The sequence below is a fragment of the Microbacterium sp. NPDC056736 genome, assembly GCF_042790415.1.
Lineage (GTDB): Bacteria > Actinomycetota > Actinomycetes > Actinomycetales > Microbacteriaceae > Microbacterium.
This window is the reverse complement of the sequence record NZ_JBHTZE010000001.1, coordinates 256638-368104: the sequence shown is the minus strand read 5'-3', so window position 1 is coordinate 368104 and position 111467 is coordinate 256638. Positions and strand designations below refer to the sequence as shown.

The window sequence follows — 111467 nt, the reverse complement described above, 5'->3', positions numbered from 1 at the left end:
GTGCGCGGAGTTCTGGGACGGCTGGTTCGACTGGTGGGGGGCGTACCACCACACCACGTCGGCGGACGAGTCCGCGGCCGAGCTCGAGGCGCTCCTCGCGTCCGGCGCATCCGTCAACTTCTACATGTTCCACGGCGGAACGAACTTCGGGCTGACCAACGGGGCGAATCACAAGGGGCGCTTCCTCCCCATCGTGACGTCGTACGACTACGACGCGCCGCTGGACGAGCGCGGCGACCCGACGGAGAAGTACTTCGCCTTCCGCGAGGTGATCGCGCGCTACGCGCCCGTGCCCGACGAGGTGCCGCCGGCGAGCGGCCCCGCGCCGGAGCTGACGGTCGCGCTCGACGTCGTCGAGTTCGGCGCTGCGGCCGGGACTGCGGCGGGAGTTGCGGCGGGTGACCCGCCGACGTTCGAGGAGCTCGGGCACCTCGGGGCCCTGGTGGTATACGAGGCTGATCTGCCGGGAGGCCGGGGCGGCGTGCTGCGGGTCGGCGAGGTCCGCGACCACGCATGGGTGTCGGTCGGCGGCGTATCCGTCGGCACGCTCTCGCGCACCCGCCATGAGGATGCCCTCGTCGTGCCGGCAGGCCGGCACGTGCGGGTGCTGGTCGAGGAGCAGGGGCGCGTGAACTACGGGCCGCACCTCGGCGAGGCGAAGGGGCTCATCGGGCCCGTCACCCTCGACGGTGCGGCCGTCTCGGGGTGGTCGTCGACGGCGATCGACCTCGAGGACGCCGCGCGTCGCGTCGCGGCCGCGCCGATGGTGGACGCGGTTCGGCCGGCCGGTGTGGCGCCGTTCGGCATGCGGGGGACCTTCTCGCTCGACGAGCCTGCCGATCTGTTCCTCGACACCGCCGGCTGGGGCAAGGGCTTCGCGCTGGTCAACGGGTTCCTGCTCGGCAGGTACTGGTCGAGCGGTCCGCAGCGGACGCTCTTCGTGCCGGCGGCGGCGCTCGTCGCGGGGGAGAACACCATCGTGGTGATCGAGCTCGACCGCGTCGCCGACCCGATCGCCCGATTCGTGGCGGAGCCGGATCTCGGCCAGCGCGACGAGTAGCCCGCGACGCGACGAGCAGCCGGCGGTGCGTGGCATCTCCGTGGGGCGAGAGGCCGGCCGGCCTGCGACGAGCCGCCCGCGGTACGGTGTCGGGATGCCGGACTACGTACGTCCTTCGCCCGCGCCGCGCGCGTTCGTGGACGCGGACGGCGTCGTGGTCCGCTACGGCGAGCGGTGGGGCGGGGACTCGCCGCCGGGCGATTCGTACTCGGTGACGAGCAACCTGGAGCGGTTCGCGCCGCTGCACGAGGTCGCGGACGCGCTGATCGACTGGCTCGCCACGTCGTACGACGTCACGGTCGAGGACTCCCTCGGCGTCGCCGCGGACCTGCTCCGGCCGCCGCCGCAGCCGCTACGCGCAGTGCGGGTCCGGCCCGCAGATGAGGCGGCGTCGCCGCTGACCTTCGTGTTCACCTCTTTCCCCGGCATCCATCTGCATCTCGGGCTGCTGCACGATGCGGTCTTCCCGTCGTGCGGCTGCGACGCCTGCGATGAGACGTGGGAGCGCTGCGCCGACGAGCTGGAGGAGACCGTGGTCAGTGTGGTGAGCGGCGGGCTGTCCGAGAGCATCAGTGGGCGGGGCCGGCTCCCTGTGACGTTCCGCCTCGAGTCCGCAGGGGGCTGGCGCGGCGGATCGAGCCGCCGCCAGGACTACCCGCGCGACCGCTGGCGGTCAGCGAGGCGTGCTCTGAAGGCAGGTCGTGTCTGGGCGCCCTGGCCGGTCCGCGAGCGGTGATCGCCCGGTCGGGTGATGGTGTTCAGAGGTCGGAGTAGTCGTTCGCCGGTGTGCGCAACTCGGTGACGGCGTCCCCGTCGAGCGTCATGCCGACGAAGTTCCATCCGGTCTCGCCGGGACGGGTGAGGGATTGCGTTCCTTCGGCTTCCTGCTCGTCGATGCCCAGGTGGTCCGCGATGCCGTCCCCGTCCTCATCCCAGTCGTCCCACCCGCCGGCGGCGAGCACGTCGTCGCGAGCGCTGCCCACGGTGATGCCGTCGGCGGTCCGCGCGGGCGTATCTCCGACCGACGCGGAGAGCACGGTGACGCTCGTCGGTCCGCCGCCCTCGAGGACCGACACCCACACGTCGTCCCAGCGGTAGACGGTGCCCATCACCTCGCCGTTGCCCCATGGGTCCTCGAAGTCCTCGCCGCTGCGCGGCTGGCCGCTGCGCGGCTGGCCGGTGAGCTCCTCGACGAGGGCGAGCAGCGGTTCTGCGTCGTCGTAGAGGGGGAACCTCTCCGCACTTGCGCCGTCGACGAGGTCGATGCTCTCGACGCCGAGGACCAGCGCGCGGGCTTCGGTCGCCGTCGGGGTCGGCGTCGGGGTCTGCGATGTGTCGGTCGCCGGTGTCGTGGCGACGGCCTCGGCGGTGGAGCCGGAGGAGGTGCAGCCGGTGAGCAGGAGTGCGGAGGCGATGAGGAGCGGGGCGAGGCGTGGCAGCACGACGATGAATCTAGCGGAGGATCACCAGCGCGCTTCCGACACACGCGCGGGGGTGACCGAGGCGTCGTAGACGCGCACCCACGAGGGGCGGATGGCGACCACCGCGAAGTCCGGATCGAGCGCGTGTGATCCGGGGAACTGCGCGGCGTACGCGGCGCCGTAGCGCTCGCGATGCGCGCCGTGCGCGATGGCGGCGAAGCCCTCGATCTGCACCGAGAGCTCGTCGACCGTGCCGACGACCACGGCGATCCGGTGGTCGTGGCGGAGGTTCTCGGCCTTTCGTGACGCGGCGTGCGTGTCGAACACGAGCGTTCCGTCGTCGAGTGTCGCCAGTCCGACCAGCGCCGCTTCGGGCGCGCCCGAAGGAGAGACGGTCGCCACGACGCCCTGGCCTCGAGCGCGCACGAAGGCCGTGAATGCCGACACGTCCCCGGGATCGAAGCTCACCCGCTCACAGTACGACAGCCGTGCGGGGATTCTGCAGAGGCCCGGACGACGGATACCGCGACCCGCCGGCCAGCCACCCACTGGCCCTGCGGCCCGCTCACCGGACGCCGACCGACCAGCCCACCCACCGGCCAGCCCACCCCCGGCCAGCCCACCCAACCGCCGCCCACCTACAGGCCCCACCTACCGGCCCCGCGGCAGGCCGCAGCCTCACGCGGCCGGCTGCGACGCGTCGCCCGAGCGCAGGGGTCAGGCGATCGCGAAGCGGCGGGGCGACTTCGATGTGAGCCCGACGCGCTCGCCGAGCTCTCCGGTCAGGGGGTCGGGCGGTGGATGCAGCCAGTAGGTGTCGGCGCCCGTGGCGGCGTCGCGCTCTCGCGAGATGCGCCATCGCTGATTGTGCAGTCGCAGGTGGCAGTTGCGGCACAGGGCGACGCCGTCGTCGACGTCGGTGCGGCCGTGATCCTCCCACCAGTGATCGATGTGATGGTATTCGCACTGCGAGACCGGGGCGCTGCACGATGGCCACACACAGCCGCCGTCGCGAGCGGCGATGGCGATGCGCTGCCTTCGGGTGAACAGTCGCAGTTCGCGACCGACGTCGAGCGGACGCCCGTCCGAGCCCCACATCACGGCGACGGCTCCGGCGTCGCACAGCCGCGCCTCGATCACTCCGCCGGGGACCGCGTGTCCACCGTCTTCGAGATGGCCGACTCCGGCGACCTGCATCTCCGCCCGGCCCGAGGCCGCCGCGATGGCGGCCGCCTCGACGACGATGCGCACGCCGGGCTGACGGTCGCCGAAAGCCTGCTCCGGGTCCGCGTGCGCACCGGTGCGCAGCACCGCCATGATCGTGTCGTACTGCAGCTGCTCGTTGGTCCGGTCGTCCGACTCGGCCGCGCGTGCCTTGTCGACCGCGTCAGACCCCACGAACCGGGGGCCCCGACGCGGGCGCAGCGCGGCCTGCAGGAGCGCGTCGACCCACGCGCCGGCGTCGTCGTCGAACAGGATGTGCGCGTGCCGCTGCCCGCTCTCGTCGATCCACCGGCGGAACGAGCGGGCCGCGAAGCGCTCCTCGAATCGCAGGGTGACGCCTACCGGGTCGAGCCGGTCACGGGCGATGCGCGCCTGCTGCCGCAGCTCCTCCACAGGGAACGCCGAGACCTCCTCGAGCAGCAGCCGAACCGCACGGGTCCAGGCCTGCGGGAGGAAGTCGGGTGCGAGGTCGGGGTAGCGATCGACCGGCGGCTCGCCGAGACCCGTCCGGATGGCGTGGAACTGCGCCTGCGAGATGCCACCACCGGAGAGCGCATCGCACAGGAGTTCATGCCACTCCGGCACGTCCGCCCGGGTCGCGCCGTGCGCCGCCTCTTCCGTGCCGCACACGGGAGTCCCCGACCCCGCCGCGCCGGAGGGCTCCGCGCCGGAGAGCTCCGTGCCGGCTTCGACCGCCCGCGCGACGTCGGACCGTCCCAACCCGGTGATCTGCTGCACGAGCGCGGTCCCGGTGCGGGCTCCCTTCCGCTGCGCGAGCCCTTCGTAGCCGAGATCCCGTGCCGACCGGCGCGACACCTCGGCCGAGGCGCGCGCGACGATCAGCTCGAGAGCCTTGCGGGCATCGGTGGCGTCCGCCAGCACGGCGAGAAGGTCCTCGTCACCGAGCGCCGCGAGCTCGAGGGGAGCCGCCGGGAGCCGCTCTGCGAGCCGGGTCGCGGCATCCGTCAACCGCATCGCGGGGGAGGCGGGCGCCGAGGATTTCATAGAACAAATGTACGACGGACCTCCGACATCGAGCAGGCCGATGGGCGACGCCGCAACAGGCCCGATCAGCCCACGACCCGTCGGAACACCACATCGGCGCGTGCCCGCGCCTCAGCGGGATCGTGCGGGAGCGGAAGCGTCTCGTACGCCCTCGGCGCGCGCGAGCTCCTCGTCGACGAAGCGCTGCAGCAGCGCGGGCGCCTGGCCGGCGCCGAGCTCGCGGGTCGTCGACTTGACGGCGATCAGCTCGGTCGCGGCATCACGTCGCGCTCCGGCCGGAGCGTGAGGTAGCGGTCGCGAGGGCGGACGAACAGGAAGCGGCAGTCGTCGTCGGACTGACATGGAGGGGCTGACGGGAATCGAACCCGCGCTGTCTGCTTGGGAAGCAGAAGTTCTGCCATTGAACTACAGCCCCGAGCGCCTGTTACGGCGCCCGGCCAGCATAACAGGACCGCCCCGCTAGGCTGACTCCGTGCTGCTCAGTGACCGCGACATCCGGCTCGAGATCGACGCGGGGCGCATCGCGCTCGACCCGTGGGAGCCCGCGATGGTGCAGCCCTCGAGCGTCGATGTGCGGCTCGATCGGTACTTCCGGCTGTTCGACAACCACAAGTACCCGTTCATCGATCCGGCCGAGGACCAGCCCGACCTCACGCGCCTCATCGAGGTGGAGCCCGACGAGCCGTTCATCCTGCACCCGGGGGAGTTCGCGCTGGGGTCGACCTTCGAGCAGATCTCCCTCCCCGACGACATCGCCGCCCGCCTCGAGGGCAAGTCCTCGCTCGGACGGCTGGGCCTGCTGACCCACTCCACCGCCGGCTTCATCGACCCGGGCTTCACCGGGCACGTCACGCTGGAGCTCTCCAACGTCGCGACGCTCCCGATCAAGCTCTGGCCCGGCATGAAGATCGGCCAGGTCTGTTACTTCCGCCTCACCTCTCCGGCCGAGAACCCCTACGGCTCGGGCCCGTACGGCAACAGGTATCAGGGTCAGCGCGGGCCGACGGCATCCCGATCGTTCCAGAACTTCCACCGCACCGATGTCGGGGCGACGGATGCCGGGAGCCGCGGCGCCTGAGCCCTCACGGGGTGGGATCGACCACCGGCTCCTTCGCGTAGACGTGCACCTCGGAGCCCTCGACGACGAACTGCAGCGCGGTGCCGTCCGGGAACCGCTCGCGCAGCTCCCGCGGGAACGACGGCGTGACCACCATGGCCGCCGTCGGAGGGAAGCCGCCGCCGGCGCAGCCGCCGGTGGCCATCTGCGCGTCGCCCGCCGCTGAGCGGACGAAGACGCAGTCGAGCACCTCGCCGCGCGTCCACACCTGCTGCGCGAGGACGGCGGTCAGGCCGAAGAACTCCTCGAACACCACGCCCTCACCCGCCTGATCGAAGAATCCGTCGGGCGGTTCGGCGTCGGGATCGATCGCGAGCACGGCGACCCGGCCGGTGCTCAGCGTCGAAGCCGCCAGCGTCACCGCCGAGGCGACGACAGCTGCGAGCACGACGGAGGCGATCCACAGTGTCCGTGTCCGCCGCCACCACGGTCCGCCCGCCGGAACGGGGGTCGGCGACGGCCCCTGCGCGGCGTCCGCGGGCGGAACCCCGTCTTGGGTGCGGCTTGCATCGGTGTCAGCGTCATCGGCCCGACCGCTCCGTGCCTCGGCGACGCCGCTGTGCACCGCGTCCTCGGGTTCGCGCCGGGCGTTCGCGGTCGGGTCGGCCGCCGCTCCGGCGGACGTCGCCGCAGCGATCGCCCTGGGGTCTTCAGCGCCGGGGTCGGCCGCCGCAGAACCGGCCGCCGCAGAACCGGCCGCCTCCGAACCGGATGCCACAGCCCCGGACGCCGCGGGATCGGATGCCTCCCCGGCAAGCCGCGCCTGCTCCTCGAGCTCGCGCAGTCGGCGCATCGCCTCCGGGTCGTCCAGGATGTCCGCGTCCGGCCCGTAGGCGCGGGCGCGGAGCAGACGCAGCTCGTCGCCCGTCACCGGCTGCTCGGATGTCGACATGAGCGCGCCCTCCCCACACCGGACCGGCGGCCATGGCGATCCAGCTTGCGCCGCCCGCCCTCCGCCGCGATCGGTCACGGCGACCCCCGAGCCGAGGCGCTGCCGCCACCGTACTCCCCGTGCCGGGTCGGCGGCCAGCGGCGCCTCGATGAACGGATGCCGCGGCCCGCGGCATCCGTCGTCTCACGGCGTCGGCTCGACCAGGCTGGGGGCCTTCGCGTACACGTTCACCGTGGAGCCCTCGTGCACGAACTGCAGGGCGGTGCCGTCGGGGAAGGCGTCTCGCAGCTCGTCGGGGGAGAGGCGGCCGACCTCCATCGACGCGATCGCCGGGTAGGAGCCGGCTCCGCAGCTGCCCGCGCCGAAACCGCCGCCCTGGTCGGTGACGACGTACAGGCAGGTCTGCGTGCCGTCGGGGCCGAAGGACTGCGGGAACACCAGCACGGTGAGCCCGTGGAACTCGTCGAACACCCGCCCGCCTTGCTGGGACCCGAACCACTCCTCCGGCCACTCGGCGGCGGTATCCTCCTGCAGCACGGCGATCCGGCCGGCCTCGATCGCCTGCGTCCCGAGCGTGAGGCCGACGCCGACCAGCACTCCCGCGACCACGGACGCCGCCCACAGCACGGGGATGCGTCGTCGCCACCACGGTCGCGGAGGCGCCTGACCGCTCTCGTCGGGATCGAGGGCGTCCTCGCCGTCCGACGGTGCGGCAGGATCCGAAGCCCCGGACGGCGTGCCCGCCGGCCCGTCCTCCGGGTCGGATGTCGTGAGCGGGTCTGCGTCCGTTCCGGGCATGCGCAGCGCGCCAGGAGCGACCAGCGTGCTCGTCGACGTCGCGGCGCCGAAGCCTCGATCGAGGGACTCCCCAGGCGACGCGGCATCCGTCGCTCTCGCGTCGGAGGCGTCATCGGCCGGTCCGGCTCCTGCCGCGCGAGACGACGGCACAGCGGCCCGAGCGGCCGCGCGGGCCGCCTGGTCCTGGATCTGCAGCTCCTGCAGTCGCGCGAGGGCGACGGGATCGTCGTGGATGTCGGCATCCGGACCGTAGGCGCGCTCACGCAGTGCGCGGAGCTCGTCCTGCGAAGAGTCGGTCGGCGTTGACATCGATGCCATCCTGCCCCACCCGGGGCGGACCCGGCGCTGATCCCGGTGATCCCGGCGCTCCCGCCGCGCGCACACGGGCAGATGGCGGCGGGCGATCCCCACGATCGCCCGCCGCTGCGGCGGTCCTCGTCCCCACGTCGGCCCGCCGAATGCGCAGATGCGCTCCCACAGCGCCTATCCGCGCTTACTGCACTCTGCAGTATAGGGTCGATCTGTCGCGAGCGGGATACCCTTTCACGTCCCGAGCCGATCCGATCCTGTGCCGGATCCGCAGCGACGCAGGGGAGGAGGAGAGGATGCCGGTGCCCGAGCGCGAGCTCTCGACGACGGCGTACCTGACCCTCGGTCTCCTCGCCGCGCGCGACTGGTCGGCGTACCAGCTGGCCGAGCAGCTCGGCCGCGGCGTCGCCGAGCTGTGGCCGTCGGCCGATCGCGGCCGGTACGCGGTGCTCAATCGCCTCCGCGATGCCGGCTTCGTCGACACCCGCCAGGAGCACACCGGCAAGCGCGCGCGCACGATCTACTCGATCACCCCCGAGGGGCGCGAGGCCCTCGCCCGGTGGCTGACGACGCCGGTGCGTCCGCCGTCGTTCGAGTTCGAGGGCATGGTGCGCGTGCTGCTCTCGGATCAGGGATCGCTCGACGACCTCCGCTCGACCCTCGCGCAGACGCGAGAGCGGGCCCTCGCCCAACGCGACCTGTTCGCCCGCTACGCGGCGTTCATCAGCGCGACCGGCGGCACGTTCCCCGAGCGCAAGCACCTGTTCGCACTGGCCAACACGTTCATGATCGGCCATTACGACCACATCCTCGCGTGGGCCGACTGGGCCGAGCAGCAGATCGCGGACTGGCCCGACACGGTGACGCCGGCGACGCACGGCGATCAGGTGAGCGACATGCTCGCCCCGGGCCGCGCGGCCTGGGAGTCCGGTCACGCAGACGGCGTGTGACCGGCCGGGGCTACGGGCGCTGCGCAGAGACGAGCACCCGGTCGCGATCGAGGACGAACTCCAGCGCCGTGCCCTCGCCGAACTCGTCGAGCAGCGGCCGCGGCGCCTGCGCGGTGACGAGGATCGTCGCCGAGGCGGGGACCGAGCCCGCGGTGCACGAGCCGGCCGAGAGGCCGAAGTTCACCGAGGTCGAGTCGTACACCCACAGGCAGGTGCTGCTGGTCCTGTTGCCGAAGTCGCGCGCGGACGCGATCGCGGTGAGACCGCGGTACTCCTCGAACGTGACGCCGTCCGGCGGGCGCGGCCCCCACATCTGCTCCGGCCACTGCCCGTCGGCGTCCACGCCGAGCACGGCGACACGCTCCCGACCCGGCGACTGCTGCGCCGAGACCAGTGCCGCGCCGAGGAGCATGGCGAGCAGCAGCGACGCGCCCCAGAGGAGGGCCCGGTGCCGCTCCCACCACGGGCGCCGGATGCGGGATGCCGCGACAGCCGGCTCTCCGGCGGGAGCCGCCCGGTCGTCGCGGGCCTGCGCGCCCGGCGCCGCCGCGTCGAGGGCGTGGCCTTCGAGCTCGCGCAGCCGCTGGAGGGCGTCCGGGTCGTCGTGGATGTCGGCGTCGGGTCCGTAGGCTCGCGCACGCAGCCTTCTGAGCTCCTCGGCCACGTCGTCGGACATCTGCGACAGCATGTCCGACCGAGGCGTCGCGTTCGAGAACGCGCACGTGGCCGGACCGTGAACATCCCGTGACGCGCCGCCGCGGGGCGGGAATCCCGCGAGCGGTGGCGCCGCGCGGGTGCCCGTGGGTCAGTGGGCGGTGCGCACCCCGACGAGGTCGTGGACGAGCACGGCCGCCGCGCGCGCGCCCTGCCCCGCGGCGACGATGAGCTGCTGCGGACCGGGGGACGCGGCATCCCCCGCCGCATACAGGCCCGCCACGGACGTGCGCCCGGAGCGGTCGGTGACCAGGTTGCCGAACCCGTCGCGCTCGAGGTCGATGCCGGCGACGAAGTCCAGCGCCGGGTGCCACTGCGGGCGCACGAACCCGCCGTCGATCTCGACCCGGTCGCCGCCCTGCAGGCGCACCGCCGACACGGCGCCCTTCTCGCCCTCGAGGTCGTCGATGACGCGACGCTCGACGATGATCCCGGATGCCGCGAGCTCGGCCTCCTCGACCGTGTCGACGGCGTCCGACCCGTTGGTGAAGACGGTGAGCCGGTCGGTCCAGCGGGCGATCAGCCGCGCCCGGGCGGCCAGATCGGGCGTTTCGCCGATGAGCGCGAGCGGGCGGTCCTGCAGCTCCCACGCGTCGCACGCGGCGCAGCTGAACACGGTCATCCCGTAGAACGCGCGGAGGCTCGGGATGTCGGGCAGTGTCTCGCGGAGGCCGGTGGCCACGAGCACCGAGCGGGCCGAGACGGCGGGAGGGATGCCCGAGCCGCGGCCGCTCAGCGCGGCGATGAAGCGGCGCCCGTCGCCGCAGTCCTTCTCCAGCAGCGCCGTCACGACCGTGCGGTCGTACACCCGCACGTCGGGGTAGGCGGCGAGCTCCGCCCGCGCGAGCTTGCGCAGCTCGAGCGGGGGGATGCCGTCGCGCGTGAGGAAGCCGTGCGAGCGCAGCGTCGCCGCGTTGCGGGGCCTGCCGGCGTCGATGACCGCCACGGAGGCGCGGGCACGCCCGAGGTTGAGCGCGGCGGAGAGCCCCGCCGGGCCCCCGCCGACGATGACGACGTCGACCTCGGCCGGCGGGGCGTCGCTTGCGGGTGCGGGGTCAGTCATGACCGTCTCCTTGGGGAGGGAGGGCGGCGATGATCGGGTGGTCCTTCGCGATCACGCCGGTCTTCGCGGCGCCGCCCGGCGAGCCGATGTCGTCGAAGAACTCCACGTTCGCGGTGTAGTAGTCCTGCCACTGGTCGGGCAGGTCGTCCTCGTAGTAGATGGCCTCGACCGGGCAGACCGGCTCGCAGGCCCCGCAGTCGACGCACTCGTCGGGGTGGATGTACAGCGACCGCTCGCCCTCGTAGATGCAGTCGACCGGGCACTCGTCGATGCAGGCGCGGTCCTTCACATCGACGCACGGCAGTGCGATCACGTACGTCACCGGACGAGCGCTCCCCGCGAGATGCCGACCTGCTCGTCGCGCGGAACGACCTTCACGCGCTCCCGCGTGTGGAGGTGGTTCGCTCCGAGCTCCCGCTCGTGCGCGTCCAGAGCCAGCCAGCCGTCCCACGTCGTGTACGCGACCTCGCGCTCGTCGAGCAGGTTCAGCACGTCGCCGGCCACCGCGGGGGCCGAGAGCCGCCCCGCCTCGATGTCGGCGACGAGGTGCGCGATGGTCTCCATGGCGTCGGACTTGGTGTGGCCGATGAGCCCGACCGGTCCGCGCTTGATCCAGCCGGTCGCGTAGAGGCCCGGGACCACCGGAGCGTCGGCGTCGCCGGTGGTCGCGGCATCCGTCACCCGTCCCTCGACATTCGAGACGACGCCGGCCTTCTCGTCGAACGGCGCGTCGATCACCGGGGTGCCGTAGTAGCCGACGGCGCGGTACACCTGCTGAACCGGGTACTCGCGGAACTCGCCCGTGCCGCGCACGCGCCCGTCCCCCGTCGGCTCGGTGCGCTCGAAGCGCAGCCCCTCGACCTTGCCGTCGCCGAGCACCTCGACGGGCGAGTGGTAGAAGTGCAGGTGCAGGCGGCGGCTGGCCCCCGTGGACTCGCGCGTGCGCCAGCTCTCGAGGATGCGGAGCATGACCTTCAGCTGGTTGTTGGCCGGCGTGAGGCCTTCGAGGTAGGCGAAGTCCTCGTCGTGCACGACGATGTCGACGTCCGGCACCTCGCCGAGCTCGCGCAGCTCGATCGGCGTGAACTTGATGTCGGCGGGACCGCGGCGGCCGAACACGTGCACGTCGGTGACGGCGGATGCCTCCAGGCCCGCGAGTACGTTGTCGGCGATCTCGGTCGAGCGGAGGTCCACGGCGTGCTTGGCGAGGATGCGGGCGACGTCGAGCGCGACGTTGCCGTTGCCGATGACGGCGACCTCGCGCTGGTCGAGCGTCCACTCGGTGGGCACGTCGGGGTGGCCGTCGAACCAGGCGACGAAGTCCGCGGCGCCGAACGATCCGGGCAGGTCGATGCCGGGGATGTCGAGGGCCGCGTCGCGGATGGCCCCGGTGGCGAGGATCACGGCGTCGTACCGCTCGTGCAGCTCCTCCAGCGCGATGTCGCGGCCGACCTCGACGTTGCCGATGAACCGGGTGGTTCCGGCGTCGAGCATCTCGTGGAGCGAGTTGACGATGCCCTTGATGCGCGGGTGGTCGGGTGCGACGCCGTAGCGGATGAGGCCGTAAGGCGCGGGAAGCGACTCGAACAGATCGATCGCGACCGAGCCGCCGGCGTCGTTCACCGCGTTGGTGAGGATGTTGCCCGCGTAGATGCCGGCGGGACCGGCGCCGACGATCGCGACGCGGAGGTTCTGGAGGCTCGAAGAGGTCACTGCGTGGGGGCCTTTCGGGAGGTGCCGGGGACGGCGAGGGGGTCGAAGTGGGTGAGTTCGAGGGTGGCGAGTTCCGCGGGGGCGTACGGGCTGAGCCGCACGACGTCGCCCACGACCACGACGGCGGGGGAGCGGATGCCTCGCTCCGCGGCCTGGTGGGCGATCGTGGCGAGGGTGCCGACGGTGACGCGCTGGCGTGCTCCGTAGCCGTCCTCGACGACCGCCACCGGGCAGTCCGCGCCGCGCTCGCCGCGGGCGAGGATGATCGCGGAGTTCGCCAGGGTGCCGATCCCCATGAGCAGCACGACGGTGTGGTCGCGGCCGCCGCCGAGGGACTCGATCTGGTCGTGCGCGGTGGCGACCGTGAACGCGGTGGCCACGCCGCGGTGGGTGAGCGGGATGCCGGCGATCGCGGGCACCGAGATCGCGCTGGTGATCCCCGGCACGACCTGGACGGGGACGCCCGCCTCCTGGCAGGCGAAGAGCTCCTCGCCGCCGCGCCCGAAGACGTACGGGTCTCCGCCCTTGAGGCGGACGACCGTCTTGCCGTCGAGGGCGAGCTGCACCAGCAGGGCGTTGATGGCGTCCTGCGGCACGGCGTGGTGGCCCGGCGCCTTGCCGACGTCGACGACCTCCGCCCGCAGCTCGACGCCGTCGGCGGCGAGCCCCTCGAGCACGGCGCGCGCGCCGAGCCGGTCAGCGACGATCACGTCGGCCGCTTCGAGGGCGCGCAGGCCCTTGACGGTGAGCAGTCCGGCGTCGCCCGGCCCGGCCCCGACCAGCCAGACCGTCCCGGTCGTGGTGGCGTCGGCCGTGGCATCCGTAGCCCCCGTGGCATCCGTGGCATCCGTGGCATCCGTGGCATCCGTCGCATCCGCGGCATCTGTCGCATCCGTCGCTCCGGAGTTCGGAGATTCGGCGTGTTTCCGGACCTCCCCGGCCGGATGCTCCGGAAAACGTGCGGATGTCCGATTTCCGGATCCGGGGAAGGAGGGGTCGAGGGACTCGAGTGACTCGAGGGGCTCGGGGCGGCCGGTCATCGGGTACCTCCCGTGATGAGCAGGCCACGGCGCTTCAGCATGCGGCGCTCCAGCGGCCCGAAGAAGACGAGCTCGATGAGGATGCCGATGGCCAGGATGAGGATGATGGTGGCGAGGACCCCGGCCATGTCGGCGAGCTCCCGCGACTGGTCGAGCATCGAGCCCAGGCCGAAGCCGATGGAGCCGCCCGTCGCGATGATCTCGGCCGCCATCAGCGAGCGCCACGAGAACGCCCATCCCTGCTTGAGTCCGGCGAGGTAGCCGGGCAGCGCGGCGGGCAGGATGACGGCGGTGGCCAGCTGCCAGCGCGAGGCGCCGAGCACCGTACCGACGCGCCGCAGCTGCGGGGGCACCTGGTCGATGCCGGCGATGAGGCCGTTCACGATCGACGGGATGGCGCCCATGAGGATGACGAAGTAGACGGTCGCGTCGGACAGGCCGAACCAGATGATCGCAGCGGGCACCCAGGCCACCGACGGCAGCACCTGCAGGCCCGAGATGATCGGTCCGACCGCGCGGCGGATCGGGCGCACCTCGGCGAGAAGCAGCCCGATGGGTGTGCCGACGACGATCGCGATGAGGAAGCCGGCGACCCCGCGCTCGAGGCTGGTCGCGACGGCCTCCTGCAGGCGACCGGTCTCCCACGCCAGGCCCAGCGCGTTCCACACGTCCACGGGACTCGGAACCTTGTCGGGCCGCGGGTCGGCGATGACGACGTACAGCTGCCAGGCGACGATCAGCAGCACGAGGAAGACGATCGGCGGCACGACGCTCTGGGCGACGCGGCGCCAGCGCCCGGTGCCCGAGGCCGCGTCGGTCTGCAGCCGGTCCAGGCCCGCCTCGAGCGAGCGCAGATCGTCGGAGGTGACGGATGCCGCGGCATCCGTCTTCGGAACGGTCAGGCTGTCATGCGGCATTGCGGCGGATCTCCTTCCGCAGCTGGTCGGTGATCTCCACCGAGAGTGCGGCCACCTCGGCCGACTCGATGCGGCGCCCGGTGGTCTTCGCGATCTGCCACTGCTGCACGATGCGGCCGGGACGGCTGCCCATCAGCACGACGCGCTGGCCGAGGCGGGCAGCCTCCCGCACGTTGTGCGTGACGAACACGATGGTGCGACCGGTGGCGCGCCACACGCGCTCGAGCTCCTCGTGGAGGAGGTCGCGGGTGATGGCGTCGAGTGCCGCGAACGGCTCGTCCATCAGCAGCACGGGCCGGTCCTGCGCGAGGGCGCGTGCGAGCGCGACGCGCTGGCGCATGCCGCCGGAGAGCTCGTGCGGGCGCTTGTCGGCGGCATCCGCGAGGTTCACGGTGTCCAGGAGCGCGAGCGCCTTCTCGCGACGCTCGCCGCGCGGCACGCCTCGCAGGCGGAGCGCCAGTTCGACGTTCTTGCGGGCGGTCAGCCACGGCATGAGAGCCGACTCCTGGAACATGACGGCCGAGCCCTCGTCAGGGGTCTCGATGCGGCCGGCGCTCGGGCGATCGAGCCCGGCGATGAGGTTCAGGAGCGTGGACTTGCCGCACCCGGACGCCCCCAGCAGGCACACGAACTCCCCGGGGGCGATGTCGAGCGACACGTCGTCGAGCACGACCGGGCCGGAGCCGAACCGCTTGGACACCGCGTCGATCCGCACGGCGGGCGGGACGGCCGGAGCGGGCACGGGGACCGGCGCGACGCTGTCGAAGCTCGGCGTGAAAGGCGTGCCCGCGGAGGCGGGCGCGCCCGTCTCCGGAGCGGCCGGCACGCGGGCCTTCGAGCCCTGCGCGGCGCCAGAGGCGGAAGCGGGTGCGGTGCTCATGTCAGTCCTCGCCGAGTCCTGCGGCCGAGACGGGCTCGCCGCCGGCCGCCGTCAGCTGGTCGTTGAGCAGGGTCAGGTCGAACAGGCCCTCGATCGAACCCGCCTTCTGCGTGCCTGCCTCGATGCCGTTCTCGACGAGCGTCTCGAAGGCGTCGGCGTGCGGGTCGACCGAGAACGTCACGTGCTCGAGAGCGCGCTCGATCACCGCATCCGCCAGCGGCTTGCCGGTCTCGTCCTCGATGGCGCCGTTGATGACCGCCGGCGCGTCGCCGGGGTTGTCGGCGATCCACTGCACGGCGGCCGCGTGGCCGGTCAGGAGGTCTGCCACCACGTCGGGATGCTGATCGAGGAAGTCCTTGCGCACCAGCAGCACGGTGGTCGGGAACTCGCCGTCCTGCCACAGGTCGGCCTCGTCCTGCAGCACGTGCGCGCCGGCGTCGATCACCAGGCGCGACACCCAGGGCTCCGGCACCCAGGCGCCGTCGACCTGACCGTCCTGGAACAGCGTCAGTGTCTGGGCGTTGTCGGTCGGCGTGATCTGCACGTCGCCGCCGCCGGAGGTGTCGGTCTCGAACCCCTCGTCGGCCAGCCAGACCCGCGCCGAGACGTCCTGCGTGTTGCCGAGCTGCGGCGTCGCGATCGTCGTGCCGTCGAGGTCGGCCGGCTCGTCGATGCCGTCGCGGACCACGAGGGCTGCGCCACCGGTCGCCGCGCCGGCGACGATGCGGGCGGATTCGCCGCCGGACTGGATGAACGTGTTGATCGACGGGTTGGGGCCGATGTAGGTGGCGTCGATGGCGCCTGCCGACAGCGCCTCGATGGCGGCGGGCCCCGCGTTGAAGACCTGCGTGGTCACCTCGACGTCGCCGAGCGCGTCGGCGAACAGCCCCTCCTCGAGCCCGACGAGCGCGGGGGCATGCGTGACGTTCGCGAAGTACCCGAGGCGCAGCTCCGTCACCGGGGCGCCGCCGTCGCCGGCCTCTGCCGCGGCGGAGGCGCAGCCCGACATCATCGCCGCCACGAGTCCCAGGGTTGTGATCGTCGTCATGGTGCGGATTGTGTTCACGGTGTCGCCTCCTTCGGTTCGGTGGTTCGGGTCAGGGGTGGGTGGTGCGGGTGCGCGCGGATGCCGGACTCGGTCAGTCGCGCACGATGCCGGCGGCGAGGGTCGCGCCGTCGGACGGATGGATGACGAGGAACGAGCCCCCGTGGCGGCTGTCGCGGTACGGCTCGAGCGGCAGGTCGGCCGCCAGCCGCAGCCGCACGCGGCCGATGTCGTTGGTCTCGAGCGTCTGCGCCGGCTCGTGCACCAGCGCGTCGAGGTCGTAGCGGGACTCGATCTGCGCGACGATCGCCTGCACGGTCGCGGTGCCGTGCTTGATGAGCACGCGGATGCCGGGGACCAGCGCCCGCGCGTCGAGCTGGAAGAGCTCCGCGTCGAACTCGCGACGAGCCTGGGGCAGTGAGCCGGCGGCGACGACGAGGGCGCCGCGCGCGGTGTCGATGTCGTCCTCGAACTCGAGCGAGACGGATTGCGGGGCCGTCGCCTCGTCGACCTCGACGCCGGCCGAGCGGATGCCGGTGACGGTGGTGGCGCTGCCCGCCGGGAAGACCTCCACGCGATCGCCGACGCGCACGACGCCGCTCGAGATCCGACCCGCGACGGCACGGTAGTCGCGCAGGCGCTCCGCCTCGTCGGGAGCGATGCCGGGGGCGAGCCCGCCCTGTGGGCGCAGCACGAGCTGGACGGGCAGCCGCAGCGGCTCGAGGTCGCGCTCGACGTCGGCGGTCGGAAGCGTCTCGAGCAGCCCGAGGAGAGCCGGCCCCTCGTACCAGGGCGTGCGCTCGGACCGCTCGACGATGTTGTCGCCTTCGAGCGCCGACACCGGGATGACGTGCAGATCCTCGATGCCGAGCTCGGTCGCCACCGCCTCGGCCTGAGCGGACACGTCGGCGAAGATCTCCGGCGAGAAGGCCACGAGGTCGATCTTGTTGACCGCGACGATCACGTGCGGCACGCGCAGGAGGGCGACGACGGCGAGGTGGCGCTTGGTCTGCTCGACGACGCCCTTGCGCGCATCGACGAGCACCACGACCGCGTCGGCGGTCGTCGCGCCGGTCACCATGTTGCGCGTGTACTGCACGTGGCCCGGGCAGTCGGCGAGGATGAACGACCGCGCGCCGGTCGAGAAGTAGCGGTAGGCGACGTCGATCGTGATGCCCTGCTCGCGCTCGGCGCGCAGGCCGTCGGTGAGGAGCGCGAAGTCGAAGTCGCCGTGGGCGAAGCCGCGGTCCGCCGACGTGCGGGCGACCTGCTCGAGCTGATCGGCGAGGATCGCCTTCGAGTCGTGCAGCAGCCGGCCGACGAGCGTCGACTTGCCGTCATCGACCGAGCCGGCCGTCGCGAACCGGAACAGCGTGGGCGTGCCGGTCCCCGCGGCGTCGAGAGCCGGGGAGTGAGGCGTGTCGAGATCCAGCATCAGAAGTACCCGTCCTTCTTGCGGTCCTCCATGGCCGCCTCGCTGAGGCGGTCGTCGGCGCGCGTGGCGCCGCGTTCGGTGAGGGTGGAGACGGCGACCTCGGCGACGATGGCGGCGAGGTCCGCGGCATCCGATTCCACCGCTCCGGTGCAGCTCATGTCGCCGACCGTGCGGTAGCGCACCGTGCGGCGCTCGACGGTCTCGTCCTCGCGGGGCGGCGAGAACGGGCCGACGGGGCGCCACATGCCGTCGCGGGCGTACACGTCGCGCTCGTGCGCGAAGTACAGCGGCGGCAGCGCGATCCCCTCGCGCTCGATGTAGCGCCAGACGTCGAGCTCGTTCCAGTTCGAGATCGGGAAGGCGCGCACATGCTGACCGGGCGTGTGCCGGCCGTTGTACAGGCTCCACAGCTCCGGGCGCTGGTTGCGCGGATCCCACTGGCCGAACTCGTCGCGCAGCGAGATGATGCGCTCCTTGGCGCGGGCCTTGTCCTCGTCGCGGCGCGCCCCGCCGAAGACGGCGTCGTGGCGTCCGGCGGCGATCGCGTCGAGCAGCGGCAGCGTCTGCAGGGGGTTGCGGGTGCCGTCGGCGCGCTCCTGGAGGCGTCCGTCGTCGATGTAGTCCTGCACGCTCGCGACCTCGAGACGGATGCCGAGACGCTCGACGGTCTCGTCGCGGAAGGCGATGACCTCGGGGAAGTTGTGGCCGGTGTCGACGTGCAGCACCGGGAACGGCACGCGGCCGGGCGCGAACGCCTTGGTCGCCAGGTGCAGCACGACGACGGAGTCCTTGCCGCCGGAGAACAGCAGCACCGGGCGCTCGAACTCGGCGACGACCTCGCGGATGACGTGGATGGCCTCCGCCTCGAGCAGGTCGAGCGTGGACAGGGCGGCGGACGCTTCCGCCGCCGATCGAGCGGGCGAGGTGGGAGCCGTATCGAGATCAGTCATTCGTGGAGCCCGCATTCGGTCTTGGCGGAGCCGGCCCAGCGGCCGGACCGGGGGTCTTCGCCGGGGGCGACCGGCTTCGTGCACGGCTCGCAGCCGATCGAGGGGTAGCCGAACCCGACGAGCAGGTTCACCGGCGCCTTGTGCGCCGCGGCGTACGAGAGCACGTCGTCGAAGCTCCAGGCCGCGACCGGGTTCACCTTCACGAGCCCGTTGCGCTCGTCCCACGTCACGAGGGGACTGTTGGTGCGGGTGGGGGCCTCGTCGCGACGGACGCCCGTGAACCACACCTCGTACCCGCCGAGCGCCTGCTGGAGGGGTGCGACCTTGCGGCGGGCGCAGCACAGGCCCGGGTCCCGCTCGAAGAGCTTCGCGCCGAACTCGGCGTCCTGCTCGGCGACGGTCTGGTCGGGCGTGATGTCCACGATCCGCACGTCGAGCGCGCGCTGCACCTCATCGCGCGTCGCGTAGGTCTCGGTGAAGTGGTACCCGGTGTCGAGGAACAGCACGTCCACGCCCGGGAGCTGCTCCGCCACGAGGTGCGGCAGGGCGGCGTCGGCCATCGAGCAGGCGACGGCGGCGGCATCCGTCCCGAAATTCCGCGCGACCCACGCGACGACCTCCGCGGCGGATGCCTCGTGGTCGGTCAGGCTGCCGAGTTCGAGGTTGCCCTGCTCGGCGAGGGCCTCGAGCTCTTCGCGCGTGCGCTTGACGGCGATGCGGGGTGCGAGGGAGACGGTCACTGCAGGGCCTCCTCCTCGGCGCGGTGCGCCCACTGGGCGAACGTCTCGCCGGCCTCGCGGTCGGCGAGGAAGCGGGTCACGACGCGCTCGACGTAGTCGGCGATGCCGTCGGCGGCCACCTTCAGGCCGCGGACGGTGCGGCCGAGGCCGGGCTCGTCGCGGTCCTGCGAGGCCAGGCCGCCGCCGAGGTGCACCTGGTACCCGGGAACCTGCTCGCCGTCGATCGTGACGAGCTGGCCCTTCAGGCCGATGTCGGCGGTCTGGATGCGCGCGCAGGAGTTGGGGCAGCCGTTGACGTGGAGCGAGATCGGATGCGGCAGCTCGAACCGGTCGAGACGCTTCTCGAGGTCGAGCACGGCGGCGGTCGCGTTGACCTTCGTCTCGACGATCGCGAGCTTGCAGAACTCGATGCCGGTGCACGCGATCGTGCCGCGGCGGATGAGGCTGGGACGCGCCTGCAGCCCGAGGGCGTCGAGCTCGCCGACGAGCGGCTCGACGTTCTCGGCGGGCACGTCGAGGATCACGAGCTTCTGGTGCGGCGTGGTGCGCAGGCGCGTCGAGCCGTGCGCCTCGATGACGTCGGCGAGCTTCGCGAGGGCCGGACCCGAGACCCGCCCGACGATCGGAGTGACGCCGATGTAGAAGCGGCCGTCCTTCTGCTCGTGCACGCCGACGTGGTCGCCGATCGTCTGCGGCCGCGCAGGGGCGGGGCCGTCGGGAAGCTCGTAGCCGAGGTACTCGTCCTGCAGCACCTGGCGGAACTTCTCGGTTCCCCACTCGGCGAGCAGGAACTTCAGACGCGCCTTGTTGCGCAGGCGCCGGTAGCCGTAGTCGCGGAAGATCTGGGTGACGCCGTGCCAGGCATCCGCCACCTGGTCCGGCCGCACGAACGTGCCGAGGCGCTCGCCCAGGCGCGGCGTCGTCGAGAGCGCGCCGCCGACCCACAGGTCGTAGCCGACGCCCAGCTCGCGGTGCTCGACGGCGACGAACGCCACGTCGTTGATCTCATGCACGACGTCCTGGCTCGGGTGGCCGGTGATCGCGGACTTGAACTTGCGCGGCAGGTTGGCCAGCGTCTGGTCGCCGAGGAAGCGCGCGGTGATCTCGTGGATCTGCGGCGTCGGGTCGATGAGCTCGTCGGCGGCGATGCCGGCCACGGGCGAGCCGAGGATCACGCGGGGGACGTCGCCGCACGCCTCCGTGGTCGACAGGCCCACGGCCTCCAGGCGGCGCCAGATCTCGGGGATGTCCTCGACGCGGATCCAGTGCAGCTGGATGTTCTGACGGTCGGTGATGTCGGCGGTGTCGCGCGCGAACTCGGTGGAGATCCCGGCGATGACGCGCAGCTGCTCGGTGGTGAGCTGGCCGCCGTCGATGCGGACGCGGAGCATGAAGTACTCGTCTTCGAGCTCCTCGGGCGTGAGGGTCGCGGTGCGGCCGCCGTCGATGCCGGGCTTGCGCTGCGTGTAGAGGCCCCACACGCGGAACCGGCCGTGCAGATCGGTCGGGTCGATCGAGGCGAAGCCGCCCTTCGAGTAGACGTTCTCGATGCGCTCGCGCACGCTCAGTCCGTTGTCGACCTGCTTCCACTCCTCGTTGCCGTTGAGGGGGGTCGTGCCGTCGATCTTCCACTGACCGTTGGGCTTCGACGACGCGCGCGGGGGGCGCACGGCTGCGCGCGGGCGCTCCGCCTCTGCACGCGCTTCGGTGTCGCTGATGGTCACGGTGGCCTCCGGGGTCGATCCCGGGTCGTGCCCGGGCAGGACTCTATCGAGCCCATTCCGTGAGGCTAGAAGCGAGCGGCCCGCGGGCCTACCCGAGTGTCAAGGGGCGTTAACCGGCGTAACGGGGCGTCACACAGTTGCGGGTGCCGTGATTCAGTGCGGCAGTCCGGCGGCGTCGGTGTAGCGGTCGATCACCAGGTCGACGATGGCCGACGGCGGCTCGTCGTCGCCGAGCAGCGGAGGCGCCACCCGGGCGGAGCCCGCCAGCCGGACCGCGAGATCGTGGAAGTATCCGGGCGCGATGAGGTAGTCGGCGACGACGACCGCGCCCGGCCCGTCGCCCGCGGCGTGCGCCGTCGCCACGGCGGCGTCGAGCCGGGGGTCGGCGGCGGCGAGGAAGCCGGTGGTCACCTCGCGTCCGAGCCGCTCGCCGAGCATGCGGGCGGTGACGCGGCAGTCCTCGTTCGCGCGGTCGTCGCTGGAGCCGGCGACGGCGAGCACCAGCTGGTCGGCCGGGCCGGGAGCCAGCGGCTCGAGACGCGCGAGGAGTGCGTCGACCAGTCGCGCGTCGGGCCCGAGCGCCGGGGCGATCACGACGCCTTCCCGCCCGGCGGTCTGCTGCTTCAGGTCGACGCGCACGTGGTACCCCGCCGACAGCAGCAGCGGCACGATCACGACGGGGGTGCCCGCGGGGATCCCGTCGAGGGATGCCGCGACATCCGGCTGCTGCACGTCCACATGGCCGAGCCGCACCGTGACGTCGGGCAGCCGCCGGGCGACCGCCGCCACGAGCGACTCGACGGCCGCCTGCCCGGCGGGCGACGACGTTCCGTGCGAGATGGCGAGCAGTGCGGGCGTGGGTGTCACGCGCCCCATTGTGCCCTCCCCGCGTGACGCGCGTGTGACGGGCGTGGGCGGTGCCCGGCGCTCGGCGTCGCGTGCCCGGCGCTCGGCGTCGCGTGCCCGGCGTACGGCTGCGGTGTCTGGGGTCTCCGGGCGGTGGAACTTGAGGTGAAACACCACGAACGCGTCGAGACACCACGCGCTGGCATGGTGTCTCGACGCGATTGCGGTGTTTCGGGGGTCAGTGGGTGGTGGAACGGATGCCGCGCCTCACGCGGCGTCGGCCGCCCGGCCCCGCGCGAACCCGGCGTCGAACCCGCGCTCGTACGCGCGCTGCGCGCGACCGCCGCTGTGGCGATGACCGCCGTGACCGCCGTGGCCGCCGTGACCGCCGTGGCCGTGGCCGCCGTGTCCCGCGTGACCCTGACGGGCGTGCGGGTGGTGGCCGTGGCATCCGTCGTCGAACGTGGCGTGGGGCTCGCCGCGCATCGGCTCGTCGAAGCGCTCGGCGGGGTGGCCGGGATGCCCGGGCGCGAACCCGCGGTGGAGGTTGGGACCGTAGCCGTCGTGGATGCCGGGCTCGAAGGGGCGGGGACGCCCGCCGAAACCGGGGCCGAATCCGCCCCCGAAGCCAGGGCCGCCGAAACGCCCGAAGCCGGGCCGCTCGAACCCCGGGCGGCCGAAGCCGCGCTCGCGGTGCGCCGCGCCCTCGTCCCAGCCCAGCTCGCGGGCGATCGCCTCGAGCGAGGCCGTCATCGCCGCGTACGCGTCGTCGCCGACCGCGCCGGTGACGCGGGAGCGGATGCCGTCGACGATCGCGCCGACGCGCTCCCGCTCCGCCCGGCCGAGGTCGGTCAGGCTCCAGGTGCCGTCGCCGTGCTCCTGCACCCAGCCGCGCTCCTCGAGCCCGCGCAGGCGCTTGCCCCGGCGGATCAGGCGCTCACGCACCTCGGGAGCGTCGACGTCGCCCGACAGCACGTTGAGCGCCATCCAGTCGCGGCGCGAGATGCCCTCGGCATCGAGCGCCGAGGCGAACTCGCGGTCGAGCAGCCCATCGACCACCCGCAGCCAATAGCCGAGGGGGCGACGGTCCGTCGAACCGGGGGAGTCGCTGTGGTCTTCGGGGTCGTTCTGTTCATTCTGGTCGTTCATGAGAAGTCCTTTCGGGGCGGATCGCGGCCGCCGCACGTTACATGTCGAAACGCATGTACATGCAGTGTGACATGCATTTGGGATACATGTCAAGACGCATGTAAATTGAGGGCATGCCGTCCACCCCCGACGACCCGTCCGACGCGATCGCCGCCGCACTGGCGCGACTGCGCGGTCGACGGATGCCACGACCGCCGTGGGCGGAGGGACCGCACGGCGGTCCGCACGCCCACGGGCACGACGCACCGCACGGCGCCCACGGGCACGACGCACCGCACGGCGCGCGCGGCCACAGGGAAGGCGCAGCTCCCGGCGACGGCCCGAACGGCTTCCCGGGTCGCGGCCCGTGGGGGCGCGGAGGGCCGGGCGGCCACGGCGCACCGCCCTGGCTCGGCCCCGGTCGCATCGGCGGACCGGCGCGCATGCGGATGCTGGAGACGCTGGCCGCGGCATCCCACCCTCTCTCGGTCGGCGAGATCGGCGACGCCGTCGGCGTGGACCAGCCGCGGGCGTCGCGGCTGGTGCAGCAGGCCGTGCAACTGGATCTGGTGCGGCGCGAGGCCGACCCCGACGACGCACGCCGCACCCGGGTGGCGCTCACAGACGCCGGCGCCCGGTTGGTGCGCGGCTTCCGGGGCGAGCGCCGGGAGGCGATGGATGCCGCGCTGGCGGCCTTCACCGACGAGGAGCGCGCCGAGCTCGCGCGCCTGCTGACCAAGCTCGCCGACTCCTGGCCTCGTCCTCAGAGCTGACCGGCCGGGGAGGGCGGCGCACCGTCGCCGCCCCTGCCGATCGCGCCCTCTCATCGCCACCGTGAAGAGGGTGACCGACGACGCCGGAGGTTCCGCGGCTCCTCCCACGCCGGGACTGACCCGGCGGCCGCCGGGGTCAGAAGCTCGTCACCAGGTCGCCGAGCACGGCTTCGAGCTTGGACGGGTCGGTCGCGTCGTAGTAGTGGGCTCCGGTGGCGCCGGAGATCGACTGCAGCGTCGCCACGTCGGCGTCCGCTCCGTACGCGAGCGTGAAGATCAGCACCGGCGTCTCGTGGTGCATGTCGGCCAGGTTCGCGAGCATCTGGTCGGCGCCGATCGTCGGCGCGTTCGGCGCGTCGTTCTCGCCGTCGCTGAGCAGGACGATCGCATTGATGCGATCGCTCGACCACGACGCGGCCTGCTGCGCCGCGAAGGCGTCCACCGCCTGGTAGAGGGGGGTGTCGCCCATCGACGAGAGGCCGCCGAGCGCGCCGAGGAAGGCATCGCGCGATCCGCCGATGTCGGCGACCGGTGACACCAGGCCGGGCACCATCGCGCCGTCGGGCGCCTGCGCGAAAGCGGCCAGCCCGACGTCGTCGCCGCTGGTGAAGTGTCCGAGCGCCGCGTCGATCGCCTTCCGCGCCTGGGTCAGCTTCGTGTCGGACGGCGAGATCGCCTCGTCCATCGACCCCGACACGTCCAGGAGGAACAGGACGTTCGCGCGCTTGCGCACCTCGGAGAACGACGCCTGCACGGCCGTCACGACGTCGGCGCCGGGGAACGCGAGCGTGCCCCGCTGCGCGACGTCGAGCCGGCCGACCTGCGCGACGCTCTCGTCGAGCATGCGGTTGAGGTCGCGGTAGCCCGCGGCGCGGGCGGCGGCCTGGCCCTGCGCGGTGTGCGCGAAGCGGATGAAGTCCGCCGCGGCCTCGGACTCCACCGGGTCGATCCACGCGCCCGTGAGTCGCACGGCGGGATTGTCGGCCGAGTAGAAGCCGTCCGCCGGATAGATCGGCACCAGCTGCTCGGCCGGCGGCTCGGCCTGCGTCCGGGTGACGCCGTCGCGGCTGGTGATGCCGCGGTTGTAGTCCCACACCGACTTCTCGTCGACGATCACGGCGGACAGGAAGTCGGCGGCGGAACCGGATGCCTCCGCCTGGCGCGCATGCCAGAGGAAGTGCTCGGGCGTGGCCATGTAGTGGCTCGTCGTCAGCTCGTTCTGGTGCACGGCTGCCTGCACGTCGGGGTCCTCGACTTGGGTCGCCGTCAGCGCGTCGAGGGAGCCGGCCGCGGTGCCGTACGAAGCGAACATGGCCGCCTCGCCCGACGTCGCCACCAGCGGGCTCGTCTTGCCCAGCTTGAACGCGCCCCACTCGGGGTGTCCGAGGCCGCTCCACAGATCCGCGTCGCCGGCGGACTCGAACACGGCGGACCACGTCGGAGCCTCGGCATCCCACCCGATCGCCTCGGCCAGGCCCTCGGGCATCGCCAGGACGATGTCGGAGATCGCCACGCTGCTGCCCTCCGCGCGCAGCGAGGTCGCTCCCTCCGCCTGGGCGACTTCGACCCACGTCGACGAATCGGGCAGCCACACGGCGGGCTTCTGGTCGTCGGAGAGGTTCGGGAAGCCCGCGGCCACCACGGCGGCTGCGACGCCGGACTTGTCCCTGCTGGTGGTCACGGTGACGCACGAGCCCGCCACGTTGCGCGGACTGCTGTTGTACGCGGCGGCGAGACTCTCGACCATCTGGGCGTTCTCGAACGACGACAGCACGTTCACCGTCGTGCAGGGCTCGGCGCCGGCCGCGGCGGCCGGCTCGTCCTGCGGGAACTCGATCAGCTCGACGGCGGCGTCCGCGGGTGCGGCGGGCGCCGGCTCCTCCGCGGCGGGACCCGGCTGAGTGAGATTGCTGACGATCGCGTAGGACACGGTGCTGATCGAGCCGACCAGCACCACGATGCCCACGACCGTCGTCCACATCAGCAACCGGCGGCGGCGGCGCCGGCGCCGGTCGCGGCGGTCGTCGATCGCCGACGGCTTCGTCGACGCGCCGACGGAGGGGGCGGCGGGTGCGGGCGTGGACCTGGCGGGCGCCGGGGTCGTCGACGGACTGGAGGACTGGCCGCGGCGTGGCCCGGGCGCGTCCTCAGTGCCGCGCATGCGATCGCGCATGGGCATCCTCGGAGGTGATGCGGACGTGCGGCCGGGCGGGGGGTCACCGGCCGGATAGTCCGGTCAGGCTAGAGCCTAACCCGAGCCCGCATGGGGGGCGAGGGCGAGAATGCCGGGAGATCACCGCGAAGCGGTGTTGAGCATGCCGATGAGCACCGCCGTCCACCACGCGGCCTGCGAGACGACCGCGCTCCACACGCACCACAGCTGGAGCCGCCTCGGGATCGCGCGGAACCGCGCCCCCTCCGGGAGACGTGCGAGCTCGGCGGTCAGCCGCGTCATCGCGACGCCGTTCATCGCCGCGACGAGCACGGCGACCATCTTGACGGTGGTGAGGGGATCGGACAGATCCGGCTGCAGGAAGGCCCCGGTCGCGAGCAGCCCGCCGATACCGAGCCACGCGAGGCCCGTCACGGTGCGCTCGACCCGCCGGAGGTCGGTGAGGACCGCGCGGCGCAGCATCCAGAGCAATCCGCTCATCTCGAGCAGCACCGCGGCTCCGAGCCCCACGATCACCGCCGCAAGGTGGCCGAAGAGCGCCGGCGTGCGCACCCAGACCGGCGGCGCGACGGTGGTGCCCACCCAGAGGGAGAACAGCAGCGCGATGATGACGCACCAGTACGCCACCGCCCGCCGGTGGCGCGCGGCTCGTCGTCGCTCGGTGAGGGGGATCGTCACGGTGCCTTCCGGGTAGGGCTGCGCTGCGAGTCGCGACGCCCCCCGGGTCGCACCGGTGACCAGGTCACCGCAAGCGAGGGTATCCGATCCTCGCGCCCCCGGTCGTCCCCGACCGGCCCGTCGGACTCATCGCCCGATGTCGCCCGGCCTGAGCTTCACCGGGATGAGCAGCAGCAGGCCCGCCACCAGCACGATGACGATCCCGAGGATCCCGTAGTGGGTCGCGCCGAATCCCGCGATGAACGCCGACCACAGCAGCGGCGAGAGGAAGCTCATCACGCGGCCGGTCGTGGCATAGAGGCCGAACACCTCGCCCTGCATGTCGCGCGGTGTGACGCGGGCCAGCAGCGACCGGCTCGACGCCTGCGCGGGCCCCACGGCGGCCGAGAGGATGATGCCGCCGATCCAGAACACCGGCTTGCCGCCCTCGCGGAGGAAGAAGACGAACAGAGCGCTCACGATGAGGATCGACAGCGCCGCGATGATGACGGCGCGGGCTCCGAACCGGTCGTCCAGGCGGCCGGCGACGATCGTCGAGACGCCGGCGACGAGGTTCAGCGCGATGCCGAAGGCGATGACCTCGGTGGCGCCGAAGCCGAACGACACCGCGGCGAGCACCCCGCCGAAGGCGAAGACGCCGGCGAGGCCGTCCCGGTACACCGCGCTGGCGATGAGGAACCAGAACGTGCTGCGGTGCTCGCGGAACAGCGCGATCACGTCCCGCACGAGGACCGCGTAGCTCTCGAAGAACCCCACGCGCCTGCGGTCGGGGCGAGGAGCCGACTCCGGCACGAGGAAGACGAACGGCAGCGCGAACACGACCGTCCACACGGCGGCGCCGACGGCGATGAGCCGGTACGCCAGGCCGTCCGACACGTCCAGGCCGAACCAGCCGACCGTGTTGAGCACGACCACGATCGCGAGGGCGAGGATGCCGCCGATGTAACCGAGACCCCAGCCCAGGCCGCTGACCCGGCCGATCGTCCTGGGCGTGGAGACCTGCACCAGCATCGCGTTGTAGTTGACGCCGGCGATCTCGGACGCCACCGAGCCGAGCGCGACGAGGATCGCGCCGAGCCAGAAGAACATCGTGTCGCTGTAGACGAAGAACAGGGCGAACTGCAGCAGCGCCAGTGCGGCGGTCGCGCCGACGACCCAGCGCTTCTTCGTCCCGGCCGCATCGGCGCGCTGACCGAGCACCGGGGCCAGGAGCAGGATCAGGATGCCGGCGGCGAAGGTCACCCACCCGTACCACTCCGACAGGTCCGCCAGGCCCGAGCAGTACTCGGTCGCCGCATCCGCCGCCCGCGAGCACACCAGCTCGCCGTCGGCGTTCTGACCGGCCACGCCCTCCGGCAGGAAGCTGTCGGACACCAGGTAGAGCGAGACGAAGACGAAGGTCAGGATGACCGAGTTGAACGGCTGCGTCGCCCAGTCCCACAGCGCCCAGGCGAACACCTGGCGCCGCGGCACCGGGGTGTCGTCGAGGCCGTCGGTGCTCAGCGCAGCGGTCGACAGTGCGTGCTCGTCGGCGGGACCGGGTTCGTCGGGTCCGGGGGCGGGGGAGCTCATGTCGGTCACGCTGGACCCCTTCGATGAACGGCTGGTGCGCATTCACCGTAGCGCCCGGGAGGCCGATGATGGTTTGCTTCGTCCATGACCGGGGAATCCGCCGCCGCGCCGCCGTTCAACAGGCGCCTCGCCCTCCTGCTCGCGATGGCGATGTTCGTGCTGGTGGTGGACACGTCGATCATGAACGTCTCCATCTCCGCCGTCGTGGCCGAACTCGACACGACGGCGAGCGGCGTCCAGGGCGCCATCGCACTCGAGGCGCTCGTGTCGGCCGCCTTCATCCTCATCGGCGGGAAGACCGGCGACCTCATCGGCCGCAAGCTCGCCTACATCCTGGGCCTCCTCGGGTACGCCGTGGGCGCCGTGGCGATGACCTTCGCCCAGAGTCTCACCGCCGTCATCATCTTCTGGGCGGTGATCGGCGGGATCGGGGCATCCCTCCTCCTGCCCTCCATGCAGTCGCTCATCCACGGCAACTTCGCCGGCGGCCACCAGAAGCGGGTCTACGCGCTCGTCGGGGCGTCGGCGGCGATCGCGGCGGCGGTCGGCCCGCTGCTCGGCGGATTCATCACGACGTTCTGGTCCTACCGGGTCGCGTTCGCGCTCGAGGCCGTCATCATCGGCGTCGTCCTGCTCGGCATCGGCCTCGTGAAGGACGTGAAGTACACCGGCGACCGGTCCATCGACCTCGTCGGCGCCGGGCTGTCGGTCGTCGGCATGGGCGGCGTCGTGCTCGGCATCCTGGTGTGGCAGGAGGGCGGCGGCTACGTCGGCCTGCTCATCGGGCTCGGCGTGGTGGCGCTCGGGGGACTGGCGTGGTGGCTGAACGCGCGCAAGAAGAAGGGCAAGCCGGTGCTGCTCGATCCGGCGCTGTTCTCGTCGAAGCCGTTCCGCACCGGGGTGAGCGGTCAGCTGCTGCAGCAGATCGCCCTCGGCGGCACGATGATCGTGCTGCCGCTCTATCTGCAGATGGTGCTCGAGTACGACGCGCTGCAGGCGGGCCTGTCGATCGCGCCGCTGTCGCTCAGCATGTTCGTCGTCGCGATATGGGTCGGCCGCCGCGGCAAGGGGCGGCCAGCCAACCTCATCCTCCTCGGGTTCTCGCTGGCCCTGGTCGGGCTCGTCGCGATCGTGCCGCTCGTCCCGATCGCCGACTCGGGGTGGTACCTCGCCGTTCCGCTCGTCATCGCCGGTTCGGGGCTCGGCCTGCTGGTCTCGCAGCTCAACAACTACACGCTCTCGCCGGTCTCCGACGAGCGGGTGAGCGAGGCGGCCGGCGTCAACTCGGCCGCGGGGTCGTTCGGGCTCTCGTTCGGCCTCGCGTTCGCCGGCGCGATCATGCTCGCCACGCTCGCGTCGACCTTCACGTCGATGGCGTACTCCAGCACCGTGCTCGACGCGCAGCAGCAGGAGCAGGTGGCGACCGTGCTGGAGGAGGACGCGCAGCTCATGTCCAACTCCGGCCTGGAAGAGCTCCTGGCCGACGAGCCGCCGGAGGCCGCCGACGAGGTGATCCGCATCAACACGGAGGCTCGCCACATCGCGCTCCAGGTCGCGCTGCTCATCCCGATCCTCGCGACCGTGCTGGGCGTGGTCAACGCGCTCCGCATGCGACGCCTGCCGGACCCGAAGCCGACGGGCGCCGAGACGCTCCTGGCCTGACGCGGTCCTGCGCCCGGCCTCCGCCGTGCGGGATCGTTCCCCGCGACCCCGGCCGCAGTGGAATCATGAGGGCATGTCCGTGCATGTGGAACGTGCAGAGCTGCCCGGAATCGGCGTGCGGCACGACCTCGAGACGAACGCCGGTCGCCGGCTTTCGGTCGTCACCTTCCGCGACGGCGGGCGCGAGCTCGCCATCGCCGACGAGCGAGATCCCGACCGTACTGCGCAGCGCGTCGCGATGACCGACGAGGAGGCCACCGCCCTGTCGGAGGTCCTCGGCGGTTCGGTGATCCTCACCCAGCTCGCTGGGCTGAGGGAGCAGATCGACGGGCTCTCGACGGCCAACATCACGCTGCGGGCCGATAGCCCCTTCGCCGGCCGCCGGCTCGGCGACACCCGGGCGCGCACCGTGACCCGGTGCTCGATCGTGGCGATCGTCCGGGGCGGCGGCGTGCTTCCGGCGCCCGGTCCGGCCGACCTCCTTCTGGTGGGCGACACGGTCGTCGCCGTCGGCACGCCCGACGGCCTCGAGCATCTCGCGCGCATCATCGACGGGGTGTGACATGGACGACGGAGCGCTCGTTCTCATCGAGATCGGCGCGCTCCTCCTCGGCATCGCCCTGCTCGGCCGGCTCGCGGGCAGGATCGGCATCTCTCCGATCCCGCTCATCCTCCTGGCGGGACTCGCGTTCGGAGAGGGAGGCCTCCTCCCGTTCAGCGCGGGCGAGGAGTTCATCGAGATCGGCGCCGAGATCGGCGTCATCCTCCTGCTCCTGCTGCTCGGGCTGGAGTACACCGCCGACGAGCTGTTCGGCAATCTCCGCCGCTCCCGCCATGCCGGCGTCCTGGACGCGGTGCTGGGCGCGGCGCCCGGGGCCCTCGCCGCGCTGATCCTCGGCTGGGGGCCGGTAGCCGCGCTCGCACTGGCGGGCATCACGTGGGTCTCGTCGTCGGGGGTGATCGCGCGGATGCTGCAGGACCTGGGTCGCCTCGCGAACCGCGAGACCCCCGTCGTGCTGTCGATCCTCGTCATCGAGGATCTCGCGATGGCGTTCTACCTGCCGATCCTCACGGCGGTGCTCATCGGCCTGGACCCGGGGGCGGCGGTCGTGACCGTCGTCGTCTCCCTCGCCACGGTGACCCTGATCCTGTACATCGCGCTGCGCCACGGCAAGGTCGTCTCGCGCCTGGTGTGGTCCCGCAACGCCGAGGTGCTGCTGCTCTCGGTGCTCGGGCTCACGCTCATCGTCGCGGGGCTCGCGGCCCAGGCGAACGTGTCGGCCGCGGTCGGGGCCTTCCTCGTCGGCATCGCGATCTCCGGGCCCGTCGCCGCCCACGCCCACCGGCTGCTGTCGCCGCTGCGGGACCTGTTCGCCTCGGTGTTCTTCCTGTTCTTCGGCCTGTCCACCGACCCGGCCGACCTCGTCGCCGTCCTCATCCCTGCGGCCCTGCTCGCGGTCGTGACGATGGCGACGAAGGTGCTGACCGGATACCGGGCGGCGCGGGCGGTGGGCATCGCCGAGGCCGGCCGATGGCGGGCGGGTTTCGCGCTGACCCCGCGCGGGGAGTTCTCGATCGTCATCGCGGGGCTCGCCGTCGGCGCCGGAGTCGACAGGTCGCTCGCTGCGTTCGCGACGGCCTACGTGCTGATCACGATGATCGCGGGCCCGCTCCTGGCGCGGCTCCCCGACGCCGGGTGGTTCGCGGCGTGGACGGGGCGCGTGCAGACGAACCGCCGGGCGTCCGGGGCGAGGGCATCCTGACCCGCGCACACCCCGATGCCGCGGGTGTCGGCGAGTGAACTTGAGTCCATCCGTATCAAGTTTGATTTGACGGATGCCGGCACCCGGCGTATGGTTGAGCCATCGCGACTCAACCCTCACGTTCGATGGGTCGAGGGTGCGAGAAGGCTTCCCGTAAACCCCGGGTGGCGGCATCCGTCTCCGCCCACACGAAGGAGAGAAACACATGGCACGTGCTGTTGGAATCGACCTCGGTACGACCAACTCGGTCGTGAGCGTCCTGGAGGGCGGCGAGCCCAAGGTCATCGCGAACGCCGAGGGCTTCCGCACGACCCCGTCGGTCGTCGCGTTCACCAAGGATGGCGAGGTGCTCGTCGGCGAGACCGCGAAGCGCCAGGCCGTCACCAACGTCGACCGCACCGTCTCGTCGGTCAAGCGCCACATGGGCACCGACTGGACGTTCGACGTCGACGGCAAGAAGTGGACGCCGCAGGAGATCTCCGCGCGCATCCTCCAGAAGCTCAAGCGCGACGCCGAGCAGTACCTGGGCGACACGGTGACGGATGCCGTCATCACGGTCCCCGCGTACTTCAACGACGCCGAGCGCCAGGCCACCAAGGAGGCCGGTGAGATCGCGGGCCTCAACGTCCTGCGCATCATCAACGAGCCCACCGCCGCGGCTCTCGCGTACGGCCTCGACAAGGGCAAGGAGGACGAGCTCATCCTCGTCTTCGACCTCGGTGGCGGTACCTTCGACGTCTCGCTCCTCGAGGTGGGCAAGGACGACGACTTCTCGACCATCCAGGTGCGCGCGACCGCCGGTGACAACCGCCTCGGCGGCGACGACTGGGACCAGCGTGTCGTCGACTACCTGATCAAGCAGTTCAAGGACACCACCGGCGTCGACGTCTCGGGCGACAAGATCGCGCTGCAGCGTCTCAAGGAGGCCGCCGAGCAGGCGAAGAAGGAGCTCTCCTCGTCGACGAGCACCTCCGTGAACCTGCCGTACCTCTCGCTCACGGACTCCGGCCCGGTGTCGCTCAGCGAGACGATCACGCGCGCGAAGTTCGAGGACCTCACCAAGGACCTGCTCGACCGCACCAAGAAGCCGTTCGAGGACGTCATCCGCGAGGCCGGCATCAAGGTCGGCGACATCGACCACGTCGTGCTCGTCGGCGGCTCGACCCGTATGCCCGCCGTGTCGGAGCTGGTCAAGAAGGAGACCGGCGGCCAGGAGCCCAACAAGGGCGTGAACCCGGACGAGGTCGTCGCCGTGGGCGCTGCCCTCCAGGCCGGCGTCCTCAAGGGCGAGCGCAAGGACGTCCTGCTCATCGACGTCACCCCCCTGAGCCTCGGCATCGAGACCAAGGGCGGCATCATGACCAAGCTCATCGAGCGCAACACCGCCATTCCGACCAAGCGCTCGGAGACCTTCACGACCGCCGACGACAACCAGCCGTCTGTCGCGATCCAGGTCTTCCAGGGCGAGCGCGAGTTCACCCGCGACAACAAGCCGCTGGGCACGTTCGAGCTGACCGGCATCGCGCCGGCGCCGCGCGGCGTCCCGCAGATCGAGGTCACCTTCGACATCGATGCGAACGGCATCGTCCACGTGTCGGCGAAGGACAAGGGCACCGGCAAGGAGCAGTCGATGACGATCACCGGCGGCTCGTCGCTGCCGAAGGACGACATCGAGCGGATGGTGCGCGAGGCCGAGGAGCACGCGGCCGAGGACAAGAAGCGTCGTGAGGCCGCCGAGATCCGCAACCAGGCCGAGACGCTGTCGTACTCGATCGAGAAGCTCATCAAGGAGAACGAGGAAAAGCTCCCGGCCGAGGTGAAGACCGAGGTGCAGGGCGACGTCGACGCGCTGAAGACCGCTCTGGCGGGCGAGGACGACGACGCCGTGAAGACCGCGTTCGACAAGCTCTCGCAGTCGCAGACGAAGCTGGGCGAGGCCATCTACGCCTCGAGCCAGGCCTCGCAGCCGACCGATGCCCCGACCGACGCGCCGGCCGGCGACCAGCAGGACCAGGCGACCTCCGATGAGGATGTCGTCGACGCCGAGGTCGTCGAAGACGAGGACGAGAAGAAGTAATCATGGCGAACAAGGACCACAATCCCGACCCGGTCGAAGAGCCGGAAGACGGCGGCGAGGTCCGGCCTGAGGGTGAGGGGCCGGAGGCGAACGCCTCCGGCCTCGCGCCGCAGGACGCGGGCGACGCCGACGGCGAAGAGCTGACCGTGGACGACATCCTGGGTGCGCAGCAGAACGCGGATGCCGCGGCCGAGGACGCCGTGATCGCCGACCTCGAGTCGCAGCTGCTGAACGACCTGAAGCGTTTGCAGGCGGAGTACGCCAACTACCGCCGCCGCACCGAGGAGCAGCGCGAGGTCGAGATCGAGCGCGCCAAGGGAGCGGTCGCGAAGGGCCTGCTGCCCGTGCTCGACGACCTCGACCGTGCCGAGAAGCACGGCGACCTCGAGGAGGGCTCGCCGTTCGCGGCGATCGCCGAGAAGCTCCGCGGCGTCGCCGAGCGGATCGGGCTCAGCACCTACGGTGCGTCCGGCGAGGTGTTCGACCCGCAGCAGCACGAGGCGATCTTCCAGGCGCCGACCCCGGGTGTGACCGAGACGACGATCCTCGAGGTCGTCGAGATCGGCTATCGGCTCGGCTCGGTGGAACTGCGTCCGGCGAAGGTCGTCGTCGCTGTGCCGGCCGAGTAGCACCGGAGAGGGGCATCCATGGCCAGTCAGGACTGGTTCGACAAGGACTTCTACTCGGTGCTCGGCGTCGCCAAGGACGTCAGCGAGGCGGACCTGAAGAAGACGTACCGCAAGCTCGCCCGCCGGTACCACCCCGACTCCAACCAGGGTGACGCGGCCGCCGAGGCGAAGTTCAAGGAGGTCAGCGAGGCGTACTCGGTGCTCTCCGACCCCGAGCAGCGCAAGGAGTACGACCAGATCCGCGCAATGGGCTCGGGTGCCCGCTTCACCGCGGGCGGCCAGGGCGGCGCCGGGGGCTTCGAGGATGTCTTCTCGATGTTCAACCAGGGCCGCGGTGCCCGGTACCAGTCAGCCGAGGACTTCGACGACATCTTCGCGATGTTCAATCAGCAGCAGCGCGGCACCGGGTTCGGCACGGGCCGGTTCGGGCAGCCGAGCGGGGGCTTCCGCGGCTACGGCGGCCCGACCCGGGGCGCCGACGTCACGGCGCGCACGACGATCGACTTCATCACGGCGACCAAGGGCGAGACGATCACGCTCCAGGGCGACGACGGCAAGCCCTTCAAGGTGAAGATCCCGGCCGGCGTGTCCGACGGGCAGAAGATCCGGCTCCGCGGCCGCGGCCGCCCGTCGCCCGACGGCGGCGAGCACGGCGACGTCGTGGTGCAGGTGGCCGTGCGGCCGCATCCGGTCTTCACGCGGGAGGGCCTGAACCTCCGGGTGGTCGTGCCGGTGACGTTCACCGAGGCGACGCTGGGTGCGACCATCGAGGTGCCGACCCTCGGCGGCGACCCGGTGCGGCTGCGCGTCGCGCCGGGCACCCCCTCCGGCCGCGTGCTGCGGGTGAAGGGTCGCGGAGTGCAGACGAGCAAGGGCACCGGCGATCTGCTCGCCGAGGTGCAGGTGGCCGTGCCGTCGCACCTCGACGACGCCGCCCGCGAGGCGCTCGAGCGGTTCCAGAGCCTGGAGCCGAAGGAGAACCCGCGCGCCGACCTCATGACGAAGGCGCGGGGCTGACATCCTCGTTTCGGGACGTGAGGAGGTGACGATGATGACCGAGAACGAGATCGACGAGGATGCCCCGATCTTCGCGATCGCCGTCGCCGCCGAGCTGTCGGGCATGCACCCGCAGACGCTCCGTCAGTACGACCGGCTGGGTCTGGTCGTGCCCGCCCGCACGCTGGGCGGCTCCCGGCGGTACTCACTGCGCCACGTGGAGCAGCTTCGCGAGGTCGCGCGCATGTCGTCCGACGGCATCGGCCTTCCGGCGATCATGCGCATCCTCGAGCTCGAGAACCGCGTGCAGGAGCTCCACGGCCGCGTGCGCGACCTCGAGGACCGCATGCGCGCCGAGCTCGAGAAGCGTCCGGGTGCGCGCGTCTTCGCGGCCGGCTCGACGGGCTCGGTGGTGACGCTGCGGCACGGCACCCGCGTGCGCCGGGCGACCGAGATCGTCGTGTGGCGCCCGCGCACACCGATCGCGCCGGCGACCGGCGATGCCGATCGGCCCGGCGGTCCGGCATCCTGAGCGGACGCCTCAGCGGCGGCTGGGGCGCAGCGCGCGCCAGATGATGAACGTGCCGGCGGCCACGATCGCCAGCGGCCAGGCCAGGTTCAGCACGAGAAGCCACTCCGACGCTCCCGCCAGCACGACGAGCGCGGCGATCGCGAGCGCCCCGGCAGGGATCAGCGCCCACCACCGGCGCGTCTGGCCGCCCGGCAGCAGCGCGACCAGTGCGAACGTCACGGCCGCGCCGGTCAGGAAGACGGCCCCGACGACGGGACCGCTCGCCGCCGCCGCGATGGCGGTGACGATCGAGAGCGTCAGCAGCACCCCGGCCGGGATGATCGCCCACCAGCGGCGGTGGTCTCGCAGGTAGATCGCCGCAAAGCCGACGCCGAGCAGGGCCAGCATCGGCACCTCGGTCCACTGGCCGAGTCCGTCGGGGTCGAGTTCCATCAGCGGTGTGACGGCGGCGCCGGCGAGCGCCGCACCGGGGATGGCGGCCCACCACGCGTCGGCGTCGGCGAAGAACACGTACCAGAACGCGCCGCTCACCACGGCCAGCACAGCGGCCCAGACGGGGCCGGGGATCGTCGCCCACCCGGCGGTCTGGATGAACAGCAGCACGCCGGCGACGAGGACGACCGCGCCGAGGGTGATCTGCACGGGCAGGCGCTTCATGATGTGCCTCACTTCCGGATCGAGCCCGCGAGGGCTCCACCGCACACGCTACGAGCGTGCGGGCACGCCCGGGTGAGCCGAAGGTCCCGTGGTGTCCGTGCGCCGGTGCAGCCGGTTACGCGGAAGCCACGGGTGCGACACCATGGGGGCATGGCGACCCTCGACGACGTGCGCGCCATCGCGCTCGACCTGCCGGACGTCGTCGAGCGCGTCGACGGGCACCGCGGCGGAGCGACCTGGCGCACACAGGCCGGCGCCTTCGTCTGGCAGCGCGGCCCGAGCCGGCGCGACCTCGAGCAGCTCGACGCGCTCGGCCGCAGCTGGCCGGCGGGCGACATCGTGGGCGTGCGCACCGACGGACTCCAGGTGAAAGAGGCGCTGCTCGAGACGTATCCCGACGCGTTCTTCACCATCCCGCACTTCGACGGCTTTCCCGCGGTGCTCGTGCGGCTCGACGCCGTCGCCGCCGATCACCTGCGCGAGGTGATCACCGACGCCTGGCTGCTCAAGGTCACCAAGCGCGTCGGACGGGAGTGGCTCGAGTCCCACCCGCCGTCCGCCTGACGCCGGGCAGGGAATCGGAGGTTCTCGGCGACACGCCGGGCCGAGGCATCCGTGCTCCGGCGTGTCTGCACAGACCTCCGACGCTGTGTCCGCACGCCGCAGCCAGGGCCGCGGTCAGACCGCGTCGACGTTGCGGTGCCGGCGGAAGAGCTCCCAGTCGGCGTGCGAGAGCGCGGCGTACGCGTACGCCCACTCCAGGATCGCCTCGCCGACGACCTTGCCGCGGCCGACGTATCCCGAGACCGTGGCCGCGTCGGGGGACTGGCCGTGCGCACGGGCGAGTGTCGCCGCGCACGCGTCGGCGTACCACCGGAAGGGGACGTCGTCGAGCGTGTCGATGTCGAAGCCGCCCTTCATGTCGTGGAACTGCCGCACGTAGAAGTCACGCTGGGCTCCCTCGGGCGACCGCCGCACGTGGCCGAGGAAGGGGTCTGAGACGGCCTGCAGGATGCGCTGCATCGCCACGACGCGGCCGCCCTCGCCGTGCTGCTCGATGTAGCGGGCCACCCCGGGCGGCTGCTCGATGCCGCCGTGCTCGATGAGGACGCTGCGACCGGCCTCCTTGCCCTGGAGGAGCAGCACCCCGTCGTCGCCGTCCTGCATCGACAGCAGGAAGCAGCGCGTGCCGACGCTGCCGACACCCACCACCCGCAGCGACACGTCCGAGAGCGAGTACTTCTGGAGGAGCGCGCGGATGTCGACGCTCACCGATTCGCGGAACTGGTCGAGCACGCTCAGCACGCGACCCTCCATGAGCGCGCCGACGTGCGTCATGGTGGGCGGTGACTCGACGAACACGACGCGCCCGGCCTCGTCGACCGTGGTGAGCTTGCGGGCGGCGCGCTTGCCGGTGCGCCGCTCGGCGTCGCGGACGGCGCCGGCGATGACGTCGCGGGTCTCGGCGTCCGCGGCCTCCTCGGCCGCGAGCGCATCGAACCGGTCGTAGTAGCGCTTCAGCGGGCTGCGCTTGGCGCCGGCGCGGAGCGACCGTGCGTAGGTGCGCACCGCCTCGAGCGCCGCGTCGCGGATCACCCGGTCGTCGCGCGACGTCGACTGGCCGGCGATGACGATGCTCGTGACGAGGCGCTTGAGGTCCCACTCCCAGGGCGCCCACGCGGCCTCGTCGAAGTCGTTCAGGTCGAACACGAGGGTGCGCTGCGGCGACCCGTACAGGCCGAAGTTGGCCACGTGCGCGTCGCCGCACGACCCGACGAGCAGATCGGTGCTCGGTGAGCGGCCGAGGTCTGCCGCCATGAGCGCCGCGGTGCCGCGATAGAACGCGAACGGGTTCGCCGCCATGCGCTCCGTGCGGATCGGGACCAGCTCGGGGACGCGCGTCTCGTCCTGCGCGTCGAGGATCCCCATCGGATCGCGCTCGCCGGTCGGCAGGACGGCCAGGGACTCGCGCGGCGTCCGCTCGCGCGCCGCACGGCCGTCGTCGAGGTGCTGCTGCAGCGATCGCGGGGCCGCCCAGCTCTGGGCGATCGGGCTCGTCTCGGTCAGTGACATGCGCTCAGTGTGGCATCACCGGACGCATGCGCGACAGGGAGCGCGGCCCGGCGCCCACGATGCGAGCGCGCCGTTCCCGCCGCGGTGCGAAGACCTCGGTACCCTGACGCCGTGACCCGCGCTGCGCCGCCCGCCCCGCCGGCACCCGTGCTGTCGCCGGGTGCGAGGGTGCTGATCGTGCTGGCGGCGTCCGTGATCGTGCTCGCGGGCGTGTACTTCGCGCGCGAGCTGGTCGGGCCGCTCGCTCTGGGCATCGTGCTCGTCGTGATCTGCGAGCCCGTCCGCCGCCCGCTCGATCGCCGCGGCTGGCCGCGGTGGGCGGGCACCACCGCGGTCATCCTCGTCGCCTACCTGGTGCTGGCGCTGATGGGACTGCTGCTGTGGGTGGCCGGCGCGGAGTTCGCGCAGCTCGTCAGGGACTACCTCGATCAGCTGCGTGGCGGCGTCGACGACTTCCGCGCCTGGCTCGCGTCGGCAGGGCTCGCCCAGGAGGCGACGGATGCCGCGGCCTCCGTCCTCGATCCGCAGGCGCTCGTGCAGCTCTTCTCGAGTTTCGGGGGGACGGTGCTCGCCGTCCTGACGGCGCTCTTCTTCGTCGTCTCGTACATCATCTTCACGGGGGCCGACGCGGCACGGTATCGCGACGCGGAGCGCGTGTTCGGCGCCGAGCGCCGACCGGTGCTCGCGCGGGTCCGGCGCCTGAACCGCGGCATCCGTCGCTACTACGTCGTGAACGCGTCGTTCGGCGCCGTCGTGGCGATCATCGACGGACTTGCCCTGTGGGCCTTGGGCGTGCCGGCGCCGATCGTGTGGGCGGTGCTGGCGTTCGTGACGAACTTCATCCCGAACATCGGCTTCGTCCTGGGCCTGATCCCGCCCGCGGTGCTCGCGTTCGTCGTGGGCGGCTGGCCGCTGCTGCTCGCGGTGATCGCGGTCTACAGCGTCGTCAACGTCGTGCTCCAGGTGCTCGTGCAGCCGAAGTTCGTCAGCGACGCCGTGGACCTCAGCCTCACGCTGAGCTTCTTCTCGGTGATCTTCTGGACCTTCGTCATCGGCCCGCTCGGCGCGATCCTGTCCATCCCGCTCACGCTCTTCGTCCGGGCGCTCGTCCTCGAGGGCGACCCCGGCTCGCTATGGTTGCGCTGGCTCTCCGGCGACCGCACCGCGACCCCCGCCGCCGCGGCGCGAGACGCCGCTTCTCCTTCCTGACCCGACCGCTCGCCCACCTCGCACCCGGAGGCAGTCATGACCCAGACCTCACTCGACTCGAAGGTCCCCGACGAGCCCGCGACGCGGCGCAGCCTCACCGCGACGCGGTTGCTCGACGCCTCCAGCGAGCGCTCGCTGGAATCCCTCGCCCTCGGCGTCGGCGCGCTCGCGTTCGTCGTCGTCGGGCTGGCCGCCCTCGCGGCGTTCGGGCTCCAGCCCGCGCCGATCGCCGGGCCCGGGTCTGCTGGACAGTTCGCCGCGATCGCCTCGGGCGTCACGGCGCTCGCCGCGGTGATCGCCGGCCGGTTCGCGGTCCACGTGCGCGACGGCCGCAGCCGGTTCGGCGTGCTGGACTACCTCGACGTCGCGGCCCTCGCCTTCGCGCACGGCGTCATCGCGCTCCTGGGCTGGACACTGCTGGCGGTCATCCTGGAGCAGGCGTTCATCGGCGCCCAGGTGTTCCCCGTGGCGGCGATCCTCCTCAGCGGTGCGGCGGCGGCGGCGAGCGGGTACGTCGCCTTCTACTCGGCGAGCCACATGGACCTGCAGCTGCTCGCCGCCGTCCTCGCCGTGTTCCTGGTGTTCGGAGTCCTCGCCAGCATGCTCACCGCCAGCGATCCGGACTGGTGGAAGGACAACCTGAGCGCCCTCGGCATGTCGTCGAACGTGTCGGCCTTCGCCTTCAACATCACGATCATCGTCGCCGGCTTCCTGGTGACGACGCTCGCGCGGTACTCCACGCGCGGCATCCCCACCGACAACCCGAAGGGCGTCGGGCGGGTTCGGGTCAGCCTGATCGTGGTCGGAGTGTTCCTCGGGCTGGTCGGGTTGTTCCCCGTCGACGATTTCTTCGCCCTGCACACCGGTGTCGCCTCCGGCATGGTCGTCGCGTACGGCGTGCTCGTCATCGGGCTGCCCCGATGGATCACCGGCATCCCGCGCGCGTTCGTGGTGCTCGGCTGGCTGTTCCTCGGGGTCACGCTCGTGCTGGCGGGGTTCTTCTTCGCCGGCTACTACACGCTCACGGCGGTGGAGCTGGTCGCCGGCATCCTGGTCTTCACGTGGATCGTGCTGTTCATCCGCAACGCCGCGGCCCTCGAGCAGGACTCGCGCGCGCCCGCAGCCGGCTGATCAGTCCCGGGTGGCCGACGTACCGTGCCCCGCCGATCGGCGTTCCCACGGCAGGGCGGCGGGCGACCGCTCGCGGGCGAGGTCCTCGGGCGTGATCAGCATCGGCCGCGCCCACGTGACCGCCAGCCACGCCGGCAGCACGATGATGCAGAGCATCGGCAGCACCGTGATGTCGTCCACCATCGCCACCGCCACGAACAGCGCGACCCAGCCGTCGCGGGCGATGGCGATCACCACGCCCAGCACGCCGCAGGCCACTGCGAGCGAGGGGGACATGCCCGGCACGAGTGCGCTGCCGAGGAGTCCCGCCGCCACTCCGAGGAAGACCGCGGGGAAGATCCGCCCGCCGCGGAAGCCGGCGGATGCCGCGACGACGAGCGCCGCCAGCTTCACGAGCAGGATCAGCACGAGCTGTGCCGGTGGGTGGTCGCCCGGGTCGGCGAGAAGCTCGGCGCTCTGATCCAGCCCCTTGAACAGGGTGAGGGGTCCGCCGATCGCGCCGAGGGCGCCCAGTACGATGCCCCCGGCGACGGTGAAGAGGAGCGGATGCCGCAGGGCGTGGAAGGCGCGGTGCACGAGGGGGAAGAGGTAGACGCCGACCAGCGCGAACGCGGCGGCCGCGCACGCGATGAGCGCGCCGCGGAGCAGATCGAGCGGCTGCGGTGTGCCGTAGGGCGCGAACGGCGCCGCCGCGCCGAAGCCGCCGCCGAGCACGAAGGTGGTGACCGAACCCGCTCCTGCGGCGACGAGCGGCAGGAACAGCTTGTCCCACAGCGACCCGCCCAACTCGAACCCGCCCACCATGCCGGTGAACACGAGGGCGGCGGCCACCGGCGTGCCGAACAGGGCGCCGATCGTCGCCGAGATCGCCAGCGCCCCCACGAGCGGCGCCGGCACCGCGCGCGCGATGCGGGCGACGAGGGCCACCGCCAGCGAGACGTTCACCGCGATGATCGGGTTCTCGGGCCCGAGGCTCACCCCTCCGGCGAGGCTCAGGATGAGCACCACCGCGAGCCCGGGGAGGGCGGACAGCGGAATCGGTGTCGCGGCCAGCTCGGTGGTGGCTGAGTCGGGCCCCGCATGCCCGGGCACGAGCCACACCACCATCCCCACCGCGACGCCGGTGGCGGTGAGGACGGCGAAGATCCACCACCCCGAGTCCGGGTCGATGCCGAGGGAGCCCGGGATGCTCGTCCACAGCACATCCTCGAGCCGGTCGGCGATCTCCTCGAGCACCCGGAGCGTGAGCGCCGACAGCACGCCGATGAGGATCGCGGGGATGGACAGCAGCACGAGGCGGCGGACGGTGAGCCGCGGCGCCGGTGCTGCGGCCGGCTCCGGCGAGGGCGCGGTGGGGCCCGACATGGCCACACCCTAGCGGCCGGGACGCGCGCATCGCGAGCGATGCGCGGTGCGATCCCGGCGCGCGGGCGCGCCTGCGGGCCGTCGCGCGGCCCCATGCGCCATGATTCGGCTGTGGACGAGCGAACCTGGCATGCACGCACCGAGACGGTGCTCGTCATCGCCGGGCTCGCCTACCTGGTGGCGTACTCGTGGCGGGTGATCGCCGACCTCGACGGGACGGCCCGCACGATCGCGACGACGGTCGTGTTCGTCACGTGGGCGATGTTCATCGTCGACTATCTCGTCCGGCTCATGCTGGCGGAGGACCGTCGCACCTGGTTCCGCACCCACCTCGCCGCGCTGACGTTCGCCCTCATCCCCGTGCTGCGCCTGGTGCGTCTGCTGCGGGTGATCACGCTGATGCCGGGCCTGAGAACCACGGCCGGCGGGGTGCTGCGCACCCGCATCCTCGTCTACGGCGCCGGCGCCTCGGCCATCCTCGTCTACATCGCGTCGCTGGCGGTGCTCGAGGCCGAGCGCCATGCGCCGGATGCCGACATCACGTCGTTCGCGATCGCCCTCTGGTGGTCGTGCGTCACGGTGACGACGACGGGTTTCGGCGACTACGTGCCGGTGACGGATGCCGGGCGATGGGTGGGCGTGGGACTGATGCTGGGCGGAGTGGCGCTGGCCGGCGTCATCACCGCGACGCTGGCGTCGTGGGTGCTCGAGCGGGCCGCCCGCGATCGCGACGACCAGGAGCCCGCGACCCGCGCCCAGGTGCGTGCGCTCATGGCGCGGATCGAGGAGCTGTCCGCGCGACCTCCGGGCGGTGATGCCGGACCCGGCGGACGGCCGTCCGGAAACCCTCCGACCGGCGGTGGGGGAGGCGGACACCATCATCCGGACGGGATCGGCGACGGCGGGGACGACCGGCCGGGCGGCTGAGCGGCTGCGCGCCGCGCCGGAACGGCGAGAGGGCCGCCCCCCAGGGAAGCGGCCCTCCGGCGTGCGGCGGTCAGCCGAGCAGCTTGGCCTTCGCGGCGGTGAACTCCTCGTCCGAGAGGATCCCCTGCGCGTGCAGCTGGGCGAGCTGGCCGAGCTTGGCCATCATGTCGTCGCCCGCGGCCGGCGCCGCCGGCGCAGGCGCCTGAGCGGCCTGGGCGTTGGCGACGGCCTGGGCTGCGGCCTGGTCCATGGCGGCCTGCTGCTGGGCGGCCTCATAGGCCTCCTGCTGCGACTGCTCGTAGTACTTCTCCTGCTGGCGGTGCTGGACGCGCCCCGAGACGGCGGTCGCAGTGCCGGCGACCACCGCCGTGCGGGCGGCCATTCCGATGAGGCCGGGGCGGCCCATTCTTCCCAGTGGCATGTCTTTCTCCTCCTTCAGTCCGCGTGCTCGGAGAGGAACGCGTTGACGACGGGTGCGGGGATGCCCTCGCGGGCGATGACGGCGCCGCCGGCGTCGTACAGCGCGGCCGCGAAGGACTTCGCCCACAGCAGCTCGACGACGAGGATCGCCGCCGACTTGCCGGGCTCGAGGCTCTCGGCGAGGTAGAGGATGTCGTCCTGGCCGGCGAGGCCCGCGAGGTCGAGAGCGGGGGCGCCGTCATCGACCGTGTCGGAGAGCTCCAGCACCTCGATCTCGCCCTCGGGTGAACGCCGCGCGAACACGAGGTCGAGCAGGTTGACCGTGCCGGACTCCACGAGGTCGTCGATCGCCTGCAGCACGGCAGGGCCCGGCCGGTCGCCGTCGAACGCGATCGCATAGAACTCGATGGGCCCGTAGTCGAATGTCGTCATGTCAGTCCTCCTGATCCGTGGCGGCTAGGCCGCCAGCGCCTTCGCCTTGAGGGCGTCGAACTCGGCCTGCGTGATCGCGCCGGAATCCAGCAGGGTCTTGGCCTTGGCGATGTCGTCGGCCGCGCTTCCGCCGGAACCCGCGGTCTGCCGGATGTAGGCGTCCTGCGCGGAGCGCATGGCCTGGGCCTGCTCGATCGACCGCTTCTGCATGCCGTTCCCGCGTGCGATCAGGTAGATCAGCGCGGTGAGGAAGGGCAGGAAGATCAGGAAGATGATCCAGACGGCCTTCAGCCAGCCGTTCAGCGAGTCGTCGCGGAAGATGTCGGCGATGATCGAGAACACGACCATCAGGTAGGCCACGAACACGAAGATCCAGAAGAACCAGAGAATCAGGTCCCAGATACTGCCACCCATGCCAGGGGTCCAATCGTCGGGACGGGCAGCGCCCGTCGCTGTGAGATGAGCGCCCGCCTCGGCGGCGGGGGCCCTTGGCGGTGAGACTACCTCCGATTCCACGCGGATCACATGACGCGATTTAGACGATTTGCGGGCGTCTTGGGGGCATCATGTCCCCATGACCGATGAACCAGTCCTCGCCGACTCGGGTGTCGCCGGTGCGCCGGTCGATGAGCGGCCGCGAGGCTTGGCCCGCATCAGCGCGGCGCTCGACCACCCGCTGGCGACCGGCTTCCTCGTGACGATCGGCGTGCTCGCGGCGCTCGTACTGGGGTCGGCGATCGGCTCGATCTCGACGATCCTCGTCTACATCATCCTCGCGATGTTCCTGGCGGTCGGGCTGGACCCGCTGGTGCGCATGCTGGAACGTCACCGCGTCAAGCGCAGCATCGGCATCGCGATCGTCTTCTGCGGTTTCGCCCTCGTGATGGTCGCGGTCTTCGTGTTCGTGCTGCCGCCCGTCATCGCCCAGGTCGTGCAGCTCGTGCAGGCGATCCCCGAGCTCGTCGAGAACATCCCCGAGTCCGAGTGGTTCGCGCGGCTGGCCCCGGACGCCCAGGTCGCGGTGCTGGGCGCGCTCGAGCAGGTGGCATCCTGGATCTCCGCGCCGTCGACCCTCGCGATGCTGGGTGGCGGAGTGCTGGCGGTCGGGGTCGGCTTCGTCGCCGCGATCTCGGCGAGCTTCATCGTCATCGCCCTCACCCTCTACTTCCTCGCGTCGCTGACGGCGGCCAAGCGCGCCCTCTACTCGCTGGCGCCGGCGCGCAATCGCCCGCGGCTGGAGGACCTCACCGAGCGCATCACCGGCTCGGTCGGAAGCGCTCTCATCGGCTCGGTCATCCTGTCGTCGCTCAACGCTGCCGCCGTCTTCGTGCTGCACCTGGTCATCCAGCTGCCGTTCCCCGCGCTCATGGCGGTGATCGCGTTCGTCGTCACCCTCATCCCGCTGTTCGGCTCGGTCATCTTCTGGATCTTCGCGTCGGTCATCGCGCTGTTCACGAGCCCCACGCAGGCGCTGATCTTCTTCGTCGCGTACCTCGTCTACATCCAGCTCGAGTCGTACGTCATCAGCCCGCGGGTCATGAACAAGGCGATCGAGATCCCCGCCGCCCTCGTGCTGATCGGCGCCCTGGCCGGCGGCGCGCTCGCGGGGATTGTCGGCGTGCTGGTCGCCCTGCCCGTGATGGCCTCGATCCTGCTCATCATCCGCGAGGTCGTCGTGCCCCGCCAGGACCTCAAGGTCTGACGCGCGCGAAGACCGGACGGCCCGCGGTCAGTTCAGCGCGGACGTGAGGCGCATCAGGCCGTCGAGGAACGTGGCCCGGGCGGGCTCGCGACGCCATTCCTCCAGGGTGAGCTCGCGGCCCGCGTCGCGGTACGCCTGCTCCACCTCGCGCATCGCGGCGACGAACGACGCGCCGCGCACCATGAGCGACACCTCGCTGTTGAGGCTGAACGAGCGGATGTCCATGTTGCTCGACCCGATCACGGCGATGTCGTCGTCGATCGAGAAGTGCTTCGAGTGCAGGATGAACGGCGCGGGGTAGAGGAAGATGCGCACGCCCGCCTCGAGCAGGGCGGTGTAGTACGACCGCTGCGCGTGCCACACCATGAACTGGTCGCCGATCTCGGAGACGAACAGCTGCACCTCGAGGCCGCGCTGGCACGCGGTCGTGATGGCGTAGACCATGGCCTCGTCGGGGACGAAGTAGGGACTCGTGAGGATGACCTTCTCGGTGGCTCCGTAGATGAGCGAGAGGAACAGGCGCAGATTGTTCTCGGTGTCGTAGCCGGGACCGCTCGGCACCACCTGGCACTGCAGCGCGTCGGGCGCGGCCGACACCGGAAGCCGGGCCGGCGGCACCTGGGCCGTCTGCGAGAGGTCCTCGCCGGTCTCGATGAGCCAGTCCGACAGGAAGACGGTGTTGACGGATGCCACGACCGGCCCGGAGAGCCGGGTCATCAGCTCCTGCCACTTGAGGCCGCGCTTGATGTTCTTCGGGGAGTCGTAGTGCCGGGCGATGAGGTTCTGCGAACCCATGAACGCGACGCGTCCGTCCACCACGACGATCTTGCGGTGGTTGCGCAGGTCGGGGCGCTGGTACTTGCCCTTGAACGGCTCGACGGGGAGCATCCACGCCCACTTCACGCCGATGCGGTCGAGCTCGGCCAGCATCTTCTCGCTGTCGGCCACCTTCTTGGTCGCGACGTAGTCGGCCAGGAGGCGCACCGTGACGCCGCGCGCGACGGCGCGCTCCATCGCGGCGAAGAATCCGCGGGTGGTGTCGTCCCACCCGACGATGAAGAACTCGATGTGCACGAAGTCCACCGCGGTGTCGACCTCGGCGGTCATCGCGTCGATCGACTCCTGGTAGTGCGGCAGGAGCGTCGCTTCGTTGCCCGACGAGGCGGGGAGGGCGGTGAGCGCCTGGTTCTGCTGCACCACGCGCTGGAACCAGCGCGGCCACGCGGCATCCGTCTCATCCAGTGCGCCTGCGTCCACCCGGCTGCGGATGATCTCGTCGATGCGCGCCTGCTCCGCGCGCCGGCGCTGCGGGAGCCGGAAGTTGCCGATCACGAGGTACAGCACCACCCCCAGCCCGGGGAGCACCACGATGAGCAGGATCCACGCCATCGCCGCCGTCGGCTTGCGCCCGCGCGGGATGACGATGAGGGCGGTGATGACGATCGCGGCGTGCACGAGCGCGGCGAGCGACCACGACAGGTTGGCGAGGAAAGTCGAGTCCACGGGCTCAGTGTGGCACCCGCCCGCCCCGGCGCGCGTCGTGCACCACGCGTGATTCTCAGGGACGGAAGCCGTTGACGAGGTTCCTCCACTCCAGGAGGGGGACGAGCGGCGACAGGTCGTACTCGGGTCCGTCGATGGCCGGGATGATGAGCCGGAACCCGAGCTCGTACAGGCGGGCCGGGGCATCCGTCTCCAGCAGCGGCCCGAATCCGCGGATCGTGTAGCCGGTCGACAGCTCGATATCGGCGGGGTCGCGCTCTTCCCGCGCGCACCACTCGTGGAGCACGGCGATCTTGCGCGGCAGGTCGTCGAGCTTCGTGAAGGTGTGCCAGATATCGGCGTGCTGCGCGACCAGGCGCAGTGTCTTGCGCTCTCCCTGCCCGCCGATGAGCACCGGGATGCGGCGGGTCGGCGCCGGATTCAGCCGGTCCCACCGGGCGCGGATGCGGGGCAGGTCCTCGGCGAGGGCATCCAGGCGCGACCCGACCGTGCCGTACTCGTAGCCGTACTCGTCGTAGTCGTGCTGGGCCCACCCCGAGCCGGTGCCGAAGATCAGCCGGCCGGTCCCGGTCGCCCTCGCGCTGATGTGATCCACGGTGCGGGCCATGTCGGCCTGCAGGTCGGGATTGCGGTACGAGCTGCAGTTCACCAGTGGGCCGAACTCGACCCGCTCGGTCTGCTCCGCCATCGCGGCGAGCACTGTCCAGGCCTCGAAGTGCTCCGCGTCCATCGGCGCGGTGAGCGGGAAAAAGTGGTCCCAGTTGAAGATGGCGTCCACGCCCATCTCCTCCGCGCGCAGCACCGCGTCGCGGTAGGCCGTGTAGGAGCCGTGCTGGGGCGCCAGCTGCACGCCGATGCGCAGCGGTCGATGGGATGCGGGATGCCTCGGCTCGGGGGTCACGTGCGCTCCTCGGGTTCGGCCTCGTCGGGTCAGTTCCTGGGCTCGATGCGCAGCACGTCGGGCGACTCGCCCACCGCGAGGTCGTCGACGACGCGGACGGTGCGGGCGAGGTCGTCGACGCTGCCGATCACGGTACCGAACCGCGCCCGGTCGGAGCACACGGCGTTGACGGTGACGAAGTGCGTGCCGGTGTCCCACGTGTAGGTGGCGAACGGGGGCGTGCGCGGATCGGACGGCAGCGACATCTCGAGCTTCTCCCCGACGCCGAGGTACGGGTTGCGGAACGATTCGGTGTCGTCGTACTCCATCGGCATCATCGCGCGCGCGGCCCGCAGGTCGTTGGTCGCCTGCTGGATCTGGGCCATCACGACGACCAGCTCGGCGTCGGCCTTCCACACCCAGACGAGCACCCTGCCGGCGGCCCTGCGCATGAGGAACGGCGCGGCCTGGCTCATCGCCCACGCCGCCATGCCGCTCCCCGGCCGCGCGCCGGTGCGCGCGTCGCCCGCGGGACCGGGGAGGGCGGTCCCCGCGGCGCCGCCGAGCGCGGTCTGCGCCTGGCCGAGCAGCATCCGGATGGCCGCCTTGCGATGGCGGCGGCCGCGGAAGCCGAAGGATTCGGTCACGGGAACCCAGAGGCTGGGGTCGGCATCGGCCTGCAGTCGGGGCATGCCCCCCAGCGTACGGGGGCCGTCTGGCGCGTTCCTGGGGAGGTCGGGGAAACCCCTCGGGTACAGTGGAGCCCGCGTGTGTCCCACCCCCGCCACCGCGCCCCCCGCCGCACAGACAGGCCCAATCCCGTGACCGATCCTGCGACGCCCGACGACACGTCCGCCGATGCCGCGCCCCCTCGCGCGCTGAAGATCCTCATCGGCGCCGACACCTTCCTCCCGCACGTGAACGGCGCGGCGCGGTTCGCCGAGCGCCTCGCCGCCGGCCTGGTGTCCCGCGGCCACGAGGTGCACGTGATGGCCCCCAGCAAGACGCACCGCGAGCACGGCACCTTCACCGAGGTGATCGAGGGCCAGCCGATGACGATGCACCGGCTGCCGTCGTGGCGCTGGTACCCCCACGACTGGCTCACCTTCGTCATGCCGTTCCGGTCGAAGCACTACGCCCGGCGCGTGCTCGACCAGGTGAAGCCCGATGTCGTGCACATCCAGTCCCACATCGTCATCGGCCGCGGCCTGTCGCGCGAGGCGACCAAGCGCGGCATCCCGATCGTGGCGACCAACCACGTGATGGCCGAGAACATCCTCGACTTCACGACGCTGCCCGACGTGCTGAACAAGCGCTTCGTCAAACTTGCGTGGGCTGACGCGAAGCGCACGTTCGACCTGACGCGCGCGGTCACCACTCCGACGCGCAAGGCGGCGGACTTCCTCGAGTCGACCATCGACATCAAGGGCGTCATCCCCATCAGCTGCGGCATCGACGCGTCGAACTACACCGCCGACTTCACGCCCCGCGACGGCCACCGCATCGTCTTCGTCGGACGGCTCACCACCGAGAAGCAGATCGACGTCATCCTGCGCGCGATCGCCGCCCTGGACCCCGCCCTCGACGTGCGCTTCGACATCGTCGGCAGCGGCGATCAGCGCCGCAACCTCGAGCAGCTCACCGAGGAGCTCGGCCTGACGGAGCGCGTGCACTTCCACGGGCACACCAGCGACGAGGAGCTGCGGTCGCTGCTGTCGAACGCGAGCGTGTTCGCGATCGCCTCGATCGCCGAGCTGCAGTCCATCGCCACGATGGAGGCGATGGCATCGGGACTGCCCGTCGTCGCGGCCGACGCCGTCGCGCTCCCGCACCTCGTCCATGACGGCGAGAACGGCTACCTCTTCCGCCCCGGCGACGTGGACGACCTCGCGGCCAAGCTCACGACCGTGCTCACCCAGTCGCCCGAGGAGCGCCTGCGCATGCAGCGGGCCTCGCTGGAGGGGGTCAAGGTGCATGACATGCGCCGCACGCTCGACACGTTCGAGGCGCTGTACCGCGACGAGCCGCTGCCGGAGTAGCGCACCGTGCACGTCCTGATGTTCGGCGACCAGCACGTCGAGTCGCTCGGCGGGGCACAGGTGTCCATGCGGCTGCAGCGCCGCTTCCTCGAGAGGGCCGGCCACACCGTCACGCTGATCGCGCCGGCGATGCACGGGCCGCGGGCTCGGGCGGAGGCATCCGATCCCTCGTACGTGGACCTGCCGTCGATCCCGATCACGGTCGATCGCGAGTACTCGATGTCGTGGCCGGGCCGGCGCACCGATCGATGGCTGGATGCCGCCCTCCGCCGCCTCGTCGAGGCGACCGGGCGCCCGCCGGTGGACGTCGTCCACGTGCAGGCCGACTTCTGGGGCGCCCTCATCGGGCACCGGTATGCGCAGCGCCACGGGCTGCCGGTGGTGCACACCATGCACAACCGCGTCGACGTCGGCATCGAGGCGACCGCGCCCTTCCCGAAAACCGTGCTGCGCGTGCTCAACGCCTGGCAGCGCCGCGCCCTCGGCGTCGCCGGCGAGGCGAAGCCGGCCGGCCGGGACGGCTGGTCGTACCTGCGCCGGTTCGCGCTCCGGTCGGATGCCGTCACCGCACCCTCGTCGCACTTCGCCCGGCGGCTCGAGGCGCACGGGGCGGTTCCCGCCGGGCGCCGCGGCGTCCTGCCTCACCTGGAGGCGGCGCCGACTCCGCCCATGGTCGACGTGATCTGGAACGGCATCGACGACGACGTCCTCGACGAGGTCCTCGCCGGCGAGACGGAGCGCGCCCCCGGCCGGCCGCGGCTGGTCTGGCTGGGCCGGATGAGCCCCGAGAAGCGCCTGCTGCCCTTCCTCGAGGCGGTGGCCGCGTCGGGCATCGATGCCGACATCGAGATCATCGGCGGCGGCGGCCAGCTCCGCGCGGCGCGGCGGCTCGTCGAGAAGCTGCGGCCTCGCGCGTCCGTGACGTTCGCGGGACGGATGCCGTACCCGCAGACACTGCGGCGGATCGCCGCCGCCGACGCGGTCGTGCAGACCTCCATCGGCTTCGAGACGCAGGGGATGACGATCTTCGAGGCGGCCTCGCTCGGCACGCCCGCCGTCGTGAGCGACCCCGATCTGGCCGCCGAGCTCGAGTCGGGCCACTGGACGGTGGGGGACGGCGTCACGGCGGACCCGTCGACGGCCGCGCTCGCGGCCGCGCTGCGGCAGGCGGCATCCGACATCGCCGCCGGAACCGCGCGCATCCCCGACCCGACGATGCGCGAGCGCTTCCGCCAGTCGTCGCGGACCGCGGCGATGATCGCCGTCTACGAGCGCGTCACCGCCTGACGGTCCGCGCGCGGTGCCCGCCCCTCAGAGACGGGGAGCGGGAGCCGTGCGGCGGTGTCAGGGAAGGCGGGTGCGGTCGGTGGGAATCCGACGGTAGCCGTCGGTGCGAAGGGCGGCGATCGTCGACCCGATGGCCGCCACGGACAGGGCTGAGATGAGAATCACCATGAACATGGCAGAAACGCTACGCTTGCGTTGTAACTGCCACGAGTGGCAGGATAGACATACAACGAACGAAAACTGCCACGCCTGATCGGCGCGGCGAACGAGATGAGACGAGGGATCGAGATGAAGACGGTCGCCTGCATCGTGACGGACGGGTTCGCCCCGTTCGAGTTCGGCGTCGCGTGCGAGGCCTTCGGCCTCGACCGCTCCGAGGACGGCATCCCCAGCTTCGACTTCCGCGTCGTGACTCCCGATCCCGGGGTCGTGGAGTCCAAGATGGGCTTCTCGATCAACGTCCATGAGGACCTGTCCTTCGCCTACGAGGCGGACCTCGTCGTCGTGTCGCCGGTTCCGCATCAGTACTGGGGCCGCATCGACGAGCGCGTGCTCGACGTGATCCGCGCGGCGGTCGCCCGCGGCGCGTGGGTGCTCAGCGTCTGCAGCGGGTCGTTCGTGCTCGCCGCCTCAGGGGTGCTCGACGGGCGACGCGCGACCACCCACTGGATGTACGCGCAGAAGATGAAGGAGATGTACCCGTCCATCGACGTCGACCCCGACGTCCTCTACGTGCAGGACGGCCGCATCATCACCAGCGCCGGCACAGCCGCCGGCCTCGACGCGTGCCTGCACCTGCTGCGCCAGGAGCTCGGCGCCGAGCTGACGAACATCATCGCCCGCCGCATGGTGGTGCCGCCGCAGCGCGACGGCGGACAGGCGCAGTTCATCGCCAACCCGCTGCCCGCCACGACGTCGCTTTCGCTCGCGCCGGTGACCGATTGGATGCTCGACAACCTGCGTCTCGAGCTCACCGTCGACCAGCTCGCCGCCAAGGCGCACATGTCGCCGCGCACGTTCGCCCGCCGCTTCAAGGCCGACCACGGTGCGACGCCGGCCGCGTGGCTCGCGCGTCAGCGCATCATCCACGCGCAGCGCCTCCTCGAGAAGACCGACCTCGGGCTCGACCGCATCGCGTACGAGTCCGGCTTCGGCTCGGCCGCCGTGCTGCGGCAGAACTTCGCGCGCGTGCTCGGCATCACGCCGACCGCGTACCGCGCACGCTTCGCCTGCAACCTCGACGAGGAGTGCGGCGACGCCGCGATGACGGATGCCCCGGCCGCCGCCGAAGCGGTGGCCGAGGCATCCGTTCTCGAGCCGGTGGCCTGACGCGCAGGGCGTCAGGCGTGCCGGGCGCGGCTCAGCGGGCGTAGCCCTTCAGCTCGCGACCGTGGACCGTGAGCGCGTAGATCACCAGGACGTCGAGCGCGAGGACCGCGAGCGACAGCCATGGCTGCGCGGCGATGAGGGTCAGCTGACCGATCGCGTTGAGTGAGACGAGGATGATGGCCACGACCCGCGCCCACGTCGCGCCGGTGAGCAGCGCGATGCCGGTCAGGATCAGCAGCAGGCCGATGATGAGGTGCCACCAGCCCCACGACTGGATGTCGAGGGAGAACAGCGCCGACTCGCCGACGAAGAACGCGGTGTCGGGGCCGATCAGGGCCTGGAGGCCGTGGAAGGCGTCGATGGTGCCGGCGATGATGAGGACCACGGCGGCGAAGACGCCCCAGCCCACCCATCCCGTGACGGTGGTGTCGTTGTCGGTCATGTGAGCGTCCTTTCGTGGCGGCGAGGGTGCCGGACTGCGGCGCGAGCCGGAGGCCTGCGTCGATCGACACGCTAGCGAGCCTGGGAGAACCCTGGGAAGAGACCTCGTCACACAGGTCGCGTGAAATTCGTCCCGCGGTGCCCCGGCCAGGGGTCGGCCCGACCGCAGGGCGGTGGCCTTCGCTACCGTGAAACGCATGGCGCTCGACCCGCGCACGTGGTTCTCGCGCGCGACTCTCCGCAAGGATGCCGTCGCCGGGGTGATCCTCGGCGTCGAGGCGGTGCCCGACGGGCTCGCCGCGGGTCTGCTCGCCGGCGTGAACCCGCTGGCCGGGCTCTACGGCTACCTGTTCGGGATGGTGGGTGCGGCCGCGCTGACCAGCAGCGCCTTCATGGCGGTCCAGACCACCAGCGCCATGGCGCTCGTGGTCTCGGACGCCGAGCTCGACCGGCTGCCCGACCCCGGCCGTGGCCTCTTCACCCTCGCGATCCTCACCGGCATCATCATGGCGATCGCGGGGCTCCTCCGCGGCGGGCGCCTGATCAGCTTCGTGCCGACCGCGGTGATGACGGGCTTCGTCACGGCCATCGGCGTCAACATCGTCCTCGGCCAGCTGTCGAACTTCACCGGCTACCAGGCGGAGGGCGCCAACCGTCTGCTCAAGACCCTCGACGTGCTGGTGCACATCGGGCAGTGGAACATCCCCTCGCTCGTCGTCGGCGCGATCTCGGTGCTCGTGATCGTGGTGCTGCTGCCGACGCGGGTGGGCAGCATGGGGCTCGTCATCGCCGTCGTCGTCGGATCGGTCTGCGCGGTGCTGCTGAACCTCTGGGTGCGCGGCGAGGTCGTGCTGCTGCGCGACATCGTCGACGTGCCGCGGGGCCTGCCGGCGCCGGTGCTGCCCAGCATCGCCGACGTGCCGTCGCTGCTCATCCCCGCGCTCTCGCTGACCTTCATCGGGCTCGTGCAGGGCGCGGCGGTCTCGGCGGGGATCCCCACGCCCAGCGGGAAGCGCGCCGACGCCAACCGCGACTTCCTCGGGCAGGGGCTGGGCAACGTGGTGTCGGGGCTGTTCCAGGGCATGCCCGTGGGCGGGTCGATGTCGGGCTCGTCGCTCATCGTGCAGGCCGGCGCGAAGTCGCGGATGGCGCTCTTCATCGCGGGCATCGTCATGGCGCTCGTCGTCTTCCTCGCGGCCGATGTCGTCGCGTTCGTGGCCATGCCCGCCCTCGCCGGCCTGCTGATCGTGGTCGGCTGGCGGGCCATCAAGCCGAGCCGCGTGTACTCGGTGATGAAATCGGGCGCGCTGCCCACCACTGTCATGGCCGTCACCTTCGGCCTCACCCTGATCATCCCGCTGCAGTTCGCGGTGCTGGTGGGGGTCGGGCTCGGCGTGATCCTCTACGTCGCCGAGCAGTCCAACAGCGTGCGGGTGCGCGCGGTGCACCTGTCTCCCGACGGGCGCATGCGCGAGAGCGACCCGCCCCCGGTCGTCCCGGCGGGGGAGGTGCTCGTGCTCCAGCCGTACGGCAGCCTCTTCTTCGCCAGCGCGCCGGTGTTCGAGCGTCAGCTGCCGGACGTCAGTCGGGAGTCCAGCGGCTCGGTGGTCGTCGTGCGGCTGCGGGGAACGGACGAGATCGGGCTGTCGCATGTCGAGGTGCTGCGGCGGTTCGCCGCGCAGCTGCGCGATGCCGGCTCGACGCTCAAGATCGTCGCGACCGCGGATCGGGTCATCTCGCAGCTGGACGCCGGCGGTCTCACCGCGATCATCGGCGAGCGCAACGTGTACCGCGGCTCCGAGTGGGTCGGCGAGACCCTCCGCGCGGCGTACGACGACGCGCGCGACGAGCTGCGGGAACGCTGAGCGCCGAGCGGTGCTGGCGCTCAGCGGCATGCGCTGGTAAACTTGAGTCACAACGACTCAACTTTGCGAAGTCGGGTCCCAAGATCTCAGGAGACAGATGAACGCCACGCAGCAGCCCGGGCAGGAGGACGCGCAGAGCGCCCTCGAGCAGTTCGGGATCAACCTCACCGACCGCGCCCGCCAGGGCAAGCTCGACCCCGTCATCGGGCGCGACAGCGAGATCCGGCGCGTCAGCCAGGTGCTGACCCGCCGCACGAAGAACAACCCCGTCCTCATCGGCGAGCCCGGCGTCGGCAAGACCGCCGTCGTCGAGGGCCTCGCCCAGCGGATCGTGGCGGGCGACGTCGCGGAGTCCCTCAAGAACAAGGAGCTCGTGACGCTCGACATCTCCGCGCTCGTCGCGGGCGCGATGTACCGCGGCCAGTTCGAGGAGCGGCTGAAGGCCGTCCTCAAGGAGATCACCGAGTCCGACGGACGCATCATCACGTTCATCGACGAGCTGCACGTGCTGATGGGCGCGGGCGGCGGCGAGGGGTCGGTCGCGGCATCCAACATGCTCAAGCCGATGCTCGCGCGCGGCGAGCTGCGCCTCATCGGCGCCACCACCCTCAACGAGTATCGCGAGTTCATCGAGAAGGATGCCGCCCTCGAGCGTCGCTTCCAGCAGGTGTACGTCGGCGAGCCATCGGTTGAGGACACCGTGGCGATCCTGCGCGGGCTCAAGGGTCGGTACGAGGCCCACCACGGGGTGACCATCAGCGACGGCGCGCTCGTGGCCGCGGCATCCCTCTCCAATCGCTACATCCCCTCCCGTCAGCTTCCCGACAAGGCCATCGACCTGATCGACGAGGCGATGAGCCGCCTCAAGATGGAGATCGACTCGAGCCCGCTCGAGATCGACCAGCTGCGCCGTCAGCTCGACCGCATGCGGCTCGAGGAGCTGGCGCTCAAGAAGGAGAAGGACCCCGCGTCGAAGGAGCGGCTGGCGAAGCTGCGCGAGCAGATGGGCACCGCCGAGGCGGAGCTCTCCGAGCTCGAGAAGCGGTGGGAGCGCGAGCGCGCGAGCCTGAACCGGGTCGGCGAGCTGAAGAAGCAGCTCGACCAGGCGATCATCGACCGCGACCGCGCGCTGCGCGAGGCGGACTACACGCGCGCCTCCAAGCTCGAGTACGAGACGATCAAGCGCCTCCAGGTCGAGATCGCGCAGGCCGAGCAGGCCGAGGCCGCGTCGTCGGAGGACCGCATGGTCAACGAGCAGGTCACCGACGAGGACATCGCTGCCGTCATCGCGGCGTGGACCGGCATCCCGGTCGGGCGCCTGCTGCAGGGCGAGAGCGAGAAGCTGCTGCATCTCGAGAGCGAGCTCGGCAAGCGCCTCATCGGCCAGAAGTCGGCGGTGAAGGCCGTCGCCGACGCGGTGCGCCGCAGCCGGGCCGGCATCAGCGACCCGGGTCGTCCGACGGGGTCCTTCCTGTTCCTCGGTCCCACCGGCGTCGGCAAGACCGAGCTGGCGAAGGCGCTCGCCGACTTCCTCTTCGACGACGAGCACGCCATGGTGCGCATCGACATGTCGGAGTACGGCGAGAAGCACACCGTCTCGCGCCTGGTCGGCGCCCCTCCCGGCTACATCGGCTACGAGCAGGGCGGTCAGCTCACCGAGGCCGTGCGGCGGCGCCCCTACTCGGTGGTGCTGCTCGACGAAGTCGAGAAGGCCCACCCCGAGGTGTTCGACGTGCTGCTGCAGGTCATGGACGACGGGCGTCTCACCGACGGCCAGGGCCGCACGGTCGACTTCGCGAACGTGATCCTGATCCTCACCTCGAACCTCGGCTCGCCGATCCTCATCGACCCGACGCTGTCGTTCGAGCAGAAGCGCGAGTCGGTCATGGCGATCGTGCGGCAGGCGTTCAAGCCGGAGTTCCTCAACCGCCTCGACGACGTCGTGATGTTCTCGGCGCTCAGCGAGGACGATCTGGCCCAGATCGTCGAGCTCACGGTCGACGCCCTGCAGCGGCGGCTGAAGGACCGCCGCCTGACCCTCGCCGTCACGCCCGACGCGCGCGCGTGGCTCGCCGAGCGCGGCTACGACCCCGTGTTCGGTGCCCGGCCGCTGCGCCGCCTCATCCAGTCCGAGATCCAGGACCGCCTCGCGATGGCGCTGCTGTCGGGCGGCGTGCGCGACGGCGACATCGTCCGGGTCGACGTGGCGGCCGACGGCTCGCAGCTCGTGCTGACGAGCGACGGCCCCGTGGCATCCGCCCCGCCGGTGGCCGAGGACGACGACGTGATCGAGGCCGAGCTGCTGGACGACTGACGCCGGGCGCCTCGCGGCGCGGGGCGCGGTGTGCGGCGGCGCGGGGGTAAACACCGCAGATGCGACGAGACACCGCCCGATCCGGTGGTGTCCCGTCGCGTTCGTGGTGTTTCGCCTGCGTGGAGAGGGACGGATGCCGCAGCCCGTGGCGCCAGTCCCCATGCCACGCCTCTCGCCCGGCGTCTCCCGGAGTAGACACCGCAGACGCGACGAGACACCGCAGACGCGACGAGACACCGCCCGATCCCGTGGTGTCCCGTCGCGTTCGTGGTGTTTCGCCTGCGTGGAGGGGGACGGATGCCGCAGCCCGAGGCGCTCGCCGTAGCCAGCTGGGCCCGCCGCCGCGCCCGAGGGGCGGGGCGTGAGAGCATCGAGGATGCGCTCCGTCCGCGCCCTGTGGGGCTCGTCGCATCCCGGGCCCACCCTCGTCGTGACGGCGCTCGCCCTGGCGCTGGGGATCGCGACCGGCCTCGAGCCCTGGCGGCTGGTGCTGCTGACGCTCGCGGTGTTCGCCGGCCAGCTGTCGATCGGCATCTCCAACGACGCGCTCGACGCCGCGCGTGACCGGGAGGTCGGCCGCGCCGACAAGCCGCTCGCGCGGGGCGACGTCCGGCTCGGCGTGGCGTGGGGCGCGGCCGGGGGACTGCTCGCCGCGGCCCTCGTGCTGTCGGCACCGCTCGGATGGCGGATGCTGGCGGCGCACGCCCTCACCCTCGGCTCGGCGTGGGCGTACAACGGGGGGCTGAAGTCAACGCCCTGGTCGATCGTGCCGTTCCTCGTCAGCTTCGGGCTGTTCCCGTCGCTGGCGACACTGGCGGCGCCCGACCCGGCGTTCGCGCCGGGGTGGGCGTGGATCGCGGGCGCCGCCCTCGGGGCGGCCGTGCACCTCACCAACGTGCTGCCCGACCTCGACGACGACGCGCGCACGGGCGTGCGCGGCCTGCCGCACCGGCTCGGCCCCCGCGTCTCGGCCATCGTCGCGGCGATCGGCGTCGTGGGCGGCGCAGTCGCGGTGCTGCTCGGCGCCGCGGGAGGAGACCTCGCCGCCGTGCGGCCGGTGTCGTGGGTGTTCTTCACCGCGGTCGTCGTCCTCGCCGGCGCGACCGCGTGGCTCGCGGCCACGCGTCCGCCGAGCCGGCTGCTGTTCCGGCTCGTCATGCTCGCCGCCCTGCTGCTCGCGGTGCAGCTCGTCGCCTCCGGAGAGGCGCTCGCCGCCTGAGGGCCCGTCCGGAAGCAACCCTTCACATATCGGACAAGTTCTGGAAGTATCTTCCAGAACGAACCGACCAGGAGGATCGACGATGCCCCTCGACCGCACGCCCCACGAACCCCAGCTCTCGCCCGGCCTCGACCGGCGCGGCTTCCTCACCCTCGCTGTCGCGGGCGCCGCGGCATCCGCCTTCACCGTCACGATCGGCACGCTGAGCCCGACCCCGGCGCTCGCCGCGACCGCGGGAGCCGAGGCATCCGCCCTCGCACCGCGCAAGCGCGAGCTGCGGGCGATGTGGATCTCGTCGGTCGTCAACATCGACTGGCCGTCGCGCACCGGGCTCAGCGCCGCCGATCAGCAGGCCGAGTTCCTCCACTGGCTCGATGTCGCCGAGCAGTTCCACCTGAACGCGGTGTTCGTGCAGGTGCGCCCCACCGCCGACGCGTTCTGGCCGAGCCCGCTCGAGCCGTGGTCGCAGTACCTCACCGGCGTGCAGGGTCGCGACCCGGGCTACGACCCGCTCGCGTTCATCGTCGAGGAGGCCCACCGCCGCAACCTCGAGCTGCACACCTGGTACAACCCCTACCGGGTGTCGATGGGTGCCGACCCCTCGGCACTCGTGCCCGACCACCCCGCCCGCGTGCATCCGGACTGGATCTGGGCGTACGGCGGCAAGCTCTACTTCGACCCGGGCCTGCCCGAGGCGCAGGAGCACATCCAGCAGGCGATCCTGCACTCGGTCGAGAACTACGACATCGACGGCGTGCACTTCGACGACTACTTCTACCCCTACCCGGTGGCCGGGCAGACGATTCCGGATGCCGCCACCTACGCCGCGCACGGCGCGGGCTTCGAGGACATCGCCGACTGGCGGCGCCACAACGTGAACACCTTCGTGCACTCGGTCTCTCAGCGCATCAAGGCGCTGAAGCCGTGGGTGAAGTTCGGGATCAGCCCGTTCGGCATCTGGCGCAACCGCACGACCGACCCGCTCGGCTCCGAGACCGGCGGCTCGCAGTCCTACGACATGCAGTTCGCAGACACCCGCAAGTGGGTGCTCGAGGGATGGCTCGACTACATCAACCCTCAGATCTACTGGCAGTTCGGGCTCGCGGTCGCAGACTACGCGAAGCTGGTGCCGTGGTGGGCCGACGTGGCGGCGACATCGGGCACGCACCTCTACATCGGCGAGGCGCTCTACAAGGTGACCTCGGGCGTCTTCACCGATCCGGCCGAGCTCTCGAATCATCTGACGTTCGACCGCGAGATCGACGCGACGCGCGCCCCTGTGCACGGCAACGTGTACTTCTCTGCCAAGCACGTGCCCGCCGACCCGAAGGGGTCGATGTCGATCGTGCGCGCCGACCACTACTCGCGTCCGGCGATCGTGCCGGCGATGCCGTGGCTGCCGGCCGGCGACCTTCGCACGCCCGTGCTCGCGAACGCCGTGCACGGCGCGGGCGGAGTCACGGTGCAGTGGTCGGATGCCGCACCCCCGAGCGCCCGCGCGACGTCCTTCGCCGTCTATCGTGCTGACGGCCAGGTCGCCGCGATCGACACCGAGGATGCCGCCCACCTCGTGGCCACACGGCGCGCGCAGCCCGGGGTGGTGCAGCGTTTCGTCGATGCGACCGCAGAGCCCGGCGCGGTGTACACGTACGCGGTCACCGCCCTCGACCGGGTCTGGAACGAGAGCGCGGCCAGCGGCGTGCGCGTCACCGAGTAGCGGCGTGCGCGCTCGCTGACGGTGCCCGGGGACGGCCCGCGCCGGGACTAGGCGGGTCTGTTCGTCGGCGTGCGCATCCGGCCGGCGGTGAAGGGCAGCACCGGCGCCCGGTACACCACGGCCGGCGGGTCGTCCGGCTCGAGCGTGAACTCGGCCTGGCCGAAGCGCCAGAGCCGGTTGAAGAGGAAGACGCCGAGCGTCACGGTCCGGTCGGCGGGGACCTGCCACGTGCCGAGGCCCCACTGCGTCGGCTGACCGCGCCCGTCGATGACGAGCGTCGGCTTGACGCCGGCGTAGAGCGCGAACCAGGGCTTGTGCAGCGTCAGCTCGATGCGACGGGATGCCGCGTGGGCAGCGCTCATCCGCGGCTCCACCCTCGTTCGGCGTCCGCGTCGAAGCCCATGGCGTACGCGCGGGCGAAGAGCGGCGCCGACGGCGGCGCGAGCATCGCCCGCACCCCAGCCCGCCGCGCGGCGTCGGCGGCACGGAGCGGCCGGCCGAGCGCCGTGTTCATCGACGCGAGCGCCGCGGCCAGGCGGGCCGAGCGCAGGCGCCGCGTCTCCCAGCGCGCCAGCTCGACGTCGGGCGCCGAGCCGGTCGTCACCCACGAGGCGAGCAGCGGTGCCAGCGTCGCGGCGTCGAGCAGGCCGAGGTTCATGCCCTGGCCCCCGATCGGGCTGACCTCGTGCGCGGCGTCGCCGATCGAGAAGATGCGCCCGTTGCGCAGCCGGGGCGCCACGACCCGGCGCACGCCGAAGGCCGTCGCCGTCTGCACCGCGTCCGCCGCGGCGTGCTCGCCGCGGCGGGCGAGCGCGTCGCGCAGCCGCTGCGCCTGAGCGGCGGGGTCGTCGTCGGCGCGAGGGTCGTCCCACGCCACGAACCGTCGCGAGCCACCCGGGAGGGGGAACGACTCCAGCACGCCGTCCCGGTCCAGGTGCACCACCGCGACGTCGGGGTCGGCGTGGTGGCCGGTGGTGGCATCCGTCATCAGATAGCGGTCGGGGTACTCGCGCCGCCGCACGGCGCCCGGCCGGTAGACGAGGTCGCGCCCGCCCGCGCCCGCCGCGACCACGACGAGCTTCGCCTCGAGCTCGACGGGGCGGCCGCCGATGCCCGCGCGCACCACCACGGCTTCGGCGCGCGGCAGCACCGCCATGACGTTCGCTCCGCGCAGCGGCTCCGGCGCGTCGGCCGCGAGCACGGCCTCGGTCGCGGCCTGGGGCAGGGTCGCCACGAAGGGGAAGCGGGTCGCAAGCCGGTCGAACCGCACCGTGCCGAGCAGCCGCCCGTTCGAGCGCGCCTCCCCGCGGTGCACCCGGACCGCGTGCGTGAGCAGGCGATCCGTCACGCCCGAGGCCTCGAGGGTCGACAGCACGGGTGCATGGATGCCGATGGCCCGCGTTCCGTCCCCCGCGGCGGGGCGCCGTTCGAGCACCTCGACGTCGATGTCTCGCCGCCGCAGCGCGCCGGCGAGCAGCATGCCCACCGGCCCGGCCCCGACGACGACGACGTCAGCCATCGCCCTGCGCCGCGGCGACGAGTCGGAAGGGCACCGGGATCCGCACTGTCCATGCGCCGGGGTCGGCGTCGTCGAGGCGCGCCGCGAGCTCGCCGGGGGTGTAGCTGCGGCGGATGGAGCGCAGCCCGTCCGTGCGCAGGAACGTGCCCGCCTGGAAGGGCGTGATCCCGACGGCGTACAGCCCGTAGGCGACGCGGGAGCGGGCGATGTCGCTGTGCAGCACGAGCCCGCTCGACAGCGCGCGGGACTCGGCCGCGAACCGCTCGAGGTCACCGTTGAGATGATGCAGAACGTGGTTCGAGAGCACGGCGTCGAACGGATCGCCCTCGTCGACGAGGGTCGCGGCATCCGCGCATCGGAACGTCGCCCCGGGAATCGGCTCGCGCGACTCCGCGACCTCGTGCGCGCGGGCGTCAGGATCGACGCCGACCCACGACACGTCGAGGCCGTCGCTCCGCGCGGCGGACGCGAGCCGCGCGACGAGATCGCCGCCACCCGACCCGATGTCGAGCACGCGGGCGGGCCGCCCCAGTCCGGCGAGGTGCGGCCGCAGCATGGTGCGGTACACGGTGCCCCATCCCGAGATCAGCCGATTCACGGTCTCGAAGCGCTGCAGCGTCGCGCGCAGGCGCTCCGGGTCGCACGCGGGGTCGTCCATGATCTCGGCGAGCCGCTCGTCGCGGACGGCGAGACTCACGCCCGAACCCCCGCGCTCGCCGCAAACGCCACGCTCCCCGCAGCCCCCGAGCCCCCGGCGACGCCCGCCATCATGCCGTGGCCGCCATGGCGAGCGACCCCCGGTCGACCTCCAGGCCGGCGGGCCGCCGTCGCGTGAGCAGCGCCGACTCCACCGTCAGGCCGGGACCGAAGGCGAGCCCCGCGACCCGCGTCCCGTCGGCGAGGGCGTCGTCGCGCAGCAGCGCCGCCAGGATGAACAGGATCGTGGCGCTCGACATGTTGCCGTACTCGCGCAGCACGGTGCGCGAGGCGGCGAGGGCGTCGGGGGCGAGCTCCAGCCCCGCCTCGACCCGGTCGAGCACGCTGCGACCGCCGGGGTGCACCGCCCACGCCGCGGGCGGCTCGCCGTCGCCGACGAAGCGCGTCACCGCGCCGCGGATCTCCCGCCCGATGATGCGGGGCACCTCCGCCGAGAGCACCATCTCGAACCCGTTGTCGCCGATGGTCCAGACCATGTCGGTCTCGCCCTCGTCGGTCAGCGCCGTCCCGAATCGCTCGAGCTCCAGCCCGCCCGGACGCCCGATCTCCGCGTCTGCCGTGACGACAGCAGCGGCCGCGCCGTCGGCGAAGACGGATGCCGCGACGATCTGCTGCGGGTCCGACGACGCGCGCACGTGCAGGGAGCAGAGCTCCACGCACACCACCAGCACGACGGCGTCGGGCCGCGTGTGCGCGAGGGCGGTCGCGACCCGCAGCGCCGGGAGCGCCGCCGCGCACCCGATGAACCCGAGGTGGCAGCGCTCCACCGTCGTGGGCAGCCCGAGGTCGCGGACCAGCCGGTAGTCCGGGCCGGGGGCGAAGAACCCGGTGCACGAGACGGTGACGACGTGTGTGACGGCGGATGCCTCGATCCCGCTGTCGGCGAGCGCGGTACGCGCGGCCGCGGAGGTGAGCCCCGGTGCGAGGCGCGTGTAGAGGTCGTTGCGGGTGCCCGTCGTGGGGGAACGAAGCAGTCCGTCCGCGCCGAGGAAGGTGCGCTCGGCGGAATCGCCGAGGACGCCGGGCAGGGCCGCCAGCTCGTCGACGACGGTGTGACGGCGCTCGATGGCCGACGCGTCGAACACGGCCTGGATGCGCCGCCGCGTCAGCCGGTCCACGCCGTCCTGCGCGGCGAAGAGAGCGCGGACGTCGTCCTGCTGGATGCGGGTCGGAGGAACCGCCGTGCCGATCGAGACGATGCGGGCCGTCATGGAGCAACCTAAGCATGCCCGGACGCCGGAACGCATCGGATTGCCAGATCTTCGGACCTGGGATACGGATGCCGCGACCCGCCCCTGCAGGCGACGGCAGGGGCGGATGCCGCGACCCGCCCCTGCACGACGGGCCGCGGCATCCGGATCTTCCGTCAGTCCTCGGTGCGGTCCGCCCGCTTCTCGAGAGGCGCGGTGTGCTCGGCGTGCGCGTCGGGCAGCTCCCGCATGCGCCAGAACGGGCCGATCGCCACGAACAGGCACGCCAGCAGCTGACCGGCGGCCGCGATCCACAGCGTCGGCACCGTGCCGATCCAGGTGCCGAGTGCGCCGGCCAGCAGTGCGGCGATGGGCATGACTCCCCACACGACGAACCGGATCGACGCGTTCATGCGGCCCAGCAGCCGCGGCGGGGTGATGCGCTGGCGGAACGTCACCTGCGTGATGTTGTACAGCAGGACCGTGAAGCTCATGATGAAGCCCTGCACCGCGAGGAACGGGAAGGCGAGCGCCGGAAAGAGCGACGCGACGGGCAGGAAGAACGGCGCGACGCAGAACGCGATGGCGCTGACCGGGATCGCGCGGGCCTCACCCAGCCGGGCGACGATGCGCGGCGTGGCGATGGCGCCCACGACGCCGCCGATCGCGCCCACCGAGAAGACCAGCCCCAGCATCTCGGGCGTGAATCCGAGGTCCCGCAGCAGGAAGATCGGCAGAAGCGTGGTGGCGATCGTGCCGAAGAAGTTCCCCCCGCCGGTGGTGCCGACGATGCGTCGCAGCAGCGGGTTGCCGAACACCCACCGCAGGCCCTCGCCGATCTCGTGGACGAGCGGCTTGCGGTCCTCGGGGGCCCGCAGCTGCTCGTGGTCGCGGGTGAAGAGCAGCGCCACGAACGACACGAGGTAGGTCGCGACGGTCGCGAGGATCGCCAGTGGCGCCGTGAGAACGCCGATGAGCCAGCCGCCGATGCCGGGTCCGGCGATGTTGGCGAGCTCGTACGTCGACTGCAGCTTGCCGTTCGCCTCCGCGATCTGGTTCGAGCGCACCAGCGACGGGATGATGCTCTGGTACGAGACGTCGAAGAAGACGGTCGCGACGCCCATGACGAGGGCGACGACGATCATGTGCCAGATCTCGAGCACGCCGAGGATCGCCAGCACCGGCAGCGAGGCGAGGGCGACGGCGCGCAAGAGGTCGGCCCAGATCATGACGCGGCGCTTGCGCATGCGGTCGATCCAGGCGCCGGCGGGGAGGCCGACCACGAGGAAGGCTGCGACCTGCGCCGCGTTCAGCAGGCCGACCTCCCACTCGGTGGCGTTCAGCGCCAGCACGGCGAGGACGGGGACCGCGAGCTCGGTGATCTGGGCGCCGAACTGGCTGAAGGCCTGGCCGCCCCACAGTGTGAGGAAGTTGCGGTCCCGCCACAGCGAGCCCTTCGGCGCCGCGGCGCGCGCGGCGGCGGGGGCGGCGGCATCCTGATCCGCCTCCACCGCGCCCTCGGCGCTGGCGCGCGAGACGGGGGTGGACGCTTCGGCGCGCACGCCGTCGTCGATGTCGTCCGCCACCGCCGGCTCGTCTGATTGGGACATGTCAATCAGTCTGAACGACTGATTGAGGACTGTCAATCACTCTTGTACGCTGAGGGCATGGCGGACGCCGGCGAGGAGCGCATCGAGCTGCGCGCGGGGGATCCCGAGGCCGAGGCCCGCATGCGTGCGCTGAGCTCGCCGCTGCGATTGCGCGTGCTGCGACTGTGCGCGTTCGAGTCGCGCACCAACAAGGAGCTCGCCGAGCTGCTCGGCATGAACCCCGGCACGATGCTGCATCACGTGCGCACACTCGTGCAGACCGGATACCTCGCCGCCGAGCCCGAGCGCAGCGGCGCGCAGGGCGCCCGCGAGGTGCCGTACCGCGCGACCGGGCTGTCGTGGCGCACGTCGATGCCGGGCGGCTCGCCGGTGCTGATCGAGACGTTCCTGCAGCAGATCGAGGGCATCGATCCCGACGACCTCGACACCACCTGGCTCGGCCTCAAGCTCACCGCCGAGCACCGGGAGGAGTTCCAGCACCGGCTGTACGAGCTCGTCAACGAGTTCAAGGAGCGTGGTCCCGACCCCGACGGCGACACGTACTCGTTCTTCAGCACGCTGCACCCCGACGAGAATCCGCCCGCGGCCGGCTGAGGGGCGGCGCTTCTTGCGGCCGGCAGAAGGGTGTGGGAACTTCTGCCGATGACGGATGCCGCGCCCCGCGGCCGCGTCATAGCCTGAGCCCATGACCACCGCGACGGCCGACCTGTACGACGATCGCGGCGACGAGCTGGACTCGCTCGCGCTGCAGCTGTGCGACCTGGGCGGGCGGGTGGCCTTCGACGGGCCGATCCGCACCGTGCGCTGCCACCGCGACAACGCGCTCGTGAAGTCGGTGCTCGCCACGCCCGGCGACGGCGCGGTGCTCGTCGTCGACGGGGGCGGCTCGCTCGAGTCGGCGCTCGTCGGCGACCTCATCGCGGGCTCCGCCGTCGAGAACGGCTGGTCCGGCATCATCGTGCACGGCGCGGTCCGCGACCGTGCCGCGCTCGCGGCGCTCGACCTCGGCGTCAAGGCGCTCGGGTCGAATCCCCGCAAGAGCGCCAAGGCCGGCGCCGGCGAGGTGGATGTGCCGGTGGAGATCGCCGGTGTGGTGTTCTCGCCGGGCAGGCACGTCTGGGCCGACGCGGACGGCGTGCTCGTCGAGCGCTGACCCCGGCGCCACGCCGGGCACCGACCCCGACGCCACGCCGAGCGCCGAGACGGGCGGGGTCGCGGCGCGGTGCGGTGCGCGCGGCGTCGCCCGCTCGTAGGGTGAAGCGTGTCCTCCTTCGACCGGGAACCGGCCCGTCACCTCGCCCGCGCCATCGAGATCGCGACCGAGAACGTCCGCAACGCGGGTGGGCCGTTCGGCGCCGTGGTCGTGTCGGCCGACGGCCGTGTGTTCGAGGGCGTCAACCGGGTGACCGCCGACCTCGACCCATCCGCCCACGCCGAGGTCACCGCGATCCGCCGCGCCTGCCAGGGGCTCGGCACGTTCGACCTCAGCGGGGCGACGCTGTACGCGAGCTGCGAGCCCTGCCCGATGTGCCTCGGCGCGGCGCTGTGGGCGCGGGTGGACCGCGTGTACTTCGCCGCCGACCGCGAGGACGCGGCCGCCGCCGGGTTCGACGACGCCCGCTTCTACCAGTACTTCGACGGCGGCCCGGAGCACCGCGAGGCCATGCCGGTGGCATCCGTCGCCCTCCCCGACGAGGTCAGGGTCGCCCCCTTCACGGAGTGGCACCGCACCGCCACCCGCATCGAGTACTGAGCCCCGCCGCGAGAGCCGGCTCAGGAACCCGCGACGGGGGCGGTCTCCTCGATGAGCTGCAGCAGGCGCGCAGCGACGCTCACCGCGATCGTGGCGGGCTGCTTGCCGGCGACCTCGGCAAGGCCGATGGGGGTCACGACGCGGGCCAGCGCGGCGTCGTCGTGCCCGGCATCCGTCAATCGCGCGCGGAAGCGGGCCCACTTCGAGCGCGAGCCGATGAGCCCGATCGAGCCGATGCCCTCGACGCGCAGGGCCTGATCGACGATCGCGAGGTCCTCGGCGTGATCGTGGGTCATGACGAGCACGTGCGTTCCGGCCGGCACCTCGGGCAGCACGGACTCGGGCACAGGGGCGTGGTGCACGAAGACGTGCGCGACGGCGTCGCCCAGCGGCCCCGGCGCGCCGTCCACGCCGAGCCGGGCGGGCTCCAGCATGGTGTCGCGGGAGTCGACCAGGTGCAGGTCGACGTGCTGGCGGGCGAGGATGCGCGCCAGCTCGAGGCCGACGTGGCCCAGTCCGAACACGGCGATGGAGGGGACGACCCGCACCGGTTCCAGCATCAGCGTGACCTCGCCTCCACAGCACTGCACCCCGTAGTCCGTCGTCGCCTTGTCGCTGAGCGTGAGCGTGAGCAGGTCGGGCTCGGCCGCGCCGGCTTCGAGCATCGCGCGCGCCCGCGACACGGCGGTCGCCTCGAGGTTGCCGCCGCCGACCGTGCCGAAGACCTCGGCGGGCGAGACGACCATCTTCGCGCCGCCGTTGCGCGGGGCGTGCCCGCGCACTATCGCCAGCGTCACGATGACGGCCGGCGTTCGTGCGGCACGCAGTGCCTGCACCGCGTCGAGCCAGTCCATGGCCTCAGCGGCCCGCCGTGAGCAGGCCGGTCTCGCTCGTGCCGGAGTCGTCGACGGATGCCTCGGCCGTGCGCGGCTTGCCTCCGTTGCCGTCGACCGATGCCTCCGCCTGACGCGGCTCCGCCCCGTGGCCGTCGGCGGCGCGCGCGGCCTCGACCGCCCAGAACACCGCCTCGGGTGTCGCCGGGGAGGCGAGCTCGACGCTGCGTCTCTGCGGGCCGAACGCCCCGACCGCCTGCCGGAGGGCCTCGCGGGCGCTGAAGGCGAGCAGGAGCGGCGGCTCACCGACGGCCTTCGAGCCGTACACGGCACCGTCCTCGCGGGCGTCGTCGAAGAGCCGCACGTGGAACTCCTCCGGCATCTCGGACAGGCTCGGCAGCTTGTAGGTGCTCGCCGACGGGGTCTGCAGGCGGCCGCGGGCGGGGCCGTCGCCGTCATCCCACCGCAGCTCCTCGAGCGTCAGCCAGCCGACGCCCTGCACGAAGCCGCCCTCGACCTGCCCGAGGTCGAGCCGCGGCGACAGCGAGTCGCCGGCGTCGTGCACGATGTCGACCCGCCGCAGCCGGTAGGCGCCGGTGAACCCGTCGACCTCGACCTCGGTGGCCGCGCAGCCGTAGGCGAAGTACTTGAAGGGCGACCCCTGCTGGCGGTCGGCGTCCCAGTGCAGGCCCTCGGTGCGGTAGTAGCCCGCGGCGAAGAGCTGCACGCGCTGCAGGTAGGCGGCGGCGACGACCTCCGCGAACGTCAGACGCGGCCCGGTGCCGCCGAGCGCGAAGACCTCGCCGCCCGAGAACCGCACGTCGCGCTCGTCGACGCCGAGCAGGCGCCCGGCGACGGCGGCGAGCCGGCCGCGGATCTCCTCGCACGCGATCTTGATCGCGCCGCCGTTGAGGTCGGCGCTCGACGACGCCGCCGTGGCGGAGGTGTTGGGCACCTTGTCGGTGCGGGTGGGTGCCAGCCGAACCTGGTGCAGCTCCACGCCGAGAGCGGTCGCGGCGACCTGCAGCATCTTCGTGTGCAGTCCCTGCCCCATCTCGGTGCCGCCGTGGTTGATGAGCACCGAGCCGTCGCGGTAGACGATGACGAGCGCGCCGGCCTGGTTGAAGGACGTGAAGGTGAACGAGATGCCGAACTTCACGGGGGTCATCGCCAGCCCGCGCTTGCGATCGGGGTGGGCGGCGTTGAACTGCGCGACCTCGCGCAGCCGGGCGTCGAGGTCGCTCTCGGCGCGGAGCTGGTTCCAGATGACCGAGATGCGCTCGGCGTCCTTGACCGGCTGCCCGTAGTGCGTGGACTGCCCGGGGCGGTAGAAGTTCTTCTCGCGCAGCTCGAGCGGGTCGAGCCCCAGCACGGGAGCCGCGCGGCCCAGGATGTCTTCGATCAGGAACGAGCCCTGCGGCCCGCCGAACCCGCGGAACGCGGTGTTCGAGGGCTTGTTCGTCTTCGCCACGCGTCCGTGCACGCGCACGTTCGGGATCCAGTAGGCGTTGTCGACGTGGCACAGGGCGCGGCCGAGCACCGGCTCCGACAGGTCCAGGCTCCACCCGCCGTCCGACGTCAGCGTCGCCTCCAGCGCCTGCAGGCGGCCGTCGGCGTCGAAGCCGACGCGCCACGACATGTGGAACGGGTGCCGCTTGCCGGTCATCGTGATGTCCTGCGCGCGGGTGAGACGCAGCCGCACCGGGCGGCCGGTGAGCTTCGCCCCGAGCGCGGCGATCGCGGCGAACCCGTGCGGCTGCATCTCCTTGCCGCCGAACCCCCCGCCCATGCGCAGGCACTGCACCGTCACCTCGCTCGACGCGACGCCGAGCACGTGCGCCACGATCTCCTGCGTCTCGGACGGGTGCTGCGTCGACGATTCGACGAAGTACCGCCCGTCGGGCTCGCGCACCGCGAAGGCCGCGTGGGTCTCGAGCGAGAAGTGCTCCTGCCCGCCGCACTCGCTCACGCCCTCGAGCACGACGGCGGAGGAGGAGAGGGCGGATGCCGCGTCCCCGCGTTCGATCGTCAGCGCCTTGCCCTGGAACGACCCGGCCTGGATGGCCTCGGGCACCGTGATGAGCGACGGCAGCGACTCGTACGAGACGACCACGGCGGCGGCGCCCAGCCGCGCCGCCTCCGGCGTCTCGCCGAGCACCCACGCCAGTGCGTGCCCGTGGAACATCGCCTCGGACGGGAAGAGCGGCTCGTCGTGCTTGACTCCGGCGTCGTTGACGCCCGGCACGTCGTCGGCGGTGAGCACGCGGACGACCCCCGGCACGGCGGCGGCCGGGCCGACGTCGAGCGTCACCCGGGCGTGCGCCGAGGTCGAGGCCACCGGCCACGCGGTGAGCACGCCGTGCGCGCGTGCCGCGAGGTCGTCGGTGTACACGGCGGCGCCGGTGACGTGCAGCGCGGCGCTCTCGTGCACGGCCGGCCGGCCGACCACGGGGTTCTCGGGGCGATCGGCGAGCCCGCTCATGCCGGCACCTCCGCCGGATCGGATGCGGCGCCCGCGTGCAGGGCGAGCAGCGCCGTGCCGAGCATCCGCGCGCGGTACGCCGCTCCGGCGCGGTGGTCGCTCATGGGCGTGCCCTCGCCCTCGAGCACGGCGGAGGCCGCCCGTGCCGTGTCGGCGTCCCACGGGCGTCCGATGAGCGCCCGCTCGGTGGCGTACGCACGCAGCGGCGTGGCGGCGACGCCGCCCAGTCCGATGCGGGCGCGCGCGATGATTCCGTCCTCGAGGTCGAGCGCGACCGCGACCGCCACCGACGAGATGTCGTCGAAGCGCCGCTTCGAGACCTTGTGGAACGCCGTGATCGAGTGGCCGGACGCGGGGATGCGCACCTCGCGGATGAGCTCGCCCGGGCGCCGGACGGTGGTGCGGTAGCCCGTGAAGTAGTCCGCCAGGTCGACGGCGCGCTCGCCGCCGTCGGCGGACACGAGCACGACCTCGGCCCCGAGCGCGAGCAGCGCCGGGGCGGCGTCCCCGATGGGCGACGCGGTGCCCAGGTTGCCGCCGAGGGTGGCCCGGTTGCGGATCAGCCGCGACGCGAACTGGGGGAGCAGCTGCCCGAGGAGCGGCACGCGCTCACCGAGGGAGCGCTCGACGTCGGACAGCGCAACGGCGGCGCCGACGCGGATGACGTCGTCGCCCACCTCGACGGCGCGCAGCTCGGCCAGCCGGTCGATGGCCACGACGATCGGCGCGCGGGCGCCGCGCAGGTTCACCTCGACGCCCCAGTCGGTGCATCCCGCCACCGGGACCGCGGCGGGCTCGTCGCGCAGGAGGACGAGCGCCTCGTCGAGGGACGCCGGCCGCACGAAGCGCGCGCCCGCCACCTCTTCATCGGTGGCGACGGCCTCGGGCGCAGGCGCGTCGAGCCGCTCCCGGAGCGGGTCGCCGGGCTGCGGCATCCCGAGCGCGAACGCGGCATCGCGGATCGGGCGGTAGCCGGTGCAGCGGCAGAGGTTGCCGCCGATGGCGTGCAGGTCGAACCCGTTCGGCCCGTGCTCGGCGGTGGCGTCCTGCGGCGCGCGGTCCGGCCGGTAGAACTCGGCGGCCATGCTGCACACGAAGCCGGGCGTGCAGTATCCGCACTGCGAGCCGCCGGCCGCCGCGAGCTCCTCCTGCACCGGATGCAGGTCGTCGGGCGAGCCGAGCCCCTCGGCGGTGACGACCTCTTGGCCGTCCAGCGCGAGGGCCGGCAGCAGGCACGCGTTCACCGGCGTCAAGGACGTGCCGCCGTCTGGCGTCGGGGTGGCCAGCAGCACCGCGCACGCGCCGCACTCGCCCTCGGCGCAGCCCTCCTTCGCGCCGGTCAGGCCGAGGCCGCGCAGCCAGTCCAGCGCGGAGGCGTGCGGGGGCGTGCCGGCGAGCGGCCGGGGCCGCCCGTTGACTGTCACTGCGGTGTCACTGTTCGTATGGATGCCCGGAGTCTACGCCGCGCGACTGTCGGCCGACGGTGAGCGACGCCCCTCTGGACACGCCCACGGGGCAAGAGGATCGTTGCCGTGGGACACACACTGGGAGGTTGGCATGTTCACACCCGATCGGCCGTTCTCGAGCTTCGCCGTACCCGACATCGGCGCAGCCGCGGCCTTCTATCGCGACACGCTCGGGCTGAACGTGACCGTCTACGAGGAGATGGGCGGCGGCTTCACGATCGCCCTCCCCGGCGGCGGCCACGTGTTCGTCTACCCGAAGGAGGACCACGAGCCGGCCGTCTTCACCATCCTCAACTTCGAGGTCGACGACGTTGACTCCGCCGTCGACGACCTCAACGCGCGAGGCGTGGTGACCAAGATCTACACCGATCCGGACTACGGCACCGACGAGAAGGGCATCTCGCGGGGCTTCGAGGGCGGTCCCGACATCGCGTGGTTCCGCGACCCGGCGGGCAACGTCATCGCGGTGGGCGAGATGGCGCCGCAGATGCTGGGCGGCGCGGGCTGACGGCTGCGAGAGACGGATGCCGCGGCCCGCGGCATCCGTCATCCGTCACGGCAGCACCGGCCAGCCTTCGGGGCCCAGCGACCCGGCGGGGTACTCCTCGAGCGGCACCTCGCCGGCGCGCCAGGCGGCCAGCACGGGATCGACGATGCGCCAGGACTCCTCGGCGGCGTCGCCGCGCACCGCGAGGGTGGCGTCGGCGTCGAGGATGCCCGACAGCACCTCGCCGTAGGCCTTGAGCGCGCCCTCGCCGAGGTCGGCCCCGATCGTCGCGCGCTCGAGCTCGAACGGGTCGTCGCCGCCGTTGACGTTGAGCTCGAGGTCCATGTGGTCGGGTCCCAGCGAGAAGCGCAGGACGGATCCCGGCGCCTGGCCGACGAGACCTTCCGGCACGTGGTTGACGCGGCGGAACGTCACGACGACCTCGCCCTTCTTCTCGGGGAGCGCCTTGCCCGAGCGCAGCGTGAACGGCACGCCCCGCCACCGCTCGTTGCGCACCTCGCACACGAGCTCCGCGAGCGTCTCAGTCTGGCGTGCGGCGTCGACGCCGGGCTCGTCCGCATAGGACGGCAGCTGCCGCTCGCCGATGGTGCCCGCGGTGTAGCGCGCCCGCCGCGAGGCCGTCGCGGGATCGCCGCCCCACACGTGCGTCGCGCGCAGCACGGCCGAGGTGGCGTCGCGGAAGTCGCGCTCGTGCAGCGTCGCCGGCGGCTCCATCGCGAGGATCGCCATCACCTGCAGCAGGTGGCTCTGGATCATGTCGGCGAGGGCCCCGGCCCGGTCGTAGTAGCCGGCACGTCCCTCGAGCCCGAGCGTCTCGTCGTAGCGGATGACGACGGACTCGATGTGCTGCGCCGACCACACCGGTGCGAAGATGCGGTTGGCGAAGCGCACGCCGAGCAGGTTGAGCGTCGTCGACCGGCCGAGGAAGTGGTCGATGCGGAACACCTGCGCCTCGGGCACCAGGCGCTCCAGCGTCGCATTGAGCGCGCGGGCGGTCACCTCGTCGACGCCGAACGGCTTCTCGAGCGCGAGCACCGTCCCCTCGGGGATCTCGACGCCGACGAGCGCCTCGCACGCCGCCTTCGTGACGGCGGGCGGTACGGCGAAGTAGAGGGCGAGCCGGCCGTCGCGGTCGGACAGCAGGCGAGCGAGGTCGCCGGGGTCGGTGATGTCGGCGCGCTGGTAGGTCGTCTCGGCGATCGCGTCGAATGCCGCCGCGAATCCGGCCGACTCGAACGAGCGCCGCACGGTCTCGCGCCAGTGCGCGTCGTCCCAGTCGTCGATGCCGGCGCCGCGCAGCCGGATGCGGCGGTGCGGCTCGAGGGTGAGCAGCTGGCCGAGCGCCGGCAGCAGCAGTCGTGAGGTGAGGTCGCCCGAGGCGCCGAGGATCAGAAGCGTGGTCTCCGCCGACATGCGCCCACGTTAGCCAGCGACCGCTGCGCCGGGGGAGGGGCTGGCGGGTGCGCGGCTCCTATGCAACGGTGCGCGGCGGTCGTAGCGGACGTCAGCCGGCCCCGCGCCAGTCGCCCATATCCAGCCGGGGGCGGTGATGCACCCTGCCGGCATCGACGGGCGCGGTCTCGTGGCCGCCCAGTGCGTGCACCCAGGGCGGCTGATGGTCCATGGTCACCGAACCCGCGCCGGTCGTGAAGTAGGCGGCGACCGGAGGACTCGCCACGAACGCGGCCGCGAAGACGGCGGCACTGGGGATGCGCACCAGGGCATCGCGCGACATGAGGTCGCGCATGAAGGAGGCGAACGCGAGCGGATCGTCGGATGGCGGCGTCTCCGCTCCCGGCGGCAGCTGCGACAGCAGCTGCCCGAGGATGTCCTCACGCTGCGCGGCCGGGAACCCGGCGAAGGCGGCCGCGTAGGCCTTGTCGGCGACGCTCGCGGGGACGTTCCCGAGCACGTAGGCGTAGCGCCCGATCTGCTCATCGTCGCTGAGGACGGGCTGTTTCTCGTGTCGCCATCTCATGACTCTCGGCTCCCGAGCGCCAGCGTACGCCGGACGCGACATTTCGTCGATGTCGGCGGGGCCGGTGCCGGCCAGCGCGGTCGCGCGTCGTCGCCGGACGAGCCGTGCACGGACCCCCGTGGACAGGGGGTGGGCCCGGGTGTCTAATGGGCCGCACCAAGCAAGCGTCGGCCAGCCCTACTACGTCTCGTTCGAGTCGACGTATGACGAGGATGCGGCGGCACCGGCCGGGCTCATCTCGGGAACCGCGATCCAGCATCCGCTGTGGGGTTCGGGCCGGCAGGACGACACCCACGACATCGCCGTGGTGCTGCTCGACAGCGCACCACCTGGTGTCGTCCCCGCAGAGCTGCCGACCGCGGGCCTCCTCGACCAGCTCAACGCCAGCGGCGAGCTTCGTGACAGCACGTTCACCACCGTCGGCTACGGCGCCGTGCGCACCGACAAGACCGGCGGGCCGAACTCCGTAGAAGGCCGCGACGGCGTGCGTCGCTACGCGCTTCAGAGCTTCCAGTCGCTGAGGCCGAACTCCCTCGAGCTGTCGCAGAATCCCTCGACCGGCGACGGCGGCACCTGTTTCGGTGATTCGGGCGGGCCGCATTTCCTGGGCGGCGTCGACAGCAACCTCGTGGTCTCGACCACGGTGCGCACCGACCGCTGGTGTCGGGCCACCAGCCAGACCTACCGGCTGGACACCGAGTCAGCCCGCGACTTCCTGGGTCAATACGTGACCCTCCCCTGACCGCGGGATCACCAGGCGTACGCCTCCGGGGCGATGCCGGGGCTGGGCCAGAGGGTGTCGAGCCGCTCGAGGACCTCGCTGGTGCGGCGACTGCGGACGCCGACGATTCACGCCTGCCTTAATTCACGAGAGCCTGTATCGTTGGCGCCGTGCCCGTTCTGACCGCCACGCTCACCCACACCGCCGCGCTCGCCAGGCTGGGAACGGCGCTCTCCGATCCGACGCGCGTGGGCATCCTGCTGGCGTTGCGAGACTCCCCGGCATACCCGTCGGATCTGGCGGATGCGCTCGGGGTGTCGCGGCAGGTGATGTCGAACCAGCTCGCCTGCCTTCGTGGTTGCGGCCTCGTAGAAGCCTCGCCGGATGGCCGGCGCAGCGAGTACCGGCTCGCCGACCCGCACTTGGCGCCGGCGTTGAGCGAGCTGCTTCAGGTGGTCCTGGTCGTCGAGCCCGACTGCTGCGACGGGGAAGGGTGCTCCTGCGCATGAGCGCGACTGCCCTGAGCGCCGACCGTCGACGTGTGCTGCAGCGACGGGTTCGCTGGATCGTCGCGGCAACCATCTCCTACAACGTCGTCGAAGCGATCGTCGCCATCACCGCCGGCAGCCTCGCGTCGTCCGGCGCGCTGATCGCGTTCGGGCTGGACTCGACGATCGAGGTGCTCTCCGCGGCGGCGGTCGCGTGGCAGTTCACTCGCCGGGATCCGGAGCGCTGGGAGACGCCCACGCTCCGTGTCATCGCCGTCGCGTTCTTCGCCCTCGCCGCCTACGTCATCGCGACGTCGCTGCTGGCGCTGCTGAGTCGGGCCGAAGCGGAGCACAGCACGCTCGGGATCATGATCACCGCTCTCAGCATCGTCGTCATGCCGTTCCTGTCTCTCGCTGAACGTCGCGCGGGGCGCGAGCTCGGCTCCGCCACCGCGGTCGCCGACTCCAAGCAGACGCTGATCTGCGCCTACCTGTCCGCCGCCGTCCTGATCGGGTTGCTGCTCAACAGTCTCTTCGGCTGGTGGTGGGCCGACGCGCTCGCAGGCCTGGTCATCGCCGGCTTCGCCATCCGCGAGGGCGTCGAGGCTTGGGGCGGCGACGCCTGCGCTACCTCCGTGGGCATGATCCTCGAGGGCGACGACGCCGAGCACCGCGCGTGACCGGTCGGCTCCGCGACGCAGCACGTTACGGTCGCGGCGAGCGGACGCCGCGGCGACGACTATTCTTAGATCCAGTCCATCAAACCACCGAACGGGTCGCGCACGTGCTTCGAACCATGCTCAAGTCCAAGCTGCATCGCGCGACCGTGACAGGCAGCGATCTCAACTACGTGGGGTCGATCACGATCGACGCCGACCTTCTCGCGCTCGCTGACATCCTCGAGAACGAGCAGGTTCACGTGGTCGACGTGAACAACGGTGCGCGGTTCGAGACCTACACGATCGCGGGGGAGCGCGGTTCCGGAGTCATGCAGATCAACGGGGCAGCTGCGCGCCTGGTCCACACGGGCGACGTCGTGATCGTGATGTCGTACGCCCAGTACGAGCGCGACGAGCTGCTGCGCCACCGGCCTATCGTGATCGAACTCGGTGAGACCGATCCGTCAGCCGCTCCCAACACCACCGTTCGGGTGCTGACACACGCCGGATGACACGACCGCTGCGACGCTTCGCGCGGCATCCGCGGGCCCGTAGGCTCGCCACGATGACTACCGACACGCGCGAAATTGCAGCCAACGCGATCGTGTGGGCGCGAGCCCGCCTTGGCGACACGGACTACGCCACTCGTTGCCTTGCGTTCGTCGAAGACGCGATCGAACGCTCCAACGGCATCGAGATCTTCGGCGGAGACTGCGCCGCGGAGTCCGCTCGACTGTACGGCTCTGCCGAGAACTCGGGTGTGCCCCCGCTGGGGGCGCTGGTCTTCTACGACGGCGTCGGAGACATCATGGGCACACGCCGGAACTGGGGTCACGTCGGCCTCAGCCTCGGCAACGGTCTCGTGATCCACGCATGGGATCGCGTCCGAATCGATGACCACCGCGCCATCGCAGCGCTGAGCCCGGCGGCGGGGTGGGAGCCGCTTTCGGCCGCGGGGTGGACGCCCTTGGGCAGGGTGCTCGAGAACAGCACGCCGAAGTCCTATGGCGCCGAGGATCCCGCTGATGTCGCCGCGCAGATGCAGACCGCCCGTTTCTCACAGCACTGAGGCCGAACCGTTCGCGGACTCGAGCAAGAGCTCGCCCTGCCCCGGTTGTCGTGTCGGTGCCCGGAGCTATCCTCCCGTCATGGCCGACCGCGTGACCAAACCCGTGCTGCACGTCGACACGGTCGCGGATTGGGAGGCGTGGCTCGACTCGGACCCCAACCCGACAGGGGTCCGGCTGCGACTGCGGAAGAAGGCGTCGACCCAGCCCGGCATCACGTATGCCGAGGCGCTCGATGTGGCGCTGTGCTTCGGGTGGATCGATGGCCAGACGCAATCCCTCGATGCCGACTACTACCTGCACACCTTCACGCCACGGCGGCCTCGGAGCATCTGGTCGAAGGTCAACATCGGTCACGTGACCCGGCTGATCGAGGAGGGTCGGATGCGGCCGCAAGGCCAGCACGAGATCGACCGCGCGAAGGCGGACGGGCGTTGGGACAGCGCGTATCGGCAGAGTGATGGCGACCTTCCCGTGGAGTTGCAGGAGGCCTTGGACGCGGATCCCAGGATCGCCGAGGCGTTCGCGAGTCAGTCGGCGCAGAACCGGTTCGCGATGGCGTTCCGCGTGGCCAATCTCAAGCGGCCGGCGTCGCGAGCCGCACGCGTCGCCGAGTACGTCGAGATGCTCAAGCGGGGCGAATCCATCCACTGACGACCGCCCGGAGTGCGCTGCCGCACGCCGCGGACGACCGCCTATCGTGGGCGCGATCCGATCAATACGATCGGGCCATGAGTCGCGATGATGCGGTGAGAGTGCGGCGCTTCCGCCTGAAGGCGGGCCGCATGGAGGCCTTCAGCGATGGCCTGTTCGCCATCGCCATCACGCTGCTCGTGCTGGAGATCGCGGTGCCGATGGTGGGCGACTCGCAGCTTCTGCGGGCGATCCTGGAGGAGTGGCCGTCGTACCTGGCCTACCTGGTCAGCTTCGCCACGATCGGTGCGATCTGGATCGGGCACGTCACCATGACCGAATTCCTCGCCGAGGTCTCGCCGGGGTTCCTTCGACTGAACCTGGTGCTGCTTCTCTTCGTCGGGCTCCTCCCATTTCCGACCCGCCTGCTCGCGGAGAATCTCACCTCGGAGGAGAACGAACGGGTCGCGGTCACGCTCTATGGCGTGGTTCTCGGGGTCATCGCTCTCCTGCTGTCGGCTCTCTGGCGCTACGCGCTGAGGGATGGACTGATAGGCAGCGACCGCAAGTCCGGCGACGTCCGTCTGCTGACCAGGCGGCTCACGCCGAGCCTGGGGTTCTACGTCATCGTCATCATCGTCGGCGTGTTCTTCCCCACGGTTGCGGTGTTCGGGTACCTGCTCATCGCCATCGGCCTGCTGATTCCCACCAGGCGTACCGGCTGACAGCGGGGTAGCGGCGCGGGATCCTCCACCGGGCGACGTCGAGCGAGCGCCTCGACGGATCGGAACGACAGCTCGAGGAGGTGGTGCGGCACTTCTCCGATCCGATCGGCGCCCGCCTCCGAATCACTCAGCGAGCGGGTGATCGGGGGCATGGTGGCAAGACGGGGTGGACGCAGCGCATTCGTCGTCTTCGCCGCGGTCGCGGGAGTGATCAGCGGGCTGGTGTTCCTTGCGGCTGCGGAGCTGGTGGCATTGCTGGTGGCCCGGGAGGCGAGTCCGGTGCTGGCGGTCGGGTCGTTCGTCATCGACGTCATTCCGCAGCCCCTCAAGGAGCTCGCGATCTCGACGTTCGGGGAGTACGACAAGATCGCGCTGCTGGTCGGGCTCGGTCTGGCGGTGGTGATCGCGTCGGCGGTAGCGGGCGTCCTGCAGTTCCTGCGGCCGCCGCTGGGGGTCATCGCGCTCGCCGTCGCGGGAGCGCTGTCGGTCGCGGCGATCGTGACGCGCGCCGGAGCCACACCCCTCGCGTTCGTCCCGCCCGTGATCGGGGCGCTGGCAGGATCCGTGGCGCTCTCACTCCTCTGCCGCCGACTCCGAGCCTGGCAGCGCTCGGTTGCCACGCCGGCGGTCGCGGCCGAACCCAGCGATGACAGTGCGCCGGCGATCGACCGACGACGGTTCTTCGTGCTCGCGGGCATCGCCGGGGTGTCCGCGGTGGTGGTCGGCGTCACGGCGCGGGCGGTGACCGTGGCGACGTCATCCGTCGAGGCCATTCGCCAGCGCTTGCGCCTGCCCGCGCCCCGGTCGTCGGTGACGATCCCCGACGGAGCGGAACTCGACGTCCCGGGCATCACACCGTTGTTCACTCCCAATGCCGACTTCTACCGGGTGGACACCGCGCTCACGGTGCCGACGGTTGACCCGGCCGCTTGGCGGCTCGTGATCGACGGCATGGTGGATCAGCGCATCGAGCTCACCTTCGACGAGCTCTTGGCCATGGGGCTCGACGAGTACGCGATCACGCTGACCTGCGTGTCCAACGTCGTCGGCGGCGACCTCGTCGGCAACGCGATGTGGCTCGGTGTGCCGATCCGCGATGTCCTGCGACTCGCGGGCCCGCAGGCCGACGCCGACATGGTGCTGTCTCGCAGCGTCGACGGCTACACCGCCAGCACCCCGCTCTCCGCGCTCACCGACGACGGACTGGACGCCATCCTCGCCGTCGGCATGAACGGTGAGCCGCTCCCGCCCGAACACGGGTTCCCCGTCCGCATGGTCGTGCCGGGCCTGTACGGCTATGTGTCGGCTACGAAGTGGGTGACCGAGCTCACGGTCACCACGTTCGAGCGGGACGAGGCGTACTGGACGCCACGCGGCTACAGCGCTCAGGCGCCCATCAAGTTCTCGTCGCGCATCGACACCCCGAAGATCGGCAAGACCGTCTCGGCAGGCCGCATCCCCATCGCGGGCGTGGCATGGGCGCAGTCGGTCGGCATCGAGGCCGTCGAGGTGCGCATCGACGACGGCGAGTGGCAGCGCGCGACCCTGTCGACACCGATCAACACCGACACCTGGGTGCAATGGGTCATGGAGTGGGATGCCGCACCCGGCACCCACTACGTCTCTGTGCGTGCGATCAACAAGAGCGGCGAGCTGCAGCTGGAAGAGCCTGCACCCATCGCGCCCAACGGATCCTCCGGCTGGCAGCGATCCCTGATCGCTGTGTCATGAGGCCGCGTCCACCTCTCGCGATCGGATCAGGCCGCCACCGTCGACACGACTGAGAGCGCGGCGCTATGGTTCCCCCTGTGGAGAAGGCAGCGACGAGTGATCGGTTGACGATGCCCGGCGCTGTCGCGCTCGCGCTGTCGACCGGCGCAATGCTCTCGCTCTGGGCCTACCACTCGCTGTGGGTTCGGAATGCCGGAACTCCGGCCGCGCTGGACGCGACCGAGAACCTCGCCGTCCTCGCGTGGCTCGTCGGTTGGCTGCTGGTGACCTGCGCAGCCGGTGCAGCCGTGGTGCTCCTCGTCGCCGTGACCCGGCGGCTCGCCGCCCGGGTGCTTCCGCTGATCGACATCGTCGCGTTCGGGGCGGCGACAGTGCTCATCGTGGCTGCGGTCTCGCTCGCCCCTCTCTGGGGCACGGCATTCGCCGTAACCCAGTGAGCGCCGCTGACATCGCCGCCGTGACGGCGATGGTCGCCGGCGGGATCACGGTGGGGCTGATCGCGATCCTTCACGTGCTCGAGCCCGAGTACGACCCGTCCTGGCGGATGATCAGCGAGTACTCCCTCGGGCGTTACGGGTGGGTCATGCGCCTGGCCTTCGTCGGGATGGCCATCGGCCTGGCAGCGGCGTGCGTCGCCTTGTGGCCGTTCGGTGGCGTGTTGACCGTCGGCCTCGCCGCTGTCGCACTGGGCGCGCTCGGTGCCGCGTTCATCGACGCTGATCCGATCATGACTCCGCGAGCCGGTGCAACAGCCGCGGGCAGGGTGCACACGGTGCTCGGCGCAGTGTTGCTCGCGGGCTTCCCGCCTGCTGCGCTGCTGGCAGGGGTCGGGGTGGCGCCGGAGCTCGGCTGGACGCTGGCGGTCGCATCCGTTGTTCCGTTGGCCGGCCTCGTGTGGTTCCTCATCGCCTTCGCCCCCGCGGGCGGGCAGGGCGGCTCGCCAGAGATCCGCATCGGATGGCCCGACAGATTCTGCCTCCTCGCCTACCTGGCATGGGTGGTGCTTGCTGCGATCGGTGTCCTGTCCGTCATGTGATGCGACCGCAAGGCGCAGCGAGTCCGCCAGGCCTGGGCTCCTGAACGCAACGGAATCGAATCTGAACCCCCGCGTGCGGCCGATAGGGTGTCCGCGTGGAAGGGGAATCGGAGTTCCCGGTGTCGCTCGGGAAGGTCGCACGGCGTGCGCTCGCCGTACACGGGATCACTCGATTCGATCAACTCACTTCGTTCACCGCGTCCGACCTGCTCGAGATCCATGGTGTCGGCCCGAAGGCCGTGCGGATCCTCGCGGAGGAGCTCGACGCGCGCGGGCTGCGCTTCGCGACATAGCCGTGCCCGTTTCGAGGATGGCGATCAGGGATCCGCAGTCGACTACTTCGGCCGCGCGCCGCCGCCAGCCCGATCGTTCGCCACCCATGAGCCCGCTGCCTTCGGCCCTGTGGACTCCCTCGCCTGAAGGGTGAAGTCGACCAGCACGCGTCGCGGGGCGGGGTGCTCGGTGGAGGTCCGCGCGGACAGAACCGGCGAGGCCGGAAGGATGCCGTCGTCAGAGTTAGCATCCGTCCGCGCCGCTGGCAACCCCACCTCGATTTCGTGCTCGGTCACGGGTGGCGCCAATACGATTGCGCGACCGCACGACAAAGGGAGACGAGAATGACCGACACCCAGGGAAACTCCGAAGCCACACAGGCGGCGAAAGAAGCCGCCGAGCGGGCGAGCATGTCGGTCGCCGACGGGGCAGAATCGTCCGGCGCCACGACGGAGCAGATCGCTGACGAGGTCTCGGCCGGCGCGCAAGCCACGAAGAGCAATGTCGCCGGAACCGTGAGCGACATCGCAGACTCGATGAGCGAGAGGGTTGAGGACGTCGTCGATGGAGCCAAGAGCGCTGCGTCCGAGGCAAGGGCCGCGGCCGGAAAAGCCGCTGATGCCGCCGTCGATGCCGCGAAGGCCGCAACCGCGAGTCTCAAGGATGTAGCCGACAACGTCGATTTCGACAGCCTTGTCGCCCAGACCAAGACGGTCGCGGGGGAGTGGACAGACAAGCTGAAGCAGACATATCGCGAGCGTCCCGGCGTGGTGATCGCCGCAGCCGCCGGCGCCGTGGTGGTGCTGGGTGCGATCGTGCGTACGATCGGTCGTCGCTGACACTTACGCTTGCCTGCTCCAGCCGCAGCGGGTTGTGACTCTTACGGACGCTCCGCTGCCTTCTTGCCGAGTTGGGCCGCGACGTCGGGAACGTATCGGAACTGCTCGATCGGTGGCCGCTCGTAATCGTCCGCCTTGGGGCGGTCGGGAATCGCTATCTTCGGCCGGTCCAGGGGGTGGTAGGGGACGCTGTCGAGGAGGTGGCTGATCGCGTTCAGGCGCGCGCTGCGCTTGTCGTCGCTCTCGACAACCCACCACGGCGAGCCCGGTGTGTCGGTGGCGGCGAACATGGCGTCCTTCGCGCGGGAGTAGTCCTCCCACCGGCGAATCGACTCCAGGTCCGTCGGTGACAGCTTCCACAGCTTCATCGGATCTTCGCGTCGCGCGACAAAGCGCGCTTGCTGCTCGTCATCCGAGACCGAGAACCAGTACTTGATAAGGAGGATGCCGTCCTCGATGAGGTGCTGCTCCACAACAGGCGCCTGACGCAGGAACCTCTGATACTGCTCGTCCGTGCAGTACCCCATGACCCGCTCCACCCCGGCGCGGTTGTACCAGGACCGGTCCATCAGCACGATCTCACCCTTGCTGGGGAGATGCTCGATGTAACGCTGGAAGTACCACTGGCCGCGCTCCCGCTTGGACGGCTTGGTGAGCGCGACCACGCGCGTATGCCGGGGGTTGAGGTACTCGGTGACCCGTTTGATCGCTCCCCCCTTGCCGGCGGCGTCACGGCCCTCGAAGATCACCAGGACGCGCGCGCCTGATTTCGCCACCCATCGCTGCATCTCGACCAGCTCGACCTGAAGACGCTTCAGCTCGGCCTTGTACAACCGCTTAGGCACGCGCCGCACCGACGTCGTACTCCTGCTTTTCTTCGCCATGTCTCCCCCTGTGTCCGCCCGGCGTCGATCACCGCGCTTCCCTGCCGCCGCAATATCCTCCACGCCTATGTCGACCTCGGCTAGGACTTGCGCTACGTGCCGAGTTGCGGCAGGCAGCGGGTCGACCGCTAGGAACGGCCGGTTCCTCATACCGCTTCGTCACCGACGTCGACGCCTCCTTGCAGCTACGGGATGCGGGAGTGCGCAGTGGTGGACGACAAGGGGAACCTCATCCGCGTTGGACCGCGCTCTGAGCCGATCCCTAAACGGGCCTCGCGCGGTGAGGGGGCGGTGGTGCGCATCTTCGAGGACGCGTGGCCCCGAACGCGTCATGACGAATGAGGACAGAGTGGCAATCCATTCCTCGACAGCGGCGAGGTGGGCTCGTGGGAGGGGCAGACCCGTCGAGGTCAGTGAAGCTAGTGGCCCGGAGCCGGCAGGCACCCGCCGTCCATGATGAATCCGCCGACCTCGACCTGCACGCCTTCGGGCGTCACAGCGCCGAAGAGGCATCCGCCACCGGTGACGGCCACGCCGAACGGCACGTCACCGTTGCGCTCATAGCTCTGGATGTCAGCCTCAGACACGCCCGCCTCGACCAGCGCGGCACGCACGGCGGGTTCGCTGATCCCAGCGCTCGAGACACGCACGGCCTCGAGTGCCGCGGTCACAGGCGCGAGCAGACGCGCTCCCGCTTCTCGCCCTTCTTCTTGCTGCTCCATGCGTCAGAGCCTGACCCCAGGAACTGCTACTCATGCGAGCATCCTAGGCGCGCGAACATTGCGCGACGGGTCATCAACTGCCCGGTGCATATTCCGAGCCATCCGCGCCTGAGCGGGGCGAAAAAGAGCGCTGTTCGTGAGAGCACGTGATCCGACTGGCTCCACAAGAGTGCCTCATGCTCCGACCTCGCCGAGACACGCATTGTCGCTGGGATCCCTTTACGGGCAGCGCCCGTGAGCGGTACTCACTCGCGCGCGTTCGGATTCCCCAGCGCACCGCGAACGACAACCGAGCCGCTGTCGCGGGTTGGTGTTGGGGGGCGGTCAGGTCGAGCCGGTGTCAGCTGGTCGAGGCGATCGCGAGTGCAATGGTGCAGCCGTGGGGGCAGTCGGCGAGCTGGTCCAGTCCGGCTGCCAAGTGACCGACGAGGGTGAGCCCGGGGTCGGGCACTGCGGCGCCGCCGCTGAGGAACACGACGAGGCTCCGCTCAGCGGCGAAGTACGCGATGTCGCCGGCGCGGTACTCGCTCATCGGATCGGCGGCGTCGACGGCGAGGGGTGTGGCGAGCTGGGCGAACACGGCGGTCCCCATGCGGTCGTGGAAGGTCACGGTGAGGGGAAGCTGCGCGGCGATCTGCCCGGCCGTGGCGGACTCCGCGAGGGTGACGGATGCCTGCGCGGGCGGTGTTGTGCTGCCGTGGGCGAGAGTCGGGGTGGTTAGAAGGAGTGCGGCGACGACGCTGTTGACAACCCGTTGCGGCGCGAGTCGGAGGACGGAGGGCTGGGGCATGTCCCCAGCCAACGGGCTTGACGCAGCTGGCGGGAGTCCCTGGTCTGACGTGCCCTGGCAGGGCATCCCACGGCGAAGGAGGGCGACCTAGCCTGTGTCCATGGACAATCGTTCCGAGGTTCGCGACTTCCTGATGTCGCGACGTGCGCGCGTGGAACCCGAGGATGTCGGGTTCGCACGCGGTGCCGATCGGCGTGTACCGGGGCTGCGTCGCGGCGAGGCGGCCGCACTGGCGGGCGTCAGCGTCGAGTACTACGCCCGCCTGGAGCGAGGCGGAATCGCCGGCGCCTCTGAAGCGGTGCTAGGTGGCGTCGCGAAAGCACTGCGGATGGACGATGCCGAGCGGGAGTACCTGCACCGACTCGCCCATCAGGCGGCCGGGTCTCCGGCAGGAGCCCGTCGCCGGGCGGGCAAGCCGGCACCGAGGTGGCGGCCGTCGCCCAGCATTCAGTGGTTCCTCGACTCGATGCAGTCCGCGGTGGCGATGGTCGGCAACGGCCGCACCGACCTGCTCGGCTGGAACCCGTTGGGCGGGGCACTCATGGACGAGATGCTCAAGACCGCGACGACCACGCCCCCGAACTTCGCGCGGTTCATCTTCCTCGAGCCTGCCGCCCGCCGGTTCTACCCCGACTGGGAGTCGATCGCGGGGATCAACGTCGCGCAACTGCGCACTGAGGCCGGCCGCGACCCGCACAGCAAAGCACTGCACGACCTCGTCGGCGAGCTCTCCACCCGCAGCGACCACTTCCGTGCCCTGTGGGGACGCCACGACGTGTGGGAGCACCAGTCCGGGATGAAGCGGTTCCACCACCACGCGGTCGGCGACCTCACCCTGCACTTCAACGGCCTCGACCTGGTCGGCGAGCCGGGAGTACAGCTGACCGTGCTCACCGCCGAGCCCGGCTCGCCCGACCACGAAGCCCTTCAGCTCCTCGGAAGCTGGGCGTCACCCGCGCCGCAGGGTGACGAGCGCGAGCAGACAGCAGACGAAGCGCCGACGCGCAGAAGGATCGGGGAAGCCCGATGACGAACCGACCGGTGCGGATCGCCGTGCAGCTGCAGCCGCAGCACGCGCAGTACGAGACGATCCGCGACAGGGCGGCGGAGCTCGAGGACCTCGGCGTCGACATCCTGTTCAATTGGGATCACTTCTTCCCGCTCAACGGTGATCCGGATGGCGCGCACTTCGAGTCGTGGACGATGCTCGCCGCGCTGGCCGAGCAGACCCGCCGGGTGGAACTGGGTGCGCTGGTGAACTGCAACAGCTACCGCAACGCCGATCTGCAGGCCGACATGGCCCGCACCATCGACCGGATCAGCGCCCACGGCACCGGCCGGGGCCGGTTCATCTTCGGAACCGGCTCGGGGTGGTTCGAGCGCGACTACGACGAATACGGTTACGTGTTCGGGACGGTCGGGTCCCGGCTTGACGCGCTCGCACGGAGCCTCCCGGTGATCGAGGACCGCTGGAAGAAGCTCAACCCGCCGCCCACCCGCAAGATCCCGGTCCTCATCGGTGGTGCCGGGGAGAAGAAGACGCTGCGGATCGTGGCCGCGCATGCCGACATCTGGCACAGCTACAGCGACATCCCCACGCTGGAACGCAAACTGGCGATCCTCGCCGAGCACGGCCGCGCCATCGACCGCGACACCTCCCAGATCGAGATCTCCGCCGGTGTGCTGGACTCCATCGCGCACCGATCCCTCGCAGACGCCGACGAACTCCACCAGATGGGGACGACGCTGTTCACGATCGGGCTCTCCGGTCCCGACTACGACCTCGCGGTCGTGGCCGACTGGCTCGCCTGGCGCGACCACAAGAACACCTGACCGAGGCTCTGGGAGACCGTCGTGACGACCGTGGAGTACCTCGGATGGGCGGGCACCCTGACCGCCATCCTGCTCGGTCTGCCTCAGCTGGTCCGGCTCGCGCGAACCAAGAACGTCGAGGGACTCTCGATTCCCGCATGGCAGGCGTTCCTGGCCGTGGGCATTGGTTGGACCGCCCACGGCATCATCATCGGGCAAGCGCCGCAGATCGTTGCGAGCGCGCTGTCGCTCGCCTCCACCATCCCGATCCTGTACCTGCTGGCACGACAGCTGAGACGCAACCTGCTCAGCACCCTGCTGCCCGGACTCCTGCTCGCCGCGGCCATGGTCGGCATCGACCTGATCTTCGGCTCAGGCCCCTACGGCGCGGTCGCCATCATCCCCGCCGTCATCGCGAACGCCGGACAGAGCATCGCCCTCATCCGCGCCCCACACGTCGGCGGCGTATCCGTGCTGTTCCTGATCCTCGCCGTGATCAACCAGATGCTCTGGCTCGCCTGGGCGATCCTCGTCGCCGACCTCGGCACCATCATCGCCGCCGGCACCACCGGCACCATCGCCCTCGTCAACCTCGCCTGGTACACCGCACGCCGCCTTGGCACCCCACCCTTATGGACGACACCAGCACCAACCCAACGCCAGGTCACCCAGCGAGGTTGAGCTCGCCCAGCAGCCGGGTCGTATTGGGCTATTCCGCATCCGCATCCACGCACTGCTCGCAGGGGGTCGGTTGCGTGCACACCTTCGCACGCGCGATCTCGATCCGTATCCGGGCGTGCACGATTGACGTCGCGCCTGGGCCCGTTCCGGGGATTCGGGTATGGGAAGCGCCTGGCGGACTTGAGTGAGGCAGCGAGACGACAGGACCTTCAGTTACCGAGGCGCCATCCGTGACCCGTTCTGACTGTCCGCAAGCCGGTCGCTCATCGCGCCGAATTCTGGCTGAGCGGGCGCTCGACGGCGTCGAACGGCAGTCCGTCCTTCCGCGGGCGGGCAGACCCCCACCGCCGCCGTCGCGCACCCCCGCAACCGACAAGTGCTCGTATACCCCGCCCGCGCACTCCGCCCGCGAAGGTGCGCCAACTGACGGGCCCCCGCTCGCGCACTTCACCCGCGAAGGCGCCTCAACTGACGCGCCTCCGCCCCCGCGGCATCCGCGCCCCGCCCGTCAGCCGGCCAGCGCCTCCGAGAGCTTGACGCGGCCGCCCATGCGCAGCAGGGAGTTCTGGTAAATGCGGGCGGCGATGAGGATCGCGGCGACGCACGTCGCGATGAGGATCGCGATCGACACGAGCGGCTCCCACCACTGCGCCTGGCCGAGGAAGATGCGCATCGGCATGCCCACCGGCGCCGAGAACGGCACGTACGACATGATCGCGAGCACGACCGGGTTGTCGTTGAAGAAGATCACCAGGAAGTACGGCGCCATCACCAGCATCGTGAGCGGCATGGTGGTCGAGCCGATGTCCTCCTGGCGCGACACCATCGACGCGGCCGCTGCGAACAGCGATGCCAGCAGGATGAAGCCGAACAGGAAGAAGATCGCGAACCAGGCGATGGGCCCGCCGAGTCCCTGCAGCAGCGCCGTCTGATCCGTGACGGTCAGGCCGATGACCGCGATGGCGGCGAGGATCAGGATCTGACCCATCGCGAGGATCGTGTTGCCGATCACCTTGCCGGCCAGCAGCGACCGGACGGGGATCGCCGAGATCAGCAGCTCCACCACGCGGGTTTGCTTCTCTTCGACGACGCTCTGCGCGATCGTGCCGCCGAACAGCGACGCGGCCAGCAGGAACACGATGCCGAAGCCCACGGCGGCGATGTAGCCGAGCGCGGCGTTGCCCTCGTCGGGATTCAGCAGCTCGACAGGCGGCACCTGCGCGAGCTGCAGCAGCAGCGTCGTCGGCGGGGACGAGTCGGCGATCACGGCGAAGCCCAGCGGCGACGACGGGTCGCCGACGACGCCGGCATCCACGGTGCCGTCGGCCACGAGCGCCTCGGCGGCCGCCCGGTCGTCGACGTCGGTGACGTCCAGGCCCTCCGCCGCGGCGACGTACTGCTGCGCATCGGCCGTCACGGCCACAGGGGTGCCGCTGTCGTTCGACGCCTGGAAGCCCGCCCAGATCACGAGCGCGAGCGCCCCGATGAACAGGATTGCCGTCGAGATCACGAACGCCTTGCTGCGCAGCTTCGACCCGATCTCGCGCTCGGCGACGAGCCAGATCGCCTGCCCGCTGCCGAGGGTCGCGCCGCTGCCGCGGGTGGTGCCGGTGGTGCTCACTGGATGACCTCCTTGAAGATCTGGGCGAGGGACGGATGCTGCGGCGCGAAGCTCGCCACATCCCCTTGGGCGACCGCGCGCCGCAGCACCCGCTGCGCGGTCTCGGCGGTGTCGGCGTCGAACACGGCGTAGCCGCCGTCGAAGTCGAGCACCTCGACGCCGGGCTCGGTGCGCAGCCAGCCGGCGTCGCCCGCCGACACCAGCTCGAAGCGGCGCGTGGAGTGCTGCGCGCGCAGCGTGTCGCGGGCGCCGGCGGCGCGGATCGTGCCGCCGGCGATGATGACCAGGTCGTCGCAGAGCCGCTCGACGACGTCGAGCTGGTGCGACGAGAACAGCACGGCGGCGCCCGCCGCGGCGCGCTGCTGCAGCACCCCGGCGACGACGTCGACGGCCAGCGGGTCCAGGCCCGAGAACGGCTCGTCGAGGATCAGCACCTGCGGGTCGTGCACCAGCGCCGCGGCGATCTGCGCGCGCTGCTGGTTGCCGAGCGAGAGCGTCTCGACGTTGTCGTTCAGGCGCTCGCCGAGTCCGAGCCGCTCGAGCAGGGCCGTGGCGCGGGCGGTGGCATCCGTCTTCGAGAAGCCGTGCAGCCGCGCGAGATAGACGATGTGCTCCAGCACCTTCATCTTCGGGTAGAGCCCGCGCTCTTCGGGCATGTAGCCGAAGCGGCGGCGGTCGGATGCCGTCACCTCGGCGCCGTCCAGCGTCACCGTGCCGCCGTCGCCGGCCAGCACCCCGAGCACGATGCGCATCGTGGTGGTCTTGCCGGCGCCGTTCCCGCCGACGAAGCCGGTCAGGCGGCCGGGACGCACGTCGAACGACACGTCGTCGAGCACGCGGCGCCCGCCATAGCTCTTCTCGATCCCGCGGAGCTGCAGCATCCTGAATCCCCTCTCCGGCTCGGCTGACCGAGTCCGTCGAGATCACCGTACGGAAGCCGCGAGCACCCCGCCTCCCCCTGCGGAAGGAGACGGGTCCGCTCGGCGGTGGAATCACCCGCGGGCGGCCGCCGTCACTCCAGGCGCCACGAGGCGACGAGGTCTTGGAAGACGTCGCCGTGCGGATCGGCGCCGTAGTAGACACGGACCCTGAGCGTCGTCACCTCGTCGCCGTGCTGCGCCTGGATCTCGCGCACGACCACGGGATCCACCCATTCGTCCGACATGTAGGTGAAGACGACCTCCTCCGCGGCGTCCGCGCCGTCGACGACCGCCGCGGCCCGCGACACGAGTGCGAACGAGGGGAAGTCCCCGCTCAGGCCATACCCGGCGATCGCGCCGGAGACGTGCTCGTCGAGGGTGCCGGCGAGCATCGTGCGCTCGACGGACACGGATGCCGAATCGCCGACGCAGTCCCGGGCCGTGAGAAGGGGCCCCGCGCCACCGGGCGGCTGGGTTGCGGCATCCCACTCCTTCGGCACCGTGAGGCGGAAGCCGGCCGTCGAGACCTTCCCGGTCAGCGGCTCGACCGAGGAGGGCGCGCGATCGAGGACCATGTCGCGGAGGACGTCGGTGTCGGCCTGATCCGTGGTCGCCACGAACAGGGCGCCGCCGCACCAGTAGCCCTGGGTGTAGGGGAACAGCGCGACCGCCGCGGCCTCGTTCTCGTCGTCGACGCTGGTGAACAGCGCCCGATAGCTGGGGCCGCCCAGGAACCAGCCGTCCTTCTCGACCACCGCCTCACGGCCGGCCCACTCGGGGAAGGCGAGGTCGAGCTGCCCCCGGAGGAACTCGTCCGACCGCACATAGGGGACGACCCCTTCCACCCGGCGCACCGTCACCCCGGAGTCCTCCGCCGGGCCGACATGCCACGTGGTGCCGGACTCCCACTGCGACTCCCAGCCCTCGGGCGCGACGAGGCTGACCCCGACCCAGTCCGCTTCCAGGCGCGTCATCCCTGCCCTCGGCTCCCTGGGCACCACCTCGGACTCCCATCGGCGCCCGTCGGCATACACATCCGCCCGATACTCGCCCGCGGGCAGCATCGCGGTCGCGGAGTACGGCGTGCCGAAGTAGTCGCCGACCTCGGCCGTCTCGAGGCTCGGCTGGGCGAGCACGGCCCACACGTCACTGCCCTCGCGCCGGTGGAGCCACACGACGACCGCCTTGCCCGCGGCATCCGTCTCGAGTTCCATGTCCTGACCCCACACCCGCAGCGCGGCGTCCGCGGCGACGGCCGGGAACGTTCCCTCCGCCGCGACCTCACCCATGACGGCGAGGCGGTACGCCTCCACCTGCTCGGGATCGACGGGCGTGCGGGAGGCACCCGTGAGCAGTTCGAGGTCGGAGAGCGCTGCGAGTCTCAGCACAGCCCGCTGCTGCTTGTCGTCCAGTCCGCCGCCCGCGCAGCCGGCCGTGGGTCCGAGGCAGCGGCTGACCTCTTCGTATGCCTCGAGCGCGGCCGCCGGCTCGCCCAGGGCGGCGAGCGCGAGGGCCCGATTGGCGCGTGCGGTGTGGACGGTGCTGCCGGCGAGGCGCTCGTCGTCGGCGATCTCCTGCAGCGCGGCATCGGTGAGGCTCAGGCCTTCGTTCAGCGCGTCGCGGTCATCGTCGTAGATCCCCGTCAGGATCAGGTACCACCCGAGGTCGGCGCGCCGCGCCGGCCCCGCCGGGCCCGCCTGCAGCGCCGCGCGCAGGTCGGCGACGATCTCGGGCAGCACCTCACGCGAGGTGTCGCCACTCCATGCCGGCCACTCGTACGTGGCCGCCGCGCAGTCGAGGGCGTAGGCGCGGGCGGCGTGCACGGGGCCGTGGCGGTCGAGCACGCGCACCGCCTCGTCCAGGGTGTCGTGCCAGCTGTCGACGGTCTGCTCGGGGTCGCAGGCATAGCTCTCGGCGCGCGCGACCGCCATCGCGTGCGCCGCGAGCGTCTCGCGATCGGGAGGATCCGACCGGGCTACCATGTGCGGCACGGTCGAGAGGGCGAGGGCGATCCCGACCAGCGCGCCACCGGTGCCCACCGCGAGCAGCGTCTGCGACGCCCGCGGCGAGCGGTCCCTGCCGGTGGCGAGCGCGAACATGAAGCCGCACAGCCCGAGCACGACGAGCGAGACGATGAGCCGCGATCGGTCCGCGGACCACGCGCGCGCGTCGGTGCGCGAGAGCGCGGCGAGCATCTCGCAGGCGCGCGCCGGCTCCTCGCTCTCCATCAGGTACGCGCCGACCCACTCCCGGTAGCGCGAGATGTCTTTGAGGTCGAGGCCGCCCAGCGCGGCCCCGGGCGTGATGACCGGACAGTCCTGCGACACGTGTTCGGTCGCCGAGGCCTGGATCTCCTCGCGCAGATCGGTCTCCACCTGCAGGGTGAGCCGATCGAGCTCGGTCCACCGCGCGCCGAGCGCGGCCGCATCCTCGCCGTCCCCCGACACGGCCTGCGCGTGCTCCGCGGCCGTCCACCGCGCATCGGCGACCGCCAGCAACGCCAGCCTGCTGAGGTCGCGGAGGGCCGTCTGCCGGCCGACGTGCTCGAGCTGCTGCGCGAGCGCCGCCTGGCGATCGGCATCCGCGCGCACGTCGCGCTCGCTGACGGCGACGGCCGCCAGCGTCGCGGCCGACGCGGCGAAGATCACCAGGGTCACCGCCCCAGCGATCTCGGCCCACCACTTCGCCCGGGTGCCGACGTCCTGGCTGTCGGCGGCGGTGCGCCGGCCGCGCATCCGGCGGGTCCAGAAGATCTCGGCCAGGAGCGCCGCGGCGACCGCGCCGAAGACGATCGCGGTCGCCACCGGGTCCACCGTCGCGACGAGGAGGATCGTCATGCCCGACACCAGCGCCACGGCGGCGGCGCCGAGCGCCCACAGCCGCCCGCGGAGGACTCGGCCGCGCGCGATGAGCCGCGGCCGGGCGGAGCGGTTGCCGAGCTCGTCGGCGATGATCAGGGTCGCGACGGTCGCCGCGAACAGCACGCCGGCGAGCATCGAGAGCAGCTCCTGCCGGTTGATCCGCTCCGCCTCCCGCGTCGCCTCCGCGGCCCCCACGGCGGGCTGGGAGTCGGTGGAGAGGTCGAGCAGCACCCGCCGCTCGGCCCGCTGCGCCGAGTAGCCGATCTGCTCCTCCTGCTCCTCCTGTACGGCTTTCTCCGCCTGCTCGTCCTGCTCCTCCTGCTCGGCGTCGGCCACAGGGCAGCTGTACAGCGGGTCGCCCTGGATCAGCGGATCGAGCGACTCCATCGCCAGCGACGCCGCCACCAGCTCCGTGGTCTGCGGCGCCGACGTCAGCAGGGTCCCCTGCACCGCGGCGCGGGCGATGAACGCCTCGCAGTACTGGCCGAGCAGGAAGGAGTCGTGGGCGACGAGCGTCTGCAGGCGGCCCTCGTCGCGGGCGGCCTCGGCCTGCAGCGTGCGGGCATGGCTGAACGCCTCGTCGGCCTCCTCCCCGGCGCGCGTCGCCTGGTAGGCCGCGAACGCGCTGAGCGTCGTCGCGATCGCGATCGCGGTGACCAGCGCCGTATCGCGCCGCAGGAAGAGCGTGCCCACGCCGACGAGCCGTCGGACGGGGCGACGTGGTCGGCGTGCCGGTCGCGGGCGCCCCGAGTGCGCGTCGCCCGGCTCGTCCGGTGGCGCCGTCGGATCGACCACCTGGACCCCCATCCCGATGCCCGCTGCCGGCGGATCCCCCGCTCCGCCGAACCTGCCGCGAACGTTACTCGCCGGGCTGAGGCGCGACAAGGCGTGCCGGCGACGTCCACGGTCGCCGACGCCGTCATACGGCGACATCTTTCATGCGACGGAATAGATCCCAGATTCATGTGCTTGCATGGAAGTGGAATGTCCACGGTGGTCCCCGCCGGGGACCTTTGTCTTTTCAAGGAGTGAATCCATGTCCGACCGGACCATCGGCTACATCGTCGGCAGCATCTCGTCGACCTCGATCAACCGCGGCCTCGCCAAGGCGCTCGAGCGCCTCGCTCCCGAGGGCACGACGCTCGTCGAGATCCCGATCGCGGACCTCCCCTTCTACTCGCCCGACTATGACGCCGACTTCCCGCAGGTCGCACGCGACTTCAAGGAGGCCATCGACGACGTCGACGGCGTCATCATCGTGACCCCCGAGTACAGCCGCTCCATCCCCGGCGTGCTCAAGAACGCCCTCGACTGGGCCGCCCGCCCGTGGGGCCAGGGCTCGTTCAACGGCAAGCCCACCGCCGTCATCGGCACCTCGCAGGGCGGCATCGCCACCGCGGCCGCGCAGCAGCACCTCAAAGCGATCCTCAGCCACTACAACGCCCCGACGCTCGGCCAGCCCGAGGGCTACGTGCAGACCACGCCGGGCCTCTTCGCCGAGAACGGCGAGGTCACCAACGACCAGACCGCCGAGTTCCTCGTCGGCTACCTCGAGGCCTTCGGCGCGCTGGTCGACCGCTACGCCGCGGTTCCCGTCGCCGCCTGATCTCACCCTCGCCGGCGGCGTCCGTCGCCGGCATCGTTCCAGCCGATCGGATGCCTCGATCCGCCGGCCCCTCGCGGGCCCGGGTCGAGGCATCCGTGGCTTCGGGCGTTGCCGCGTGTGTCAGGCGAGGCCGTGCCGGTGGGCGTACACCACCGCGGCGACGCGGTCGCGTGCGCCGAGCTTCTGCAGCACGTTCGAGACGTGCGTCTTGACCGTCGCCTCGCCGATGTAGAGGCGCTGGGCGATCTCGGCGTTGCTCATCGCCTGCGCCACGAGCCGCAGCACCTCGGCCTCGCGCTCGGTGAGCTCGACCGCCGGGGCTGCTCCCGGGCCCGGCGTGCCTGGCGTCCGCTCGGCCGGTGAGACCCCACCCGAGGGACGAGAACCTGGGGAAACCCCGCGGTCTCGTCCGCCGATTGGGGTCTCACGGTCGACGCCGGGAGCCGGCTCCCCAGGCGGCGCGAGGGCGAAGCGCGCGATCACGCGGCGCGTGACCTCGGGGGCGAGCAGGGCGTCGCCGGCGGCGGCGACCCGCACGGCCGAGATCAGCTCCTCGGGCCCGGCGTTCTTCAGCAGGAAGCCGCTCGCACCGGCCGCGAGCGCGTCGAAGAGGTAGTCGTCGCGGTCGAACGTCGTCACGACCACCACGGCGGCGCGCGACTCCGCGTCCGCCGCGATACGGCGGGTGGCCTCGAGCCCGTCCATGTCGGGCATCTGCACGTCCATGCAGATCACGTCGGGACGCAGAGCGGATGCCGCCTCCACCGCCTGGACGCCGTTCGCAGCCTCGCCCACCACGGTGATGTCGCCAGCCGACTCGAGGATCATCCGGAACCCCGCCCGCATCACGGCGTGGTCGTCGACGAGGAGCACGCGCACCGGAGCGCTCACGCGTCCACCTCCGCGCGCGCAGGAACGGGCACGCGCAGCCGCACGAGGAACCCGCCGCGGCCCCGCGGGCCGACCTCCAGCTCGCCACCCGACGCGGCGGCGCGCTCGCGCATGCCGACGATCCCCAGCCCCGGGCGCACGGCCAGGGCGAAGCGGCCGGTATTGGCGACCTCCAGCTCGACGGCGTCACCCGCGTAGCGCAGGCGGACGTCGGCGGTGGCATCCGGTCCGCCGTGCCGGCGCGCGTTCGTCAGCGCCTCCTGCGCGACGCGGTACACGTTGACCTGCACGAGCTCAGGCAGCTCGACCGGCTCGCCGACGACGGTCAGGGTGGTCGGCAGGCCGTTGTCGTTCGCGTGGGCGACGAGGTCGGCGAGGCCCGTCAGGTGCACCGTCGAGCCGCCGTCGGCGTCGCCACCCGATGTCCGCAGCGTCTCCAGCAGCTGCCGCAGCTCGACGAGCGCAGCGCGGGCGGACTCCTCGACGCCCAGCAGCGCCGCGCGCGCGGCATCCGTGTCCCGTTCCAGCACGGCGCGGGCGGCGCCCGCCTGCACGCCCATCGCCGAGACGTGGTGCGCCACGACGTCGTGCAGCTCGCGGGCGATGCGCACGCGATCGAGGGCGACCGCCTGCGCGGCGGTGACCTCGCGCTCGCGCTCGAGCTCGCGGGTGCGCTCCTCCAGCGCGGCGCGCGACATGGCCGCCGCGTACGCGTGGTCGCCCATGTAGTACGCGCCGCCGAAGAACGCCGCGTTCACGAGGAATTGGATGAGCATGTAGGCCGCGAACGGCGAGAACGCGCCGGCGCGCGACAGCGTCTCGTCGCTGGGATCGATCGCCGCCTGGAAGGTCGTCACGAGCAGCCACAGGAACATGCCGACGATGACGCCCACGCGCACCCACAGGGCGCGGCGCCGGTCGTCGACCCAGGCGCCGACGGTGTACATGGCGATGAACATCGAGATGTTGCTGACGTACACGTCGGGGATGCGGAAGGTCACGCCGAGGAAGAACACCACCGCGATCGCCACGACGACGATCTCGGGGAACCGGCGGCGCACGGCGAGCGGGGCGGTGAGCCCGAGGCTGTAGAGCAGCGCCCACTGCATGCCCCCGGTCGCATCGTCGCCGTAGATGCCGGCGACCGACCCCAGCGCGCTGCTCAGCACCGCCGCGACGAAGAGGCCGGCCGCCAGCCAGACGTCGGCGCGGAGCTCCTGCGGTGTCGGACGCGGCCGCGCGGTCGAGGGCGGGAGGTCGGGCATCCCTCCACGCTACGGCGGGGGCGCAGGCGCGGCATCCCCCGCGAGGCGGATTCACCGCACCGAACCTGCGCGACTTGTTATTGACAAGCGTGCTTGCTTTTTGCAACCATGGACGCGTCGCCACCCCGGCGCCCCTGCCTGAAGGAGCAGAGCAATGACGCACATCTTCGTCAACATCGCCACCAGCGACCTCGAGCGGGCGAAGGCGTTCTACACGTCGCTCGGCGCCGGCATCAATCCGCTGTTCACCGACGAGAACGCCGCGTGCATCGTGTGGGACGACAACGTCTACTTCATGGTGCTCACCAAGGAGTACTTCTCGACCTTCACCGACAAGCAGATCGCCGACCCGCGCACGCAGGCGCAGGTGCTCATCGCCCTCAGCCGCGACTCGCTCGAGGAGGTCGACAAGATCGTCGAGACCGGCCTCGCCAACGGCGGCACCGAGCCGACCGAGCCGAAGGACTACGGCTTCATGTACAGCCGCGACCTCGAAGACCCCGACGGCAACGGCATCGAGTTCGTCTTCATGGAGCCGCAGGCCGCCGAGCAGGGTCCCGACGCGTACGTCGCGGAGCAGGCGAAGGCGTAGTGGCAGCCCGCAGCTACGGACAGTACTGCGGGGTCACGACCGCCGTCGAGCTGATCGGCGAGCGGTGGGCACTGCTCATCGTCCGCGATCTGCTCGTCGGCCCCCGGCGCTACACGGACCTCAAGCAGGGGCTGCCCAAGATCCCCACCAACATCCTCTCCACGCGGCTCAAGGAGCTGCAGGAGAGCGGCGTCGTGCGCCGCGTGCCGCTGCTGCACTGCGGGCTCGTCTACGAGCTGACGCCGTACGGCCGCGAGCTCGAGCCGATCGTGCTCGCGCTGGGCCGGTGGGGCTTCCAGCAGATGGGCGACCCGCAGCCCGACGACGTCGTGACGGTCGACTCCCTGACGATGGCGCTGCGGACGGCGTTCCGAGCGGATGCCGCGGCCTCGCTGCCGCCCGCCGACTACGAGGTGCACGTGGCCGATGTCGTCCTGCGCGTGCAGGTCGACCGGGAGCGGCTGCGGATCGCGCAGCTGCACCCCGCCGGGCGCCCTGTCGACCCGCGGCTGGGCACGCAGGCCTCGACGGCGGGCGAGCCCGATCTGACGTTCGCGGCGGGCCCCGGCATCCGTCGCGTCATCTCGAGCGAACTGACCCCGGCCGAAGCGATCGACCAGGATGTACTCGCGGTCGTCGCCGGGGATGCGACACTTCTCGAACGGTTCGCGCAGACTTTCCGCATCGAACCCGGCTCCGCGCTCGCCGCGTGAGCCTCGCTGCCGCCTGAAGGGACACGACAATGGCCGGTCGCATCCACATCGACCTGTTCACCACGCTCGACGGGGTCGCGCAGGCGCCCGGCGGCCCGCAGGAGGACACCACGGGCGGCTTCCCCTACGGAGGGTGGCAGGCGCCGTTCCCCGATGAGGTCATCGGGAAGACGATCTGGGACGGCATCTCGAACCTCGACGCGCTGCTGCTCGGCCGCCGCACCTACGACATCTTCGCGGGGTACTGGCCGAACCAGACGGGCGGCATCGCCGAGGTCTTCAACCGCGTGCCGAAGTACGTCGCCTCGCGCGGTCTGCCGACCCTCGACTGGGAGGGCTCGTCGCAGCTCGGCATGGACTTCGCGCGAGAGGTCGAAGCGCTGCGCGAGCGGCACGAGAGCATCCATGTGATCGGGAGCGCCAACCTCGTCCAGACGCTGCTCATGGAGCAGCTCTTCGACGTGCTGACGCTGTGGATCTACCCGGTGGTGCTCGGACAGGGCAAGAAGGTGTTCCCCGAGGGGTGCGCCCCCGCGAACTTCACGCTCCTCGAGCCGGCCGTCACCGGTCCGAGCGGCGCGGTGCTGCTGCGGTACGGTCCGGTCGCCGGCGAGGTGCGGACCGGAGACATGACCGCGGAGGACTGACCGGGGTCGCTGAGATCTCGATACGCGTGCTCGTTCCTCGCGCGCTACTCGATCTTGACCCGGCGCGCATCAACGCTCGTACCTCGCATCGATCCGCGCCGCGTCAGAAGATCATCGGGCGGTCGTCGTCGTCGGGGCCCTCGAGGTCGAGGTCGACGACGACGGGGACGTGGTCGCTCGGCAGCTCGCCCTTGCGCTCGTTCCGGTGGATGGTCGCGCCGGTCACGGCGTCGGCGATGGCACGGGACCCCAGGATGAAGTCGATGCGCATGCCCTCGTTGCGGGGGAACTTCAGGCGCTTGTAGTCCCAGTACGTGTAGCCGGTGGGGATCAGCGGGCGCACCACGTCGTGCAGGCCGACGGCCTCGAGCGCGGCGAACGCCTCGCGCTCGGGCGGTGACACGTGGGTCGAGAAGCCCGGCACGACCGCGGGATCGCCGTTGTCGGCATCCGTCGGCGCGATGTTGAAGTCGCCCACCAGCGCGAGCGGCAGGTCGGGATCCGCGGCCAGCGAGTCGGACGTGTACTGCGCGAGCGCCGACAGCCAGTCGAGCTTGTAGTAGTAGTGCGGGTCGCCGAGCGAGCGGCCATTGGGCACGTACAGGCTCCACACCTCGACCCCGCCGACGGTCGCGCCCATCGCGCGGGCCTCCTGCGGGGCATCCGGCCCGTTGTGGCCCTTCTCGAAGCCGGGCATGCCGGGGAAGGCGGTGCGCACCTCGGTGACCGGCTCGCGGCTGGCGATCGCGACGCCGTTCCACTGCGAGAAGCCGTGCGCCTCGACGTGGAACCCCGCCTCTTCGAACCGCTCGAACGGGAACTGCTCGGCCTTGCACTTGATCTCCTGCATCGCGAGCACGTCGATGTGCTCGCGCACCGCGAAGTCGACGATGCGGTCGACCCGGGCGCGGATCGAGTTGACGTTCCAGGTGGCCAGGCGCATGGCCTCCAGCCTAAAGCGGGCGGCCGACGTCGAAAGGACGCGAGCGGATGCCGCCCCCCTGGCGTATCACCCGTTCGGAGAGGAGTCTCCTTCTTGTCAGCGGCCGCGTCCGCGGTCGGGAAAGCGAGACCCACCATGGACCACGACTGCGGCTGCGGCCACGGGGCGCAAGCCGCCCACGACTCCGCGCCCCTGGAGTTCGACGCCGACGGGGAGCTCATCCTCCCCGATCCCGTCATCCGCCCGGAGATGCTCACCCGCGCGTGCCCCATCGGCACGCTCGACGGGTCCTGGCTGCTCGAGCTCGAGCGGCGCACCGTGTTCGGCCCCGAGGTGCGCGGTGCCATGCGCATCGAGGTCGGCGCGTCGTCACTGCGCGTCTCGGGCGACATGTACTCCCGCCGCGTCTTCCCTCCCGTGCTCACGGAGGTGGAGCGCCCGTTGCCGTTCCCGCTGCCCGAGCCCCGACCGCAGCCGTTCGGCGGGGACGCCGAGGCCGACGGTGCCGAGCCGGATCCGGGAGAGGACGACGCGCCGGTGCTGTCGGAGCTCACGGCGTTCAACCTGCGCTGGTACCCGGCGTTCCCGGCATCCCAGTACACCTGGTACTTCCGCTCCAACGGCGCGACCTACGCCGGCGGCACGCTCACCGTGCAGATCGTGCGACACCTGTGGAACCGCACCACGCAGGAGTTCGTCTCGACCGACACCGGAACGCTCACGCTGCGCTGCCGGCGCCCGCTCGTGGTGACCGCGACCAGCGCCCTGCTGGGCTCGTCGCAGCGCATGACGGGCACGCTGTCGATCGGCGGCACGGTCACGAACGTCACGGCGTCGAAGACCTCGCCGATGTACCGCGGATGCCGCATCGAGGTCGATGCGATGGTGAACCGCGCGTTCCCGGCATCCGCCACCATCGGCTCGGGCGCGGCGGCGTCGGTGCGCTCGGTGTACGCGTCGGCCGGATGGGACGTCACCGTCGTGACCGACGAGATCAACGTGCCCGAGGACGCCGCGCTCACCAACGCCGAGCTCGCGACGCTCATGACGGGGCACCGGCAGGCGGTTGCCGGTGACGGCTGGCGCCTGTGGCTGTTCGTCGGGTCGGCGCAGGGCGGGCTGTTCGGGATCATGTTCGACGACGACACCGTGCCGCGCGAGGGCGCCGCCGGGTTCGCCGACGTGCGGCTCGGCAACGATTCCTTCATCGCCGCCGGCGCGCGGGGCCGACCGCTGGACGAGGTGCCGGCGGCGTTCCTGCGCACGCTGGTGCACGAGGCGGGGCACGCCTTCAACCTGTGGCATCCGAAGCACGACGTGCACAACCCGGGCATCGGCACCGAGATCATGAACCAGACCGGCGACGTCATGGGCTTCGCCACCTCGGCGAACCCGTACCCCGGCAACGCCTCGTTCCTGTTCTCGGACCACGACCGCACGTCGCTGATCCATTCGCCCGACCCGCAGGTGCGACCCGGCTGGAAGAACTTCGGCTGGGGCCACGGCGACCTGTCGGCGGGGCTGCCCGCGCCGGTGGACGCCGCGGGCCTGTGGGGCGACCAGGGCGACGACGGTCTCGAGCTGACGGTCGCGATGCCCGCGCAGGCGTTCGTCGGCGAGTACGTCACCGCCGAGGTCGTGCTGACGAACGTCTCCGACCAGGCGCGCACCGTCACGACGCTCATCAACCTGTCGGAGGGCGACCTCGTCTTCCTCCACACGCCGCCCGACCACTCGCTCCAGCATCTGGTCGACGTCGCCATCGGCTGCGGCCCGCGGCCGATGACCGTCCTGCAGCCGGGGGAGTCGATCCGCAACCACGTGCAGGTCTTCTTCACCAACCAGGGGGTGACCTTCACCGAGCCGGGACGCCACACGGTCGCCGCCCAGCTGGAGGTCGATCCGGTGACCACGGTGCGCTCCGCGCCGGTGACGGTCGACGTGCGGGGCCCTGCCTCCGATGCCGAGGTCGACATCAGTGCGAAGACGCTCACGCCGGGCGTGGGCCGTGCGATCGCGCTGGGGGACTTCGCGACGGATGCCTCCGCCCGCGCGGTCCTCACGGACCTGGCCGAGCAGCACAGCGACACCGACACCGGCGCCGCCGGAGCGCTGGTGCTCGCGAACGCGCTGGCGCGGTCGTTCTCGGACTTCCGCACCCGCGACGTGCGCGAGGCCGCTCCGGACGACGCGGCGCACTTCCTCGAGCTCGCGCTGCAGGGCCGGTCGGCCGAGCGCGTCGCCGCGCTGGCGGTGACCGTCGCGAGCCCGACGGAGAAGGAGGCGCCGGTCGTCGCCGACACCATCGCCGCGCTGAAGGCGCGGGCGAAAGGCGGGGCCCGCTCGGCGGCAGGCAAGGACGTCGCCGAGGCCGAGCGCATCGCGGCGGACTTCGTGTCGCCCGAGGGCCGCTGATCCGGGGTATGGCTGCGGTTCGACAGGAGAAATCGCCCTCCGCAGGAGGTTGGAACGCTTCAGCGTCCTGTGGAGGGCGGTTTCTCCTGTGGAGGTGACACAGAGCCCGGAGACGGTCGGGCGGGAGGTTGCGCTGCGCGTTCAGCGAGGGCCCCGCGCCGGTTCGACAGGAGATGTCGCCTTCCACAGGAGGTTGGAACGCTTCAGCGTCCTGTGGAGGGCGGATTCTCCTGCAAAGGGTGACACAGAGCCCGTCCAGGGGAAGGATCGAGCCGTGACGAAGCACGCGGACGGCGGCGGGCTGGAGCTGCGGCTCCGGCCGGCCTCGGCCGAGCCCGCGCGCGGCACGGCCCCCGGCGACGCGCCGGGGACGGCGCGCGGAGACGCGCCCGGGGCAGAGGCGCGGAGCGGCCCGCGGGCGAGTGCAGCGGGCGCATGGACCGTTCCCCTCGATCGCATCGCCTACGCGGACGCGGAGCTCGTCGCGCGTGAGGCGGCGACGGTGAGCGCGCGGCTGAACATCGTCGAGGGAGACCTCGAGATCTTCGTCACGCCGCCCGGCGGCCGGCCCGTGCGGGCGGCGTGGCCCTGGCCGGTCGACTCCGCGCCGCGGTCGGTCGAACTGGCGCCGGGGGAGTGCCTCGTCGCCTCCGTGCCGCTGCTGTCGGCGGGGAGCGCCCCGCTCTTCCCGGCGCCCGGGCGGTACGAGCTCGTCGCGCGGTTCGCGGCGCGGCCGGGACTGACGCTCGAGTCGAACCCGGTCGCACTCCTACGCACGGCGCCCGAAGACGCGGCGATCGCCGCCGGACTCGGCGACCGCGACGTGCTGCAGAGCCTGCTCGGCGCCGGCGTGATCGGCGCGGCCTCGGCGCAGCTCGAGAAGATGGCGGACTCGGACGACTTCGGCACCGCCGCGGCGGCGAATCTGGCGCTCGGCCGGACCGCGGCGCTCGCGGGAGCCGCCGACGATCCGGCGGTCGCGCGCGCTGTGGCCGCGCTCCTGCCGCCCGGCGCGACCGGACCCGACGAGCGTCGCGACGCCGTCGCTCCGCGTGCGTCCGCGCGCGACGCCGCCGCCCTCAGCGGGCGCCCGCTCGCCGAGTGACCCGCATCGGCCGGGGCGCGGCATCCGTAGACTCGACGGCATGACCGTCGCCTCCACGCCCGCCCTCGAAGCCGACCGCCAGTACCTGATCGCGCTGATCCAGGACGAGGCGGTCTTCCACGGGGACTTCACCCTCTCGAGCGGCAAGAAGGCCACGTACTACGTCGATATGCGCAAGCTCACGCTCGACCACCGTGCGGCGCCGTCGATCGGGCGCATCATGCTCGACCTCATCCGCGACGTCGACGGCATCGTCGCCGTCGGCGGGCTCACCCTCGGCGCGGATCCCATCGCGAACGCCGTCATGCACGAGTCGGCGCGCACCCACAAGCCGCTCGACGCGTTCGTCGTGCGCAAGGAGCCGAAGGACCACGGGCGCGGACGCCAGGTGGAGGGGGCGGATGTCGCGGGCAAGCGCGTCGTCGTCGTCGAAGACACCTCGACCACCGGCCAGTCGGCGCTCAAGGCCGTCGAGGCGCTGCGGCGCGAGGGCGCCGAGCCGGTCGCCGTCGCCGTGATCGTGGACCGCAAGACCGGTGCCCAGGCGGCCGTCGAGGCCGAGGGCCTGCAGTGGCTCGCCGCGATCGACCTCGACGACCTCGGCCTCCAGCCGCAATAGCCCGCGGGCCGTCGATCGGCGCGGCGGTCGCCGGAAGACGCCGCTCGCGCGAGCCGAGTGTGTCCGCTTGTCGACTGTCCGATGGCGATGGCATGCTCGTCCGCAACCCACGGAAGGGGTGTGGAATGCGCAAACCCGCGCTCGCTCTCGCTGCAACCGCAGCGGCACTGCTGTTCCTGTCCATCGGCTCTCCGGCCCAGGCCATCACCGACGGCGTTCCCGACGGCGACGGCCATCCCCACGTCGGCATCATGGTCGCCCAGGATGAAGAGGGCACGCCCATGTGGCGCTGCAGCGGCACGCTGATCTCGCCGACGCTGTATCTGACCGCCGGCCACTGCACGTTCGGGGCCGACCAGGTACAGATCTGGTTCGACGACGACCTGCGGGATGCCGCCGCCCATCAGTACCCGAACACCGGCGAGGTGTCGGGCACGCCGTACACGCACCCCGAGTACGACGACGCTCTGTTCTACCTCCACGACCTGGGCGTCGTGGTGCTCGACGAGCCGGTTTACGTCGACGAGTACGGCGTGCTGCCGACGCTGAACCAGCTCGACGCGCTGAAGACCGACAAGAAGTCCGTCACGTTCACCGCCGTGGGCTACGGACTGCAGAAGAGCTTCCCCGACGCGGCCTCGTGGAAGACCCAGGCCGAGCGCCTCCGGATGGTGTCCTACCCCAAGCTGATCTCGATCAACACCGGCTACACCGGCGACGGCTCGCTGATCCTCTCCAACAACGCGCACACCGGCGGGACCTGCTCCGGCGACTCCGGCGGGCCGAACTTCATCGGTGACTCCAACGTGATCGCCGGGGTCACCTCCTTCGGCAAGAACTCGACGTGTGCGGGAACCGGCGGCGTGTACCGCGTCGACCGCGCCGACGACCTCGACTGGCTGGCGACCTTCACCGGCTGACGCGGCCTCGGGCGTGGGGAGAGGCATTCGCCGCCCCCGCGCCCGATGCCTCAGCCGCGCCTGCCGGGGCAAGACGCATGCGGCGGCGGGTCGGGCGCTGAGCGCTCGGGACCGGAGCCTCAGCGGGCGAGGATCTCGGCGTTGAGTTCGCGTTGCCAATCGCGCAGCTGCCACATCGGGTGGTGCGGCGCGGCGTTCGAGCACAGCACGACGCCCCACACGCCGTGATCGAGGGCGGTGCGCACGCCGTGCTCGGCCAGGGCCCGGCCGATCGGGCCCTCCTCGAACGTCCCGTGCAGCGGCGTGTAGCCGACCCAGCCCTCCCCGACGATCGCCGGAACACCCTGCCAGCGCGCCCACGCGGCGATCGCGATGGTGCGCGAGGCGATCTCGCGACGCATGACCTGCTCGTACGGCGGATAGTGCGCGACGAGCCAGGCGTCCCACGCGGCGGGGTCGATCCAGTCGTAGCCGTAGATCATCTGGTCGGTGACGACCGTCGCGCGGTACTTCCACTCCTCGGCGCGGCCGTAGTCCGCGACCGGCGGGGCATCCGGACGCAGCAGGGAACGCAGCGCGACATTGGGGAAGCCCTCGCTGCCCTCCGACCGGATGTCGACCCGTTGCTGCAGGGCGTCGAGCACGCCGTAGCTGTAGACGTGGAACTGCGCGGCGCCCAGTCCGCCGGGGAGCCGATGCATGGCGAGGTGCGGCGGCTTGCCGTAGCTGGCGGTGATGAGCAGATCCGGATGCTGCGCCCGCAGCCGCGCCACCTCCTCCGCTCCGCCGTCCTCGAGCGCGGGCAGGATCGAGAAGTCGACCTCGTTGTGCAGCTCCACGAGAGCGATCCGCTCACGGTGGCCGTGGTCGGTGAGCCACCCGATCATCGCGTCCCATGCGTCGGAGAGGACGCGGTAGCGCTCGGCGAGCGGCACCGCGTCGATCGCGTGGAACCATGCGGGAGAGGCGGCGAACGCGGTCGACTGCTGGTACTCCCAGCTGGCCAGGATGATCACCATGCCGTGCGCCGCGGCGGCCTCGAACAGCGCCAGAAGTCGTGCGCGCAGATCGAGGCGGAAGCCGCCCGGGGTGTCGTACCAGCGGGTGCGCTGGCCGAAGTACCCGCCGGCGGGGGAGGCGCCGAGCCCCTCGATCTCGAGGTCGCCGGCGAGGTCGTCGAGCCCCAGCCCGCCGAAGAGCAGCAGCGGTGCGGCGCAGATGCGGATGGCGTTGTAGCCGAGGGAGGCGGCATCCGCCACCGCCGCGCCGAGATCGGCGTACGGCTCGCCTGGACCCGCCTGCGTGTACCAGGAGAAGTCCCACAGGGTGATCGTGAGCCGCTGGGGCAGGTGCGCCGGCACCGGTCCGGTGAGGGACGACTCGTCGCGCTCGATCGTGCCGGATCCCAGGTAGCGCTCGGTCATGCGTCGATCCTTCCCGCGGTGCGGACCTCGGTCGCCGAGGCGGCCTGCCGCGCGCGCCCTCGTGCGGCGAGCCGCTCCAGTTCGTCCGCCGTCGCAGCCCGGATCGATGCGGTGTCGGAGTCGAAGGGCGTGAGCTCGGGCACCGAAGTGGCGAAGTAGTCGACCTCGTCCCTCGCCGCGCGCAGGGCGGCCGCGCGCGCGTCGAGGGCGTCCCAGGCGGCGCTCGCCGCAGCGGCGTCGCCGAGGTGCAGGTGTGCGATGCCCTCCCAGTACGTGGTCTCGTCGGCAGGGCGCGGGTCGACGGCGAGCGGCGTCGGCGCGACGGCTTCGCGCCACGCGTCGGCGGCGCCGGCGGGGTCGCCGGCCGCTTCGCGCGCGAGACCGAGGAGCATCCACCGCCGCACCGGACGCTCAGCGGGGTGCCGTCCCTCGCCGAGCGACCGCGGCGGCGCGAATCCCGCCTCGAGGAGGGCCGCTGCCTCTGCCGGCGATGCCGGGAGCATCCGCTCCGCGAGCGTGCACGCGGCGCGATCGAACGCCGCGATCACCCGTCCTTCGCCGCCTTCGAAGGGGCGGAACCGCCGTGTGCTGAGCAGGCGCCAGGCGTCGTCGACCCGCCCCGCATCGAGCAGGAGGTTCGCGTGGCGCACAGCCAGGTCGTCGCGGACGTCGAGCAGCGCGGCGTGCCGCTCGAGCATGGCGAGGCGGGTGGCGGCATCCCTTCCGCGCCGTTCGGCGAGCACGTCGCGCTCGAAGACGAGGCGCGCTTCGGGTCGCAGGGCGAGCGCCTGTGCGAGGGCCGCGTCGGCACCCTCGTCATCGTCGGCGACAGCCACGAGAGCGATCGCGAGATTGCGCCACACCACGGGGTCTGTCGATCCGCCGGCGGTCGACGCGCGGAGGTGCTGCAGCGCGTCGGCCTCGCGGTGCGCGTCGAGCAGCCACATGCCGAGCAGACCGCACGCGACGACGTCGGTCGGGTCGTCGTCGATCGCCGCGACCAGAGCGTCGTACTGATCCAGGCCCGCGGGGAAGGCGAGCGCCGCCGACGACGCACGCGCGGACCGCCGCTCGTCGGCCGCCGCATCCGCCCGCCCGGCGCGCTCGAGCCAGTGCGCGCGCAGATAGTGGCGGAGCGGACCGGCGAGCCCCGCCGACGGAGTGGCCTCGAGGTCCAGCCCCGTTGCGGCCAGCGCCTCGTCGTACGCGCCGGCACGGGCGAGCTCGGCGCCGACGTCGAGGGCGGTGCGCGCGTCGCGCCGGGGCGGGTCGCCCCGCAGCGCCCGCGTCGCCGGGTCGAGCGGGTCGTCGGCGAGCAGGTCTGTCAGAAGGGCGACGGATGCCGCGTGCTCGCCGTGGCGCGCGAGTGCGAGCGCCTCGATCCGGCGCGCCTCCGGGATGGCACGCGCGGCACGCGCCAGCGCGAGAGCCGCCGTCGGGGACCCGGTGCGCAGGGCGATGCGTGCGCGCGCCAGGGCCGCCGCCCCGGCGAAGGCTGCGTTCCAGCCCGACTTCGCCAGCCACCGATCGGCGGCGTCGTCGTTCCTCAGCCGCTCGTGGACGAGACCGAGGAGGTACGCCGTCTCGCCGTCGCGCGGGTTGAGGTTGCGGCGGGTGAGCCGGTCTGTCGCCGCGGTGAGAAGCTCGAGCGCCTCGGCGTACTGTCCGCGCGCGAGGTGCCACGCGCCGAGCGCGGTGGCGGCCCTCGAGTCGCCCGGATCGCGGCGCAGCGCCTCGCGCAGGTACGGCACCGCGGACCGCGTCGGGTGCCGGTACTGCAGCAGGTGCACCGCCGTGGCGTACAGCTCGTCGTTCGACGGGATGTCCTCCGGCTGGTCGGGCGCGGTCGCCGCCCACGGCTCGCCGGCGTCACCGGTGGGGGCGCGCCACACCACCAGAGGCGCGCCGGAGTGGATGACCCGCACCTCGAGTTCCGGGGCGTCCGCCGGGATCGCCGCGCCCGCCGTGAAGGGCGCATCCGGCGAGAGAGCCGCCGTCCACGCCTCGACGAGCTGACCGCCGCGGCGCAGCTCGATCGAGGCGCCGGGCAGCGAACGCGTGGCGATCGCCGTGATGCGCGTGCCGTCGCCGTCGGCGCGGACGCCGAGCGCAGCATCCGTCGTCGCCTGCCGGACCGGGCCGGTGCCGTGGATCGGGTACCAGTACTGGCGGAAGCGCTTGGTCTCGCCCGGGAGCAGCCAGCTGAAGTCGGGCTGGTTGTCGGTGTAGACGCCCGCCATGAGCTCGACGTAGGGGCCGTCGCCGTCGGTGAGCTGATCGTCCCACGCTCGGCCGATCGGGCCGTCGCCCCACGTCCACTGCTTCTTGCCGGGTGAGATCGCCCGGTCGGCCCAGTGCACGAAGCCGGCGTCGGCGGCATGGTCGTAGCCGCCGAAGAAGTCGTCGTCGGTGTCGGTGATCATGTACGACGTCGGCACCGGGATGTTGCTGTAGACGTCGATGCGGTCGGCGTCGGCGTGCTCGGCGGCGCGCGCCGGGTAGTCGACGCCGTAGTACGGCCGGTCCGCCCGCGGGAAGGCGGTGATGGCGCGCCGGGCGTGGTCGGCGACATAGGCGACGTCGTCGGGGAAGAACGACTGGTACTGGTCGTGCGAGCGCGCGGCGACATTGGCCCACCACAGGAACGTCTGCGGCACGTCGGTGCGGTTGTGCAGTGCCGCTTCGAGCTCGATGAGCGAGGAGCCCGGCCGCAGGCGCACGCCGTGCACGGCCCGCATGCGCTGGAGCGGATCGAGGTCGCTGTGCCAGACGACGACCGCGCCGTCGTCTTCGCGCTCGATGCGCGCGTCGACCGGCAGGAACGTCGCCGGCCGGTGGTGCTGGGGCCAGTTGAACTCCACGCCGCCCGAGATCCACGGACCGGCCAGTCCGACGAGCGCCGGCTTGATGACGTTGTTGCGGTAGAAGAAGTCGTAGCCGGCGACCTTGTCGTAGCCGATGTGGATGCGGCCGCCGATCTCGGGCAGCAGCAGAAGGCGTACGTAGGCGTTCTCGAGATGGATCGCCTGCCACAGCCGCGGCGCCTTCTCGTGTGCGACGCTGTCGATCATCGGCAGCGGGTACACCTTGCCGCTGGACCCCTGGTAGACCCGGCGGTCGAGGAACAGCGGGAACGGGTCCGGCTCACCGGCCGCGTAGGTGTCGATCGACACCGGCTCGCTCCAGCAGGCGACGCCGCCGGCGGCGAGGAGGCGCGCCTGGTCGGCGGGGGCGGCGGGCAGCTCGATGCGGCTCGGGGCGTCGGCGGGGGAAGTCACCTGGCAAAAGTACGGCGCGCAGGTCCGCGCGACAATGGGAGAACGCACGTCGAACCTGGATGATCCGCTGGTCGCCGTATGGCAAGATGCCGGAATGGAACGCGCCGACGGCTTCGAGCGGCAGCGGCTCAGCGTCGTGCCGCGCCCCCTCGTGGAGGCCGCACTTGTGCGCCCCGTCACGCGACGGATCCTGGTGACGGATGCCGGATACTTCCCGCGGGCCGAGCTGCACGGTCGTCATCGCCCGAGCGGCGCCGAGGAGACGATCGTCATCGTGTGCGTCGCCGGCTCGGGCTGGGTCGAGGCAGGCGGGGCCCGCCTGCGCGTCGGCAGTTCGACGGCGATCGTGCTCCCGGGAGGCATGCCGCATTCCTACGGCGCGGCGGCCGACGAGCCCTGGACCATCTGGTGGTGCCATGTGCGCGGCACCGATGTGCCCGAACTCGTCGAGGCTGCCGGCATCCGTCGCGACCGGGTCACCCTCTCGCTGCGCGAGGTGGACCGCGTGACCTCGCTGCTCGACGAGATCTCGGTCGCGCTGGCGCGCGACACCACCCCCGCTCGCCTGGCAGCGACGTCGGGAATGGCGTGGCGGCTGTTCACGCAGCTCGCGGTCGACCGCGCGCTGCCGAGCGAGGGAGCACCGGTCGAACGCGCGATGCGCTATCTCGAAGACCGCATCGACGGCCGGGTGCAGGTGCCCGAGCTCGCCGCGATGGTCGGCGTCTCGCCGTCGCACCTCGCCGCGCTCTTCCGCGAGGCGACCGGCGGAGGCGTGCTCGCCCATCACAACGCGCTGAAGATGGCGCGTGCCCGGGCGCTGCTGGACACCACCCACCTGCCGGTCGCCGAGATCGGCCGGCAGGTGGGCATGGACGATCCGTTCTACTTCTCACGCCAGTTCCGGCGGACGCACGGCATGAGCCCGCGCGCGTACCGGGAACTGCGCAAGGGCTGATCAGCCCTTCGTGGCACCGGCCGTGAGGTCGGCGCGCCAGAACCGCTGCAGTGTGGAGCGGGTCAGTCGCGCTTGCCGCGATTGCGCCACCACTGCCACAGGATCACGGTGAGCGTGCCGAGCAGGATGACGGCGCTCGTCAGCAGGAGCAGCGTCTGCTCGGTGTCGGAGATCATGGGCGCTTCCCTTCGGCGGCGTCGGCCACGAGTTTCGCGATGCGCGCGGCGCGCGTCTCGGGTCGGCGGGCGGAGTCGACGGCGCCGATGCCGACCTTGCGGGTCGACGGCGGGAAGGCGTCCCACGCCGCGCGGGCGGTCGGCTCGGCGTCGAGGGCGGCGGCGAGGTCGTCGGGCTCGCGCAGCGCCTCGGCGTTGTCGAGCACGGTCCATGCGCCGTTCTGCTTGGCGAGTTCGATGGCACGGATGCCGGCCTCCGCCAGCAGCCCGTCGGCCTCGAGCCGCGCGACCCGCGCCTTGTTCGTCGCTGCCCATCCGCTCGACGGACGCCGCGGCGCGAACCACAGCCCGCCGCGCTGCTCGTCGAAGGAGCGGACCGGCCCGTCGATCCACCCGAAGCACAGCGCCTGCAGGATCGCGTCCTCGTAGCCGACGAACTCGAGCCCGGAGCCGGGCCGGGCGCGGACGAGCCACGCTCCCTTGGAGGTGCGATGGTTCTCGGCGAGCCAACGGCGCCAGGCGGCGGCATCCGTCGCCTCCACCTTCTCGCCGTCGTCGAGCGCTCCCATGCTCGCGACCCTATCGGTGAGCCCCGACGTGAGGGTCAGAGCAGCTCGGGGTCCTCGGACTCGACCGGCTCGGAGTCGAGCAGGTCGGCGACCGAGCCCAGCACCTCGTCTGGGCGGAACGGGTAGCGCTGGATCTCGGCGGCGTCGCTGATGCCGGTGAGCACGAGCACGGTGTGCAGGCCCGCCTCGATGCCGGCCACGACGTCGGTGTCCATGCGGTCGCCGATCATGCCGGTGTTCTCGGAGTGGGCGCCGAGGCGGTTCATCGCCGAGCGGAACATCATCGGGTTGGGCTTGCCCACCACGTACGGCTCCATGCCGGTGGCCTTGGTGATGAGCGCCGAGATCGCGCCCGTGGCCGGCAGCACGCCCTCGGTCGACGGACCGGTCGCGTCGGGGTTCGTCGCGATGAAGCGGGCGCCGGCCCCGATGAAGCGGATCGCCTTCGTGATCGCCTCGAACGAGTAGTTGCGCGTCTCGCCCACGACGAC

At 71.6% G+C, this 111467-nt stretch carries 108 protein-coding genes and 1 tRNA gene (2 of these 109 cut by a window edge); 52 read left to right on the top strand and 57 right to left on the bottom strand.

From position 1 onward, the window contains the following. Both ACFRAL_RS01690 and ACFRAL_RS01685 read left to right on the top strand, forming a co-directional pair. Positions 1–1060, top strand: the 3' portion of a protein-coding gene (locus ACFRAL_RS01690) for a beta-galactosidase family protein (protein WP_378879055.1). 707 nt of this gene lie to the left of the window's left edge; the window shows 1060 of its 1767 coding nt (coding positions 708–1767); its start codon lies off the left edge, out of view; it ends in the stop codon at positions 1058–1060. Positions 1061–1154: 94 nt separating this feature from the next. Continuing rightward, positions 1155–1796 carry a DUF6226 family protein gene (locus ACFRAL_RS01685; protein ID WP_378879052.1) on the top strand — a complete coding sequence of 214 codons (642 nt, stop codon included), beginning with the start codon at positions 1155–1157 and terminating at the stop codon, positions 1794–1796. 22 nt (positions 1797–1818) lie between these two features. Here the strand turns inward: ACFRAL_RS01685 and ACFRAL_RS01680 are convergent, their stop codons facing one another. The 5 genes from ACFRAL_RS01680 to ACFRAL_RS01660 all read right to left on the bottom strand — a co-directional run bounded on the left by ACFRAL_RS01680 (position 1819) and on the right by ACFRAL_RS01660 (position 5125). Then, entirely contained in the window at positions 1819–2502 is a 684-nt protein-coding gene (locus tag ACFRAL_RS01680; RefSeq protein ID WP_378879049.1) for a hypothetical protein, read from the bottom strand. Between the two features lie 21 nt (positions 2503–2523). Continuing rightward, positions 2524–2949 carry a pyridoxamine 5'-phosphate oxidase family protein gene (locus tag ACFRAL_RS01675; RefSeq protein WP_336394132.1) on the bottom strand — a complete coding sequence of 142 codons (426 nt, stop codon included), beginning with the start codon at positions 2947–2949 and terminating at the stop codon, positions 2524–2526. Positions 2950–3198: 249 nt separating this feature from the next. Beyond that, the gene (locus tag ACFRAL_RS01670) at positions 3199–4710 is read right to left on the bottom strand and encodes a DUF222 domain-containing protein (RefSeq protein WP_378879046.1); all 1512 of its coding nucleotides are present in this window, start codon (positions 4708–4710) and stop codon (positions 3199–3201) included. Positions 4711–4821: 111 nt separating this feature from the next. Then, positions 4822–5052, bottom strand: a complete 231-nt coding sequence (locus ACFRAL_RS01665; protein ID WP_378879043.1) for a hypothetical protein — start codon at positions 5050–5052, stop codon at positions 4822–4824. Further along, positions 5052–5125, bottom strand: a tRNA-Gly gene (locus ACFRAL_RS01660). The genes ACFRAL_RS01665 and ACFRAL_RS01660 overlap by 1 nt, the downstream gene beginning before the upstream one ends. Positions 5126–5182: 57 nt before the next feature. Between ACFRAL_RS01660 and dcd the strand changes: the two genes are divergently transcribed. After that, entirely contained in the window at positions 5183–5788 is a 606-nt protein-coding gene (gene dcd, locus ACFRAL_RS01655) for a dCTP deaminase (protein ID WP_378879041.1), read from the top strand. Between the two features lie 4 nt (positions 5789–5792). Here the strand turns inward: dcd and ACFRAL_RS01650 are convergent, their stop codons facing one another. After that, positions 5793–6719 carry a hypothetical protein gene (locus ACFRAL_RS01650; protein ID WP_378879038.1) on the bottom strand — a complete coding sequence of 309 codons (927 nt, stop codon included), beginning with the start codon at positions 6717–6719 and terminating at the stop codon, positions 5793–5795. A 183-nt stretch (positions 6720–6902) separates the two neighbouring features. Next, positions 6903–7826 (bottom strand): hypothetical protein, encoded by a 924-nt coding sequence (locus ACFRAL_RS01645; protein WP_378879035.1) that lies wholly within the window; start codon positions 7824–7826, stop codon positions 6903–6905. A gap of 296 nt (positions 7827–8122) precedes the next feature. Between ACFRAL_RS01645 and ACFRAL_RS01640 the strand changes: the two genes are divergently transcribed. Continuing rightward, on the top strand, positions 8123–8776 hold the full coding sequence (locus ACFRAL_RS01640; protein WP_336394137.1) for a PadR family transcriptional regulator: 654 nt from the start codon (positions 8123–8125) through the stop codon (positions 8774–8776). Between the two features lie 10 nt (positions 8777–8786). On the opposite strand, the gene ACFRAL_RS01635 is transcribed toward ACFRAL_RS01640, so the two are convergent. The 14 genes from ACFRAL_RS01635 to ACFRAL_RS01570 all read right to left on the bottom strand — a co-directional run bounded on the left by ACFRAL_RS01635 (position 8787) and on the right by ACFRAL_RS01570 (position 22992). Continuing rightward, positions 8787–9452, bottom strand: a complete 666-nt coding sequence (locus ACFRAL_RS01635) for a hypothetical protein (protein ID WP_378879032.1) — start codon at positions 9450–9452, stop codon at positions 8787–8789. Between the two features lie 129 nt (positions 9453–9581). Beyond that, positions 9582–10553 carry an NAD(P)/FAD-dependent oxidoreductase gene (locus ACFRAL_RS01630; RefSeq protein ID WP_378879029.1) on the bottom strand — a complete coding sequence of 324 codons (972 nt, stop codon included), beginning with the start codon at positions 10551–10553 and terminating at the stop codon, positions 9582–9584. Beyond that, a complete protein-coding gene (gene fdxA, locus ACFRAL_RS01625) occupies positions 10546–10875 on the bottom strand; it encodes a ferredoxin (protein WP_336394140.1) in 330 nt (109 codons plus the stop codon). The genes ACFRAL_RS01630 and fdxA overlap by 8 nt, the downstream gene beginning before the upstream one ends. Then, complete coding sequence (locus ACFRAL_RS01620) at positions 10872–12266, bottom strand: FAD-dependent oxidoreductase (protein WP_378879025.1); 1395 nt, start codon at positions 12264–12266, stop codon at positions 10872–10874. The genes fdxA and ACFRAL_RS01620 overlap by 4 nt, the downstream gene beginning before the upstream one ends. After that, positions 12263–13306, bottom strand: a complete 1044-nt coding sequence (gene cobA, locus ACFRAL_RS01615; protein ID WP_378879022.1) for a uroporphyrinogen-III C-methyltransferase — start codon at positions 13304–13306, stop codon at positions 12263–12265. The genes ACFRAL_RS01620 and cobA overlap by 4 nt, the downstream gene beginning before the upstream one ends. After that, entirely contained in the window at positions 13303–14223 is a 921-nt protein-coding gene (locus ACFRAL_RS01610; protein WP_336394143.1) for an ABC transporter permease, read from the bottom strand. The genes cobA and ACFRAL_RS01610 overlap by 4 nt, the downstream gene beginning before the upstream one ends. Then, complete coding sequence (locus ACFRAL_RS01605) at positions 14213–15103, bottom strand: ABC transporter ATP-binding protein (protein ID WP_378879020.1); 891 nt, start codon at positions 15101–15103, stop codon at positions 14213–14215. Before ACFRAL_RS01605 ends, ACFRAL_RS01610 begins: the two co-directional genes overlap by 11 nt. 1 nt (position 15104) lies before the next feature. After that, positions 15105–16151 (bottom strand): aliphatic sulfonate ABC transporter substrate-binding protein, encoded by a 1047-nt coding sequence (locus ACFRAL_RS01600; RefSeq protein WP_378879017.1) that lies wholly within the window; start codon positions 16149–16151, stop codon positions 15105–15107. 91 nt (positions 16152–16242) lie between these two features. Next, entirely contained in the window at positions 16243–17583 is a 1341-nt protein-coding gene (locus ACFRAL_RS01595) for a sulfate adenylyltransferase subunit 1 (protein WP_378879014.1), read from the bottom strand. Continuing rightward, positions 17583–18533, bottom strand: coding sequence for a sulfate adenylyltransferase subunit CysD (gene cysD / locus ACFRAL_RS01590; protein WP_378879011.1), 951 nt, complete (start codon positions 18531–18533; stop codon positions 17583–17585). The genes ACFRAL_RS01595 and cysD overlap by 1 nt, the downstream gene beginning before the upstream one ends. Beyond that, complete coding sequence (locus ACFRAL_RS01585; RefSeq protein ID WP_378879008.1) at positions 18530–19273, bottom strand: phosphoadenylyl-sulfate reductase; 744 nt, start codon at positions 19271–19273, stop codon at positions 18530–18532. Before ACFRAL_RS01585 ends, cysD begins: the two co-directional genes overlap by 4 nt. Continuing rightward, on the bottom strand, positions 19270–20997 hold the full coding sequence (locus ACFRAL_RS01580; protein ID WP_378879005.1) for a nitrite/sulfite reductase: 1728 nt from the start codon (positions 20995–20997) through the stop codon (positions 19270–19272). The genes ACFRAL_RS01585 and ACFRAL_RS01580 overlap by 4 nt, the downstream gene beginning before the upstream one ends. A 153-nt stretch (positions 20998–21150) precedes the next feature. Then, positions 21151–21873, bottom strand: coding sequence for a sirohydrochlorin chelatase (locus ACFRAL_RS01575; RefSeq protein ID WP_378879002.1), 723 nt, complete (start codon positions 21871–21873; stop codon positions 21151–21153). Positions 21874–22110: 237 nt separating this feature from the next. Next, complete coding sequence (locus tag ACFRAL_RS01570; protein WP_378879000.1) at positions 22111–22992, bottom strand: MarR family winged helix-turn-helix transcriptional regulator; 882 nt, start codon at positions 22990–22992, stop codon at positions 22111–22113. Between the two features lie 113 nt (positions 22993–23105). Between ACFRAL_RS01570 and ACFRAL_RS01565 the strand changes: the two genes are divergently transcribed. Next, the gene (locus tag ACFRAL_RS01565; RefSeq protein WP_378878998.1) at positions 23106–23744 is read left to right on the top strand and encodes a MarR family winged helix-turn-helix transcriptional regulator; all 639 of its coding nucleotides are present in this window, start codon (positions 23106–23108) and stop codon (positions 23742–23744) included. Between the two features lie 136 nt (positions 23745–23880). Here ACFRAL_RS01565 and ACFRAL_RS01560 read toward each other — a convergent pair whose 3' ends face one another. From ACFRAL_RS01560 to ACFRAL_RS01550, 3 genes are all read right to left on the bottom strand, one after another. Beyond that, complete coding sequence (locus ACFRAL_RS01560) at positions 23881–25917, bottom strand: substrate-binding domain-containing protein (protein WP_378878995.1); 2037 nt, start codon at positions 25915–25917, stop codon at positions 23881–23883. Positions 25918–26037: 120 nt separating this feature from the next. Next, entirely contained in the window at positions 26038–26595 is a 558-nt protein-coding gene (locus ACFRAL_RS01555) for a hypothetical protein (protein ID WP_378878992.1), read from the bottom strand. 126 nt (positions 26596–26721) lie between these two features. Then, a complete protein-coding gene (locus tag ACFRAL_RS01550) occupies positions 26722–28167 on the bottom strand; it encodes an MFS transporter (protein WP_378880205.1) in 1446 nt (481 codons plus the stop codon). Positions 28168–28251: 84 nt separating this feature from the next. Between ACFRAL_RS01550 and ACFRAL_RS01545 the strand changes: the two genes are divergently transcribed. The 7 genes from ACFRAL_RS01545 to ACFRAL_RS01515 all read left to right on the top strand — a co-directional run bounded on the left by ACFRAL_RS01545 (position 28252) and on the right by ACFRAL_RS01515 (position 35826). After that, on the top strand, positions 28252–29829 hold the full coding sequence (locus tag ACFRAL_RS01545) for an MFS transporter (RefSeq protein WP_378878989.1): 1578 nt from the start codon (positions 28252–28254) through the stop codon (positions 29827–29829). A 73-nt stretch (positions 29830–29902) separates the two neighbouring features. After that, complete coding sequence (locus ACFRAL_RS01540; protein WP_378878986.1) at positions 29903–30391, top strand: cation:proton antiporter regulatory subunit; 489 nt, start codon at positions 29903–29905, stop codon at positions 30389–30391. Position 30392: 1 nt separating this feature from the next. Next, on the top strand, positions 30393–31592 hold the full coding sequence (locus ACFRAL_RS01535; protein ID WP_378878984.1) for a cation:proton antiporter: 1200 nt from the start codon (positions 30393–30395) through the stop codon (positions 31590–31592). 205 nt (positions 31593–31797) lie between these two features. Further along, positions 31798–33669 (top strand): molecular chaperone DnaK, encoded by a 1872-nt coding sequence (gene dnaK / locus ACFRAL_RS01530; RefSeq protein WP_378878981.1) that lies wholly within the window; start codon positions 31798–31800, stop codon positions 33667–33669. A gap of 2 nt (positions 33670–33671) precedes the next feature. Continuing rightward, positions 33672–34298 carry a nucleotide exchange factor GrpE gene (locus ACFRAL_RS01525; protein ID WP_378878978.1) on the top strand — a complete coding sequence of 209 codons (627 nt, stop codon included), beginning with the start codon at positions 33672–33674 and terminating at the stop codon, positions 34296–34298. 18 nt (positions 34299–34316) lie between these two features. Then, positions 34317–35315 (top strand): DnaJ C-terminal domain-containing protein, encoded by a 999-nt coding sequence (locus tag ACFRAL_RS01520; RefSeq protein WP_336394159.1) that lies wholly within the window; start codon positions 34317–34319, stop codon positions 35313–35315. 31 nt (positions 35316–35346) lie between these two features. Further along, a complete protein-coding gene (locus ACFRAL_RS01515; RefSeq protein WP_378878974.1) occupies positions 35347–35826 on the top strand; it encodes a heat shock protein transcriptional repressor HspR in 480 nt (159 codons plus the stop codon). A gap of 9 nt (positions 35827–35835) precedes the next feature. Here ACFRAL_RS01515 and ACFRAL_RS01510 read toward each other — a convergent pair whose 3' ends face one another. Then, entirely contained in the window at positions 35836–36483 is a 648-nt protein-coding gene (locus ACFRAL_RS01510) for a hypothetical protein (RefSeq protein ID WP_378878971.1), read from the bottom strand. Between the two features lie 150 nt (positions 36484–36633). Between ACFRAL_RS01510 and ACFRAL_RS01505 the strand changes: the two genes are divergently transcribed. Beyond that, a complete protein-coding gene (locus tag ACFRAL_RS01505) occupies positions 36634–37047 on the top strand; it encodes an MmcQ/YjbR family DNA-binding protein (protein WP_378878969.1) in 414 nt (137 codons plus the stop codon). A gap of 114 nt (positions 37048–37161) precedes the next feature. On the opposite strand, the gene ACFRAL_RS01500 is transcribed toward ACFRAL_RS01505, so the two are convergent. Continuing rightward, entirely contained in the window at positions 37162–38556 is a 1395-nt protein-coding gene (locus ACFRAL_RS01500; RefSeq protein ID WP_378878966.1) for a DUF2252 domain-containing protein, read from the bottom strand. Between the two features lie 111 nt (positions 38557–38667). Between ACFRAL_RS01500 and ACFRAL_RS01495 the strand changes: the two genes are divergently transcribed. Together ACFRAL_RS01495 and ACFRAL_RS01490 are read left to right on the top strand one after the other, a co-directional pair. Then, positions 38668–39765, top strand: a complete 1098-nt coding sequence (locus ACFRAL_RS01495) for an AI-2E family transporter (RefSeq protein WP_378878964.1) — start codon at positions 38668–38670, stop codon at positions 39763–39765. A 36-nt stretch (positions 39766–39801) separates the two neighbouring features. Next, a complete protein-coding gene (locus tag ACFRAL_RS01490) occupies positions 39802–40896 on the top strand; it encodes a DUF998 domain-containing protein (protein WP_378878962.1) in 1095 nt (364 codons plus the stop codon). On the opposite strand, the gene ACFRAL_RS01485 is transcribed toward ACFRAL_RS01490, so the two are convergent. Then, a complete protein-coding gene (locus tag ACFRAL_RS01485) occupies positions 40897–42261 on the bottom strand; it encodes an ion channel protein (protein WP_378878959.1) in 1365 nt (454 codons plus the stop codon). 111 nt (positions 42262–42372) lie between these two features. On the opposite strand from ACFRAL_RS01485, the gene ACFRAL_RS01480 reads away from it, so the two are divergent. After that, positions 42373–43188: a potassium channel family protein gene (locus ACFRAL_RS01480; RefSeq protein WP_378878956.1), complete on the top strand. Its 816-nt coding sequence runs from the start codon at positions 42373–42375 to the stop codon at positions 43186–43188. A 70-nt stretch (positions 43189–43258) separates the two neighbouring features. On the opposite strand, the gene ACFRAL_RS01475 is transcribed toward ACFRAL_RS01480, so the two are convergent. Genes ACFRAL_RS01475 through ACFRAL_RS01465 form a run of 3 tightly spaced genes read right to left on the bottom strand, consistent with a single transcriptional unit; the run spans position 43259 to position 44454 of the window. Next, positions 43259–43594 carry an SHOCT domain-containing protein gene (locus ACFRAL_RS01475; protein WP_336395032.1) on the bottom strand — a complete coding sequence of 112 codons (336 nt, stop codon included), beginning with the start codon at positions 43592–43594 and terminating at the stop codon, positions 43259–43261. 29 nt (positions 43595–43623) lie between these two features. Further along, positions 43624–44040: a DUF6325 family protein gene (locus ACFRAL_RS01470; protein WP_378878954.1), complete on the bottom strand. Its 417-nt coding sequence runs from the start codon at positions 44038–44040 to the stop codon at positions 43624–43626. Positions 44041–44064: 24 nt separating this feature from the next. Beyond that, positions 44065–44454: an SHOCT domain-containing protein gene (locus tag ACFRAL_RS01465; protein WP_378878951.1), complete on the bottom strand. Its 390-nt coding sequence runs from the start codon at positions 44452–44454 to the stop codon at positions 44065–44067. A gap of 160 nt (positions 44455–44614) precedes the next feature. Between ACFRAL_RS01465 and ACFRAL_RS01460 the strand changes: the two genes are divergently transcribed. Continuing rightward, complete coding sequence (locus ACFRAL_RS01460) at positions 44615–45742, top strand: AI-2E family transporter (protein ID WP_378878948.1); 1128 nt, start codon at positions 44615–44617, stop codon at positions 45740–45742. Positions 45743–45769: 27 nt separating this feature from the next. On the opposite strand, the gene cls is transcribed toward ACFRAL_RS01460, so the two are convergent. Genes cls through ACFRAL_RS01445 form a run of 3 tightly spaced genes read right to left on the bottom strand, consistent with a single transcriptional unit; the run spans position 45770 to position 48817 of the window. Then, entirely contained in the window at positions 45770–47245 is a 1476-nt protein-coding gene (cls, locus tag ACFRAL_RS01455; protein ID WP_378878945.1) for a cardiolipin synthase, read from the bottom strand. Between the two features lie 55 nt (positions 47246–47300). Next, positions 47301–48146, bottom strand: coding sequence for an LLM class F420-dependent oxidoreductase (locus tag ACFRAL_RS01450; protein WP_378878942.1), 846 nt, complete (start codon positions 48144–48146; stop codon positions 47301–47303). A gap of 29 nt (positions 48147–48175) precedes the next feature. Further along, positions 48176–48817, bottom strand: a complete 642-nt coding sequence (locus ACFRAL_RS01445; protein WP_378878939.1) for a hypothetical protein — start codon at positions 48815–48817, stop codon at positions 48176–48178. Positions 48818–48946: 129 nt separating this feature from the next. Here ACFRAL_RS01445 and ACFRAL_RS01440 point away from each other — a divergent pair, with 129 nt between their 5' ends. The 3 genes from ACFRAL_RS01440 to ACFRAL_RS01430 all read left to right on the top strand — a co-directional run bounded on the left by ACFRAL_RS01440 (position 48947) and on the right by ACFRAL_RS01430 (position 52780). After that, the gene (locus tag ACFRAL_RS01440) at positions 48947–50164 is read left to right on the top strand and encodes a glycosyltransferase (protein WP_378878936.1); all 1218 of its coding nucleotides are present in this window, start codon (positions 48947–48949) and stop codon (positions 50162–50164) included. 6 nt (positions 50165–50170) lie between these two features. Further along, positions 50171–51451, top strand: coding sequence for a glycosyltransferase family 4 protein (locus tag ACFRAL_RS01435; protein ID WP_378878934.1), 1281 nt, complete (start codon positions 50171–50173; stop codon positions 51449–51451). A gap of 288 nt (positions 51452–51739) precedes the next feature. Then, the gene (locus tag ACFRAL_RS01430; protein WP_378878931.1) at positions 51740–52780 is read left to right on the top strand and encodes a GlxA family transcriptional regulator; all 1041 of its coding nucleotides are present in this window, start codon (positions 51740–51742) and stop codon (positions 52778–52780) included. A gap of 31 nt (positions 52781–52811) precedes the next feature. Here ACFRAL_RS01430 and ACFRAL_RS01425 read toward each other — a convergent pair whose 3' ends face one another. Further along, a complete protein-coding gene (locus ACFRAL_RS01425; protein ID WP_336394177.1) occupies positions 52812–53222 on the bottom strand; it encodes a hypothetical protein in 411 nt (136 codons plus the stop codon). 196 nt (positions 53223–53418) lie between these two features. Between ACFRAL_RS01425 and ACFRAL_RS01420 the strand changes: the two genes are divergently transcribed. The 4 genes from ACFRAL_RS01420 (at position 53419) to ACFRAL_RS01405 (ending at position 60336) form a co-directional block, all read left to right on the top strand. Further along, entirely contained in the window at positions 53419–55086 is a 1668-nt protein-coding gene (locus ACFRAL_RS01420) for a SulP family inorganic anion transporter (protein WP_378878928.1), read from the top strand. Between the two features lie 97 nt (positions 55087–55183). Beyond that, positions 55184–57400 carry an AAA family ATPase gene (locus ACFRAL_RS01415; protein WP_336394179.1) on the top strand — a complete coding sequence of 739 codons (2217 nt, stop codon included), beginning with the start codon at positions 55184–55186 and terminating at the stop codon, positions 57398–57400. A gap of 376 nt (positions 57401–57776) precedes the next feature. After that, positions 57777–58619: a UbiA family prenyltransferase gene (locus ACFRAL_RS01410; protein ID WP_378878924.1), complete on the top strand. Its 843-nt coding sequence runs from the start codon at positions 57777–57779 to the stop codon at positions 58617–58619. An 82-nt stretch (positions 58620–58701) separates the two neighbouring features. Next, the gene (locus ACFRAL_RS01405) at positions 58702–60336 is read left to right on the top strand and encodes a glycoside hydrolase family 10 protein (RefSeq protein WP_378878921.1); all 1635 of its coding nucleotides are present in this window, start codon (positions 58702–58704) and stop codon (positions 60334–60336) included. Between the two features lie 47 nt (positions 60337–60383). Here the strand turns inward: ACFRAL_RS01405 and ACFRAL_RS01400 are convergent, their stop codons facing one another. The 5 genes from ACFRAL_RS01400 to ACFRAL_RS01380 form a co-directional block, all read right to left on the bottom strand. After that, positions 60384–60698 carry a hypothetical protein gene (locus ACFRAL_RS01400; protein WP_336394182.1) on the bottom strand — a complete coding sequence of 105 codons (315 nt, stop codon included), beginning with the start codon at positions 60696–60698 and terminating at the stop codon, positions 60384–60386. Then, positions 60695–61855 (bottom strand): FAD-dependent oxidoreductase, encoded by a 1161-nt coding sequence (locus ACFRAL_RS01395; RefSeq protein ID WP_378878917.1) that lies wholly within the window; start codon positions 61853–61855, stop codon positions 60695–60697. Before ACFRAL_RS01395 ends, ACFRAL_RS01400 begins: the two co-directional genes overlap by 4 nt. Then, positions 61848–62552 (bottom strand): methyltransferase domain-containing protein, encoded by a 705-nt coding sequence (locus ACFRAL_RS01390; RefSeq protein WP_378878915.1) that lies wholly within the window; start codon positions 62550–62552, stop codon positions 61848–61850. Before ACFRAL_RS01390 ends, ACFRAL_RS01395 begins: the two co-directional genes overlap by 8 nt. Positions 62553–62622: 70 nt before the next feature. Continuing rightward, entirely contained in the window at positions 62623–63783 is a 1161-nt protein-coding gene (locus ACFRAL_RS01385; RefSeq protein WP_378878913.1) for a type III polyketide synthase, read from the bottom strand. A 155-nt stretch (positions 63784–63938) separates the two neighbouring features. After that, on the bottom strand, positions 63939–65372 hold the full coding sequence (locus ACFRAL_RS01380; RefSeq protein WP_378878911.1) for an MFS transporter: 1434 nt from the start codon (positions 65370–65372) through the stop codon (positions 63939–63941). A gap of 57 nt (positions 65373–65429) precedes the next feature. Here ACFRAL_RS01380 and ACFRAL_RS01375 point away from each other — a divergent pair, with 57 nt between their 5' ends. The 3 genes from ACFRAL_RS01375 (at position 65430) to ACFRAL_RS01365 (ending at position 67125) form a co-directional block, all read left to right on the top strand. Next, complete coding sequence (locus ACFRAL_RS01375) at positions 65430–65966, top strand: ArsR/SmtB family transcription factor (protein ID WP_378878909.1); 537 nt, start codon at positions 65430–65432, stop codon at positions 65964–65966. Positions 65967–66057: 91 nt separating this feature from the next. Continuing rightward, positions 66058–66525 carry a ribonuclease E activity regulator RraA gene (gene rraA, locus ACFRAL_RS01370; protein ID WP_378878907.1) on the top strand — a complete coding sequence of 156 codons (468 nt, stop codon included), beginning with the start codon at positions 66058–66060 and terminating at the stop codon, positions 66523–66525. Positions 66526–66633: 108 nt separating this feature from the next. After that, positions 66634–67125, top strand: coding sequence for a nucleoside deaminase (locus ACFRAL_RS01365; protein WP_378878905.1), 492 nt, complete (start codon positions 66634–66636; stop codon positions 67123–67125). A gap of 20 nt (positions 67126–67145) precedes the next feature. Here ACFRAL_RS01365 and xdhC read toward each other — a convergent pair whose 3' ends face one another. Genes xdhC through ACFRAL_RS01350 form a run of 3 tightly spaced genes read right to left on the bottom strand, consistent with a single transcriptional unit; the run spans position 67146 to position 71864 of the window. Then, positions 67146–67979, bottom strand: coding sequence for a xanthine dehydrogenase accessory protein XdhC (gene xdhC, locus ACFRAL_RS01360; RefSeq protein ID WP_378878903.1), 834 nt, complete (start codon positions 67977–67979; stop codon positions 67146–67148). A gap of 4 nt (positions 67980–67983) precedes the next feature. After that, positions 67984–70440: a xanthine dehydrogenase molybdopterin binding subunit gene (gene xdhB, locus ACFRAL_RS01355; RefSeq protein WP_378878901.1), complete on the bottom strand. Its 2457-nt coding sequence runs from the start codon at positions 70438–70440 to the stop codon at positions 67984–67986. Then, complete coding sequence (locus tag ACFRAL_RS01350; RefSeq protein WP_378878899.1) at positions 70437–71864, bottom strand: xanthine dehydrogenase small subunit; 1428 nt, start codon at positions 71862–71864, stop codon at positions 70437–70439. The genes xdhB and ACFRAL_RS01350 overlap by 4 nt, the downstream gene beginning before the upstream one ends. A gap of 133 nt (positions 71865–71997) precedes the next feature. Here ACFRAL_RS01350 and ACFRAL_RS01345 point away from each other — a divergent pair, with 133 nt between their 5' ends. Beyond that, complete coding sequence (locus ACFRAL_RS01345; protein WP_336394193.1) at positions 71998–72414, top strand: VOC family protein; 417 nt, start codon at positions 71998–72000, stop codon at positions 72412–72414. A 45-nt stretch (positions 72415–72459) separates the two neighbouring features. Here ACFRAL_RS01345 and ACFRAL_RS01340 read toward each other — a convergent pair whose 3' ends face one another. Together ACFRAL_RS01340 and ACFRAL_RS01335 are read right to left on the bottom strand one after the other, a co-directional pair. After that, positions 72460–73827 (bottom strand): glucose-6-phosphate dehydrogenase, encoded by a 1368-nt coding sequence (locus ACFRAL_RS01340; protein WP_378878897.1) that lies wholly within the window; start codon positions 73825–73827, stop codon positions 72460–72462. 91 nt (positions 73828–73918) lie between these two features. Beyond that, positions 73919–74392 (bottom strand): hypothetical protein, encoded by a 474-nt coding sequence (locus ACFRAL_RS01335; protein WP_378878895.1) that lies wholly within the window; start codon positions 74390–74392, stop codon positions 73919–73921. Positions 74393–74531: 139 nt separating this feature from the next. On the opposite strand from ACFRAL_RS01335, the gene ACFRAL_RS01330 reads away from it, so the two are divergent. The 12 genes from ACFRAL_RS01330 (at position 74532) to ACFRAL_RS01275 (ending at position 82564) form a co-directional block, all read left to right on the top strand. Continuing rightward, positions 74532–75134, top strand: coding sequence for a trypsin-like serine protease (locus ACFRAL_RS01330; protein ID WP_378878893.1), 603 nt, complete (start codon positions 74532–74534; stop codon positions 75132–75134). A gap of 149 nt (positions 75135–75283) precedes the next feature. Next, positions 75284–75622 (top strand): ArsR/SmtB family transcription factor, encoded by a 339-nt coding sequence (locus ACFRAL_RS01325; protein ID WP_378878891.1) that lies wholly within the window; start codon positions 75284–75286, stop codon positions 75620–75622. Continuing rightward, positions 75619–76281 (top strand): cation diffusion facilitator family transporter, encoded by a 663-nt coding sequence (locus ACFRAL_RS01320; protein ID WP_378878889.1) that lies wholly within the window; start codon positions 75619–75621, stop codon positions 76279–76281. The genes ACFRAL_RS01325 and ACFRAL_RS01320 overlap by 4 nt, the downstream gene beginning before the upstream one ends. 104 nt (positions 76282–76385) lie before the next feature. Further along, positions 76386–76772, top strand: coding sequence for an aspartate 1-decarboxylase (panD, locus tag ACFRAL_RS01315; protein ID WP_378878887.1), 387 nt, complete (start codon positions 76386–76388; stop codon positions 76770–76772). 53 nt (positions 76773–76825) lie between these two features. Beyond that, a complete protein-coding gene (locus ACFRAL_RS01310; RefSeq protein ID WP_336394200.1) occupies positions 76826–77329 on the top strand; it encodes a hypothetical protein in 504 nt (167 codons plus the stop codon). Between the two features lie 79 nt (positions 77330–77408). Further along, positions 77409–77981: a YdeI family protein gene (locus ACFRAL_RS01305; protein WP_378878885.1), complete on the top strand. Its 573-nt coding sequence runs from the start codon at positions 77409–77411 to the stop codon at positions 77979–77981. Between the two features lie 77 nt (positions 77982–78058). Beyond that, on the top strand, positions 78059–78685 hold the full coding sequence (locus ACFRAL_RS01300; protein WP_378878883.1) for a TMEM175 family protein: 627 nt from the start codon (positions 78059–78061) through the stop codon (positions 78683–78685). A 150-nt stretch (positions 78686–78835) separates the two neighbouring features. Beyond that, on the top strand, positions 78836–80416 hold the full coding sequence (locus ACFRAL_RS01295; protein WP_378878881.1) for a molybdopterin-dependent oxidoreductase: 1581 nt from the start codon (positions 78836–78838) through the stop codon (positions 80414–80416). A 104-nt stretch (positions 80417–80520) separates the two neighbouring features. Beyond that, positions 80521–80853, top strand: coding sequence for a hypothetical protein (locus tag ACFRAL_RS01290; RefSeq protein ID WP_336406393.1), 333 nt, complete (start codon positions 80521–80523; stop codon positions 80851–80853). Beyond that, positions 80850–81452, top strand: coding sequence for a DUF998 domain-containing protein (locus tag ACFRAL_RS01285; protein ID WP_378878879.1), 603 nt, complete (start codon positions 80850–80852; stop codon positions 81450–81452). The genes ACFRAL_RS01290 and ACFRAL_RS01285 overlap by 4 nt, the downstream gene beginning before the upstream one ends. A 95-nt stretch (positions 81453–81547) precedes the next feature. Beyond that, positions 81548–81745, top strand: coding sequence for a hypothetical protein (locus ACFRAL_RS01280; RefSeq protein WP_336394205.1), 198 nt, complete (start codon positions 81548–81550; stop codon positions 81743–81745). 324 nt (positions 81746–82069) lie between these two features. Further along, complete coding sequence (locus ACFRAL_RS01275) at positions 82070–82564, top strand: hypothetical protein (RefSeq protein ID WP_378878876.1); 495 nt, start codon at positions 82070–82072, stop codon at positions 82562–82564. Positions 82565–82605: 41 nt separating this feature from the next. Here ACFRAL_RS01275 and ppk2 read toward each other — a convergent pair whose 3' ends face one another. The 3 genes from ppk2 to ACFRAL_RS01260 form a co-directional block, all read right to left on the bottom strand. After that, positions 82606–83448, bottom strand: coding sequence for a polyphosphate kinase 2 (gene ppk2, locus ACFRAL_RS01270; RefSeq protein WP_378878874.1), 843 nt, complete (start codon positions 83446–83448; stop codon positions 82606–82608). A 419-nt stretch (positions 83449–83867) separates the two neighbouring features. After that, positions 83868–84170 carry a hypothetical protein gene (locus ACFRAL_RS01265; RefSeq protein WP_378878872.1) on the bottom strand — a complete coding sequence of 101 codons (303 nt, stop codon included), beginning with the start codon at positions 84168–84170 and terminating at the stop codon, positions 83868–83870. 340 nt (positions 84171–84510) lie between these two features. After that, positions 84511–84960, bottom strand: coding sequence for a cyclophilin-like fold protein (locus tag ACFRAL_RS01260; protein WP_378878870.1), 450 nt, complete (start codon positions 84958–84960; stop codon positions 84511–84513). Between the two features lie 100 nt (positions 84961–85060). Here ACFRAL_RS01260 and ACFRAL_RS01255 point away from each other — a divergent pair, with 100 nt between their 5' ends. From ACFRAL_RS01255 to ACFRAL_RS01245, 3 genes are read left to right on the top strand one after another with little or no spacing between them, the layout of a single operon-like run. Next, positions 85061–85990, top strand: a complete 930-nt coding sequence (locus tag ACFRAL_RS01255) for a helix-turn-helix transcriptional regulator (RefSeq protein WP_378878868.1) — start codon at positions 85061–85063, stop codon at positions 85988–85990. Next, positions 85987–86793 carry an LLM class F420-dependent oxidoreductase gene (locus ACFRAL_RS01250; RefSeq protein WP_378878866.1) on the top strand — a complete coding sequence of 269 codons (807 nt, stop codon included), beginning with the start codon at positions 85987–85989 and terminating at the stop codon, positions 86791–86793. The genes ACFRAL_RS01255 and ACFRAL_RS01250 overlap by 4 nt, the downstream gene beginning before the upstream one ends. Before the next feature lie 21 nt (positions 86794–86814). Further along, positions 86815–87453, top strand: a complete 639-nt coding sequence (locus ACFRAL_RS01245) for a SemiSWEET family sugar transporter (RefSeq protein WP_378878864.1) — start codon at positions 86815–86817, stop codon at positions 87451–87453. 508 nt (positions 87454–87961) lie between these two features. On the opposite strand, the gene ACFRAL_RS01240 is transcribed toward ACFRAL_RS01245, so the two are convergent. From ACFRAL_RS01240 to ACFRAL_RS01230, 3 genes are all read right to left on the bottom strand, one after another. Further along, positions 87962–89074, bottom strand: coding sequence for an ABC transporter permease (locus ACFRAL_RS01240; RefSeq protein ID WP_336394210.1), 1113 nt, complete (start codon positions 89072–89074; stop codon positions 87962–87964). Then, positions 89071–89955, bottom strand: coding sequence for an ABC transporter ATP-binding protein (locus tag ACFRAL_RS01235; protein ID WP_378878862.1), 885 nt, complete (start codon positions 89953–89955; stop codon positions 89071–89073). Before ACFRAL_RS01235 ends, ACFRAL_RS01240 begins: the two co-directional genes overlap by 4 nt. Positions 89956–90086: 131 nt before the next feature. Further along, the gene (locus tag ACFRAL_RS01230) at positions 90087–93548 is read right to left on the bottom strand and encodes a hypothetical protein (RefSeq protein ID WP_378878860.1); all 3462 of its coding nucleotides are present in this window, start codon (positions 93546–93548) and stop codon (positions 90087–90089) included. Positions 93549–93891: 343 nt separating this feature from the next. On the opposite strand from ACFRAL_RS01230, the gene ACFRAL_RS01225 reads away from it, so the two are divergent. Then, positions 93892–94461, top strand: a complete 570-nt coding sequence (locus ACFRAL_RS01225) for an NADPH-dependent FMN reductase (protein WP_378878858.1) — start codon at positions 93892–93894, stop codon at positions 94459–94461. Positions 94462–94581: 120 nt separating this feature from the next. Here the strand turns inward: ACFRAL_RS01225 and ACFRAL_RS01220 are convergent, their stop codons facing one another. Then, the gene (locus ACFRAL_RS01220) at positions 94582–95352 is read right to left on the bottom strand and encodes a response regulator (RefSeq protein ID WP_378878856.1); all 771 of its coding nucleotides are present in this window, start codon (positions 95350–95352) and stop codon (positions 94582–94584) included. After that, entirely contained in the window at positions 95349–96617 is a 1269-nt protein-coding gene (locus ACFRAL_RS01215; RefSeq protein ID WP_378878854.1) for a sensor histidine kinase, read from the bottom strand. The genes ACFRAL_RS01220 and ACFRAL_RS01215 overlap by 4 nt, the downstream gene beginning before the upstream one ends. A 154-nt stretch (positions 96618–96771) precedes the next feature. On the opposite strand from ACFRAL_RS01215, the gene ACFRAL_RS01210 reads away from it, so the two are divergent. The 3 genes from ACFRAL_RS01210 to ACFRAL_RS01200 are packed head-to-tail and all read left to right on the top strand — an operon-like array spanning position 96772 to position 98569. Beyond that, on the top strand, positions 96772–97209 hold the full coding sequence (locus ACFRAL_RS01210) for a VOC family protein (protein WP_378878852.1): 438 nt from the start codon (positions 96772–96774) through the stop codon (positions 97207–97209). Continuing rightward, on the top strand, positions 97209–97922 hold the full coding sequence (locus tag ACFRAL_RS01205) for a winged helix-turn-helix transcriptional regulator (RefSeq protein ID WP_378878851.1): 714 nt from the start codon (positions 97209–97211) through the stop codon (positions 97920–97922). Before ACFRAL_RS01210 ends, ACFRAL_RS01205 begins: the two co-directional genes overlap by 1 nt. Before the next feature lie 29 nt (positions 97923–97951). After that, complete coding sequence (locus ACFRAL_RS01200) at positions 97952–98569, top strand: dihydrofolate reductase family protein (RefSeq protein ID WP_378878849.1); 618 nt, start codon at positions 97952–97954, stop codon at positions 98567–98569. Between the two features lie 103 nt (positions 98570–98672). Here the strand turns inward: ACFRAL_RS01200 and ACFRAL_RS01195 are convergent, their stop codons facing one another. Continuing rightward, on the bottom strand, positions 98673–99512 hold the full coding sequence (locus ACFRAL_RS01195; protein ID WP_336394219.1) for an exodeoxyribonuclease III: 840 nt from the start codon (positions 99510–99512) through the stop codon (positions 98673–98675). Positions 99513–99647: 135 nt separating this feature from the next. Here ACFRAL_RS01195 and ACFRAL_RS01190 point away from each other — a divergent pair, with 135 nt between their 5' ends. The 4 genes from ACFRAL_RS01190 to ACFRAL_RS01175 all read left to right on the top strand — a co-directional run bounded on the left by ACFRAL_RS01190 (position 99648) and on the right by ACFRAL_RS01175 (position 104571). Further along, positions 99648–101927 (top strand): hypothetical protein, encoded by a 2280-nt coding sequence (locus ACFRAL_RS01190; RefSeq protein ID WP_378878847.1) that lies wholly within the window; start codon positions 99648–99650, stop codon positions 101925–101927. A 274-nt stretch (positions 101928–102201) separates the two neighbouring features. Continuing rightward, positions 102202–103032, top strand: coding sequence for a hypothetical protein (locus ACFRAL_RS01185; RefSeq protein WP_378878845.1), 831 nt, complete (start codon positions 102202–102204; stop codon positions 103030–103032). A gap of 40 nt (positions 103033–103072) precedes the next feature. Next, positions 103073–103651: an orotate phosphoribosyltransferase gene (gene pyrE, locus ACFRAL_RS01180; RefSeq protein WP_378878843.1), complete on the top strand. Its 579-nt coding sequence runs from the start codon at positions 103073–103075 to the stop codon at positions 103649–103651. A gap of 125 nt (positions 103652–103776) precedes the next feature. Beyond that, the gene (locus ACFRAL_RS01175; RefSeq protein WP_336394223.1) at positions 103777–104571 is read left to right on the top strand and encodes a trypsin-like serine protease; all 795 of its coding nucleotides are present in this window, start codon (positions 103777–103779) and stop codon (positions 104569–104571) included. A gap of 119 nt (positions 104572–104690) precedes the next feature. Here the strand turns inward: ACFRAL_RS01175 and ACFRAL_RS01170 are convergent, their stop codons facing one another. Beyond that, complete coding sequence (locus ACFRAL_RS01170) at positions 104691–105995, bottom strand: cellulase-like family protein (RefSeq protein WP_378878841.1); 1305 nt, start codon at positions 105993–105995, stop codon at positions 104691–104693. After that, positions 105992–109273, bottom strand: a complete 3282-nt coding sequence (locus ACFRAL_RS01165) for a DUF5107 domain-containing protein (protein WP_378878839.1) — start codon at positions 109271–109273, stop codon at positions 105992–105994. The genes ACFRAL_RS01170 and ACFRAL_RS01165 overlap by 4 nt, the downstream gene beginning before the upstream one ends. A 94-nt stretch (positions 109274–109367) precedes the next feature. Here ACFRAL_RS01165 and ACFRAL_RS01160 point away from each other — a divergent pair, with 94 nt between their 5' ends. Further along, complete coding sequence (locus ACFRAL_RS01160; protein ID WP_378878837.1) at positions 109368–110231, top strand: helix-turn-helix domain-containing protein; 864 nt, start codon at positions 109368–109370, stop codon at positions 110229–110231. A 172-nt stretch (positions 110232–110403) separates the two neighbouring features. On the opposite strand, the gene ACFRAL_RS01155 is transcribed toward ACFRAL_RS01160, so the two are convergent. Both ACFRAL_RS01155 and ACFRAL_RS01150 read right to left on the bottom strand, forming a co-directional pair. Beyond that, complete coding sequence (locus ACFRAL_RS01155) at positions 110404–110976, bottom strand: YdeI/OmpD-associated family protein (protein ID WP_336394230.1); 573 nt, start codon at positions 110974–110976, stop codon at positions 110404–110406. A gap of 35 nt (positions 110977–111011) precedes the next feature. Next, positions 111012–111467, bottom strand: partial view of an HAD-IIA family hydrolase gene (locus tag ACFRAL_RS01150; protein ID WP_336394231.1) — the 3' portion only. It continues 354 nt past the right edge of the window; only the last 456 of its 810 coding nucleotides appear in the window; the start codon falls outside the window, past its right edge; it ends in the stop codon at positions 111012–111014.

What these genes read in the sequence shown, in the direction of transcription:
- ACFRAL_RS01470 (WP_378878954.1), bottom strand. Translation starts at nt 44,040, where the DNA reads ATGACGACATTCGACTACGGGCCCATCGAGTTCTATGCGATCGCGTTC.
- ACFRAL_RS01420 (WP_378878928.1), top strand. Translation starts at nt 53,419, where the DNA reads ATGGCGCTCGACCCGCGCACGTGGTTCTCGCGCGCGACTCTCCGCAAG.
- ACFRAL_RS01235 (WP_378878862.1), bottom strand. Translation starts at nt 89,955, where the DNA reads ATGCTGCAGCTCCGCGGGATCGAGAAGAGCTATGGCGGGCGCCGCGTG.
- xdhC (WP_378878903.1), bottom strand. Translation starts at nt 67,979, where the DNA reads ATGGACTGGCTCGACGCGGTGCAGGCACTGCGTGCCGCACGAACGCCG.
- ACFRAL_RS01465 (WP_378878951.1), bottom strand. Translation starts at nt 44,454, where the DNA reads ATGGGTGGCAGTATCTGGGACCTGATTCTCTGGTTCTTCTGGATCTTC.
- ACFRAL_RS01645 (WP_378879035.1), bottom strand. Translation starts at nt 7,826, where the DNA reads ATGTCAACGCCGACCGACTCTTCGCAGGACGAGCTCCGCGCACTGCGT.
- ACFRAL_RS01685 (WP_378879052.1), top strand. Translation starts at nt 1,155, where the DNA reads ATGCCGGACTACGTACGTCCTTCGCCCGCGCCGCGCGCGTTCGTGGAC.
- ACFRAL_RS01545 (WP_378878989.1), top strand. Translation starts at nt 28,252, where the DNA reads ATGACCGGGGAATCCGCCGCCGCGCCGCCGTTCAACAGGCGCCTCGCC.
- ACFRAL_RS01490 (WP_378878962.1), top strand. Translation starts at nt 39,802, where the DNA reads ATGACCCAGACCTCACTCGACTCGAAGGTCCCCGACGAGCCCGCGACG.
- ACFRAL_RS01195 (WP_336394219.1), bottom strand. Translation starts at nt 99,512, where the DNA reads ATGCGCCTGGCCACCTGGAACGTCAACTCGATCCGCGCCCGGGTCGAC.
- ACFRAL_RS01605 (WP_378879020.1), bottom strand. Translation starts at nt 15,103, where the DNA reads ATGAGCACCGCACCCGCTTCCGCCTCTGGCGCCGCGCAGGGCTCGAAG.
- ACFRAL_RS01300 (WP_378878883.1), top strand. Translation starts at nt 78,059, where the DNA reads ATGAGTCGCGATGATGCGGTGAGAGTGCGGCGCTTCCGCCTGAAGGCG.
- ACFRAL_RS01375 (WP_378878909.1), top strand. Translation starts at nt 65,430, where the DNA reads ATGGCGGACGCCGGCGAGGAGCGCATCGAGCTGCGCGCGGGGGATCCC.
- ACFRAL_RS01425 (WP_336394177.1), bottom strand. Translation starts at nt 53,222, where the DNA reads ATGACCGACAACGACACCACCGTCACGGGATGGGTGGGCTGGGGCGTC.
- ACFRAL_RS01485 (WP_378878959.1), bottom strand. Translation starts at nt 42,261, where the DNA reads ATGTCGGGCCCCACCGCGCCCTCGCCGGAGCCGGCCGCAGCACCGGCG.
- ACFRAL_RS01320 (WP_378878889.1), top strand. Translation starts at nt 75,619, where the DNA reads ATGAGCGCGACTGCCCTGAGCGCCGACCGTCGACGTGTGCTGCAGCGA.
- ACFRAL_RS01520 (WP_336394159.1), top strand. Translation starts at nt 34,317, where the DNA reads ATGGCCAGTCAGGACTGGTTCGACAAGGACTTCTACTCGGTGCTCGGC.
- ACFRAL_RS01430 (WP_378878931.1), top strand. Translation starts at nt 51,740, where the DNA reads ATGAAGACGGTCGCCTGCATCGTGACGGACGGGTTCGCCCCGTTCGAG.
- ACFRAL_RS01505 (WP_378878969.1), top strand. Translation starts at nt 36,634, where the DNA reads ATGGCGACCCTCGACGACGTGCGCGCCATCGCGCTCGACCTGCCGGAC.
- ACFRAL_RS01345 (WP_336394193.1), top strand. Translation starts at nt 71,998, where the DNA reads ATGTTCACACCCGATCGGCCGTTCTCGAGCTTCGCCGTACCCGACATC.
- ACFRAL_RS01510 (WP_378878971.1), bottom strand. Translation starts at nt 36,483, where the DNA reads ATGAAGCGCCTGCCCGTGCAGATCACCCTCGGCGCGGTCGTCCTCGTC.
- dnaK (WP_378878981.1), top strand. Translation starts at nt 31,798, where the DNA reads ATGGCACGTGCTGTTGGAATCGACCTCGGTACGACCAACTCGGTCGTG.
- ACFRAL_RS01200 (WP_378878849.1), top strand. Translation starts at nt 97,952, where the DNA reads ATGGCCGGTCGCATCCACATCGACCTGTTCACCACGCTCGACGGGGTC.
- ACFRAL_RS01570 (WP_378879000.1), bottom strand. Translation starts at nt 22,992, where the DNA reads ATGAACGACCAGAATGAACAGAACGACCCCGAAGACCACAGCGACTCC.
- ACFRAL_RS01215 (WP_378878854.1), bottom strand. Translation starts at nt 96,617, where the DNA reads ATGCCCGACCTCCCGCCCTCGACCGCGCGGCCGCGTCCGACACCGCAG.
- ACFRAL_RS01395 (WP_378878917.1), bottom strand. Translation starts at nt 61,855, where the DNA reads ATGGCTGACGTCGTCGTCGTCGGGGCCGGGCCGGTGGGCATGCTGCTC.
- ACFRAL_RS01550 (WP_378880205.1), bottom strand. Translation starts at nt 28,167, where the DNA reads ATGAGCTCCCCCGCCCCCGGACCCGACGAACCCGGTCCCGCCGACGAG.
- ACFRAL_RS01405 (WP_378878921.1), top strand. Translation starts at nt 58,702, where the DNA reads ATGCCCCTCGACCGCACGCCCCACGAACCCCAGCTCTCGCCCGGCCTC.
- ACFRAL_RS01560 (WP_378878995.1), bottom strand. Translation starts at nt 25,917, where the DNA reads ATGCGCGATCGCATGCGCGGCACTGAGGACGCGCCCGGGCCACGCCGC.
- ACFRAL_RS01340 (WP_378878897.1), bottom strand. Translation starts at nt 73,827, where the DNA reads ATGTCGGCGGAGACCACGCTTCTGATCCTCGGCGCCTCGGGCGACCTC.
- rraA (WP_378878907.1), top strand. Translation starts at nt 66,058, where the DNA reads ATGACCACCGCGACGGCCGACCTGTACGACGATCGCGGCGACGAGCTG.
- ACFRAL_RS01275 (WP_378878876.1), top strand. Translation starts at nt 82,070, where the DNA reads ATGACCGACACCCAGGGAAACTCCGAAGCCACACAGGCGGCGAAAGAA.
- ppk2 (WP_378878874.1), bottom strand. Translation starts at nt 83,448, where the DNA reads ATGGCGAAGAAAAGCAGGAGTACGACGTCGGTGCGGCGCGTGCCTAAG.
- ACFRAL_RS01210 (WP_378878852.1), top strand. Translation starts at nt 96,772, where the DNA reads ATGACGCACATCTTCGTCAACATCGCCACCAGCGACCTCGAGCGGGCG.
- ACFRAL_RS01460 (WP_378878948.1), top strand. Translation starts at nt 44,615, where the DNA reads ATGACCGATGAACCAGTCCTCGCCGACTCGGGTGTCGCCGGTGCGCCG.
- ACFRAL_RS01255 (WP_378878868.1), top strand. Translation starts at nt 85,061, where the DNA reads ATGGACAATCGTTCCGAGGTTCGCGACTTCCTGATGTCGCGACGTGCG.
- ACFRAL_RS01665 (WP_378879043.1), bottom strand. Translation starts at nt 5,052, where the DNA reads ATGTCAGTCCGACGACGACTGCCGCTTCCTGTTCGTCCGCCCTCGCGA.
- ACFRAL_RS01640 (WP_336394137.1), top strand. Translation starts at nt 8,123, where the DNA reads ATGCCGGTGCCCGAGCGCGAGCTCTCGACGACGGCGTACCTGACCCTC.
- ACFRAL_RS01225 (WP_378878858.1), top strand. Translation starts at nt 93,892, where the DNA reads ATGTCCGACCGGACCATCGGCTACATCGTCGGCAGCATCTCGTCGACC.
- ACFRAL_RS01400 (WP_336394182.1), bottom strand. Translation starts at nt 60,698, where the DNA reads ATGAGCGCTGCCCACGCGGCATCCCGTCGCATCGAGCTGACGCTGCAC.
- ACFRAL_RS01335 (WP_378878895.1), bottom strand. Translation starts at nt 74,392, where the DNA reads ATGAGATGGCGACACGAGAAACAGCCCGTCCTCAGCGACGATGAGCAG.
- ACFRAL_RS01385 (WP_378878913.1), bottom strand. Translation starts at nt 63,783, where the DNA reads ATGACGGCCCGCATCGTCTCGATCGGCACGGCGGTTCCTCCGACCCGC.
- ACFRAL_RS01595 (WP_378879014.1), bottom strand. Translation starts at nt 17,583, where the DNA reads ATGCTGGATCTCGACACGCCTCACTCCCCGGCTCTCGACGCCGCGGGG.
- ACFRAL_RS01635 (WP_378879032.1), bottom strand. Translation starts at nt 9,452, where the DNA reads ATGTCCGACGACGTGGCCGAGGAGCTCAGAAGGCTGCGTGCGCGAGCC.
- ACFRAL_RS01565 (WP_378878998.1), top strand. Translation starts at nt 23,106, where the DNA reads ATGCCGTCCACCCCCGACGACCCGTCCGACGCGATCGCCGCCGCACTG.
- ACFRAL_RS01630 (WP_378879029.1), bottom strand. Translation starts at nt 10,553, where the DNA reads ATGACTGACCCCGCACCCGCAAGCGACGCCCCGCCGGCCGAGGTCGAC.
- cysD (WP_378879011.1), bottom strand. Translation starts at nt 18,533, where the DNA reads ATGACTGATCTCGATACGGCTCCCACCTCGCCCGCTCGATCGGCGGCG.
- ACFRAL_RS01540 (WP_378878986.1), top strand. Translation starts at nt 29,903, where the DNA reads ATGTCCGTGCATGTGGAACGTGCAGAGCTGCCCGGAATCGGCGTGCGG.
- cobA (WP_378879022.1), bottom strand. Translation starts at nt 13,306, where the DNA reads ATGACCGGCCGCCCCGAGCCCCTCGAGTCACTCGAGTCCCTCGACCCC.
- ACFRAL_RS01415 (WP_336394179.1), top strand. Translation starts at nt 55,184, where the DNA reads ATGAACGCCACGCAGCAGCCCGGGCAGGAGGACGCGCAGAGCGCCCTC.
- ACFRAL_RS01175 (WP_336394223.1), top strand. Translation starts at nt 103,777, where the DNA reads ATGCGCAAACCCGCGCTCGCTCTCGCTGCAACCGCAGCGGCACTGCTG.
- ACFRAL_RS01670 (WP_378879046.1), bottom strand. Translation starts at nt 4,710, where the DNA reads ATGAAATCCTCGGCGCCCGCCTCCCCCGCGATGCGGTTGACGGATGCC.
- ACFRAL_RS01475 (WP_336395032.1), bottom strand. Translation starts at nt 43,594, where the DNA reads ATGGGCCGCCCCGGCCTCATCGGAATGGCCGCCCGCACGGCGGTGGTC.
- ACFRAL_RS01305 (WP_378878885.1), top strand. Translation starts at nt 77,409, where the DNA reads ATGGCCGACCGCGTGACCAAACCCGTGCTGCACGTCGACACGGTCGCG.
- ACFRAL_RS01500 (WP_378878966.1), bottom strand. Translation starts at nt 38,556, where the DNA reads ATGTCACTGACCGAGACGAGCCCGATCGCCCAGAGCTGGGCGGCCCCG.
- xdhB (WP_378878901.1), bottom strand. Translation starts at nt 70,440, where the DNA reads ATGAGCGGGCTCGCCGATCGCCCCGAGAACCCCGTGGTCGGCCGGCCG.
- ACFRAL_RS01265 (WP_378878872.1), bottom strand. Translation starts at nt 84,170, where the DNA reads ATGGAGCAGCAAGAAGAAGGGCGAGAAGCGGGAGCGCGTCTGCTCGCG.
- ACFRAL_RS01575 (WP_378879002.1), bottom strand. Translation starts at nt 21,873, where the DNA reads ATGGGGCGCGTGACACCCACGCCCGCACTGCTCGCCATCTCGCACGGA.
- ACFRAL_RS01260 (WP_378878870.1), bottom strand. Translation starts at nt 84,960, where the DNA reads ATGCCCCAGCCCTCCGTCCTCCGACTCGCGCCGCAACGGGTTGTCAAC.
- ACFRAL_RS01170 (WP_378878841.1), bottom strand. Translation starts at nt 105,995, where the DNA reads ATGACCGAGCGCTACCTGGGATCCGGCACGATCGAGCGCGACGAGTCG.
- ACFRAL_RS01310 (WP_336394200.1), top strand. Translation starts at nt 76,826, where the DNA reads ATGACTACCGACACGCGCGAAATTGCAGCCAACGCGATCGTGTGGGCG.
- ACFRAL_RS01190 (WP_378878847.1), top strand. Translation starts at nt 99,648, where the DNA reads ATGGACCACGACTGCGGCTGCGGCCACGGGGCGCAAGCCGCCCACGAC.
- ACFRAL_RS01445 (WP_378878939.1), bottom strand. Translation starts at nt 48,817, where the DNA reads ATGCCCCGACTGCAGGCCGATGCCGACCCCAGCCTCTGGGTTCCCGTG.
- ACFRAL_RS01600 (WP_378879017.1), bottom strand. Translation starts at nt 16,151, where the DNA reads ATGACGACGATCACAACCCTGGGACTCGTGGCGGCGATGATGTCGGGC.
- ACFRAL_RS01535 (WP_378878984.1), top strand. Translation starts at nt 30,393, where the DNA reads ATGGACGACGGAGCGCTCGTTCTCATCGAGATCGGCGCGCTCCTCCTC.
- ACFRAL_RS01650 (WP_378879038.1), bottom strand. Translation starts at nt 6,719, where the DNA reads ATGTCGACATCCGAGCAGCCGGTGACGGGCGACGAGCTGCGTCTGCTC.
- ACFRAL_RS01410 (WP_378878924.1), top strand. Translation starts at nt 57,777, where the DNA reads ATGCGCTCCGTCCGCGCCCTGTGGGGCTCGTCGCATCCCGGGCCCACC.
- ACFRAL_RS01515 (WP_378878974.1), top strand. Translation starts at nt 35,347, where the DNA reads ATGATGACCGAGAACGAGATCGACGAGGATGCCCCGATCTTCGCGATC.
- ACFRAL_RS01525 (WP_378878978.1), top strand. Translation starts at nt 33,672, where the DNA reads ATGGCGAACAAGGACCACAATCCCGACCCGGTCGAAGAGCCGGAAGAC.
- ACFRAL_RS01295 (WP_378878881.1), top strand. Translation starts at nt 78,836, where the DNA reads ATGGTGGCAAGACGGGGTGGACGCAGCGCATTCGTCGTCTTCGCCGCG.
- ACFRAL_RS01155 (WP_336394230.1), bottom strand. Translation starts at nt 110,976, where the DNA reads ATGGGAGCGCTCGACGACGGCGAGAAGGTGGAGGCGACGGATGCCGCC.
- pyrE (WP_378878843.1), top strand. Translation starts at nt 103,073, where the DNA reads ATGACCGTCGCCTCCACGCCCGCCCTCGAAGCCGACCGCCAGTACCTG.
- ACFRAL_RS01380 (WP_378878911.1), bottom strand. Translation starts at nt 65,372, where the DNA reads ATGTCCCAATCAGACGAGCCGGCGGTGGCGGACGACATCGACGACGGC.
- ACFRAL_RS01610 (WP_336394143.1), bottom strand. Translation starts at nt 14,223, where the DNA reads ATGCCGCATGACAGCCTGACCGTTCCGAAGACGGATGCCGCGGCATCC.
- ACFRAL_RS01250 (WP_378878866.1), top strand. Translation starts at nt 85,987, where the DNA reads ATGACGAACCGACCGGTGCGGATCGCCGTGCAGCTGCAGCCGCAGCAC.
- ACFRAL_RS01160 (WP_378878837.1), top strand. Translation starts at nt 109,368, where the DNA reads ATGGAACGCGCCGACGGCTTCGAGCGGCAGCGGCTCAGCGTCGTGCCG.